General features: G+C 63.9%; 98 protein-coding genes, 1 tRNA gene and 2 pseudogenes (2 of these 101 cut by a window edge). 64 read left to right on the top strand and 37 right to left on the bottom strand.

What is annotated here, in order from left to right; all coding sequences use genetic code 11:
- The 3 genes in view from BLW08_RS15220 to BLW08_RS15230 are tightly spaced (at most 48 nt apart) and all read left to right on the top strand, a layout consistent with a single transcriptional unit that may run on beyond the window.
- Nucleotides 1–430: the 3' portion of a nucleoside deaminase gene (locus BLW08_RS15220; RefSeq protein WP_090825063.1), read on the top strand. Its footprint begins 104 nt before the window's first position; 430 of the gene's 534 nt are visible here — the last part of the coding sequence; its start codon lies beyond the left edge, outside the window; its stop codon occupies nt 428–430.
- A gap of 23 nt (nt 431–453) precedes the next feature.
- Nucleotides 454–834: a VOC family protein gene (locus BLW08_RS15225; RefSeq protein ID WP_091326134.1), complete on the top strand. Its 381-nt coding sequence runs from the start codon at nt 454–456 to the stop codon at nt 832–834.
- A gap of 48 nt (nt 835–882) precedes the next feature.
- Complete coding sequence (locus tag BLW08_RS15230) at nt 883–1,281, top strand: hypothetical protein (protein ID WP_091326136.1); 399 nt, start codon at nt 883–885, stop codon at nt 1,279–1,281.
- Here the strand turns inward: BLW08_RS15230 and BLW08_RS15235 are convergent.
- The 3 genes from BLW08_RS15235 to BLW08_RS15245 are packed head-to-tail and all read right to left on the bottom strand — an operon-like array spanning nt 1,278 to nt 3,711.
- On the bottom strand, nt 1,278–2,282 hold the full coding sequence (locus tag BLW08_RS15235; RefSeq protein ID WP_254779893.1) for a glycosyltransferase family 4 protein: 1,005 nt from the start codon (nt 2,280–2,282) through the stop codon (nt 1,278–1,280). The genes BLW08_RS15230 and BLW08_RS15235 overlap by 4 nt on opposite strands.
- A gap of 13 nt (nt 2,283–2,295) precedes the next feature.
- Nucleotides 2,296–2,694 carry a 6-pyruvoyl trahydropterin synthase family protein gene (locus tag BLW08_RS15240; RefSeq protein ID WP_091326138.1) on the bottom strand — a complete coding sequence of 133 codons (399 nt, stop codon included), beginning with the start codon at nt 2,692–2,694 and terminating at the stop codon, nt 2,296–2,298.
- A gap of 3 nt (nt 2,695–2,697) precedes the next feature.
- Entirely contained in the window at nt 2,698–3,711 is a 1,014-nt protein-coding gene (locus BLW08_RS15245) for a zinc-dependent alcohol dehydrogenase (protein WP_091326140.1), read from the bottom strand.
- Between the two features lie 127 nt (nt 3,712–3,838).
- Between BLW08_RS15245 and BLW08_RS15250 the strand changes: the two genes are divergently transcribed.
- Nucleotides 3,839–3,928: transfer RNA gene (locus BLW08_RS15250), tRNA-Ser, on the top strand.
- Between the two features lie 61 nt (nt 3,929–3,989).
- On the opposite strand, the gene BLW08_RS15255 is transcribed toward BLW08_RS15250, so the two are convergent.
- From BLW08_RS15255 to BLW08_RS15280, 6 genes are all read right to left on the bottom strand, one after another.
- On the bottom strand, nt 3,990–4,631 hold the full coding sequence (locus BLW08_RS15255) for a tyrosine-type recombinase/integrase (protein ID WP_368086888.1): 642 nt from the start codon (nt 4,629–4,631) through the stop codon (nt 3,990–3,992).
- Nucleotides 4,632–5,288: 657 nt separating this feature from the next.
- Nucleotides 5,289–5,522 (bottom strand): hypothetical protein, encoded by a 234-nt coding sequence (locus BLW08_RS15260; protein WP_254779894.1) that lies wholly within the window; start codon nt 5,520–5,522, stop codon nt 5,289–5,291.
- 39 nt (nt 5,523–5,561) lie between these two features.
- The gene (locus tag BLW08_RS15265; RefSeq protein ID WP_139244909.1) at nt 5,562–6,059 is read right to left on the bottom strand and encodes a hypothetical protein; all 498 of its coding nucleotides are present in this window, start codon (nt 6,057–6,059) and stop codon (nt 5,562–5,564) included.
- Nucleotides 6,060–6,370: 311 nt separating this feature from the next.
- Complete coding sequence (locus BLW08_RS15270; RefSeq protein WP_254779895.1) at nt 6,371–7,117, bottom strand: hypothetical protein; 747 nt, start codon at nt 7,115–7,117, stop codon at nt 6,371–6,373.
- A 28-nt stretch (nt 7,118–7,145) separates the two neighbouring features.
- Nucleotides 7,146–12,761 carry a DUF6531 domain-containing protein gene (locus BLW08_RS15275; RefSeq protein WP_139244910.1) on the bottom strand — a complete coding sequence of 1,872 codons (5,616 nt, stop codon included), beginning with the start codon at nt 12,759–12,761 and terminating at the stop codon, nt 7,146–7,148.
- Nucleotides 12,762–12,977: 216 nt separating this feature from the next.
- Nucleotides 12,978–13,259, bottom strand: a complete 282-nt coding sequence (locus BLW08_RS15280; RefSeq protein ID WP_026547649.1) for a hypothetical protein — start codon at nt 13,257–13,259, stop codon at nt 12,978–12,980.
- Nucleotides 13,260–13,492: 233 nt separating this feature from the next.
- On the opposite strand from BLW08_RS15280, the gene BLW08_RS15285 reads away from it, so the two are divergent.
- The 10 genes from BLW08_RS15285 (at nt 13,493) to BLW08_RS15330 (ending at nt 33,106) form a co-directional block, all read left to right on the top strand.
- Nucleotides 13,493–16,354 carry a hypothetical protein gene (locus BLW08_RS15285; RefSeq protein WP_091326146.1) on the top strand — a complete coding sequence of 954 codons (2,862 nt, stop codon included), beginning with the start codon at nt 13,493–13,495 and terminating at the stop codon, nt 16,352–16,354.
- Nucleotides 16,351–17,694 (top strand): type 1 periplasmic-binding domain-containing protein, encoded by a 1,344-nt coding sequence (locus tag BLW08_RS15290; protein ID WP_090824853.1) that lies wholly within the window; start codon nt 16,351–16,353, stop codon nt 17,692–17,694. The genes BLW08_RS15285 and BLW08_RS15290 overlap by 4 nt, the downstream gene beginning before the upstream one ends.
- A gap of 59 nt (nt 17,695–17,753) precedes the next feature.
- Nucleotides 17,754–22,043, top strand: a complete 4,290-nt coding sequence (locus tag BLW08_RS15295; RefSeq protein ID WP_091326148.1) for an FtsK/SpoIIIE domain-containing protein — start codon at nt 17,754–17,756, stop codon at nt 22,041–22,043.
- Between the two features lie 71 nt (nt 22,044–22,114).
- On the top strand, nt 22,115–24,097 hold the full coding sequence (locus BLW08_RS15300; RefSeq protein WP_091326150.1) for a serine/threonine-protein kinase: 1,983 nt from the start codon (nt 22,115–22,117) through the stop codon (nt 24,095–24,097).
- 148 nt (nt 24,098–24,245) lie between these two features.
- Nucleotides 24,246–24,827 carry an SRPBCC family protein gene (locus BLW08_RS15305; RefSeq protein WP_091326371.1) on the top strand — a complete coding sequence of 194 codons (582 nt, stop codon included), beginning with the start codon at nt 24,246–24,248 and terminating at the stop codon, nt 24,825–24,827.
- A 121-nt stretch (nt 24,828–24,948) separates the two neighbouring features.
- Nucleotides 24,949–25,569: a hypothetical protein gene (locus BLW08_RS15310; RefSeq protein WP_091326151.1), complete on the top strand. Its 621-nt coding sequence runs from the start codon at nt 24,949–24,951 to the stop codon at nt 25,567–25,569.
- Between the two features lie 117 nt (nt 25,570–25,686).
- Complete coding sequence (locus BLW08_RS15315) at nt 25,687–26,424, top strand: YcnI family copper-binding membrane protein (RefSeq protein WP_091326153.1); 738 nt, start codon at nt 25,687–25,689, stop codon at nt 26,422–26,424.
- Between the two features lie 104 nt (nt 26,425–26,528).
- A complete protein-coding gene (locus BLW08_RS23900) occupies nt 26,529–27,161 on the top strand; it encodes a DUF4232 domain-containing protein (protein ID WP_175538730.1) in 633 nt (210 codons plus the stop codon).
- A gap of 55 nt (nt 27,162–27,216) precedes the next feature.
- Complete coding sequence (locus BLW08_RS15325; protein WP_091326155.1) at nt 27,217–32,265, top strand: Lhr family helicase; 5,049 nt, start codon at nt 27,217–27,219, stop codon at nt 32,263–32,265.
- Complete coding sequence (locus BLW08_RS15330) at nt 32,258–33,106, top strand: DNA-formamidopyrimidine glycosylase family protein (protein WP_091326157.1); 849 nt, start codon at nt 32,258–32,260, stop codon at nt 33,104–33,106. The genes BLW08_RS15325 and BLW08_RS15330 overlap by 8 nt, the downstream gene beginning before the upstream one ends.
- Nucleotides 33,107–33,381: 275 nt before the next feature.
- Here BLW08_RS15330 and BLW08_RS15335 read toward each other — a convergent pair whose 3' ends face one another.
- Nucleotides 33,382–34,644, bottom strand: coding sequence for a ricin-type beta-trefoil lectin domain protein (locus BLW08_RS15335; RefSeq protein ID WP_091326373.1), 1,263 nt, complete (start codon nt 34,642–34,644; stop codon nt 33,382–33,384).
- 304 nt (nt 34,645–34,948) lie between these two features.
- On the opposite strand from BLW08_RS15335, the gene BLW08_RS15345 reads away from it, so the two are divergent.
- From BLW08_RS15345 to BLW08_RS15355, 3 genes are read left to right on the top strand one after another with little or no spacing between them, the layout of a single operon-like run.
- Complete coding sequence (locus BLW08_RS15345) at nt 34,949–36,844, top strand: glycosyltransferase family 2 protein (RefSeq protein ID WP_090824839.1); 1,896 nt, start codon at nt 34,949–34,951, stop codon at nt 36,842–36,844.
- Nucleotides 36,845–36,899: 55 nt separating this feature from the next.
- On the top strand, nt 36,900–37,337 hold the full coding sequence (locus BLW08_RS15350; RefSeq protein WP_091326162.1) for an STAS domain-containing protein: 438 nt from the start codon (nt 36,900–36,902) through the stop codon (nt 37,335–37,337).
- A 1-nt stretch (nt 37,338) separates the two neighbouring features.
- Nucleotides 37,339–38,619 (top strand): glycoside hydrolase family 26 protein, encoded by a 1,281-nt coding sequence (locus BLW08_RS15355; RefSeq protein WP_254779896.1) that lies wholly within the window; start codon nt 37,339–37,341, stop codon nt 38,617–38,619.
- An 18-nt stretch (nt 38,620–38,637) separates the two neighbouring features.
- Here the strand turns inward: BLW08_RS15355 and BLW08_RS15360 are convergent, their stop codons facing one another.
- Nucleotides 38,638–39,267 (bottom strand): membrane protein YczE, encoded by a 630-nt coding sequence (locus BLW08_RS15360; RefSeq protein WP_091326377.1) that lies wholly within the window; start codon nt 39,265–39,267, stop codon nt 38,638–38,640.
- Nucleotides 39,268–39,328: 61 nt separating this feature from the next.
- Here BLW08_RS15360 and BLW08_RS15365 point away from each other — a divergent pair, with 61 nt between their 5' ends.
- Nucleotides 39,329–40,783, top strand: a complete 1,455-nt coding sequence (locus BLW08_RS15365; RefSeq protein WP_091326163.1) for a MocR-like transcription factor YczR — start codon at nt 39,329–39,331, stop codon at nt 40,781–40,783.
- Here the strand turns inward: BLW08_RS15365 and BLW08_RS15370 are convergent.
- Entirely contained in the window at nt 40,780–41,289 is a 510-nt protein-coding gene (locus BLW08_RS15370) for a DUF4188 domain-containing protein (RefSeq protein ID WP_091326165.1), read from the bottom strand. The two genes, BLW08_RS15365 and BLW08_RS15370, sit on opposite strands and share 4 nt — an antisense overlap.
- 88 nt (nt 41,290–41,377) lie before the next feature.
- On the opposite strand from BLW08_RS15370, the gene BLW08_RS15375 reads away from it, so the two are divergent.
- Complete coding sequence (locus BLW08_RS15375) at nt 41,378–41,965, top strand: TetR-like C-terminal domain-containing protein (protein WP_254779897.1); 588 nt, start codon at nt 41,378–41,380, stop codon at nt 41,963–41,965.
- On the opposite strand, the gene BLW08_RS15380 is transcribed toward BLW08_RS15375, so the two are convergent.
- Nucleotides 41,962–42,654, bottom strand: a complete 693-nt coding sequence (locus BLW08_RS15380; protein WP_090824831.1) for an SRPBCC family protein — start codon at nt 42,652–42,654, stop codon at nt 41,962–41,964. The two genes, BLW08_RS15375 and BLW08_RS15380, sit on opposite strands and share 4 nt — an antisense overlap.
- On the bottom strand, nt 42,647–43,291 hold the full coding sequence (locus BLW08_RS15385; RefSeq protein ID WP_091326170.1) for an ArsR/SmtB family transcription factor: 645 nt from the start codon (nt 43,289–43,291) through the stop codon (nt 42,647–42,649). The genes BLW08_RS15380 and BLW08_RS15385 overlap by 8 nt, the downstream gene beginning before the upstream one ends.
- 151 nt (nt 43,292–43,442) lie before the next feature.
- On the opposite strand from BLW08_RS15385, the gene BLW08_RS15390 reads away from it, so the two are divergent.
- On the top strand, nt 43,443–44,372 hold the full coding sequence (locus tag BLW08_RS15390) for an RluA family pseudouridine synthase (protein WP_091326172.1): 930 nt from the start codon (nt 43,443–43,445) through the stop codon (nt 44,370–44,372).
- 78 nt (nt 44,373–44,450) lie between these two features.
- The gene (locus BLW08_RS15395) at nt 44,451–45,110 is read left to right on the top strand and encodes a hypothetical protein (protein ID WP_090824899.1); all 660 of its coding nucleotides are present in this window, start codon (nt 44,451–44,453) and stop codon (nt 45,108–45,110) included.
- A gap of 16 nt (nt 45,111–45,126) precedes the next feature.
- Here the strand turns inward: BLW08_RS15395 and BLW08_RS15400 are convergent, their stop codons facing one another.
- Nucleotides 45,127–45,621, bottom strand: a complete 495-nt coding sequence (locus BLW08_RS15400) for an Lrp/AsnC family transcriptional regulator (RefSeq protein ID WP_254779898.1) — start codon at nt 45,619–45,621, stop codon at nt 45,127–45,129.
- Between the two features lie 173 nt (nt 45,622–45,794).
- Here BLW08_RS15400 and BLW08_RS15405 point away from each other — a divergent pair.
- Nucleotides 45,795–46,982: pseudogene (locus BLW08_RS15405) on the top strand (amino acid permease); the annotation flags it as partial.
- 101 nt (nt 46,983–47,083) lie between these two features.
- Here the strand turns inward: BLW08_RS15405 and BLW08_RS15410 are convergent.
- Entirely contained in the window at nt 47,084–47,653 is a 570-nt protein-coding gene (locus BLW08_RS15410) for an O-acetyl-ADP-ribose deacetylase (RefSeq protein ID WP_175538723.1), read from the bottom strand.
- A gap of 54 nt (nt 47,654–47,707) precedes the next feature.
- On the opposite strand from BLW08_RS15410, the gene BLW08_RS15415 reads away from it, so the two are divergent.
- Nucleotides 47,708–48,340, top strand: coding sequence for a DedA family protein (locus BLW08_RS15415; RefSeq protein WP_091326381.1), 633 nt, complete (start codon nt 47,708–47,710; stop codon nt 48,338–48,340).
- A 26-nt stretch (nt 48,341–48,366) separates the two neighbouring features.
- Here the strand turns inward: BLW08_RS15415 and BLW08_RS15420 are convergent, their stop codons facing one another.
- From BLW08_RS15420 to BLW08_RS15435, 4 genes are all read right to left on the bottom strand, one after another.
- Nucleotides 48,367–48,672: a hypothetical protein gene (locus BLW08_RS15420; protein WP_090824824.1), complete on the bottom strand. Its 306-nt coding sequence runs from the start codon at nt 48,670–48,672 to the stop codon at nt 48,367–48,369.
- A 167-nt stretch (nt 48,673–48,839) separates the two neighbouring features.
- On the bottom strand, nt 48,840–51,638 hold the full coding sequence (gene ppc / locus BLW08_RS15425; protein WP_091326175.1) for a phosphoenolpyruvate carboxylase: 2,799 nt from the start codon (nt 51,636–51,638) through the stop codon (nt 48,840–48,842).
- 117 nt (nt 51,639–51,755) lie between these two features.
- Nucleotides 51,756–52,070, bottom strand: a complete 315-nt coding sequence (locus BLW08_RS15430) for a hypothetical protein (RefSeq protein ID WP_090824821.1) — start codon at nt 52,068–52,070, stop codon at nt 51,756–51,758.
- Between the two features lie 245 nt (nt 52,071–52,315).
- Nucleotides 52,316–53,965, bottom strand: a complete 1,650-nt coding sequence (locus BLW08_RS15435) for a sigma-70 family RNA polymerase sigma factor (protein ID WP_091326177.1) — start codon at nt 53,963–53,965, stop codon at nt 52,316–52,318.
- 158 nt (nt 53,966–54,123) lie between these two features.
- Between BLW08_RS15435 and BLW08_RS15440 the strand changes: the two genes are divergently transcribed.
- Together BLW08_RS15440 and BLW08_RS15445 are read left to right on the top strand one after the other, a co-directional pair.
- The gene (locus BLW08_RS15440; protein WP_090824817.1) at nt 54,124–54,897 is read left to right on the top strand and encodes a hypothetical protein; all 774 of its coding nucleotides are present in this window, start codon (nt 54,124–54,126) and stop codon (nt 54,895–54,897) included.
- 283 nt (nt 54,898–55,180) lie between these two features.
- Nucleotides 55,181–56,008, top strand: coding sequence for a DUF1684 domain-containing protein (locus tag BLW08_RS15445; RefSeq protein ID WP_090824815.1), 828 nt, complete (start codon nt 55,181–55,183; stop codon nt 56,006–56,008).
- An 18-nt stretch (nt 56,009–56,026) separates the two neighbouring features.
- Here the strand turns inward: BLW08_RS15445 and BLW08_RS15450 are convergent, their stop codons facing one another.
- Nucleotides 56,027–57,298: an acyl-CoA dehydrogenase family protein gene (locus tag BLW08_RS15450; protein WP_091326383.1), complete on the bottom strand. Its 1,272-nt coding sequence runs from the start codon at nt 57,296–57,298 to the stop codon at nt 56,027–56,029.
- Nucleotides 57,298–58,089: an SDR family NAD(P)-dependent oxidoreductase gene (locus tag BLW08_RS15455; RefSeq protein ID WP_091326179.1), complete on the bottom strand. Its 792-nt coding sequence runs from the start codon at nt 58,087–58,089 to the stop codon at nt 57,298–57,300. The genes BLW08_RS15450 and BLW08_RS15455 overlap by 1 nt, the downstream gene beginning before the upstream one ends.
- A gap of 94 nt (nt 58,090–58,183) precedes the next feature.
- On the opposite strand from BLW08_RS15455, the gene BLW08_RS15460 reads away from it, so the two are divergent.
- Nucleotides 58,184–59,347 (top strand): glycoside hydrolase family 76 protein, encoded by a 1,164-nt coding sequence (locus BLW08_RS15460; protein ID WP_091326181.1) that lies wholly within the window; start codon nt 58,184–58,186, stop codon nt 59,345–59,347.
- Nucleotides 59,348–59,371: 24 nt separating this feature from the next.
- Here BLW08_RS15460 and BLW08_RS15465 read toward each other — a convergent pair whose 3' ends face one another.
- Complete coding sequence (locus tag BLW08_RS15465; protein WP_090824809.1) at nt 59,372–59,974, bottom strand: YdeI/OmpD-associated family protein; 603 nt, start codon at nt 59,972–59,974, stop codon at nt 59,372–59,374.
- 74 nt (nt 59,975–60,048) lie between these two features.
- Here BLW08_RS15465 and BLW08_RS15470 point away from each other — a divergent pair, with 74 nt between their 5' ends.
- The gene (locus BLW08_RS15470) at nt 60,049–60,777 is read left to right on the top strand and encodes a hypothetical protein (protein ID WP_091326183.1); all 729 of its coding nucleotides are present in this window, start codon (nt 60,049–60,051) and stop codon (nt 60,775–60,777) included.
- Here the strand turns inward: BLW08_RS15470 and BLW08_RS15475 are convergent.
- Genes BLW08_RS15475 through BLW08_RS15495 form a run of 5 tightly spaced genes read right to left on the bottom strand, consistent with a single transcriptional unit; the run spans nt 60,774 to nt 68,177 of the window.
- Entirely contained in the window at nt 60,774–62,039 is a 1,266-nt protein-coding gene (locus BLW08_RS15475) for a M20 family metallo-hydrolase (protein WP_091326184.1), read from the bottom strand. The genes BLW08_RS15470 and BLW08_RS15475 overlap by 4 nt on opposite strands.
- Before the next feature lie 8 nt (nt 62,040–62,047).
- The gene (locus tag BLW08_RS15480) at nt 62,048–63,799 is read right to left on the bottom strand and encodes an amidohydrolase (RefSeq protein WP_091326186.1); all 1,752 of its coding nucleotides are present in this window, start codon (nt 63,797–63,799) and stop codon (nt 62,048–62,050) included.
- A gap of 8 nt (nt 63,800–63,807) precedes the next feature.
- Nucleotides 63,808–65,214 (bottom strand): gamma-aminobutyraldehyde dehydrogenase, encoded by a 1,407-nt coding sequence (locus BLW08_RS15485; protein WP_091326188.1) that lies wholly within the window; start codon nt 65,212–65,214, stop codon nt 63,808–63,810.
- Nucleotides 65,215–65,226: 12 nt separating this feature from the next.
- The gene (locus BLW08_RS15490; RefSeq protein ID WP_091326189.1) at nt 65,227–66,849 is read right to left on the bottom strand and encodes a thiamine pyrophosphate-dependent enzyme; all 1,623 of its coding nucleotides are present in this window, start codon (nt 66,847–66,849) and stop codon (nt 65,227–65,229) included.
- Entirely contained in the window at nt 66,846–68,177 is a 1,332-nt protein-coding gene (locus BLW08_RS15495) for an MFS transporter (protein ID WP_090824798.1), read from the bottom strand. Before BLW08_RS15495 ends, BLW08_RS15490 begins: the two co-directional genes overlap by 4 nt.
- Nucleotides 68,178–68,313: 136 nt before the next feature.
- On the opposite strand from BLW08_RS15495, the gene BLW08_RS15500 reads away from it, so the two are divergent.
- The 8 genes from BLW08_RS15500 to tgt all read left to right on the top strand — a co-directional run bounded on the left by BLW08_RS15500 (nt 68,314) and on the right by tgt (nt 75,920).
- Nucleotides 68,314–69,525 (top strand): PucR family transcriptional regulator, encoded by a 1,212-nt coding sequence (locus BLW08_RS15500; RefSeq protein WP_175538724.1) that lies wholly within the window; start codon nt 68,314–68,316, stop codon nt 69,523–69,525.
- Nucleotides 69,526–69,680: 155 nt separating this feature from the next.
- Nucleotides 69,681–71,063, top strand: a complete 1,383-nt coding sequence (locus BLW08_RS15505) for an MFS transporter (protein WP_091326193.1) — start codon at nt 69,681–69,683, stop codon at nt 71,061–71,063.
- A complete protein-coding gene (locus tag BLW08_RS15510) occupies nt 71,060–71,497 on the top strand; it encodes a RidA family protein (protein WP_091326194.1) in 438 nt (145 codons plus the stop codon). The genes BLW08_RS15505 and BLW08_RS15510 overlap by 4 nt, the downstream gene beginning before the upstream one ends.
- Nucleotides 71,494–72,102 carry an RraA family protein gene (locus tag BLW08_RS15515; RefSeq protein ID WP_091326196.1) on the top strand — a complete coding sequence of 203 codons (609 nt, stop codon included), beginning with the start codon at nt 71,494–71,496 and terminating at the stop codon, nt 72,100–72,102. Before BLW08_RS15510 ends, BLW08_RS15515 begins: the two co-directional genes overlap by 4 nt.
- Nucleotides 72,103–72,179: 77 nt before the next feature.
- Nucleotides 72,180–72,719 carry an NUDIX hydrolase family protein gene (locus tag BLW08_RS15520; protein ID WP_024819523.1) on the top strand — a complete coding sequence of 180 codons (540 nt, stop codon included), beginning with the start codon at nt 72,180–72,182 and terminating at the stop codon, nt 72,717–72,719.
- Nucleotides 72,720–72,793: 74 nt separating this feature from the next.
- Nucleotides 72,794–73,801 carry a DUF6707 family protein gene (locus BLW08_RS15525; RefSeq protein WP_091326197.1) on the top strand — a complete coding sequence of 336 codons (1,008 nt, stop codon included), beginning with the start codon at nt 72,794–72,796 and terminating at the stop codon, nt 73,799–73,801.
- 50 nt (nt 73,802–73,851) lie between these two features.
- Nucleotides 73,852–74,562 (top strand): SRPBCC family protein, encoded by a 711-nt coding sequence (locus tag BLW08_RS15530; protein WP_091326199.1) that lies wholly within the window; start codon nt 73,852–73,854, stop codon nt 74,560–74,562.
- Nucleotides 74,563–74,609: 47 nt separating this feature from the next.
- Entirely contained in the window at nt 74,610–75,920 is a 1,311-nt protein-coding gene (gene tgt / locus BLW08_RS15535) for a tRNA guanosine(34) transglycosylase Tgt (RefSeq protein ID WP_091326201.1), read from the top strand.
- A 97-nt stretch (nt 75,921–76,017) separates the two neighbouring features.
- Here tgt and BLW08_RS15540 read toward each other — a convergent pair whose 3' ends face one another.
- On the bottom strand, nt 76,018–76,728 hold the full coding sequence (locus BLW08_RS15540; RefSeq protein ID WP_090824784.1) for a queuosine precursor transporter: 711 nt from the start codon (nt 76,726–76,728) through the stop codon (nt 76,018–76,020).
- A gap of 255 nt (nt 76,729–76,983) precedes the next feature.
- On the opposite strand from BLW08_RS15540, the gene BLW08_RS15545 reads away from it, so the two are divergent.
- From BLW08_RS15545 to BLW08_RS24160, 3 genes are read left to right on the top strand one after another with little or no spacing between them, the layout of a single operon-like run.
- Nucleotides 76,984–77,646: a TetR/AcrR family transcriptional regulator gene (locus tag BLW08_RS15545; RefSeq protein WP_091326204.1), complete on the top strand. Its 663-nt coding sequence runs from the start codon at nt 76,984–76,986 to the stop codon at nt 77,644–77,646.
- On the top strand, nt 77,646–78,824 hold the full coding sequence (locus BLW08_RS15550) for a TIGR01777 family oxidoreductase (RefSeq protein ID WP_368086891.1): 1,179 nt from the start codon (nt 77,646–77,648) through the stop codon (nt 78,822–78,824). The genes BLW08_RS15545 and BLW08_RS15550 overlap by 1 nt, the downstream gene beginning before the upstream one ends.
- The gene (locus BLW08_RS24160) at nt 78,793–79,278 is read left to right on the top strand and encodes a hypothetical protein (RefSeq protein ID WP_254779913.1); all 486 of its coding nucleotides are present in this window, start codon (nt 78,793–78,795) and stop codon (nt 79,276–79,278) included. The genes BLW08_RS15550 and BLW08_RS24160 overlap by 32 nt, the downstream gene beginning before the upstream one ends.
- A gap of 44 nt (nt 79,279–79,322) precedes the next feature.
- Here the strand turns inward: BLW08_RS24160 and BLW08_RS24165 are convergent.
- A pseudogene (locus BLW08_RS24165) lies at nt 79,323–79,754 on the bottom strand (isoprenylcysteine carboxylmethyltransferase family protein); the annotation flags it as partial.
- 332 nt (nt 79,755–80,086) lie between these two features.
- On the opposite strand from BLW08_RS24165, the gene BLW08_RS15560 reads away from it, so the two are divergent.
- The 5 genes from BLW08_RS15560 (at nt 80,087) to BLW08_RS15580 (ending at nt 85,552) form a co-directional block, all read left to right on the top strand.
- Nucleotides 80,087–81,490 carry an MFS transporter gene (locus BLW08_RS15560; RefSeq protein ID WP_091326386.1) on the top strand — a complete coding sequence of 468 codons (1,404 nt, stop codon included), beginning with the start codon at nt 80,087–80,089 and terminating at the stop codon, nt 81,488–81,490.
- A 131-nt stretch (nt 81,491–81,621) separates the two neighbouring features.
- Nucleotides 81,622–82,284 (top strand): response regulator transcription factor, encoded by a 663-nt coding sequence (locus tag BLW08_RS15565; RefSeq protein WP_091326206.1) that lies wholly within the window; start codon nt 81,622–81,624, stop codon nt 82,282–82,284.
- A complete protein-coding gene (locus BLW08_RS15570) occupies nt 82,281–83,693 on the top strand; it encodes a sensor histidine kinase (RefSeq protein ID WP_091326208.1) in 1,413 nt (470 codons plus the stop codon). The genes BLW08_RS15565 and BLW08_RS15570 overlap by 4 nt, the downstream gene beginning before the upstream one ends.
- Nucleotides 83,686–84,672, top strand: coding sequence for a TAXI family TRAP transporter solute-binding subunit (locus tag BLW08_RS15575; RefSeq protein WP_091326210.1), 987 nt, complete (start codon nt 83,686–83,688; stop codon nt 84,670–84,672). Before BLW08_RS15570 ends, BLW08_RS15575 begins: the two co-directional genes overlap by 8 nt.
- Before the next feature lie 43 nt (nt 84,673–84,715).
- Nucleotides 84,716–85,552 carry a hydroxymethylpyrimidine/phosphomethylpyrimidine kinase gene (locus tag BLW08_RS15580; protein ID WP_091326213.1) on the top strand — a complete coding sequence of 279 codons (837 nt, stop codon included), beginning with the start codon at nt 84,716–84,718 and terminating at the stop codon, nt 85,550–85,552.
- 101 nt (nt 85,553–85,653) lie between these two features.
- Here BLW08_RS15580 and BLW08_RS15585 read toward each other — a convergent pair whose 3' ends face one another.
- Nucleotides 85,654–86,586 carry a cytochrome b/b6 domain-containing protein gene (locus tag BLW08_RS15585; protein WP_090824771.1) on the bottom strand — a complete coding sequence of 311 codons (933 nt, stop codon included), beginning with the start codon at nt 86,584–86,586 and terminating at the stop codon, nt 85,654–85,656.
- A 303-nt stretch (nt 86,587–86,889) separates the two neighbouring features.
- On the opposite strand from BLW08_RS15585, the gene BLW08_RS15590 reads away from it, so the two are divergent.
- Nucleotides 86,890–87,504, top strand: coding sequence for a TetR/AcrR family transcriptional regulator (locus BLW08_RS15590; protein ID WP_091326215.1), 615 nt, complete (start codon nt 86,890–86,892; stop codon nt 87,502–87,504).
- Nucleotides 87,505–87,559: 55 nt separating this feature from the next.
- On the opposite strand, the gene BLW08_RS15595 is transcribed toward BLW08_RS15590, so the two are convergent.
- Both BLW08_RS15595 and BLW08_RS15600 read right to left on the bottom strand, forming a co-directional pair.
- Nucleotides 87,560–88,864, bottom strand: a complete 1,305-nt coding sequence (locus tag BLW08_RS15595; RefSeq protein ID WP_091326217.1) for a serpin family protein — start codon at nt 88,862–88,864, stop codon at nt 87,560–87,562.
- A 173-nt stretch (nt 88,865–89,037) separates the two neighbouring features.
- Nucleotides 89,038–90,552: an XRE family transcriptional regulator gene (locus tag BLW08_RS15600; RefSeq protein ID WP_091326219.1), complete on the bottom strand. Its 1,515-nt coding sequence runs from the start codon at nt 90,550–90,552 to the stop codon at nt 89,038–89,040.
- A gap of 144 nt (nt 90,553–90,696) precedes the next feature.
- Between BLW08_RS15600 and aceA the strand changes: the two genes are divergently transcribed.
- Together aceA and aceB are read left to right on the top strand one after the other, a co-directional pair.
- Nucleotides 90,697–92,028 (top strand): isocitrate lyase, encoded by a 1,332-nt coding sequence (aceA, locus tag BLW08_RS15605; RefSeq protein WP_089593676.1) that lies wholly within the window; start codon nt 90,697–90,699, stop codon nt 92,026–92,028.
- 275 nt (nt 92,029–92,303) lie between these two features.
- Complete coding sequence (gene aceB / locus BLW08_RS15610; protein WP_091326221.1) at nt 92,304–93,956, top strand: malate synthase A; 1,653 nt, start codon at nt 92,304–92,306, stop codon at nt 93,954–93,956.
- Between the two features lie 205 nt (nt 93,957–94,161).
- On the opposite strand, the gene BLW08_RS15615 is transcribed toward aceB, so the two are convergent.
- A complete protein-coding gene (locus BLW08_RS15615; RefSeq protein ID WP_091326223.1) occupies nt 94,162–95,355 on the bottom strand; it encodes an MFS transporter in 1,194 nt (397 codons plus the stop codon).
- A 50-nt stretch (nt 95,356–95,405) separates the two neighbouring features.
- Complete coding sequence (locus tag BLW08_RS15620; RefSeq protein WP_091326224.1) at nt 95,406–96,623, bottom strand: ROK family transcriptional regulator; 1,218 nt, start codon at nt 96,621–96,623, stop codon at nt 95,406–95,408.
- Between the two features lie 144 nt (nt 96,624–96,767).
- Between BLW08_RS15620 and BLW08_RS15625 the strand changes: the two genes are divergently transcribed.
- The 15 genes from BLW08_RS15625 (at nt 96,768) to BLW08_RS23910 (ending at nt 110,151) form a co-directional block, all read left to right on the top strand.
- Nucleotides 96,768–97,862, top strand: a complete 1,095-nt coding sequence (locus BLW08_RS15625; protein ID WP_254779899.1) for a Gfo/Idh/MocA family protein — start codon at nt 96,768–96,770, stop codon at nt 97,860–97,862.
- On the top strand, nt 97,859–98,674 hold the full coding sequence (locus BLW08_RS15630) for a hypothetical protein (protein ID WP_091326226.1): 816 nt from the start codon (nt 97,859–97,861) through the stop codon (nt 98,672–98,674). Before BLW08_RS15625 ends, BLW08_RS15630 begins: the two co-directional genes overlap by 4 nt.
- A 118-nt stretch (nt 98,675–98,792) precedes the next feature.
- Entirely contained in the window at nt 98,793–100,121 is a 1,329-nt protein-coding gene (locus BLW08_RS15635; RefSeq protein WP_091326228.1) for an ABC transporter substrate-binding protein, read from the top strand.
- 13 nt (nt 100,122–100,134) lie between these two features.
- Nucleotides 100,135–101,094, top strand: a complete 960-nt coding sequence (locus BLW08_RS15640) for a carbohydrate ABC transporter permease (RefSeq protein WP_091326230.1) — start codon at nt 100,135–100,137, stop codon at nt 101,092–101,094.
- Entirely contained in the window at nt 101,094–101,987 is an 894-nt protein-coding gene (locus BLW08_RS15645) for a carbohydrate ABC transporter permease (protein ID WP_090824753.1), read from the top strand. The genes BLW08_RS15640 and BLW08_RS15645 overlap by 1 nt, the downstream gene beginning before the upstream one ends.
- Nucleotides 101,988–102,045: 58 nt before the next feature.
- Complete coding sequence (locus BLW08_RS15650) at nt 102,046–102,792, top strand: sugar phosphate isomerase/epimerase family protein (RefSeq protein WP_091326233.1); 747 nt, start codon at nt 102,046–102,048, stop codon at nt 102,790–102,792.
- Nucleotides 102,789–103,910: a Gfo/Idh/MocA family protein gene (locus BLW08_RS15655; protein ID WP_091326234.1), complete on the top strand. Its 1,122-nt coding sequence runs from the start codon at nt 102,789–102,791 to the stop codon at nt 103,908–103,910. Before BLW08_RS15650 ends, BLW08_RS15655 begins: the two co-directional genes overlap by 4 nt.
- Nucleotides 103,911–103,931: 21 nt before the next feature.
- On the top strand, nt 103,932–105,128 hold the full coding sequence (locus tag BLW08_RS15660) for a Gfo/Idh/MocA family protein (protein WP_091326236.1): 1,197 nt from the start codon (nt 103,932–103,934) through the stop codon (nt 105,126–105,128).
- A gap of 1 nt (nt 105,129) precedes the next feature.
- Nucleotides 105,130–106,131 (top strand): sugar phosphate isomerase/epimerase family protein, encoded by a 1,002-nt coding sequence (locus BLW08_RS15665; RefSeq protein WP_090824745.1) that lies wholly within the window; start codon nt 105,130–105,132, stop codon nt 106,129–106,131.
- Nucleotides 106,132–106,134: 3 nt separating this feature from the next.
- Nucleotides 106,135–107,028, top strand: a complete 894-nt coding sequence (locus BLW08_RS15670; protein ID WP_254779900.1) for a TolB family protein — start codon at nt 106,135–106,137, stop codon at nt 107,026–107,028.
- A 4-nt stretch (nt 107,029–107,032) separates the two neighbouring features.
- Nucleotides 107,033–108,055 carry a Gfo/Idh/MocA family protein gene (locus BLW08_RS15675; protein ID WP_091326238.1) on the top strand — a complete coding sequence of 341 codons (1,023 nt, stop codon included), beginning with the start codon at nt 107,033–107,035 and terminating at the stop codon, nt 108,053–108,055.
- A 3-nt stretch (nt 108,056–108,058) separates the two neighbouring features.
- Nucleotides 108,059–108,535, top strand: a complete 477-nt coding sequence (locus BLW08_RS15680; RefSeq protein ID WP_091326239.1) for a heme-degrading domain-containing protein — start codon at nt 108,059–108,061, stop codon at nt 108,533–108,535.
- Between the two features lie 85 nt (nt 108,536–108,620).
- The gene (locus BLW08_RS15685) at nt 108,621–109,652 is read left to right on the top strand and encodes an LLM class flavin-dependent oxidoreductase (RefSeq protein ID WP_091326241.1); all 1,032 of its coding nucleotides are present in this window, start codon (nt 108,621–108,623) and stop codon (nt 109,650–109,652) included.
- A gap of 51 nt (nt 109,653–109,703) precedes the next feature.
- On the top strand, nt 109,704–110,003 hold the full coding sequence (locus BLW08_RS24170) for a type II toxin-antitoxin system Phd/YefM family antitoxin (RefSeq protein WP_254779901.1): 300 nt from the start codon (nt 109,704–109,706) through the stop codon (nt 110,001–110,003).
- Nucleotides 109,906–110,151, top strand: a complete 246-nt coding sequence (locus tag BLW08_RS23910) for a type II toxin-antitoxin system RelE family toxin (RefSeq protein WP_302846909.1) — start codon at nt 109,906–109,908, stop codon at nt 110,149–110,151. Before BLW08_RS24170 ends, BLW08_RS23910 begins: the two co-directional genes overlap by 98 nt.
- Here the strand turns inward: BLW08_RS23910 and BLW08_RS15695 are convergent.
- Together BLW08_RS15695 and BLW08_RS15700 are read right to left on the bottom strand one after the other, a co-directional pair.
- Nucleotides 110,099–110,767, bottom strand: coding sequence for a response regulator (locus tag BLW08_RS15695; RefSeq protein WP_091326245.1), 669 nt, complete (start codon nt 110,765–110,767; stop codon nt 110,099–110,101). The genes BLW08_RS23910 and BLW08_RS15695 overlap by 53 nt on opposite strands.
- Nucleotides 110,764–112,362, bottom strand: coding sequence for a sensor histidine kinase (locus tag BLW08_RS15700; RefSeq protein WP_091326247.1), 1,599 nt, complete (start codon nt 112,360–112,362; stop codon nt 110,764–110,766). The genes BLW08_RS15695 and BLW08_RS15700 overlap by 4 nt, the downstream gene beginning before the upstream one ends.
- A 264-nt stretch (nt 112,363–112,626) precedes the next feature.
- Between BLW08_RS15700 and BLW08_RS15705 the strand changes: the two genes are divergently transcribed.
- The 3 genes in view from BLW08_RS15705 to BLW08_RS15715 are tightly spaced (each overlapping or abutting the next) and all read left to right on the top strand, a layout consistent with a single transcriptional unit that may run on beyond the window.
- On the top strand, nt 112,627–113,634 hold the full coding sequence (locus BLW08_RS15705) for a Bug family tripartite tricarboxylate transporter substrate binding protein (RefSeq protein WP_091326249.1): 1,008 nt from the start codon (nt 112,627–112,629) through the stop codon (nt 113,632–113,634).
- On the top strand, nt 113,631–114,134 hold the full coding sequence (locus BLW08_RS15710) for a tripartite tricarboxylate transporter TctB family protein (RefSeq protein WP_091326250.1): 504 nt from the start codon (nt 113,631–113,633) through the stop codon (nt 114,132–114,134). Before BLW08_RS15705 ends, BLW08_RS15710 begins: the two co-directional genes overlap by 4 nt.
- Nucleotides 114,134–115,343: the 5' portion of a tripartite tricarboxylate transporter permease gene (locus BLW08_RS15715; RefSeq protein ID WP_091326252.1), read on the top strand. It continues 329 nt past the right edge of the window; 1,210 of the gene's 1,539 nt are visible here — the first part of the coding sequence; the start codon lies at nt 114,134–114,136; its stop codon lies beyond the right edge, outside the window. The genes BLW08_RS15710 and BLW08_RS15715 overlap by 1 nt, the downstream gene beginning before the upstream one ends.

Consider the following 115,343-nt stretch of genomic DNA (forward strand, 5'->3'; position numbering starts at 1 on the left):
GGTCGTCTTGGGGCCCGACGGCGGCGTGCTGGGTTCCGGACGCAACGAACGCGAAGCGCACGGGGACCCGACGGCCCACGCTGAGGTAGTGGCCATTCGTCAAGCGGCTGCTTCGCTGCGCCAGCGCGCGGCGGAGGCGGGCTCGGACGGTGACGGTTGGCGGCTTGAGGACTGCACGCTGGTGGTCACTCTGGAGCCGTGTGCCATGTGTGCCGGGGCTATTGTCCTGGCCCGGATTCCGCGCGTCGTTTTTGGCGCGTGGGACGAGAAAGCGGGAGCGGTGGGTTCCGTGTTCGACATCCTCCGCGAGCGCCGCCTCAACCACTGGGTGGAGGTCTACGCGGGCGTGCGGGAGGAAGAATGCTCAGCCCTGCTCAAGGAGTTCTTCGCCTCACACCGGGTCCCCGGCGGGGGTAATCGCCCGGCCTGATCCTCTTCTTTGTGGGAGTAGCAATGCCAGTCTCTTTCAACCACACCATCGTTTACGCAACTGACAAGCACGCGTCTGCCGAGTTCCTGGCACGCATTCTGGGACTTCGAAAGCCGCAGCCCATGTGGTCCTTTGTCACTGTTTCCTTGGAGAACGGCGTCGCGTTGGACTTCCTTGAGGCGTCCGGGGAAATAGCGCCCCAGCACTACGCCTTCCTGGTCAGCGAAGAGGAGTTTGACCAAATCTTCCTCCGGATCACTGCCGAGCACCTTCCTTATTGGGCGGACCCTGCCCGGTCCCGCGCGCAACAGATCAACCACAACGACGGCGGCCGCGGAATGTACTTCTGTGATCCTGACGGGCATTTTCTCGAGGCCATCACGCGGCCGTACGGTTCTGGCTAGTTCCGACCGTTTTGCCCACGCGGCCGGCGGCTGAGCTTAGACTGGCCCATGCTCGAAAAATCGTGGGGAGCACTTTGTCTTGCTGGCGTGGTGGTCGCCGGCACGGTGACGGGATGCGGACAGCAAGCCTGTGACTCGATGCTTCGCCGCACTGACGTGAGTATCGATTTTTCCCGGCTCGGCACGTCGTGGGAAAACCTGGAGTACACCGTCAACTGTCCGGGTCAGGAATCGTGCGTGTACACCCCGGACACTGACACCAAGCGCCACGCAGCGGTGGCCGACAACCCCCTGTGGATTGCCCACGGCACAAAAACCATGGAAGTAACGGTCTACCTCACGGGCTCCTCCACGCCCCTGGCCAAGACAACGGCCGAGCTGGAGTGGGATCCTCCGTTCGATCCCTCTGCCTGCTCGACTACTGCTACAGCAAACTTTGTGGTTTAGCCTGCGTCCGGTGTGGCCAGGGCCTTCAGGACAGTGGCAGCAGTGGTGTCCCAGCCTTGGAGGTGTTCGCGGGCGCGGAGGGCGTTGCTGCGCCAGAGCTCTTGCAGGGTGGGGTCGGTGAGCCAACGCTTGAGTGAGTCGGTCAGGGCACCTTCCTGCGTCAGGTCCAGCGCGGCGCCGGCCTCTGTGTGGCCGAGGGCTTCCACGGCACCGGTCCCCTGCCGCACGAGCACCGGGACGCCATGAGCCAACGACTCCGTGACCACCATGCCGAAACTCTCGGAGCGCGAGAGAAGGACGCTGAGGTCCGCTTTGTGCCACTGCGCTTCGATGGTTGGGCCGGTTAGCTCACCTGTCACCTTGATGCGGTTCTCCAGCCCGTAATGCTCGACGGCGGCCCTCACCTCCGCTGCGTACCTCGCGTCAGCGTTTTCCGAGCCGATGAGGGCAGCGGACCATTCCACGTCCTGCAGGGTGGCCAGGCACTCCACGAGTTCGAGTTGGCTCTTGTTGGGAAGCAACGCCGCGACGGCGACTATATGCTGTGGTTGCGATCCCTCGGCGAGGTCTGCCTTGTCGGCCCCGGGCGCGGCGATGACCATCCTCTGCGTCCCATGCCTCGTCTCAAGCTCAGCCGCTGCATGGGCGCTTGGGCAGATGATTCCCGTGGCGGCAGCCAACGCCTTTGCCTCAAGATCGGGGTGGTCCGCCAACGCCATGTGCGAAAGGATCCACACCTGGGTACCGGCATTGATCGCGCCGGAGATCTCGTCCGGAGCCCCACTCGCTACCAGTCCGTCGGCAATCACTGTTGTGCCGCCGTCGAGCATGTCAGCGAAACGTTGCCGGTCCGCGAGGCTCCCAACCGGCCAGTCGCCGTCGACCGTTGCTGTCTCAACGGTGACGCCCAAGGCGGTCAGGTGCTCGGCGAGCTTGGCGTTGTACTTGTTACCGCCGGAGCCGTGCCGGACGTTCCCCGGGACCAGGAAGCGGATGCGCACTTACTTGACCGGGTTACTTGACCGGGAGATCCAGCGAGTAGCCCGCCCAAGCGTCAGGGTTTTCGCGGAGGACCACGTCAATGCCGGTGAGGGCCGGACCATCCGCGGTGTCCTGGATTTGGACCGCCATGGCGTCGGCAATGTGCTTCGCGAGCGCCTCCGTGGTGGAGAGTTTGCCCTTGAAGGCGGGGTGCTCGTCCAGGTTCTTGTAGTTCAGGTCAGCGAGTACCTCCTCGAGGATGCCGCCGGCGGCACCGATGTCCAGGACGATCGCGTCGTCGTTAACATTGGGGCGGCGGAAGGTGACCTCGGCTACGAACGTGGCGCCATGCAGGCCCTGGGCTGGGCCGAAGGCTTCGCGGGGAAGGCTGTGGGCGATCATGAAGTGGCGTCGGACGGTCAGGCTGAACATGTATTAATCCTCCGGCTGGGGGTAGGCGACCACGTGGCAAAAACCGCCGGGCCGCTCGAACAGTTTTGTCAGTGTGGTGGGCAGGTTCCGGAATAGGCACTCGCTGGTCAGGAAGGTGTCGAAGAGCGGATCCTTCAGCTCGACGGCCGCCTGCTCAAGGCGCTCGGCGTTGGTGCGCCGGTGCCTGCGTGGGAGGGCGACGGCGCCCACTTGGCTGGAGCGGATGTTGAGCCGTCGGGCGTGGAAATCCTCGCCGAGCGGCAGAGTGACTTCCTTATCGGCGAACCATGAAAGTTCGATCACATCCGAATCGTCACCGGCCAGTTGGAGGCTCAGCTTGAGGCCCTCATTGGAGGCGGAACAGTGGAAGACGATGTCGTTGTCGCTTTTTGCATTCTCTGGTTCGGCGAAGTCGACGTTGATGGTTGCTGCCAGCTTCCGCTTCTCCGGATCCGCATCCACCAACTGCAGGCGTCCCAACGGGTACTTCCGAAGCAGCGTCGCCAAGACCCCACCCACCAGGCCACCACCGACGACGGCCACCCGGTCTCCCAGCCTCGGCCCGGCTTCCCAGAGCGCGTTAATGGCCACCTCAACGATGCCCGTGAGCACGGCGCGTTTCGCAGGGACTTCCTCTGGGATTGCCGTGAGTTGGCTCGTGGGAATCACATAGAAATCTTGGTGTGGGTGCAGGGTGAAGACGGTTTTCCCCCGCCATTCCTCCGGTCCTTCCTCCACAATCCCGACGTTCAGGTAGCCGTACTTCACCGGGCCCGGGAAGTCGCCTTCCTGGTGCGGGGCCTGCATCAGGTCAGCCACCCGCTCCGGGACGCGGCCTTCGTGGACCACGCGCTCCGTGCCTCGGCTGACGCCTGAGTACAGGGTCCTGACGAGGGCTTCGCCTTCTTGGGGTTTGGCGATGGTCTCGGAGCGCAGCTCACCATCGCCCGTCTCGGTGACCCAGTAGGCGTGGGCTTCGTGTCCGTGTTCTAGTTCGTGTTCCCGCGAAATCGTCATGGTACTTACGAATCTATCGGTGGGGCGCTGCGGACGGAAGTTGGCTGTGCTTTGTCTTGTTCTTCCCGTTGGTCCGCGGGGCCTCGTTTTGGGGAACCGGGCTGAACTCCGGTACCCTATTTCAGTTGGTGACGTGTCCGAGCGGCCGAAGGTGCAACACTCGAAATGTTGTTTGGTGTAAAAGCCAACGTGGGTTCAAATCCCACCGTCACCGCCAATGAGAAAGGCCCTGCTTCCCTTTGTTTATGAGGGAAACAGGGCCTTTTGTTTTGCTCGGGTTAGGCGTCTGCCCACACTTTGCCCACACCCGATTGTGAAACGGCGTGATCTAAAGCGTCTGATACGGCGTCAAGATCGCCATCAAACAGGTCAGCGTTAACGTCCAGGGTCATCGCCGCGGAGCTGTGACCGAGCATCTTTTGAACCGCTTTGACGTTGGCGCCGGCAGACACGGCGAAGCTCGCGGCAGAGTGGCGGAGGTCGTGGGGCGTGATGCGCGGAATCCCGGAACGATTCACAGCACTCGCAAACCAACTCATGTTGTCTTCGTGGACACGCGCCAGCCGAAGATGATGCCCATTCTCGCCAGGGAACACCAGATCCTCGCGCCCCTTGCCCTCGCGCTGCATGGCTAGCTTCCCGGCAAGGAAGCGCGGGAATGGCACGGCGCGGCGCTTGTGATTCTTTGGCGCCCCACCTCTATTACCGAGCCCCACCTGCACCGCGTTTTCCTCGATCAAGAAACGCCTTCTAAGCATGTCCAGATGCTTGACCCTCAGCCCGATTGCTTCGCCCCACCTAAGCCCGCAGTAGGCCAATGTAAGGACCAATGCCGGGTATTTGCTGGCGTCCGCCAGCGCATGCACTTGCTCATGGGTCAGGTAGACATGAGCCTTCTTGACCTTCCGCGGCAACGTCACCCCCTGGCCGGGTTACTTAGAGCCCTACGATCCGCCACCGCGTCATCGAGTATCGCCGCCAAGACCCCATACGCTCGAATGACTAGGGTTGCTCCCTTACCTGCCCCGCTCAAGTCGGAAACCCATTGCTGCACAGCAGTTCGCCTCACATCAGCGATGGGGACATGACCCCAGACCGGCGGGACGTGGATTCTCCATGCAGATTCAACGGGCCTCATTAATGAGCCCAGCATGACCTCTCCCGCTACCGATCTTCATGATGCGGTAACCAAGTGGTATGCACGCAGGAACGCTACAGCCCACTAGGGGAAGTTCGTTATCGATGATGCAACCCAGCAAAGGCAGAGCTGGTATAACCGCGCCTTAGCAACAACCTCCTCCGATACGGGCATAGACCAATGGATGTGGACGTTCAAACGGACTGTCGAGCATGTACTCAATGCCGAAATGAACCGTGTGGGCCGAAGCCTCCTTTGACCAAGATGCTGACGAAACGCCAACGTCACCATCGCGGATGCATTGTCACATGCGCCCACGGCGTAGCCTTGGCGCAACTTCCATGTGGTGTATGCGCCGGGAGACAAAGATTGCGCTTTGTGTCGGTGGGCAGCATGGCCTACGTATTTTAGAGGTCAAGGATGCTGGTGATCCCAGTCTCTAGAGCGGCCTTCTAGCCCTCACCCATGTTGCCTGCAGCGTTTCGTTCACTGACTTGTCGGTAGGCGTCCAGGAAGAAGTCTTCAAGGTCTTGGCGACCAATCCGCCAGACGTTGCACCCACGATTTGTATGCCTTTGAGCTGGCCTGTCTTGAGCATGGCGCGGATCTGAACTTCACTGGCCGCCAGTTCCTCCGCTACCTGCTCAATCGTCAGGAAACGCGGACTCGGCATATCGTCTTCAGGCTTAAGGAGAACGCTACCAACAGGGAGTTATTGCGGCGGGTCTTTTCGAACGACAACGCCTTCGTCCCCGGGGAGTACTTTGCCGTGATCCCGCTCGGCTTGATCTTCAACGTTGAGCTCCCGAGCGTCTCCCGGCGAGCAGGGAGCAGTGGCACCAACGCTGTACGACTTGTCAGATGCATCAGTATCGAACTCAGCCCGAAGGACAGGACCACCCTCTGCGAAAACGGTCGGATGTGTTGTCGGGTTCACGGTGCGTACGGTCATCCCTAGGGATTTCCAATACTCGGCTACCCGTTTGGCGTCCTCTATATGGTCGATTCCTTGGGGTGCCCAGTGGTCGTAACCATAGCTGGCGCCCTTCTCGCCCTTTCCGAGGGAGCACTCCTGTGCTCCGGCGACGCCGTTGCGGGGCCACCAACCGGTGACGTCGAGCTGCTTGGTGGCGTTGATGACGAGTTCGACCACGCGATCCCGCCCTTCCCTGGCACTGATTGTCTTGTCAGGCGTCGCATCGTCAGACATTGTCGTGCTTGGCTCCTTCTCAGCGCATGCGGTTATTGTCATTCCCATCATGAGCACGGCCGTCGCGGCCGTGAGAATTCGTATATGCGTCTTAACCGCTGGCATTCGACGTTCCTTCCAATAGGGCCTCTTGCAGATCAGTCGGCCCTAACGGGACATACGGGGTGATCTTCTCGGTTTCTCCCCTGATTGCCCAGGCTACGTTTTTTAGAGACTCTGTTCGCTCGTCAAAATATCCCGCCTGCTCGCCACCATCAGACATGAGAGCTAAGTTTGTCGCTGAAAATGGCACTGATTGTCGTTCCTCGGATTTATCGCCCCGTCAGCCGGGTCGCCTCGGCCTCGTCACCAGTCCGCCATTCAGGGCCAAACGATGATGCTTTGGGGTTGCTGAAAAAATCAGCCAGGGCCCCTGCGACCGCGTCCAAGTCATGAACCAAATACGAAGGCATCAATCCCTTCATGCCACCCATGGGAACCTCCACGGACTGGTCCGTTCGCCCATCAGGATGGACCAACACCGCCCACGAACCTTCATCAGCAGCAACAGCATTCCGGTGACAGACCATTCCGGTGCCAACAGCGCCCGCCACTTCAAAACGCGCTGACCCGTGCTCGACCGTCAATCGCCCCTGTTTAGCCCCATCAAGGGACCGCAGGGCGGCATCCGCCACCCGTCGGGCCTCCGCTGGTGATCCAAATCCCCGCTTATCCACCGTCCAAGGAGCCGTAGGTGCCACTGTGCGGATCTTTGCAGCACGCCCCCAAGCCAGGCCTGCAATCGTTCCCGCAAGGAATCCGCCAAACCAGGCATACCCCGAGGCACCCAAAATGAACCACACAATAACGAACAAAACCAGGACAACAGAACCCATCCAGGGCCGGGGTACACCAAACCGAAGAAAGCAGGCACCCAAAGCCAGACCTGCAAGTAACGACCCGACCTCCACCAGAACCTTGTCGTTCGGCACAAAAACCATCACAGAGATCGTGGCCAACAACACCAGCCCGCTGATGATCAGCAGGCCCTTCCAGGGACTTCGCCGATTCTTTACCACAACTACCAACTTTCTTGAATCCGTTTTGTCACCAGCCAAGACGGCCTTGGAAGAGATCCCCACCGAATCCAACGGCTCCACCCGCAAGGCCACCGTTCCACAGCCCTACAGTATTCGTCTGATGGGGATTGATCATGCCGCTCCATGTTCGAGGCGCGAAGTAAGGCATCTGCCGCAGCGTGTCTACGCCATTCTGGGTAAGGTTCGGGAGCCGGCCCGGCATCGAGGCAGCACCTGCGCTTATTGTGCTTGACAGCCCTGAAGCACCAGCACCGAATAGTCCCGTTACGCCGGCCTTAGCCGGGTCAATCGGGTCTCCAGCAACAACGTTTTCCAGCATGGATCCCGCACCCGCACCGACGCCGCTTATGGCCGCTGTTCCAACCTTTGCACCAAAACCACTCGCCGAAAGTGTCATGTTCCTTGCAATCGTTCCGCCGGCGGGCCCGGCCAAGCCGCCGACGGCGCCGCCCAGGCCACCACCAGCGGTCTTGCCGGCGAAGTCCCACCCGTTCTTGATTTGCCAGCCATTCTGAACAAGATATGAAGCCCCGCTTGCGACCGCACCTATGGCACCATTGGCACCCGCACTGACTCCAAGCGCTGCGGCAGCTTGGCCAGCAGGTGCGGAAGCAAGGATGCTCTTGGTCCACATGGCGGCGCCACCGCCCGCAGCGCCAGTTACCGCGCCTACTGCGGTGTTGCCCAGGACGGACCACCAGTCCACAGCACCCGTCTGCGCCTTTTGCGAGAAAACGGATATCCCACCGGAAGTAAGTGCCCCGGCGATAGCTCCTGCAGCAATGATGTTGAGTCCCGGGACGAACATCGCAGCAATACCACCAGCTACGGCCAGCCCCGCTACGACGTATTCCCAATGGCTACCGGCCGACTGGTCGTAGGCTTTCAGGTCGGCGTCGGTGAGGGGTTGCAGTCCGGTGGGGTCGGTGGTGTTGAGGGGGTTGTTTCCGGCGTAGGAGTAGGGGTTACCGTCCCAGCCGGCTCCGAGGACGGGGGCGAGGGGGTCGGTGGAGAGGAATCCCCGGGTGGCCGGGTCGTAGGCGCGCTGGCCGAGCCATTCGAGTCCTGCGATGTCGATCCCGCCGCCGGCGGTCAGGGTAATACCGGACGGCAACACACTACTGAAGCCCGCATTAGCAACTCCAGGGCTGCCCGGGTTGGGGGTGGTGGGGTTTCCGAGGACGGCCCAGGGGTCGTGCTGGTCGGTGGGGCGGGCTGCACGCCAGCCCGGGGCGGTGAAGGCGTCGCCGATGCCGGTGACGCCGCCGGGCAGGGACAGGATTTGGGTGGTGTTGGCACCGGCGAGGGTCGGTACGGGTGCGGCGGTGTCCCACCACAACGGTGTCCCGTCCACGGTGGCAAGTTCACCGAGCGCGTCAACGTGGAGCCGGTGACGGGACACCTCGGCCCCGTCCCGGTCCCTCTCGACGGTCCCGGTGAGGTAGCCGGCGGGGCCCCACGCGTACTCGGTCCAGGACCCGTCCGCCCCGATCACCCTGACCCTGCGGCCCAGTCCGTCATACACAAACTCGGTCCGGGCACCGTCAGGTTCCGTAACAGTAAGGAGCTGGCCCGCGGCGTCGTAGCTGTAGGTGCGTGACCCGGTGGGGGTGGTTTCGCGCAGCAGCCGGCCACCGGCGTCGTACACCCATTCCAACACCGACGCAGCGGTGGTTCCTGTTTCTGTGGTGGCGCCGGTGGTTGCGGTGGTCAGTTGCCCGGCGGTGTCGTATCCGTACCGGGTAGTGACCCCGTTCCGGGCCAGGGTGGTGATCCGCCCGCCGTCTTCGCGGCCGATGAGTGTCACATCCGCTGTGCCCGGGTCATTGGTGGTGGTACGGGTGTGCTCTGCAAGGCTCCCGTCCCGGTATACCCATTCCTGCGTGTAGTTCCCGGCGGTCGCGGTGGTGATCCGCCCGGAGGGGTCGTGGGTGAAGGCGGCGTCCCCGAGCAACGGGTTGGAGACCTTCACGACCCTCCCTGCGGGGTCGCGGGTGTAGCGGGTGGTGGTCCCGGTGGGGTCGGTGAATCCGGTGCGGTTCCCGTCGCCGTCATACTCCCATGACAGCGTCCCGTTCCCGGTGCCGTTGGTGCGGCTGGTGAGGAGGCCGCGGCGGTCAAAGCACAGTTCGTGCTCCACCGCATACCCCGCCCCACCGGTGTGGTCCGTGATGACCACACGCCGGCCAGCCACGTCACGGCTGATGGCGGCGATCAGGGCACCGTCCACCGACGTGGACGCTTCCCGCCCCGCAGCGTCGTAGGTCCAGGTGGTCGTGTGACCGTCCGGGTCCGTTTGCGACAGCTGCCGGCCTGCCGGGTCATACGTCGCGGTCGTGACCCGGCCGAGCGGGTCCGTCACCGTGTCGACTTGGTCCGTGGCCGTATACGTCCGGGTGGTGACCCCACCGAGCGGGTCGGTGATGCGGGTGAGGCGGCCGCGGGTATCGTACTCGAACCTTGTCTCTCCGCCGACACCATTCGTCGTGGACACCAGCTCCCCGGCCACGTTGTAGCTGAAGCGGCGGGTCCCGTACCAGGAATCCTGGGAGAAGGTCAGCCGCCCGCACCGGTCATACCCGTACCGGGCCGTCCCCTCTCCCGGGGTGTGCTTCGCGGTCAACCGGCCACAGGCGTCGTAGGCGAAGGTTTCGACCTCCCCGGTGGGCAGTGTCCTCGCGGTGAGGCGCTGATCCGGGTCGTAGGACAGTTCCGTGACCGCCCCGACCGGATCAATACTGCGGAACGGCCGGCCGCAGGAGTCGTACTCGAACCGGGTCACCGCCCCCGTGGGTGAGGTGATCGAGGTGATCTTCCCCGCGGCGTCGCGGCCCAGGACCGTCAGCCCGCCCTCGCCATCGACCAACTCGACCGGGTTCCCCGCCGCGTCATAGGACACCAGCTCCGCGGACCCATCCGCGGCCTCGACTTTCGTGGGCCGACCGAATTCATCAAAACTGTACGTGTTCGTGGCGAACGCGTCGGTCAGGGTCGCGGTGCCGTTGGACCGGTCCGTGGCCGCTGCGGTCCGGACCCCGGTCGGATCCACGACGGCGGTCAGGGCACCGACCGTGTCGTACTCCCGCACCCAATCATGCCCGGCAGGATCCGTGATGCCGACCAGCCGGGAGAGGTTGTCGTGGGTGAACCCCCACTTCGCCCCGTCCGGCAACACCGCAGCAGTAATGTTCCCGAGCTCGTCAACAACCCGTTCGATACTGCGCCCGAGCGGGTCGGTGGTGCGGGCCAGTTCACCGTTGGGGGCGTACTCGAATTCGGTCCGGCCCCCATCCGGGGCAACCATTGCCGTGGTCCGGCCGGCGGTGTCGTGCTCAAAAGCCCACACCGCCCCGTCCGGATCCGCCCGGCGTACCAGCACACCGGCGTCGTCATAGGCGAACCGGGTCGCGGCCCCCGACGGGCTCAACGCCTCCACCGGACGGCCCGCCTGGTCCCGCATGATCCTCGCGGTGTCACCGGCCGCGTTCCGGGTTCCGATCAGGTCCCCGAACGTGTCGTACTCAAAACCGATCACCACGCCGCCCGGGTCCGTGACCTGGGTCAGGAGCCCGTCCCGCCATACCAGCACGGTCCGGCCACCCAACGGATCCACGATCACGGACGGGTCCCGGGAGAGGTCATCGGCGTACTCATAGGTCACGACGGCACCGGACGCGGTGACCAGGGTGGTGATCCGGTCCTGCCCGTCCCAGCCATAGGTCAGGTCCGCGCCCTCCGGGGTCACGGTGCGGATCTTCCGGCCCCGGGCGTCGTAACCATGGACCGTGACCGCGCCGTCACGCTCGGTCAACGACACCAGATTCGAATGCCCGTCATAGGACATGGACTGGCGCCGGTCCTCCGCGTCCAACACCCCCACCAGACGGCCCTTCGCATCGGCGACCCAGGAATTCGACCGGGACCCGTCCTCATCCGAAACCACCGTGACCCGGCCCGGCAGATACGCGAACCTCGTCCGCCGCCCATGCTGCGTGACCTGCAAAACCACCCGGCCGGCCTCGTCATAGCTGTTTTCGGCCTCGACCACCCCCGCGGCCGAGACCACCGAGTCGATCAGGCCGGCCTCGTTCCACCGATACGTACGGGTCCCGGTCTCCGAACCCACACTGACCAAACGGCCCTCGGCGTCGTACCCGTACTGGACCCGGCGCCCATCCGAACCCCGCACCACCGCGACCACACCGTCAACGTAGTCGATCTCCACAAACCGGCCCCGCGCATGCACCAACCGGTCAACCGCCCCCGGCCCACCACTATCGACCACGTCACTGCGGTGGGCGGAGATGGTCCGGCCGGGTCCTGCCCCAGTCCCGAGCCACACCCCGGCGGTGGTGTAAGCCCACCAGCCGCCCTGGTTATCCCGCACCACCAGCACCTCGGAAACACCCTCCGGGACGGAGGACAGCTCCGCCAACCACGGTGTCGTGACCGGCTCCTGGGTGAGCCAGTAATTCTCCCCGACGGCGCGGGCCCAGCCGGCCCCTTCGCGGGGGAAGTCCACCGCTCGGCCGTCAGCCAGCACCCACCGGCAACCCTCATCAGTGATCACCAGGTGCTGGTCCAGGACCGAGGCCCACCCCGGACCGAACACCCCGTCACCCGTAAGCCCGGAGCCGAGGGAGTTATACATCCTGGTGACCGCCAAATCCGAGGCGGCCCCGGCGAACCCGAGATCTGTTTCGGGTTCAATGAAGTTCCCCGTGGCAGTGTTCACCGGGTCATTGGCATACCCGGAAGTGGGCATCGCCCCGGCCGCGGTGGGCGGGTCAATGACCAGGCCCGTCCGGGTCCCCGAAACCCCCGCCGCTGCCAACGCCTCGTTCACCGCCGCGTCCGACAGGGTCGAAACCGCCCCCTCGCTGCCGGCGGCAGCAAACGCGTCCGCGACCACCACCGCCCACGCCGCATCAGCCTCGTTCAACCGCAAATACTCCCGGAACGCCCTCACCACACCAGCAGCGCTAATCCGGCCCCACCCACACCGGTCCGCGAACGAAGACAACTCCGACCCCAAGGACCCCGGCACCGACGCGATCCCGTCATCGAGGCCACGCGAACCCGCCGCGAAACTCCGCAACGACTCCGGGCGGGCCGAGGAGACCCCGCCCCCAAACCCGCCACCCGGGCCAGGGGTCTCCCGCGCTCCCGACACCGGGGACTCCGACGGGAACGACGGCGCACTGCCCGGCTCCATAGTCGGCCGCGGTTCCTCACCATTGAAAAAGTCATGAATGTGATCGCCGATGTTGCGGTTGTTATGCCGGCGCACCCACTCGTTGTTCCGCCGACGCCGGTCATCCTCGTCCCGCGCCTCGGAAATCATGGTCCCCACATACCCGGCCACCGTCCGCAGCGCCGAGGCCAGGGACTCCGCGTCCCGGGACGCCGTGGCCGCGTTCGCGGCAAACACCTCCGAAAAATGCCCCCGGAAATCCTCCCCCGCCCCCGTCACCAACGGGGCACGCGAGCCAGAATGCTCCACAACCCGCGACGCTGCAGACTCAAAAGCACCCTTCACCGCCTCGGCAACCCCATACACAAACCGGCCACCATGAGCAAAACCGGAATCCGGCAACAACGGCATCTCAACGAACTCGGTCACAACCACAGCCCCCCACTGAACAAGAACGCGAACAAAACCAACAACCCACACAAACCCGGCACCACAAGAACACCGGCATCACACAACCAGGCACGCGCTACACGAGCCGACACCAACAGACAGCGCAGCGGCCGGGCAACCACACCACGCATCAACGGCCCCAACGGCCCCAACGCGGCACGATCACCCGGCCCTAACACTCACAGCAAAAAGGAATCAGGCCCCGCCACCAGCAGAGAAAATATCCTGCGAGATCTTCTGCAACTGACCCCGCAACTGCTCCAGCTCCTCCTTGGCCTTATCCAACGCAGCCTTCGTCTCCGGCCACGTCGAACCCCGGAACTCAGCAGCCAACGGCCCATCCCACACATTCGGATCCGACAACACACGACCCTGCGCATCCAACGCAGAAATCTGATCTGTAAACCCACCAGTAATAATCGACTGCACCTGACCGATAGCAGCCTTGGCCTGCTCAGTAGACAACACACGCGACATAGAACTTTCCTCCCAATAAGAACAATCGCAACACCCAAGCCAAACAAACCCAGGCGACCAGACGATGCCTAAACTACCAACACCACCCAATAAATCCAACAAACAGAGAAATAACGTTTCCCCTGCGTGAAGGACTGTGACCTGCGGCGATATGCCCGCAGGTTGATTTATCCATTCGTGAGCGCAACCCCGTATGATACTCAAGGCGCCGTGAACGAATGAGGGGACGATCCATGCCCAGGCAGGCTAGTTTTAACCAGCACCACCCGGGGCGTCGCATCCCCCCGGGCCGCGCATTAGGCATCGCTTTGGTTGCCCTGGGATTGATCGCGACCACGTCGTGCACGCAGACTCCCGAGCCAGAGCCGGTGGCCAACCCCGTCAAACTCCTGCAGAGCGTCCGTGTGGGCTTGTCCCCAGCCGCCGGAGTGCAGAAGATTGAAGGCACCACCATCTCTGTGTCCGCTGCGGGTGACTCCTCGGCGGAAAACACCACATATGACACCGCCCAAGTAGTGGGCGAACTCCCGGTGCGCGTGAGCCTCCAGTACCGTGCCGGCGAGAAATCGGGTTCCGATCTCGCCGAACTGAAAGGCCACACGGGCCCGGTAGAGATCAACCTGACGCTTGAGAACCTCACCGTCAAACCACAGACCATTCAGTACGACGCCGCCGGCCAGGCCCGCTCTGACACCGCACTGGTAGGCGCCCCGCTGACCATCGCTGCGTCCACCAAGCTCCCGGGCATCCGGGCGGACGACGTAACACCCGGATCAGCCGACGGCACCACAGGTACCAACGGCGTCCTGAGCAGCACCGAAGACGGCGCCACAGTTGTCCAATGGGCCACAGTCCTGGCTCCACCACGTTCCGGGGCGAGCACGACGCTGCGTCTCGCCGCAGACGTTAAGGACTTCCAGGTTCCCGAATTCGACGTCGCTGTTCAGCCCGGCCTCAACACGGACCTCAGTGCCAACGGCGTGCTCTCCAGCGCCTTCTCCTCCGGGACAGGTTCGGAAATGGAGTTGCAGCGCCGGACGATCTCACTGGTATCAGACGTCAACACGGTCCTGGCCAAGGCCGGGTCAACCATCACCGAGGTTCGCCGGAACCTGCAGGCAACGTCACAGACCCTCGGCGCCAAGACAGCCGGTGAACTGCGCGATAACTCGCAGGCTCTGGCTGCAACGATGTCAGACCTGAAGCAGCAGCTGAAGGTTCTCGGCACTGACTTGGAGTCGTCAACCACCGCCACCCAATCCACCACCATGTCCCAGTTGAAGCTGACGGTCTCCGCCGTGGACGCGATGCTGGGTGACACGTCCGCCACGCCCCCGGTCTCTCCCATCACCGGTGACGGTTGCACCGCCGAGGTGGCCAAGGCAGCGCCTGCGGCCACCGTGTACTCCAGCGTTCTCACGATGTCCTCACAGCTGGATGCCTACGCGAAGGTCAGCGCGAGTTGCCGGGACACCGTCGCCGGTGCCCTTAGAGCAACCATGGGACCCGAGAACCCCACGCCTGCGGAGTGCGCTGAGCAGGGTTCCATGACCTGCTCTCTTTATGGTTCCGCTGTGACCGTGACCGGCGCGCTCCTGGGCCTGGTGCAAAAAGGCGACGAACTCGTCTCCGGTCTCCAGCCACAGGTCGTCGAAGGCGCGATCAAAGACCAGGCGACTTCCGCCGTCGCACTTGAAAAAGTGCGCACCGACCTCGGTGCGATGCTTGACGGCTCCGGGACCTCGGAGGATTACACCAAAGCCCTCGCGGTGTTGGATACAGCCATCAAGTCAGCCTCCGACACTGCAGCCGCGACCCGCAAAGCGGCTACCGCAGCGCAAAGCAGCATTGATACGCTCCGGCAGAAACTGCTCGCCATCGCCACCAATGCCAAGGCGGCCAAGGGCGAACTCGGTCAGGGAACCTGGCTGAACGGCTCCATGCTGCAGCAGAACCAGAAGGTGGCGGATGAGCTGTGCAAGCTCTCCGATGATGGCCTCCTCCCCGGCAAGGGCAAGCTGTCCGCGAAGGAGGTGGAGCGGCTGCGTTCCTATTTGACGTCAGTGCCGTGCGAACCGACTGATGAGGACGGAAATCCCTCACCTGCCCTGAATCCGCCGCCGGGGTTCAAGGAGCCTTTGGACGTGCGGCTTGAAGGCCAGTCAACTGCCTGGGACCAGGTCCTTGCAGCCACCGACACCGGCGCCGCCGACCAAGCGATCGGCCAGGCATTCTCGGCATTGGAGGCCACCTTCGACGACGCCGACACCAAACTGGAGGCCATCAAGTCAGCCGTCAAAACGCTCGACGGCGCCGCGACAGGAAACGTCAACGGCACCAAACGGGGACTTGAGGCGCTGGATGCTGCACTCGCTGACGCGATTGACTCCTCCGGAACAGTGACGACCGCACTCGCGAAGTTGAAAGAGCAGCAGGACGGCCTTGGCGAAAAGATCAAGGAATCCCTCCGCGACGTCTCTGCCGAAACTGCTGCCGAGGTCTACAAAACCGTGGGCGAACAGGTACGTCAGGTTGCCGACATCGGCGATGCCAGCTCTGAAGCCGTAACCACAGCCTTCAACCGGTCCATTTCCGGGCTGAAGTCCACCTCGGACGACGTTGTGAAGGATGCCGAGGGGACGGTCAACAAACAGCGGGACGAGCTGTTGGGGCAGAGCGGTGACTTGACAGCCGCCCTGTCCAAGAGCACGCAGTCCTCGTTGGACAACATCGCGTCCAGCACGTCCGGCTCCACCCGCGACGTCGAAGGTGCCAGCGCCCTTCTCGCCTCCAGCCTCAACAAAGTGATGCTGGACCTTGGCGACCGCGCGGTCAACGGCTCGGGCCTGCTCGGCTCCATGGCCACCAGCGCGGCCAAAGCGGACACCGCGGACTTCCAGTTGGCCCTGGCCTCCCAGAATGCTGAGGGCTACGCCAACATCCGCTCCCGCGACGTTGCAGGACTCCTGTTGCGCCAGGCCCAGTTCAAGGCCTCGCTCACTGCCGTGGATGAACTCCCGCCGTTCCAACTCGAAGTCCCGGCAGGTGCGACGTCACAGACGCTCTACACACTGAAGATCGGCGGCAACGCGTGAACCCCCGGAACCGTCTCTTCGCCCTGATCGCTGCGGGAGCCGCCGTCGTTATTGCTGCTGCCGTGGTCCTGACCATGACGCTGAACCGCCCCACGGAAGCACCCCGGCCCGATCCTGTGGCCGCAACAGTTCCGGTCGCCCTCAAGGCTGACGGCCTGCCGGCGGACTTCTCGATCGGCGTCGTCATGACGTTCGGCCAGTCCGGCGAACCTGGCTCCGAGTACAACCGCGCAGCTCAGGGTGCCATAGTTGCCGGACAGCGCTTCGCCCAAGGCGGGTCGACAGTCGCCCTCCCCACCCAAAACGACCAAGGTACCGAAGACGGGGCCCGTGCTGCCGTTGCAACCCTCGCCGAGCAGGGTGTGTCCGGCGTTCTCGTTGCCAGCACAGGGCCGCAAGCCCGTGCAGCAGCGAAGGCCGCTGAGGAGCGGGGCCTGCCCGTCATCCTGCCCTACTCGGAAGCTTCGGAGCCAGCTCAAACCACGTGGACCACCGGACCGACGGCGGCCTCTGTCCAGGCCGGCCTGGGCACCGCACTTGCCGGCAAGAGCCGGGTGCTGCTGGTCAGCGACGGCGGTCAGGTCCCGGCGTCCGTCACTCCCGCTGACACACTGGCACTGGATGGCTTCTCCGACGTGTCCGGTTTGGCCCAGGAAGCCGCCATCCGTACAGGCGACCAGCTTCGGCCGCCGTCCAAGGATGCGCCGGCAGACGCTGAAGGAACCCGGATTGCCAACCCCGCAGACGCTGTTGTGGTGTCTGCAGCCACCCCGCAACGCTTGGCCCGGCTTGTCCAAGCCCTCCAGTCACGCGACGTGTCAGTTCCGCTGATACTTCCCGACGGCGCCACTACCCCCGCGTTCGCGTCCTCGCTTTCGGAGTTGGACGGCACTGCTTCAGGACAGCTGGTCAGCATTGCGCCGGCAACCGGCGACGCTGTCGCGCTCCAGCAGGACGCCCAAGGGCGGGGAATGTCAGCATTCCTTGCCGGCATCAGACTGGCCACCGGGAATCCGGAAATCAAGAACCTGACGGACGATACTCCGTTCTCGGCGGACGCCTGGGCCGCGGATGCACGCAGCCACGATGCTGTGGTGGCCTTGGTCCGAGCAGGAGCCCTGGCCGGGAGCAACGATCCGTCGAAGGTGGCAGCGTCTCTTCGCACCATGTCCTTCGGTCCCGGAGAAGGCCTCGCCGGACCGACATTGGACTTCTCGCAATCCCAGGCGCTCACCGCTGAAGCAACCCCGGTTTACGCATCCCCTCAGGACCTCGGTCTCCGTCCGGCGGATGAGAACGCCCCGCGGCTCGTCTGGGTCCCGGCGCCAGCCAGCCCCTAACCCAATCTTTCTGTCCCCACGTCTGAAGGGAACAGATCCACTACAGGAGGAGCGCCCTGGTGCGTGTGCTTATCGACTTGGACGATCGTCGTTTTGAGTGCGAGGTTGCCCATGCTGCGCCCGCCATCACGCTGTCCGACTTAGTGGAAGCCGCCGGCGGGCCCAGGGTTTCGCCGGACGAGCCGGTGTTCGTCAATGAGACAGAGGTCCGGGGTGCCACGCCACTCTCCGAACTGATTCTGCTCGAAGGCAGCCGCATCTCGCGAGCGCCCTGGCCTGTTCCGGACCGCGTACGGGGGTGGAGCCTGACGCTGGCCGGTGGTCAGCGTACCGGTGGTGTGGTGGACGTTCCGCAGGGGCGCGACATGCTCGTTGGCAGGTCTCCCCAGGCCGATCTCAGCCTCCCCACCGAAAGTGCGTCGTGGGATCACTTCCGCCTTCGCCGCGAAGAGGACGGATTGCGGGTGGTGGATGGAGGTTCCACCAACGGCACCTTGGTCAATGGCGAACCCGTGGGCGAGGACGGTGTCCTGGTCACTCAGACAGCCACCATCACGGCAGGAGGCACGGTCCTTCTCCTCCGGCCAACCCTGGAGGAGACACCTGCTCCCGCTCCGGGGAGCCTGCACAACCTGACGCCGGCAGCGACCGCTCCCTTCAACAGACCTCCGCGACCCGGCCGCGCCCCGGCTGGCGACCCACTGGTCCCACCCAGCCGCAAAGACGTGCCGCCGGCCAACAAGTTCAGCTACATCACGGTGCTGGCGCCGCTGGTTATGGCTGTTGCGATGGTGATGATCCTGAGGGACATGCGCTTCGCCATGTTCGCCATGCTGAGTCCCGTGATGGCGGTGGGTATGTGGTTCGAGCAGAAGCGGCGCCACGCCCGCGGACTCAAGGAAGAGGCAGAGCGCTTTGACGGAGCCCTCCAGGAGTTCGAGCAGCAGATCCGTACGGCCGCTGAGGTGGAAACCGCCCGGAGGCACCGGATGGTCCCCGATCCCGCCACCGTTGTTCGTCGTCCTGCGCTTCCGGCCACCTCGCTGTGGCAGCGCCGTGCGGACTCGGACGACTTCCTGGCCCTGCATGCCGGCACCGGTGACGTGCCGTGGAAGCCTGAGGTGGACCGGGCTGCCGGCTCGCGTCCCGACGAAAAAGTCAGGGAATCCCTCACAGCAGCCCGTCTCTTGGCCGCTCCCGTCCTGGTGGACCTGACCGACGCCGGCGTGGTGGGCATCGTTGGCTCGCGGGACGGCGCTTTGGCCTTGGCCCGCTCCCTGGTAGCCCAGGCCGCGGTACACGTTGGTCCTGCGGATCTGACAATCGGTGTTTTCTGTGATGCCGGCCGGGCCGATGAGTGGGAATGGGCGTCCTGGCTTCCCCATACCCGCCAAACGGGCAGCAGCACCGGCGAGCGATGGATGTCCGCACACCGCGAGACGAGCCTGGCCATGCTGCGCACCCTCAAGGACTCTGTGGAAGAACTGCCCACGCCCGCTCTTATGGTGGTCCTCGATTCCGATGTCCTCACTGAAGGCAGGGACGCCCCGGCACGGGCACTGCTCGGCATGGGCCGTTCCGTCCCGGGCGGCCACATCAACCCGCAGCAGCGCCCGCCGCGAGTGGCGGGCATCGTCATCGCCACGTCCGAGGAGCAATTGCCGGCGTCTTGCACCACCATCATCAGGGTAGGGGCCGATGCTGCGGCCACCGTGGACCAACCGGAGGACCTGACCCGGGTGGAAGACGTCATCCTGGCGGGCCTCGACCAGGAAGAGGCCCTGCGCTGCGCCACACGGCTGGCACACTTCGATGATCCCGAACTCAGTGTCCCCGGGGCGTCCCTGCCCCCGCTGGTCCGACTGCCCGGCTTGCTGGGGTACGAGCGCCCCGACGCGGCGACAATCCGCCGGATGTGGCAGGCCTCCACTGGTGTCTCCACACCCATAGGCACCGGCGAAAACGGGACGCTGACACTGGACCTCGTCAAGGACGGTCCACACGGACTGGTGGGCGGCACCACCGGATCTGGAAAATCCGAGTTCCTGCGCTCGCTCGTTGCCGGCCTCGCTGCCCGCAACGATCCGACCCGTCTGAACTTCATCCTGGTTGACTTCAAGGGTGGCGCCGCCTTCAAGGCCTGCGAGCGCCTGCCGCACACCATCGGAACCATCTCCAATCTGGACGAACAACTGGCGGACCGCGCCCTGATCGCTTTGGAAGCGGAGATGGAGCGCCGCCAGCGGGTTTTCGCGGAGGCAGGCGAGGGCATCGACAACCTCAACGCCTACTTGGCCACGAACCCGGCCGAACCAATGCCACGACTGCTGCTGGTCGTGGATGAGTTCGCCATGCTGGCCAAGGATTTCCCGGATGTGCTGACCGCCCTCGTCAGCATCGGCGCTGTGGGCCGCACCTTGGGAGTCCACATGATCCTGGCTACGCAGCGTCCGGCTGGTGTGGTGAGCGACGACATCCTCGCCAACACCAACCTGCGGGTGGCGTTGCGTGTCCAAAGCCGTGATGATTCCAACAACGTCATCGGAGTACCCGCCGCTTCTGCCATCGGCAGGGCGCAGATGGGCCGCGCCTTTGTGAAACTTGGCCAGGACGACATCACGCCGGTTCAGACCGCGCTGGTCACCGGTCAGGCACAGTTCGACGGCGGTCCCGCCGTCGATGTTCGCGACATCCGTCAGTTCGGCGTCCCTGCTCCGGCACCGGCGGTTCCACGATCCGCAGCGGTTGACGAGAACGACCTTGATCTCCTCATCGACGCCGTTGTGGAGGCCAACAGCGAGGCCGGCTACGCCCCGCCGCGGCAGGTGTGGCCCGAGGCCCTCGGCGAACGGGTAGAGCTTGAGGGTTTCGCGGTGGAAGCCGCTGCTGTGGATGGGTCCCCCCGGGTCCTTCCGACCGTGGGCCGTATCAATGGGTCAACCGTCCAGGTGGCCCTGCTGGACGAGCCTGAACTGCAGCGTCAATCCGCCGCCGGATGGGACATGTCCGTGGGCAACCTGATGCTGATGGGTGTGGCAGGCTCCGGCACAAGCACAACCCTTGCTTCCATCGCGTTGGCGCTTGCACGGGAGACAGATCCAACCGATCTGGATCTGATGATTCTGGACATGGGCTCCGGGGATCTTGAGATGCTGAAACGCCTGCCGCACACCATGGCATACGTCGGAACGGGGGCCGGAGCCAAAGAGCAGCAAGCGCGTTTCCTGCGTCATCTGAGCACTGAACTGGAGAGCCGCCGCGCGGCGCCGGGAACGCATCGCCGCATGGTGGTGCTGCTTGACGGCCTGGCATCCCTCCGTGACGAATTCCAGGACTTTGAAGGGCAGCAACTTCTGGGCCTGCTGTACCGCGCCTACGCCGACGGCCCGGCTCTTGGCCTGTCCTTCGCCGTGACCACCACCCGCGCCAAAGCGGTCCCCTCGGTGATGAATGAAGTAACGCTCCAGAAGTGGCTTTTCCGGCTCGCCGATAATTACGACTACTCCTCGCTGGGCGTGCGGTCCAAGAATGTCCCCGCGGCACTCCCCGGGCGATGCGTGGACCCTCGCACCTCTCTGCAAATGCACGTTGCAACGCCTGGGATCGGGATCGAGTCCGCCGTGGATCGCGTGCGGCAAGGCTGGGCAGATGCCCCCGCGAAGACCACCGCGATCCGGAGCCTGCCTACTGACGTCACCATGGCGGATTTGGGCGTCAAGCCACAATTGGAAACCGAGCCGTGGCATATCCCTGTGGGAATCCGTGAAACAGACCTCGCGCCGGCCTTCCTGGAAATCTATGAAGGCGAGCACGCCCTGATCGCCGGGCCGGCCCGTTCGGGCAAGTCCACTTTGCTGCTGGCCTTGGCCGAGGCTGTTAGTGGCGTAGCCACCTCCAGGGGTCCGGCCCAGGTTTGGGGCATCTGCGACCGCCGCTCGCCGTTGGCCACCGCCAGCCTGGACAGGGTGGCCGTTGGCGCGGACGAGGTGCCGGCGCTGCTCGCCTCCCTGCGGATCGAGCGTGGTCCGGTGTTCCTGCTGATCGACGACGCCGAGCGTTTCGAGGACACGGACCAGTCCATTGCGGGGATCGTGGCCTCCGGGCCGCCGGGGCTGTGCATCATCGCGGCCGGGCGGGCGACTGACCTGCGTGGGCTATACAGCCATTGGACCAAGACCGTGCGTAAATCGCGCCTTGGCGTGCTGCTCCAGCCGGACGTAAATTACGACGGCGAGCTGCTGGGTACCAGCCTTCCACGGAAGGCACCCGTGGCGATGACAGCCGGACGCGGGTACGTAGGGGTGGGCGGGCAAATATCGCTCATCCAGTCGGTAAGCCCCGGGAGCTGAACGGACGGGCAGCAGGCGCCCTGCCCTGGATGGCCTTGGGAATCAGATCGATAGCTTTGGAGAGTACGGACATGCAATTGGCACAGACGGGGCAGGCGCTCGGGGCTTCTTACCGCTTCGGCGAACGGGTTGGTTCCGGAGCTGTTGGCGAGGTCTGGACTGTCACTTCGACGGACGGCCGGACGTTGGCGGCCAAAGTGCTGCGTCCGGAGCATGCCGATGATCCATCCCTGGTGGAGAGGTTTGTCCGCGAGCGATCCGTGCTGTTGGGACTGCAGGACTCCCACATCGTTACGGTGCGGGACATGGTGGTTGAGGGTGAACGGCTCGCCATCGTCATGGACTACGTTGCTGGCGGCTCGTTGCGTGACATGGTCCAGGAAGCCGGACCGCTGGCACCCGAAGATGCCGTGAACGTTGCCGCTGAAATCTTCGATGCCCTCGCCTTCGCCCATTCGCGCGGGGTAACCCACCGGGATATCAAGCCGGACAATGTGCTCCTCGCCCGTCCGTGGTCCGAGCGTGAAGTCGGGGACGTCAGGGTCTCCGACTTCGGAATTTCCGACGTCGTGGGCGAGAAAATCCGCCAGACCACCGGACTTATTGGCACTCCGCAATACATGCCTCCCGAGCTCATCAGCCAAGGCCGGTCCGGGCCTCCCGGCGACATTTACTCCACGGGCGTCCTGCTGTACGAGCTCCTTGCCGGACGGACTCCATTCGCGGGTCCCGGCACCGACTTCAGTGTTGCATACCGCCATGTTTCCGCACGTCCGCCGCGGATTCCCGTGGACGACGCACTCTGGGGCGTCCTCGATCAGTTGCTGTCCAAGGATCCTGCTTCCCGCCCCACTGCCCGTGAGGCTGCTTCGACGCTCCGGAGGCTGGCACCCGGTCTTGCGGGCAGCAGTCCCATCGCCCGGGGGGAAGCCCCCGAAGATTTCGACGACGTCGAACGTCCTGCCACGGTGGTGCGCGGCGCCTTTACCGATGACGAACTCGCGGCCTTTGCGGCGACCCCACCTGCCGACGTCGAGGCCGTGGTCCCGGACCTCGGGCAAGCCGGCAGCGCCACCATTGCCCGCCCCATGCCACGCCGCGAAATCCGGCCGATGGCGGAGGAGCGGCCAAGGGAGAAGGAGGCCACCCCGTTTTGGCGGACCCGCAAAGCGCTGCTCCTTGCCTGTGGCGCGGTCTTACTGATCGTGGCGATGGTAGTGGGCTTCGTTCTCCTGTCCCCCGCCACCCAGCAGGCCGCCCCCACGCCTCCCGGACAGCAGGTGTCGGCGCAGTTGCAAGACCCGGCCCTACCCACGGGGCTCACCATTTCCCGGAGTGCCACGTATGAGCCGTCATCCGGACAGGTCCGCTTGACGGTGTCCTACTCGGCGCAGAAGGCGCCCTTGTCTGGTGAGTTCCTCGAGGTCATTCCGGGGCTGGCTGATGGAGAATCATGCCCCGCTGTGACGTGGGATGGCGGCACCGTGAGCCGAAACCAGGCCTCCGTCACCGGCGTGGATGTGGCCTGCGGCTGGAAACTGTCCGGCGTGGAGCTCCCCGCCGGCGGGTCAGTGCAGCTGACCGCCAAGGTGCCGGTGGCACCCGCAGACCAGAAGGCATTGGACGGGTGGCTGCGCGCCGCGTCCCAGGCAACCACGGCAGCCACCCAGGATCCTGCCGTCAAAGGCACCGCTTACCCCGTCCAACGACTAAAGGGTGTGGAGGTGCGGACGCCTGCCCGGGTGGTAACGCCCAGCCCCTTGAAAATCACTCTGGTTCCCGTGTGGGCCGGCGGGGCCGATGAACTCAATCCGCTCTACGTCAGCCCCGCTTCAGGCAAACCTTCGCAAATGCTCTCCGCTGTCACCGGCGGTGAAAAGGGCGTGCGATTCTCCGACGGCTGCGGCGGTGCTTTGGCAGTGGACAGCTCAGGGCTCACAGTGACGGCCTTGCAGATCACGCCACAGTGCACGGTGCGGGCAAGCGTCGGAAACTTCACTGAGCTCCAGTCCACGCCTTTCGGCATTACATCGCGGGAGAACGCTGGCGAGTAACTGTCCCATCGCCTAACTGTCCCGTCGCCGCGGCGGGATCTCAGTACTCTCAAAGCCGTGAGACCTAACCCTTCGGCGCGTCCAGGAGTAGATTAAGCCCGGATGCCGGATGACACCCTCGGAACCGACGCGGACCGTGGAGGCAACAATGGCCAAGCGAACAGGCAAGAGCACCGACTACGAGTTCGTCACGGTGTGGCGCGTCGCCGGAACCCGCGAGGAAGTAGTGGACGTCTTGGGCAACGCCGGGACGCTCAAACAATGGTGGCCCGCCGTCTACCTCACAGTCACGCCCGTGGCCCACGGCGGCCCCGACGGCGTTGGCGCTTCTTTTGACCTCCATACCAAGGGGTGGCTCCCCTACACCCTGAAATGGCGCCTCACTGTTACCGAACCGGTCACCTTGGACGGCTTCGCGTTGACAGCCAAGGGCGATCTCAACGGCACAGGCCGCTGGACGTTCCAGACCGACGGCCCGGAAGTCGTCATCACCTACGACTGGCGGGTCAGCGCAGCCAAACCCCTCCTGCGCCGCCTGAGCTGGCTCCTCAAACCCGCCTTCTCCGCCAATCACCACTGGGCCATGGCGCGCGGTGAGGAGAGCCTGAAACTTGAGCTCCGCCGTCGACGTTCGCCTGCGGGCTCACCACGCGTTCCCGAACCGCCTGAAGCTACGTTCGTGCGGCGCGAGGGGTTAGATCCCACGACATTCACGCTGCCAAAGCCGTGAGAGCTACTCCTCGGCGTCACTATCCACATACGCACCCATCCGAGGCCAGACCGGCACCGAACTCCCGATAGAATCAAGACGCTGACAATCAGGCAGCGGCCGCAGAGAAGAGGGAGGACCCGTGCGTAGAACGCAGATTCGGGCACCTTTTCATGCTCTGCGATCAAGTGCGATCGCCCTGGTGATAGTGCTCCTCGCGGCCGGGGCACACGTGGTGGGTGGTGGAGCGCTTCCGACTACCCCAGTAATGCTGGCGCTCGTCGCATTGACGGCGTTGGCCACAACGCTGGCCACGCGTTTCAAGCTGAACGTCGTCACCATGACGACGCTTTTGGGCGCAGGACAGTTGGCGCTTCACGAGGCCTTCACTGCCCTGAGCCCCATCACGGCCATCGGTCCAGGAGGGAACCACCACCTCGGTGGCGAATCCCTGACCCCCGGGATGGATATCGCAGCGACCCACACCCATGAGCTCGGGACAGCCTTCGGCGCCTTGATGTTGCTGAGTCACATCCTGGCCACCCTTGCTTCCGCCGTCGTCCTGGCCAAGGGCGAGGACGCGCTGTGGCAGCTCGCCGCGTGGCTGCGTCCGCTGCTCTCCCTGCCCAGCTTGGTGTTCAGGCCCGACGCCGGTGCCTCGCCGCTGGCTGCAGGCGCACCTGACGTTTTCATCCCCCGCCCCTGGCGGAACCTAAGGCAAGACAGCCGACGAGGCCCGCCCGCCGTCGTCGTACTTCCTTAATTCCGCCCGGCACCAACGTGACGCCACTGCGCGCCGCAACCGCAAAGCCTTTGCATGGTGACGGGCCCACAACCCGTACCCCGCGCCCCTCAATGGGCGCCCCCGAAAGGCAATCCCATGAAGAAGTCCTCGCTCCGCCGTACCCTGTCCGCAACCGCCGTCGCTGGTGGCACAGCTGCCCTGATGATGGCGGGAATCGCAGGAGCATCCGCTCACGTTTCCGTGGATCCCAACAAGACTGCCGCCAATTCCTATGCGCTGCTCACGTTTGGTGTTCCCCACGGTTGCGGTACGTCCGGCACCACCAAGATTGCCATCAGCCTGCCTGAGGAACTGACCGACGCAACACCCACCGTGAACGCCAACTGGACGGTGGAGAAGGTCACAGAGAACCTGACTGAGCCCAGGAAACTGGAGGATGGCACGTCCATCACCAAGCGGACCAGCCAGATCGTCTACACGGCCAAGGCACCGCTTGATCCGCACATGCGTGATGCACTGGTGCTCTCGGTCAAGCTGCCGGATGCCGCCGGCAAGACTATCTACTTCCCCACGTACCAGACCTGCGAGACGGGTAAGACGGACTGGATCGAGATCCCCAAAGACGGCCAGAGCGAGGATGACCTGAAGTCGCCCGCACCGGCCATCGCGATCACCCCGGCCGATGCCGCGGGTGACCACCACGCCGCATCCACCGAGTCCACGGAACAAGCTGCAGCCGTGACCGACGACGGTTCGCAGGCACGTAGCTGGGCGGGCTTGATCGCAGGCATCGCCGGACTCGGCCTGGGCGGCGCGGCGTTCTTCCGCAGCCGTTCCGCCAAGCCGGCAGTCGCCAAGGTCGACTCCAAGTAACTGACGCTGGATTGGCGCCCGGAAGATCACAATCCGGGCGCCAATCCGCACCCTTGCCCGTGGCTGAATTGACTCCCGTCACACCCGCAGCAAGGCTGGTGCCCATGTGGACTCAGCGCATCAAAACCGGACTTGTCACGACGACGGCAGCCGCTTCACTGCTGCTTCTTGCGGCCTGTGGGCCCAGCCCCAGCCCGGCGGGAACAAGCAGTGCCCCGCCCACTTCATCAACCCCGTCTGCGTCGGCCTCGTCTTCAGCGACGGCAACCACCACTCCGTCTCCCTCGCCAACAGCGACGTCCGCCGCCCCTGCCGCCCCCGGTCTCTGCAAAGCTGACTCGCTGACCGCGGCCACGGATTCCACCGGCGGCGGCGCGGCCGGCAGCATCTACGAAAAGCTGATCCTCACCAACTCCGGCACGGCCCCCTGCATCCTGGAAGGATTCGCCGGGGTCTCCTTGACTGCCGACGCCGCTGGTGAACCGATCGGCGAACCGGCCACCCGCGAAACCACAACGCCGGTCACAAAAATCGAGCTTGCTCCTGGCAAGTCTGCCTGGGCTGAAATCCGGTACACGCAGGCCGGCAACTACGGCGATTGCACCAAGGTGGCTGCGGCCGGGTTCCGGATCTACCCGCCGAATGACACTGCGTCACTGTTCATCGCGGAACCCCACGATGCTTGCAGCAACGCAGGTATCAAGCTCCTGACCATCACCGCGTTCCAAGCAGTCTGAGCATCTCCCCACGGCTCCGGCTTATTCTGTCGGAGCCGTGGGGCATGATGGAGGAATGCAGGAGCCGAAAGCGTCGGATGGCGCTATCAGCCGTTTTAGCCAAGCAACCAGGGAATGGTTCCTCGGCGCTTTTTCCGAGCCCACTCCGGCGCAGGATGGGGCGTGGAACGCGATCTCCTCGGGATCGCACGCCCTTGTTGTGGCTCCTACCGGTTCCGGCAAGACCCTCGCAGCCTTTCTCTGGGCCCTGGATCGCCTGCATTCCACTCCCACAGACACCCTGCCTGGACTTGAGGGCGTCCCCGCCAACGGCAAGGGCCGCGCCAAACGCCCCAAGACCAAAACACGCGTCCTCTACATCTCGCCGCTCAAGGCGCTGGGCGTGGACGTGGAGCGGAATCTCCGCGCACCCCTCATCGGCATCACCCAAACCGCCAAGAGATTGGGGCTGCCGGCACCACTGGTGACGGTCGGCGTCCGCTCCGGAGATACGACGGCGGCAGATCGCCGAACGCTGTTGACCAACCCGCCGGACATCCTCATCACTACGCCGGAATCCTTATTCCTGATGCTGACGTCCCGTGCCCGCGAAACGCTCAGCGAAGTGGACACCATCATCATCGATGAAGTGCACGCTGTCGCAGGAACCAAACGGGGTGCGCATCTGGCTGTCTCCCTTGAGCGGCTTGATGCCCTCCTGCCCAAGCCTGCCCAGCGCATCGGCCTCTCGGCAACAGTCCAGCCCCGTGAGTTGGTGGCACAGTTCCTGGCAGGCCAGGCACCCGTGGAGATCGTGGCACCGCCGTCCAAGAAGAACTGGAACCTCACAGTCACTGTGCCTGTGGAGGACATGTCGGATCTCCAAGGTGCTGCCGGGGCCTTCGATTCCGGGCCCGCCTCCGGGCTGCAGCCCCAGGCTTCCATCTGGCCGCACGTGGAGGAACAGATTGTCGATCTGGTCCTGTCCAAGCAGTCCACCATCGTCTTTGCCAACTCCCGCCGGCTCTCGGAACGGCTGACGGCCCGGCTCAACGAAATTTACGCGGAACGGCAGTTGATGGCTGTGGGCGGCGGTGAATGGGCGGCTTCTGAAGAGAACTCCGGGGTTCCGGCACCAAACGTCCCAGCATCCACGGCAACGCCGGCACACATGATGGCGCAGGCCGGCAGCACCACGGGCGCGGATCCGGTGCTGGCCCGCGCGCACCACGGTTCAGTGTCCAAAGACCAGCGGGCCATGATCGAGGACGACCTCAAATCCGGCCGGCTGCGCTGTGTTGTCGCCACATCATCGCTGGAGCTTGGAATCGATATGGGTGCCGTGGACTTGGTGATCCAGGTGGAGTCGCCGCCATCTGTTGCCAGTGGCCTCCAACGTGTGGGCCGTGCAGGGCACCAGGTGGGCGAAATCTCCGAAGGCGTGCTCTTCCCCAAGCACCGCGCCGACCTCCTCCATACCAGCGTCACCGTGGAACGCATGCTGAGTGGGCAAATCGAACGATTGAGCATCCCCACCAATCCACTGGACATCCTGGCGCAGCAAACCGTCGCGGCCACGGCCCTGGGCAGCATCGATGTGGAGGACTGGTTCAGCACCGTACGGCGGTCTGCACCATTTGCCAGTCTGCCCCGCTCAGCTTTCGAGGCCACCCTGGACCTGCTGGCGGGCCGGTACCCATCCGACGAGTTCGCCGAGCTCAGGCCGCGCATCATCTGGGACCGGCACGCGGGAACCATCGAAGGCCGGCCCGGCGCCCAACGTCTGGCCGTTACTTCCGGTGGCACTATCCCGGACCGTGGACTCTTCGGCGTGTACATCATCGGCACCGAGGTTGAGGGCTCGTCCTCCCCCGCAAGCGCGGATGGGAGTGAACCCACGGCGTCGGCGCGTGCAGCCAAGGGCGGACGCCGGGTTGGTGAGCTCGATGAAGAAATGGTGTATGAATCCCGGGTAGGTGATGTCTTCGCGCTCGGCGCTACCAGCTGGAAAATTGAGGACATCACCCACGATCGCGTGCTGGTGTCCCCCGCGTTTGGCCAACCCGGCAAGCTTCCGTTCTGGAAAGGCGACTCCCTGGGCCGTCCTGTGGATCTTGGCCGCGCACTGGGTGCCTTCATCCGGGAACTCTCGGCCGCGGACGAAGCCCCTGCCATGGAACGCTGCCAAGCAAGCGGTCTGGATGCCTTTGCTGCCAGTAATCTGCTCCAGTACCTCAGGGAGCAAAAGGAAGCCACGGAGATCGTTCCGAGCGACCGGACCCTGGTGGTGGAACGCTTCCACGACGAACTGGGCGACTGGCGTGTGGTCCTCCACAGCCCCTTCGGCATGCCCGTTCACGCGCCCTGGGCCCTGGCCGTGGGCCAACGCCTCCAACAGCGCCACGGCCTGGACGGTTCGGCCATGGCGGCAGATGACGGCATCGTGCTGCGCGTGCCCATGATGGAGGACGAGCCGCCCGGGGCCGATCTGTTCCTCTTTGACCCCGAGGAACTCGAGCACATCGTCACGGCAGAAGTTGGCGGCAGCGCACTGTTTGCCTCGAGGTTCCGTGAATGCGCCGCACGTGCGCTTCTCCTGCCCCGCCAAAACCCGGCCAAACGGCAGCCTCTCTGGCAGCAACGCCAGCGCTCTGCCCAATTGCTGGATGTCGCCCGTAAGTACCCGTCGTTCCCCATCGTGCTGGAAACGGTGCGCGAATGTCTCCAGGATGTTTACGATCTTCCCGCACTCATAGACATTGCGGCATCGGTAGAGCGGCGTGAGCTCAGGATTGTGGAGACCACCACTCAACAGCCCTCCCCCTTCGCCAAGTCGTTGCTGTTCGGCTACGTAGCCCAGTTCCTCTACGAGGGCGATTCCCCCTTGGCCGAACGCCGGGCAGCTGCACTCGCATTGGACTCCACGCTCCTCAATGAACTCCTGGGCCGCGTGGAACTGCGGGAGCTGCTGGACGCGGCCGTCATCGATTCCACCGAAAGGGAATTGCAGCGCCTTGCGCCGGACCGGCGGGTCCGCGGGATGGAAGGCGTCGCGGATCTCCTGCGGCTGCTCGGCCCACTCAGTGTTGAGGAAGTGTCTCAACGGCTCGAAGGTGCCCAGCAGCCCGAAGTAGCTCAGCCTGAAGCGGCTCAACACCCCGAAGTGGCGCAATCTGAAACCGCCCAGCCGTCCGAAACCAGCCTCCGTCACGAAGTCCAGGAACAGCTCGACGGCACCGAGCACCTCGAGGAAGCCCTTCCGGTGACACCCCATGGGAGTGTTCTCGACGCCGGCGCCCACCTCGCCGCCCTGCAGAAGGCCAACCGCGCACTCAAGGTCACCATCGGCGGCGTCGAGCGCTTTGCGGCAGTTGAGGACGCGGCACGGCTGCGCGACGCGATCGGTGTCCCGCTGCCCATGGGTGTGCCGCTCGCCTTCATAGAACCAGTCAGCGATCCCCTGGGTGACCTCGTTTCCCGGTATGCCCGCACGCACGGACCTTTCACTGCATCTGAGGCTGCCACCAGGCTGGGCCTTGGCGTGGCGGTGGTCACCACGGCCCTCAAGCGGCTGGCCGGGGAAGGACGGGTGGTGGAGGGCGAGTTCCGTCCGCACGCCGTCGCCGAACCCCAGGCCGTTGATCCCGCCGACTCAGAACTCATGACCCTTGACGCACCGCCCTCCAGCGAGTGGTGTGATGCTGAGGTCCTCCGGAAACTCCGGCGCCGCTCGCTCGCTGCGCTGCGGGCAGAAGTGGAGCCTGTGGACACGGCCGCTTACGGGCGGTTCCTTCCCGCATGGCAGAACGTGACCTCACCCGGCAAGTCCAGGAGTCAGGCCTTGCGAGGGCTGGATGGCATCATCACGGCCGTGGACCAACTCTCCGGGGTGCCCATTCCAGCGTCCGCCTGGGAGCCCTTGGTCCTGGCCAGCCGCGTGGCGGACTACAAACCCGCCATGCTCGACGAACTGATGGCAGCCGGCGAGCTCCTCTGGTCCGGTGCCGGGTCCCTGCCCGGCAACGACGGCTGGATCAGCCTCCATGTTGCCGACTCCGCGGAATTGACCCTCAATCCCGCCCCCGACTTTGAGCCTGGCGACGCCCAACAACGGCTTCTGGAACACTTCAGCGCGGGCGGCGGGTACTTCTTCCGGCAACTCACGGACGTGGCTGGCGGCATGGACGCGGTGCTCAGCGACGACGCCGTAGTCACTGCCTTGTGGGATCTGGTCTGGGCCGGGCGCGTCACCGGAGATACCTTCGCCCCGGTGCGTGCCATGATCGCGGGCGGAAAAACAGCGCACCGGCAGGTAGCCAAAGCGCCCAGGGCACGGGCTCCGCGCATGAGCAGGCTGGGCCGTTCCCATGGGACCGGCCTCCTGGGGTCACCCGGACTGACGGGTGGCCGCTACGGCTCGGTGTCAGGCGGCATTGCACCAGCACCGCCCTCTGCCGTGGGCAGATGGTCTGCATTGCCGGCGCCGGAGTTGGACCCCACCATCCACGCCCGTGGCACCGCCGAGTTGTTGCTGGACAGGTATGGAGTGGTGACCCGTGGTTCCGTCATGGCAGAGAACATCATTGGCGGCTTCGGCCTCATGTATAAAGTGCTGGCCCGGCTGGAGGAAGCCGGACGATGCCGCCGTGGCTACTTCATAGAACACTTGGGGGCTGCCCAGTTCGCCGTCCCAGCGACCGTGGACCGGCTGAGGTCCTTCACGGAGGATGCCCGCATTTCCAAGGCGGAGCCGTCCGCGCTGGCCCTGGCTGCAACAGACCCCGCCAATCCTTATGGCGCCGCACTTCCCTGGCCGGCACTATCCGTCGACGCCGGATCGGGGCACCGCCCGGGACGGAAAGCCGGTGCGCTGGTGGTGATGGTCGACGGCGCGTTGATCCTTTATGTGGAACGTGGCGGCAAGACACTCCTCACCTTCAGCACGGACGAGGCAGTGCTGACAGTCGCTGCCCAGGCATTGGTGGACGTGGTCCGGCGGGGAGCAGTGGACAAGCTCTTCATGGAAAAGGTCAACGGACACGACCTCCTGGAGACACCCATTGCGGTGGCCTTGGCGGCCGCGGGCGCCTACTCCACTCCGAAGGGACTGCGGATCCGTGCCTGAAGGTGATTCCATTTGGCGCGCTGCGTCGCGGCTGAACGAGGCTCTGGCCGGGCAAACCATCACGGCCTCTGACTTCCGTGTACCGCGCTTCGCCACCCTCAATTTGGCGGGCTGGACCATGACGGAAGTGGTCCCGCAAGGCAAGCACCTTCTCATGCGGCTGGCCGGGCCCGTTGATGAGGAACCCGGGGCCAGCAGGAAACCCCGGGAACTGACCATCCACTCCCACCTCAAGATGGAAGGCAACTGGATGATCTATCCGCCAGGTGGCCGTTGGACCAAACCCGGCCATACGGCACGATGCGTTCTGCGCACGGCCTCGGCGGACGCGGTGGGGTTCTCCCTGGGCATTCTGGAAGTGGTGCCGACTGCGGAAGAAAGCAAGATCGTGGGACACCTCGGCCCGGACCTCCTGGGTCCTGACTGGGACGAGGCAGAAGCGCTGCGCAGGCTACGGGCTGAACCGGATGTCACAGTCGGCTTCGCCCTGTTGGATCAGCGGAAGCTTGCGGGAATCGGCAACATTTACCGCTGCGAATCCTGCTATCTCTCGGGTATCCACCCAGCCCTGCCGGTGGGGGAAGTTCCGGACCTGGCCAAAACGGTCAACGATGCCAAGCGTCTGCTGGGAGAAAACCTTGGTCCCGGACGCCGAAGCACGTTGGGTCCACGCGCCATGAGGCCCGGCTATTGGGTCTACGGCCGGGAACGCCAACCGTGCAGGCGTTGCGGCACCACCATACGGCGTGGTCTCCTGGCCGGCCCGGACGGAACAGAAGAGCGCGACATCTACTTCTGCCCGCGCTGCCAGCCGGCACCGCAAGCCCACCCAGCGCCGTAGCCACACGAACAGCCGCAAGCCCACCCAGCGCCGTAGCCACACAAACAGCCGCAAGCCAGCCCAGCGCCGTAGCCACACGAACAGCCGCAAGCCAGCCCATACCTGAAACCGCGGCCCGGCCGGGCACCTCAAACATGCCCGGCCGGGCACAACGGTCACCGCCGCGACGGCGGCGCGGCCCCAAGCCCGGCCTGCCGACTACTCCAGGAAGCTCCCCAGCCGCCCCAGCAATAGTCGGCGGTCCCGCAAAGGTGCGCACCGCCGTCGGACGCTTTTTACGCCATCCGCCACCACTTCTGGTTGGCGGACCCGGCGCAATCCCAAAGCTGCAAGCGGGAACCTGCGGACGCAGACCAATCCGCCACGTCCACACATTTGTTCGCTTGCGGGTTCACCAAATCGCCGGCGGAGTTCAGCACGAACTGTTGCGCGGCATTTCCACTGCACGTGGCGAGTTGAATGCGTGCGCCGTTGGTGGTGGAGCCCCAGGCGACGTCCATGCATTTCCCCAAGGATCGAACAGTTCCGTTGGCGGCAAATGTCCATTGCTCGGAAGCAGCAGCGTCGCAGTCCCACAGCTGAAGTTGGGCACCCTCTGTGGCCTGGCGTCCCGCGATGTCGATGCACTTGCCCGCATAACCCTGGATCCGGGTGCTGGCGGGAGCTGCGGGTTGCGACGGCGGGGCGGCGAGCTGGTACACGCGGACGTAGTCAACCAGCAGGGCTTGCGGGAAAGCTGTTCCCGAGTCCGGCGTTCCTGGCCAGTAGCCGCCCACAGCGAGGTTCAACAGCAGGAAGAAGTTGTGGTCAAAAACCCAGGGCCCGGGAGTGTTGGCCTTGGTTTTCCGCGAGTAGGCGATGCCGTCGATGTACCACGTGACGGACTCCGGTCCCCAGTCCACGGTGAACGTGTGAAAAGTCTCGGCCAACGCCTTTCCCTGCGGCAGCGTGTAGCTGGCGTTCGCCGCGTTGGCACCGGAATACCCCGGGCCGTGAATGCTTCCCCACACGGTTCCGGATTCCTTGCCAATGTTTTCCATGACGTCCAGTTCGCCGCTGTTGGGCCAGCCGTCGGTGAAGACGTTGTCGCCCAGCATCCAGAAGGCGGGCCACATTCCTTGTCCTTTGGGCAGCTTGATTCGGGCTTCGAACCGGCCTTGCGTGCGGCTGAACTTTCCCGCCGTCAAGAGGCGCGCGGATGTGTACTGGCACGTTCCGTAGTGGCACTGATAACCAGCAGGATTTTCACGGCGGGCGGTGATGGCCATGTTTCCGTGCCCATCCGCGGCGGCGTTGTGCGTGCTGTTGGTGTAGTACTGCAGTTCGCCGTTTCCCCACCCTGACCCGCCCGTGTCGTGAACCCATTTGCTGTTGTCCGGGGCGGTTCCGGCGGGTCCGTTGAACTCATCGCTCCACAGCAGCGCACCGGGGGCCGGCATGCTGGCGGCTGCCAGCGCCGGAGGTTCAGGAGCGATGAGCGTCGCCGTTATGGTCAGGCCAACGATGACCATCGCCAGAGGCATGAGTCTTCGCTTCATGGTTGCCACTCTGACGGCCTTTCCGCCGGGTCCGCAAGGCTTTTTGCAGCGACATCCAAAATGTCACTGGGAGGAAATAATCAACGCGAAAGCACTTATCACGTCCGTAACGCCGACGAAATGCAGGCGGGAGAAAGTGGGATCAGGAAGCCGTAAATTCCGTTCGCAACTGAATTCCTTCCTCTGAGCATCGACGATGCATGCTCCAGGCGCGTCAGCCGTGTCCTCCCAACTTTCGCCCCCAAGGCGTTGGACCGGCTGCCGTGCCTTTGCCTTTTCCCCAGCAGTTACCCGGAGGCTAAACATGGGCATTCATAGGCAGATATTGGTAAGGATCCTTGCGGTCCTGGTGGTTTCTTTTGGCCTGATCTATATCAGTTGGCGCTGGTCAGGCACCGTTGCATGGGATGCCTGGTGGATTTCCCTGCCGTTGGTGGCCGCGGAGACGTACAGCCTGGGCGAGTCAGCACTGTACGCGATCACCATGTGGAACGCACGACGACGTCCACCTCCCCCACCCGCCCTGCCGGGCAGGACCGTGGACGTGTTCATCGCCACCTACAACGAGCCACTGGAGCTCGTCCTCAAGACGGCCCTCGCTGCCCGGGACCTGGAATATCCGCACGAAACCTGGATCCTGGACGACGGCGACCGCAAGGAGTTCGCTGGCGCAGCCCGGCGGATCGGCGTTGGCTACATCACGCGTGGTCCCGAGTGGGACGGCCGGCAGCGGTTCGCCAAGGCAGGCAACGTCAATAACGCCCTGTCCATGACCACCGGTGAGTTCGTGGCCATCCTGGACGCGGACCAAGTCCCGGAGCCCCGCTTCCTGGACCGCGTCCTTGGCTACTTTGATGCAGAGGAAGTGGCCTTCGTCCAGACACCCCAGCACTTCTGGAATGTTCCGGACCGCGATCCCCTGGGCAGCCAGGCCGAATTGTTCTACGGCCCCATCCAGCAGGGCAAGGACGGGTGGGACGCGGCGTTCTTCTGCGGTTCCAATGCCGTCCTGCGCAGGGAGGCCCTCATGGCCTTGGGCCTCACCCGCTACACCCGGACCGCCACCGAGCACACCTGGAGCGCCCTGCGCCGGGGCCGCTCCAGGTTGCAGGACCTGCTTGGCGAACTGGGCCGTCGCCACCCGGCGGCCATGCCGGTAGTGGAACAGGCGCTGGAAGCGATCGCCCGCGCCGAACAACAGCTCCGCCGGGGGGACGTGCTCGCGGAGATCACCTTCGAGCTCCGGGTGTCCTTCCATGCGGCGGCATTGGCAGTGCCCGATGCCATGGATGACGTAGTGCCGGAACTCGATGCCGTGCTGGAATCGGTGGACGTGGCGCATACTGACCAAGCACTGGCCATCCATCCGATGGACACCACCACCATCACCGAGGACATGGCAACGGCCATGCACCTTCATGCCATGGGATGGGGAAGCGTCTACCACCACGAGGTGCTGGTCCACGGACTTGCCCCGGAGGATGTGTCCACCATGTTGTCGCAGCGTCATCGCTGGGCAGCGGGCACCATGCAGGTGTTTTTCAACGACAATCCGTTGTTTCTGCGCGGGCTGACTCTGGCACAGCGCCTGATGTATTTGGGCACCATGACCAGCTATCTGAACGGTTTCGCCGCCCTGAGTTACATTGCGGCGCCGGTGGTGTTCCTGGTAGCCGGGACCTACCCCCTCACTGCCAGCCCTGTGGTGTTCTTCTGCTTGTTCCTGCCGTTCTTCATTTCCTGCCAACTGCTGTTCCAGGTTGCGGGCAACGGGGCCAGGGGTTTGTGGCGCGGCCAGCAATGGTCCTTCGCGCTCTTTCCCACGTGGATCGCCGCAACCTGTTCGGGTGCGGCGGCGGTTTTCCTGGGCAAACACCTGACGTTCTCCGTCACGGCCAAGAGCAAACAGGCAACAGGGCGGGGCTTCCACCACGTCCGGCTGCAAATGGTGGCGATAGCCGTGCTGCTGGCCTCATCGGGAATCGGCATAGCCCGCGCAGCCACTGGCGAAGCTCCCCTCTACCCCACGCTCATCACCCTCGCCTGGGTGGCACTGGACCTTGCCTTGCTGGGCGTGGTCATCGGTGCAGCCCGGTATCAGGGTCCAGGCGAAGAGCAGCTGGATCCCATGCCCACACCCGGGCAACTGGCCAGTGTCCTTGGCCTACCGTCGCGGACAGCACCTCCACTGAGGGACTGACCCGCCACTAATCACCCAAAACGCCGTTCCAACCCCCAGCCAGGAGCGACCCATCATGTCCACACTTTCCCGTGTTTCACACGCCACTCCCACATCACTGACAGCCTGCGATCTGAGGATCCAGGGCGCCATGGACGCAGCCACCGTTTTAGCCATCCGGCAGGACTCGGCCAAGGCCGCAACTGACGGGCCCATCCTGATCCTCCTGGATATCACTGAGGTGACCTCAGTAGGCGCTTCCGGCGTCGTCGGCCTTCTTGAAGTGCTGCATCTGCTGCGCGCACGCGGAGGAGATTTGCGGCTTTTCGGCAGTTCAGCGGCTTTGGACGATACCCGGCTTCAAGCCCATCTGGGACAAGTGGCCCGCATTTACGGCACCCGCGAGGAAGCCGTCGACGGCGGCGCATCACCCGTGCGGGCCCGTCACGCTGCACGCCGGCCCGGCTGGCTCACGATGTTCGCGCGACGGCATCGCACGTTCGGTTGGGGCTGACATGGCCCGGTCAACACTGACGCCGCCGGACCCACCCAAGCTGTGGCCAACACCACCCAGGCCGAACCCAACACCACCCACGTTCACCGGACACCCTGACCGCAAACGAAGGCGCGCCAGCCTGCTGGTTCCGCTGCTGGTCACAGCACTGGTGGCCACGGGCCTGGGCTTCGCGTCCAAGGAAGTGGTCCCCGTTGTGCAGGCATTGTCCCTGTGCAGGGCGGACGATGCCTCGTCGATCATCCCCAAGGACGGCGTGCTCCTGGGCGTCAACCTGGACTGGGACTCGGAGACTTTGGCCCAACACCGCACCAACCTCGGCCATGATCCCGCCGTGGTGGTGCAGTTCTCGGATATTCCTTATGACCAGGAAACGTGGTCCCACACCACCAATGCCGTCACCCAGGTCCGCGCTACGGGTGGAGCGCTGCTCCTGACGCTTGAGCCGCACGGCGGACTGGCCACCATGAGCGATGAAGTCATCGCAAAGTTGGCCACCGACTTACGTGCCATCAACGATCAGGGGACGCCCGTCGTCGTGCGTTTTGCGCATGAGATGAATGGCTCCTGGTACTCGTGGGGCCAGCAACCGATCCGCTACGTGGAGGTTTTCCGCAAAGTGGCGGCGGCTGTGCACAGCCAAGCGCCCGGCACGTCCATGATGTGGGCGCCCAACTACGGCGGCGGTTATCCGTTCACTGGCGGCCAGTACGCGGCCCGTCCGGGCACTCCGGACTTTGCCGCTCTGGACACCGACCACGATGGCGCCCTCACCATGTACGACGACACCTACTCGCCCTACTATCCCGGGGATGACGCTGTGGACTGGGTGGGAGTTTCCTTGTATCACTGGGGCAACCAGCGCCCTTGGGGTAACAACGACGTTGCCGAGCCAGGCAAGTTCCTGGCCATGCTCACCGGAACGTACAGCGGCACCGCCGGCAACGACAGTTCAGTCCCGGATTTCTACCAGGTGTACGGGGTGGATCACAACAAGCCGGTGGCCATCCCAGAGACCGCGGCCATCTTCACGCCGGCACGCGGCGGAGCCTCCGAGCTGGACGTGAAGAGGACTTGGTGGCGCCAGGTATTCTCCGCCGAAACCCACCAAAAATACCCACAGTTGAAGATGATCAACTGGTTCGAGTGGAAGAAGTACGAGATTGAGATCAACGACGACGTCGACTGGCGGAGCGCTGGATCACCCGCCATCCGCGACGCCCTGACCCAGGACCTGCCGGACTGGTTGCGGTACGGCGAGGATCTGGGGGCGTGCCGCTAGTGCCCCGGGCGCTAAGCCCTACGCGGCGGGCGCGGCCTCCACGGTTTCCGTGGGGGCCGTTGCCTTTGCCCGCTCCGGGACCATGAACTTCGGCAGCAGGACCTGCACGATCGGCCCGATGGCCAGGGCGTACACCACGGTGCCCACGCCCACGGAGCCACCCAGGAGGAAGCCCACAGCCAGGACAACTACTTCGATGCCGGTGCGCACCAGCCGAACGGACCAGCCTGTACGTCGGACCAGGCCGGTCATCAGGCCATCGCGCGCGCCGGGGCCAAGGCGTGCACCGATGTAGCAGGCGGAGGCGATGCCGTTCAGGATCACGGCTCCTGCGAGCATGGCGATCTGTCCGCCGAGGTGGGAGAGCTCCGGGATAAGCCAGAGGCCCAGATCGGCGAACAGGCCCACCAGGACGGCGTTGGCGATGGTGCCGATTCCCGGCATTTGCCGCAGCGGGATCCACAGAAGAAGAACCAGGAAGCTGACCGCGATGACCACAACACCAATGCTGAATCCAGTCTTTTGGGACACGCCTTGGTGGAAAACATCCCACGGGTCCAAACCAAGGCCGGCTCGGATGAACATGGCCAAGGAGATGCCATACATCGCGAGGCCGATCAAGAGTTGTGTGATTCTTCGGGTCATCATGAAATACATCATCCAAGGAAACTGGCCTTGTATTCCATAGCCAGTTTGGAATACTGGTCTTATGTCCGGCTCACTGAACCCCACCGCCCTCGTCCGCCTTCTGGGCTCGTGGAACTCCGGCGCCCTGCCCGCCTACCGTGAGCTGGCCGACGTCGTGCGTTTACTGGTGATGGACGGGCGCATCCCCTTGGACGTCGCACTGCCCAGCGAGCGGGCCCTGGCCCAGACGCTGGGACTCAGCCGGACCACAGTCACCGCTGCATACGCCAGCCTGCGCGAGCAAGGTTTCCTCACGGCAGGGCAAGGCAGCCGCGGGAGGACGTGCATCCCGCACCGCAGCGTGCCGGTGAGCGCACCGGGACTGGCCGTGCCGGACGGACTCCTGGACCTGGCGTACGCGTCGCTGTCAGCCGCCGGCGAGGTGGTGCATCGAGCATTCGCGGACGCTCTGACTGAGCTCCCTGCCCTCCTGCCCGGGTTTGGATACGACGCCGTCGGCGTCCCCGCCCTCCGCGAAGCGATCGCGGACAAGTACACGGCTGAGGGCGTTCCCACGACGCCCGGCCAGATCCTGGTCACCTCAGGTGCTCAGCACGCGCTCAACATCGTGCTGCGAACGCTCGCCGGGAAGCAGGACCGGGTGCTGGTGGAACACCCCACCTACCCCAACGCCCTGGACGCGATCAGGGCGTCAGGCTGCAAGCCCTTGCCGGTCGCGTTGCCGCCCGGCACGTCGCCGGCCTGGGACATCGACGCCATGGTGTCCACCATGAACCAGCAACGCCCGGCCATGGCGTACCTTGTTCCCGATTTCCACAACCCAACAGGGCGCATCATGTCGGATCTGCAGCGGCGCCGCTTGGTGCGCGCGGCTGCAGCGTCCGGGACCGTGCTGGTGGTGGACGAGACACTGCGCGGGTTGAACCTCGACGCCGTCCGAACCGCGCCGATGTCCTCCTTCGGTCCTGCTGTGGTGTCCATTGGGTCGCTGAGCAAGTCCCACTGGGCGGGCCTCAGGACCGGGTGGATCCGCGCTGACGAGACCCTGATTGCCCGCTGCGTGGCAACGCGGACCGTCATGGACCTGGGCGGTCCCGTGGTAGAGCAATTGGCTGCGGCGCGCCTGGTACGTTCCTTCGCCGAGCCCCTGGACGCCCGGCTGGAGGAGCTGCGCCACAACAGGGAGGCCCTGCTGGCATTGCTGGCTGAGCACCTGCCGGAGTGGGAGGTGGAGCGCCCGCGGGGTGGGCTGACGGTGTGGTGCCGCCTCCCTTCGCCGTGCAGCACTGCGCTGACTGTTCTGGCACCGGACTTCGGGCTTCGATTGGCCGCGGGTCCGCGATTCGGGGTGGGCGGCGCCTTTGAACACTACATGCGCGTGCCGTACACCTTGCCGCCGGAGCAGTTGGAGTTCGCGGTCCGTGCGCTGCGCGCCGCTCAGGACACGCTGGACGCCTCACCCCAGCTGCGCCGAACCCTCAAGGCCGGGAGGCCAACTGCTGCTGCAGTCGCCTAGCGGTCCGCCGCCTGGTGTGCGGCCCGTGCAGCTGAGCCCATGCGCTGCTTCGCCGTGTTGCTGCCGGGTCCGACGGGTACGTGCGAGGTTGCTTTGGCGAGCCCGAAGAGCGGCATCCCGTTGTACACCACTTCAATACCCGACGCCGGCACCTGGTACGTCTCGTGCCACACCCCCACATCGCCACTGCCCGCGATCTCCTTCATGAACTTCCGCCATGGACCCAGGTGCGGGGACTCCTTGTCCGCGGCGAAGCGCCTCAGGTGCTCCGGGCTTTCCCAATAGCTGAGCAGCATGGTGGTCCGCCCGAACCATTGCTCGCTGCCGAGCAGGCCTGCCTCGGGGTTTGTGGCGAGGTGCTTCATCATGGTGGGCATCGCCGACGCCACCTTGGCAACGCGGCCCATCTTCCACCATCGGTTTGCGCGCATTCCGATGAGGAAAACGGTGACCGTTTCGCGCCCGACATCCGCAGTGAAGCGGCCGGGGAAGATCTCCTGTGCCATGTGAATCCTTCGGTTGGGAAAACGTCGAGTTCCCGGATCCGGGTTTCGTAACGTTGTTATGAAACAATGTTATGAAACACTTGAGGGTATGGCAAGACCCGTAATTCATGATCAACACGTTCAGGATCGGCTTCTCGCGGTCACCGCTGAGCTGGTGGACCGCGAAGGTCCGGCGCGCGTCACCCTCCGCGACGTGGCCGCTGCCGCAGAGACGTCCACCAGCGCGATCTACTCGCTCTTTGGCGGGAAAGCGCAACTGCTGAGGGCCGCCGTCGACGACGGTTTTCGCTCCTTTGGGGAGTCCCAACGCGAGGCCGCCAAGGACGGACTGTTGGGATTGGGCCAGGCCTACCGCGTCTGGGCGCTGGACCACCCGGCCCTTTACCGCCTGATGTTCGGCGGCGCACTGGCCGCCTACGTTGATTGCAGCCCGACGCCGGAAGTCGCCTCCGAGTCGATGCTCCCCTTGGTGGAGGCGGTGGTAGCCGCACAGTCGGCGGGCTCGCTGCGCAAGGACGAGCCCACACTCGTGGCCATGGCCATCTGGGGGCAGGTCCATGGACTCGTCAGCTTGGAGCTGGCGCAGATGAACGATCCCGCCACCGACTGGAACTCCATTTATGAGGCCGCCCTGGATTCCGTGGCTCGGGCCTGGGCGGCCTCACCAGACCCTTAGGCGTATACCTTCTCCAGGAATGCGCCCCAAGCCTTGGCCGTGAGTTCCGAATCGCCGGAGCCGCTGAACTCGTGCACCGTCATGCCCACCGGAGCGCCGAAAGCGTTCCTGCCGAAGAAGCGGTACAAGGTGTCAGCAGTCCTGAGCCCCAGGAAGTTCTCGTTGGAAAAGTCCACTTCCCCACTCAGCCGGCCTACGCCGTCGACGTCCACTTCGAACGGTGAACCGGCGGCGGCACCTTCCACGCTCAGGGCCTTTTTCAACTGCAGGAAACCGTCCGGCGTCTGCGATGACGCTGGTGCCTGGACATCGGTGAACACCACCGGCTTGCCGTCGAAGTACTGAAGGTACTGGCCAAGGGTGTGCAGGTAGAACTCGGTGTGCTTGCTGGCGCCGTCGTACTGTTCGTCCCAGTTGTCGGCAAAGATGCCACTGTGCACGTAGTGCAGCTTGGCGCGGCCACCCTCAAGCGGCTCAAGGATGTGCTCCAGCTGGTTGAACCATCCGTCGGGACCGTCCATCCGGGACACCAGGTGACTGGGGTATTCCTCGGTGGTCTTGACGTCGGGCCACTGATCCGTGGGGAACATCCACGCCGGGGTGTCCTTGGTGACCGCCTGCCACACCCGCTCGGGAGTGCCGGGGAGTTCAGTGTCCGCTACGATTTCGAATTTCCGGTTGTCAGTCATTGCTGTGATCCTTTTCTGCTGATTGCTCCGGGGAGGCTTGGGTTGTCTTAAGTGCAGGGTGAAGTACGACGACGAGCCGGTGCTTACGTGCACCGCCCGCCGCGGCGGCGGCAGCACCGCCGTCGTGGTACTTATCCACAAGTTGGGTCACCGCTACGCCGAGCTCTTCCGCGAACGCCGCCCGTTCGGCAGCAGAGCGGAAAGTGATCTCGCCATCGATCGCGAAGCTGGCCAGCTTCTTCTTGGCCACCGCAGCACCGGCGATGAGTTTGCCCATCTCCTGCACAGTCCGGGAGGCCAGGGACAGCAGCCAGAAGGCCGAGAAGCGGTCTGCGAAGCGCCGGGGGTCAGGCGCCACGGACGCCAGTGCGACGGGCGAGATCAGGTAGGAGGCCGCCGTGGCACGCAGCACCCTCTCGGTGACGTTGCCCTTGCGTCGCTCTTCCACCAGCTCCACCAGCCCGTGGCGTTCCAGGGCTTTGAGGTGGTAATTCACCTTCTGCCGGGGCAGCCCCACCTTCGCGGCCAGTTGCGTGGCGGAGGCAGGTTCCACGAGCTCCCGCAGGATACGGGTGCGGATCGGGTCCAGCGAGGCTTCCGCTGCGGCCGGGTCCTCGATCACTTCGATGTCCAACATGCTTCAAGTATGCTTACCGACAACTTTTATTGTCAAGAACTTTTTTATGTTCGGTTAGCTCTTCCGTTGTGAGGCCCGCTATGCGCGATTCGGGCGCGTTTAAGGGCGCAGAGCGGGCCCCACAACGCCTGGCCGGTAGAATTGTCCGGTGATGCAATCCCCCCTCCCCGTGCGCGACGGCGTGAACGCCACCCGCCTCCGTCTGCCGGACGAGGGACCATGGACCACCGCAATGGACTACATGATGCACCGTTGGGGACACATAGACCCCCAAGGCATCGAGGACCGGTTCGACGCCGGCGAAATCGTGGGCGAGGGCGGCGTACCCCTGGACCGCAGCACCAAACTGGAGGACCACACCTTCATTTGGTACTACCGCACGCTCCCGCCGGAAACACGGCTGCCCGTGGAAATCACCATCCTGCATCAGGACGAACACATCCTGGTGGTGGACAAGCCGCACTTCCTCCCCACCACGCCCGGCGGCACGTACATCCAGGAATCCGCGCTGGTCCGGCTCCGGAACCTGCTGGACCTCCCGGACCTCATCCCCATGCACCGCCTGGACCGCATGACCGCCGGCCTGCTGCTGCTCTCCACCAACCCCGAGACCCGCGGTAAGTACCAGGTGCTCTTCGAGAAGCGCCAGGTCCAGAAGGAATACGAGTGTGTTTCCGCCGCCACGCCCGCCGCAGGCTTTCCCGCCGTCGAGTTCCCTGTAGTTGTCCGCAACCGCATGACCAAGTCCCGCAGCTACCTGCTCGCCGAAGTCATTCCCGGTGAACCGAACGCTGAAACGCGCATTGAACAGACAAGAACGTTCGACGCCGGAACTCACCAGCGCGCGCTGTACCGGCTGGAGCCGCACACCGGAAAGACGCACCAACTCCGCGTGCACATGGCCTCGCTCGGGCTGGGAATCGTCAACGACGCCTTCTATCCGGATCTGTTGGACAAGGCCCCGGATGACTACAGCAGGCCCCTCCAACTCCTGGCCCGCGGCATCACTTTCATAGATCCCATCAGCAAGCATCCCGTGGAGTACCGGAGCCGGTTGGAGCTCAGCGAAGCCCACGCCTGACACGTTGTGCGGAGACCGTTTCTTCCGCAACAAAGCAGGGCTACCATGGGTTTGCTGGGGCAGAACCGGGGAGTTGCGATGAAGCACATCACTGAAATTCCGGGCGATAAGACTGCGTCGGCTTTCGCCTACTCTGCCGCAGCGGTTGGCGTTGCCGGTGTGCTGACCCTCGGAGCCATGTATGCCGTGGAGGTGCCCCGGGGCGGCCCCTTCGTGTTCGGCGCCATCAACGATGCCACGGGTGCGGTGTTCAACGTGCTCGTCATCCCGGTGATACTGCAAGTCCACAAGCGCCTTCCGGAAACACAGTGGACCGGGCCGCTGAAATGGGTGACCGTGGCGGCCTGCGCAGCGGGTGCCACGAGCTCTGCTCTGCTGGTACTCAAGGTGCTGGACTTCGGGCCATCCACGGCAGTTTCCGTGTCCGCCATTGTCATCCAAGGGATTTGGTTCCTCGTGGCGAACAACAAGCTGCTTCACGCTGGGGACTATCCGAGCGGACTCGCGAAGCTTGGCCGGTTCATCGGCGGAGCGCTGCTGATCGGGCTTCCCATTGCCGGCCTTGGATTCCTTATCCCCGGGCCGGAGTGGCTCCGTTACGCAGTAATGGGAGTGGGCTTCCTTGCCGGTGCGTCATCGTGGGCAGCATGGCCGTACTGGTATTTCAGGGCGGGAAAGTTCCTCGGGCACAAGCGGCCGGCTGAGGCGCCAAGCGGCGCTGCACCGGAACCAGCCTGACCTTCCGCGGAGAGACTCAGTCCCCCGGCGTCAGATGGTCGAACACCAGGTTCGTCTGGGTGTTGGCGATTGCAGGATCCGATGCGAGATGGATGGCAATGAAGTCACGCAGTTCCTTCGGCGTCCCGCAGGCCACATGTACCAGAAAGTCCTGGTCACCAGCCAGCAGGAAGACGCTTTGGACGTTTGGCAGCGCCCTCAACCTCTGACCGATCGCCAACATCTTGTTCCTTGCCTGCGAGTTCACCCGGACTGAGATCAGCGCGTAGACCAGCAATCCCAACGCTTCAAGATCCACTGATGCGTGGAAGCCCCAGATGATCCCGGCATCCCGAAGGGCCCGGACCCGTCCCAGACAGGTGGAAGGTGCAATCCCGGCCTTCGAGGCCAGCACATTGTTGGGGATCCGAGCATCGGCCATCAGCTCCTGGAGGATCAGCCGGTCCGTATCGTCCAGCCGAACGCGATTCACGAGGGCACTCTGATTTCGGGCGATTGTTGAATCAGACACGAATCAATCCCTTTTCATTTTGTGATTCTTCAAAATCCTTGGTGCGAGCTTGAGTTGGATTCTATCTTGAAGCGATTTGCAGAATCGACGAGGAGGTCGTGATGAGCAGTTTCGACAAGATCCAGGAACGTGAAGGCGGGCTGAAAAAGCAGCTCACTTCACGCCAAATGACCATGATCGCGCTGGGCGGTGCAATCGGCACGGGCCTGTTCCTGGGGAGCAAATTTGCCATCGGCCTGGCCGGTCCCAGCGTGATCATCAGTTATGCGATTGGCGGGCTGATCGCCCTGCTCTTGATGGGTAGCCTTTCGGAGATGACAGTGGCCCACCCTACCTCGGGCTCGTTCGGCGCTTTCGCCGAGCACTATGTCAGCCCGCTGGCCGGATTCCTGGTCAAGTACATGTATTGGTCCTGCATTGTGCTGGCCGTGGGCACCGAGGTCACCGCGGTGGGCGAATACATGAAACTGTGGTTCCCTGACGTGCCCTCGCTGCTGTGGGTCATCTTCTTCTCGGCAGTGCTCATCGGCGTGAACACCTTGAACGTGAAGGTGTTCGGAACCCTGGAGTACTGGTTCTCCAGCATCAAGGTCTTCGCGATCATTGCCTTCATTGTGCTGGGCGCATACATCGTCGTCGGCGACCGTACGGAAGGTACAGGCTTCCAGAACTACACGTCCGACGGCGGATTCTTCCCGCACGGGCTGTCCGGCACCTGGTTCGCGGTAATTGTGTCCATCTTCAGCTACCTCAGCATCGAGATGATCGCCATCGCAGCCGGCGAAGCCAAAGATCCTGCGACGGCAGTGAAGAAGGCCTTCCGCACCACCATTGTCCGGCTCCTCCTCTTCTACATCGTCACACTGGCGCTGATACTGGCCATCGCCCCCGTCAGCCAGATCCTGGCAGGCGGCAGCCCTTTCGTCACCGTGATGCAGAACCTGGGCATCCCCTTCGCTGACAGCCTGCTGACCTTCGTGGTGATTATCGCCGCACTGTCCGCCATGAACAGCCAGCTCTACATCTCCACCCGCATGATCTTCAGCCTCTCCCGCAGCGGAGACGCACCGTCCATCTTTGGAAAACTCCGGCCCAACGGCGCACCCGTGAATGCCCTCATTCTGTCCACGGCCGGAATTGCGATCGCCACCGTGGTGTACGCCATGTTCCCCCAGACTGCTTTCACCTTCATGATGGCCATTTCCATGTTCGGCGCCATGTTCACCTGGTTCATGATCTTTGTGACCCACTGGTTCTTCCGCCGGAGCCTCAAGCGCAGCGGAACTGAGCTCTCCTACAAAACCCGTTTCTACCCCGTGGGCACCATCCTGGGCGCCGTCCTCATGCTTGCGATTGCCGTGAGCACGCTCGGCACCGAGGCGTTCAGCATGACACTGATCTTTGGCCTTCCGTCCCTTGCACTCGTCACGGTCCTGTTCTTCGTGGTGCAACGGCGCAAGAGTCAGGCACCCTCTGAAGAATCAAACCCCGGGGAGGACCCAAACACCGTCCGGAAGACCGCCGTCGTATCCTCGGAGAACAGCACGAACTCCACTACCTCCAGAGGGCTGCCTGCAGAGGCACCCGCTGACGATGACGACCAGAACGATCTCACGGCGTCGAACGCTACCTCGGCGACCTGACGCGCATCCCAACCATAGATTCCGGCGCTGATCGCGGGGAAAGCCACGGACCGGGCACCCAGTCCCGCTGCCACCGTCAGACTTTCGCGGAAGCACGAAGCCAGCAGCGCCGGATCCGTCTGCCCTGCGTGCCTGTTGGGTCCCACAGTGTGGACCACCCAGCGGGCAGGAAGCCGGAAGCCGGGCGTCGCGACGGCGCCACCCACCGGCAGCCCACCCGGCAACTCCGTCCGCCGCAGCTCACGGCACGCCTCAAGGAGTTCAGGTCCAGCGGCCCTGTGAATTGCGCCGTCCACTCCCCCTCCACCGAGCAGGGATGAGTTTGCGGCGTTGATGATCGCGTCAACGCCGCGCGTGGTGATATCTCCGTGCAGGATGTCGATTCGCATGCCGCCAGTCTCGCGCCGGAGCAGCGGCAGAGGCAAGTGCGGTACCTTGTGGCCATGGACATCACCGCCCCCGAGACCTGGGGATCCGCAATATATCTGTGGATCGTCCCCATCGTGCTGGGTGATGCCATCTTCCCGCCCATCCCGTCCGAGATGGTGGTGATTACCGGAGGCGCTCTCGCTGCCGACGGCCACGCCAACTTCTGGCTGATCCTGTTCCTCGCCGCTTTCGCCTCCTGGCTCGGAGACATGGCGGTTTTCGTGTTGTTCAGGCGGCGCATCAGCCATGTCCTGGACCGATGGTCATGGGGCCGCCGGGTTCACCGCGGAATCCACGAGGCAATCGCCGAGGCGGGCCGCTCCTCAACGTACGGGGCCATCATTGGCGCGCGTTTCATCCCGGGAGGAAGACTCGCTACCTCGTCCGCAGCCGGCATTGCCAATGTTTCCGTGCGTGGATTCAGCCTCTGCGCCGGCTTGGGCGCTGTGTTGTGGGCCGTGTGGCAAGTGGGCCTGGGCTACTTCACCGGCTCCACCACCAAGCTTCCCTTCTGGGCGAGCTCGCTGATAGGCGTGGGAGTCGGCCTGGTAATTGGTGTGGTGGTGGGCCTGATTGTCACCAGGCGCCGTGGCAGCCGCTCACCCGTGGACGAACCGTACGACGGCGATGTCCCCCAGCCCGAGTAGCGTCCCGGCGTTGGATTCCTGCGGTCCTAGATGGGCGACCAACGGCCGCGGCTGCGACGCAGCACATACAAGCTGCCGGTAAGGGCAACGCGCTCGACGGCGTCACGCATCATGGCAGCCGACGTGCGGGCTTCGTCGTTCTCGCCCCTGTAATCGCGGTCGCCTACCGTGAAGCGGAGGCTGATCTGTGGCACTCCGCCCACAATGTCCAGCTGGTTCGATTCCACGTGATGGCGGGTTTCCAAGGCCTCTACGGCGGCGGCCATGACGGACTCGGGGGCATTGCCCGGTTTGAGGCCAGTGATCTTCAACTTGGTCTGGAACGACGGCATCCCACCACCCTAACGCCCGATTGCCGTGCCTCAGCCCGCCATCCCTCTCTCACCTACCGCACCAACAGAAGGATCCCTCTCTCACCTACCGCACCAACGAAAGGATCCCTCTCTCACCGGGTGAGAGAGGGATCCTTGAAAACGCGCGTTAGGTGAGAGAGCGTCTGCTAGCCGGTGTTGCGCAGGCCGGCGGCTACGCCGTTGACGGTGATGAGCATGGCCCGCTGGAGCCGCTCGTCGATCTCAGCCCCGGATACTGACTCCTCACGGACGCGGCGAAGCAACTCCACCTGCAGGTAGCTGATGGGGTCGAGGTACTGGTCCCGGATTTCCAGGGAACGCTTCAAGGTTGGCTGGGCATCCAGCAGCTCGATCTCGCCCGTGAGCCGCTCGATTTCGGCCACCGTGAGCTCGTATTCGTCGCGGATCATGTGGAACAGACGGTGCAGTTCTTTCGGAACCAAGGAAGAAACGTAGTGGCCCGCGATTTCCATGTCCGTCTTGGCCAGTGTCATTTCCACGTTGGAAATGACAGAGCGGAAGAAGTGCCAGCGGTCCATCATCTCCAGGAGCTGGTCCGTGTTGCCTGCCTCGCGGGCTGCCTTCAAACCTGAACCAACGCCGAACCACCCGGGCACAATTTGGCGGGACTGGGTCCAGCCAAACACCCACGGGATGGCCCGGAGTCCGCCCAGTCCCGCGCCGGAATCCGGTCGCTTGGACGGACGGGATCCAATGTTCAACGAGCCCAGCTGCTCCACCGGCGTTGAGGCCAGGAAATAGGCCGGCAGCTCAGGATCATCGATCAACGTGCGGTAGCGGGCGAATGCTGCGTCCGAGATGGTTTCCATGACGTTCGCGTAGCGCTCACGCTCGTCTTCCGAGGTGCGCGGCGTGCGGTGCAGCGCCGAGCCCTGCATCACTGCGGCCAAGGAAAGCTCAAGGTTTTCGCGGGCGAGTTCCGGCAGGGAGTACTTGTCCGAGATGACTTCGCCCTGCTCGGTGAACTTGATTTCGCCTTCCAGCACACCATTCGGCTGGGCCATGATGGCATCGTACGTCGGTCCGCCACCGCGGCCCACGGAACCACCGCGGCCGTGGAAGAGACGGACGCGGACCCCGTGCTTGGCGGCCACATCGCGCAGCTTTCGCTGGGTCTTGTGGATTTCCCACTGGCTGGTCATCACGCCGGATTCCTTGTTGGAATCGGAGTAACCCAGCATGACTTCCTGGACATCGCCGCGGAGGCGGACCAGCTCCCGGTAGGACGGATCGGACAGCAGCTGATCTACGATCTCAGCTGATGCGCGGAGTTCCTCCACGGTCTCCAGCAGTGGAGCGAAGCCGATTTTGGCGCGCGGCTTCCCTCCGAAGAGGTCAATCAACCCGGCCTCACGGGCCAGGACGGCGGCAGCGAGAACATCGTCGGCACCGCGGGTCATGGAGATGATGTAAGTCTCCACGACGTCCGGACCGTAGGTGTGCAGGGCCTGGCGGATGCTCCGGAAGACGTCGTAGGTACCGTCGGCCGTGCCCTCGAGCTTGATCGGGTGTCCGGAAAGAGGACGGCGGGAAGCCAACTCCGCACCCAGGAACTCGAAGCGCTCTTCACGGGTCAGTTCGCCATAGGGCTTCCCGGCACCAAGCCTGTCAACGAGCTGGCCCACAGCATCGTGGTGGTAGTCGGCATGCTCACGGATGTCCAAGGTTGCCAGGTGCAGGCCAAACGCTGCGATGGCACGGCGAACCCGGGCCAGGGCACCGTCTGCCACCAATCCGGCCGCGTGGTTTCGCAGCGACTCTTCCAGGAGCCCGAATTCAGCCAGCAGCTCCGATGTGGTGGCGTAGTCACGGCCTGGCTCGTGATGGCTCGACGCCGCAACCCGACGACCGGTGTTGATCAGCTTGGCTTTGATGCAGGTCAGTTTCAGCCTGTAGGGCTCCTGCGCATTCAGTTCAAGAATGCGTTTGTCCAACCCCGGCAGGTTCTTGAGGTCCACAGTGATGGAGTCCAGCAACTCCTGGTCGGCCCCAAACAGTGCCGTGGAGTTGGAGAGGACCGAGATGAGTTCGTCGATCAAGGCAATGCTGATGCGCACGGCGTTCTGGTTCTGGAGCTGCAGGATTTCACGCGTGACTGCCGCGGTGACGTTCGGGTTGCCGTCACGGTCGCCACCGATCCACGAACCAAAACGAAGCGGCGCGGCAGCGGCCGGCAGCGTGACACCGTGCTCGGCAAGAAGTTCCGAGAGGTCCGTCAACATTTCCGGCATGGCGTCGGTGAGGATGCTGTTCAGGTAATAGATGGCGTTGCGCGCTTCATCGACAGGGGTGGGGCGGACCTGGCGAAGCTCATCCGTCTGCCACATCTGGTCGATGATTTCAGCAAGCTGGCGGTCTTGGCGCCGGCGGGCGGACGTGCCCTCGGTGGTGGGCTCGGCTAGGACATCGGACAGTTTGCGCACCTTGTCCAGGACCGAACGGCGTGATGCCTCGGTGGGGTGTGCCGTGAAGATGGGACGGACATCGAGTTCGTTGATCACATCCTGCAGGACCTGCGGACCCGCCTGGCCTGCAATCTCAGAGACGGCCTTGGCCAGCCAGCCGTCCTTTTCCTGCCGGGTGCGAAGTCCACGGACACGGTGAACCTGCTCTGCCGCGTTGCTGAGGTGGAAGTAGAACGCAAAGGCGCGGACCAAATCGGTGGCCTGCTCCAGTGGCAGCGAGGCGAGCAACTCACGGACCTGGGCAACGACGTCGTGCGCGCTCCAAGGGCCGGTAGCGTCCGCGCCGCCCCTGGCGGCTTCCTTGGACTCCTTGGTCAGCAGGCGCACCTGTTCCACGAGCTGAAGGAGGTCCGGACCGTGCTGTCGGACCAGTGACTCGCCAAGGAGGGTGGAAACGCGGCGCACATCGGCGCGCAGTTCGGCAGCGAGATCGGTGTCTTGATGGGCAGTGTGAACCATAGATACATACCTTCGGGATCTGGTGTGGCTCGTACACTGCGCTGGATACTGTGAGCCGGATTACTTATGTTTCCTACGGGATCTTACCCGCACCAAACTCAACGCAAGGAATGCGTCTCAGATTTTGGCATCACCATGCGGGCCGGCAGGATTCGGAAGGACCACCTTGCCGCCCAACAGCTCTTGGCCTGCGGGGCCGGGGCCTGCGGACAGGTTCTGGTGCCTGCGCTGCCGCATTTCTTCAAGGGCAGCCGCCGCCTCCACCCTGGTGGGCGCACCCGTTGCAGGTTCCACCATGGACAGCACACTCCCGAGCGTGCCGGTAGCACCTTTGGCCGGCACGCCGCGCTGGACCAGCCGTGTTCCCGCCCAAATGGAACCAAGAACGAGGGCGACACAGACCACCACTGCAACCACGGCATCGATCCCCATGCGGCCAGCGTACGCCCACCCAAAGCCCGCGCCTACCCCTGCATTACCCGGCCCATGCCTTTTTGAGGACGTCCCAATGCTGGTCTTCCATGAGACTCGCGGGTTAAGCCCCACGTACTCCCAAACGTGGAGCCGATGCACGTGGTGGAGCAGGAGCTCACCCCCGACTTTCCGGACATGCCGTTGACATAATCGCCGTTGACATAGTGGTGAGGGCCGCGGGATCGTGACGCGGACCTTTCCTCCTACTGGGCTTGGTACTGGTATTCGAACTGGCCCGGGACAAGCCCTGTGCCGCTCAAGGAATAATTGAGGACGCCGCCATCTTTGGAGCGTCCGGAGTCCGCGGTCACATGAAAGTGAAGGCTGCCCCGCTGCACCGAGTCCGTGACACACATGACAACGGACTGCCCTTCCATGGAACATGCCCAACCATCGGGCACACGCAGTGAACTCTCCAGAATGCGTGCATGCCCTTCAACCGAAAACACGGCCTTGCCACTGCCCAAAGGCCCAGTGCCGGAGGCAGCGAAGTCGATTTCCATAGCGGTACCGCTGGAATCTCCTCTGCCACGGTTCTCCCTTACGAACCCGGAGATTGTTGCCGCGGTGGCCGCTGATGGAACGGCAGAAGGCACCGGTGCAGGCGTCTTGGCCGGTGGAGAAACGGGGGCAGGCGTTGTCATCGTCGGCTCAGGCAGCACTCCGGGCGGTGGCAAGGACTCTTCCGGTGCCGGGACAAGGGTCTCAGACTGCTCCTCAAGCGCTGGCAAGGGCTCGGTTGGTGGCGGCACGGACGTCGATGAAGCTGACTCAGCGGGCATCGGGGCCACCGGAGCCGGGGCCGGGGCACCCGTCTGAGCTGGTGCCGGCGTGGCCAGCTCCAAGCCATTTTCCCCTTGCGCCGCGGCTGTCTCCACTGCCCGCTGCTCCGTGGAGAGTTCCGGAACCTGCACCTCTCCAGCTCCCCCCGCTCCCAGCATCAGCCCAACCCCTGCGGCTGCGAAGAGCGCCATGACGGCCGGCTGAGCCAAGGCATGGACTGCCAGCGCCACTTTGGCCGGGGCCATCCCACCCAGGAGGCCCACCGCAGCACCTTTACCAGCCCACATCGCCAGGGGGATTCCTGTCACCAGCGGCAGGAGTACTGCCCGCATGCTTCCCTGGACATCGTTGAGCTCGGCAAGTGCGGCTGTGCACATGGAACAGCCGTGCAGATGATTGCGGACCTTGCGCTCAGCGGCGCTGGACAACCCACCCCTGAGGAAGCTGCCAAGCTTGGAAGCGAACTCGGCGCATTTGCCGTCCGCCTGATCCGCGACGTGGCTCTGCAGGTATTGGCGTCGCAGGCCCTCGCGAGCACGGACAGCGAGCGCAGAAACCGCATTGGGGGTCAGACCAAGAATTGGCGCCACGGCCGCCGGCTTCATCCGCTCAACGTCCATGTACCAGAGCACGGCCTGCCAGCGTTCCGGCAAAGCGTGGAATGCCTTGGCCACTGTGCGTGACTCGAAGGCGCTGATGACGGCGTCCGACTCGACCACTGTTTGATCCAGAACAGAATCGTCACCGCTGGCCAGTACCTTGCCTGCTTTTCGATTCCGTTGATGGGACAGCCGGGTGACGGTGGACAATAGGTACGCCCTGAAGAACGCGCCCGGCCCTTTCCCTGCAACAATGCTATGCAACACGGATTGGAAAGCCTCAGCCACAACATCCTCGGCGTCGCTCAGGTTGTCGACGTTCCGCCTTGCCACGGTGTATGCAATGGACAAATGGCGCCCATACAGTCCGTCGAAGGCGGACATGTCCCCGCCCCTGACCAGCTCGATGAGGTGACGATCGCTGCCGGTGTCACCTTCTGCATCGCGGCTCGCATGTGATCCGTGTGCCATCTATGGCATCCCGAAACCGTAAGTAATCCTGCCCATGTTTATGGAGTGAGTGCAGGCAGCGAGTCGTGACGCGATTTGTACAATGTCTTGAACAAAGACGCTGGAAGTCTTCTTTTACAGCCAATCCCGGGGCAGCGTCGTCACGAAACAGTGCTGGTATGCACTTTTCGGATATGACATCGTTCCGGAGAAAATCACTCGCAGAATGCACGTTCTCGCGGCACCTTTTGCTGCGTCGATGGCAAACCACCAGCTATCAGACAGGTTGGCGGTTCCATGCGGATTGGTTCCTGCCGGAAGTCCGGACCGTGGTGGCATCCCTGGAAACGAGCGCCACGGTTCCAGCACCCACCGCCAAGTCGCTGGGCGCTGCCCGCGCAAGAAATGGCGTCAGCATCACCGAGACCATGACTGACTTCCGCGCGCTCTTCACGGCCGCGGGAGAGACCGTGGACGTCGAAGCTCTGCAGTCCCTTGCCGAAGGTTGGGCGGAAGCAATGGAAACTGCACCACCACTATCGTGCACGGATGTCTACACGGGCCTGGCTACCCAGGCCCACTTTCGGCGGCGTATCCACGAGATTTCCACGTCAGGGTCCGAGCGGCCCGGAACGCTGGTTCTGGCCATCATCTCGATAGCAAGCCCCCATAACAGCCAGAACCATTGCTGGACGCTGCTGGCCCGGATCGGGGAGGCCGTCAATGGTCAGCTGGACGGAACCGGCGCGATGGCCATGTACCAAAACTCGGCTATCCACGTTCTTTTTCCCCTCAGCCAAAGCAACATCTCCCGGGTCATAGGATGCAAGATCGCCGTGGAAGCCCTGGGTGACGGCGCACTGAGCCCCGCACGCACCAAGTTCTATCCTCTTCCGTCGGCCGCCGCTGCCACGGCATCCGCGCCTCATGATTCTTCCTCCGCAACAAATTAGGAAAGCTGCGCCGACTGCGTCACGAACCGCATGGTGATGACACTCACTAGCTGACCGGCAATGGCGGGGGCGGCATCAAGTGCCTGCCCCGTTGGTGCCGTTGATCAAATCACGGCTCGCGCTGGCATGTTTTGAGGGCCGGCGCGAGCCGTTCCACCGACTCCTCCATGAGGAACCACGGATTGCCATGACGAACCGCGGATTCGGGGAATGCCCACGTACGGCGCATAGTTGAGGCAAGTGCAACTATCGAGAACTGACGTGCCCACAGCCGAGGAGACCCATGAGCTCGCCCACCACCGCAACCGACGCCCAGCTGGCCCGTTGGGAACGGTTCCGTACCGGTCGGAATGCTGCCCTCTCCACCGGACACGGCTGGTTGACGCTGACGTCCTTCCAATGGCTTGAGGCGGACCCCACGGAGCTGGAACTCGTTCCCGGGCTATGGTCTACCGATGGCACCACCGCATCTCTCACGGCGAGCGCTGCCGACGGTCTCACTTTCGTTGAGACCGGCGCGAAGGTGGAAGGAACAGTCACCGCCGTCCTGGAAGACGAAGAGTCCCTGATGTGGGTCCAATACGGTGGTTCGGACGGTAAACAAGTGGTGGTGGAACTCGCCATGCGTGCGGATAAGTACGCTGTCCGCACCCGGGACGACAGTTCTCCCGTGCTGACGGAGTTCAACGGCGTACCGACGTACGACTTCAACCCTGACTGGATTATCGGAGGCAGGTTCGAGGCCTACGCAGAGCCCCAGGAGGTACCCATCGGAACGGCCAACCCCTTGGTGGACGGGGTCCATCGCTCCGTTGGCGAGGTAGTTTTCCAGGTACCGGGCATCCCGCACGACATCCGGCTCCACGCCGAGGAGGAGAAACTGGGTGCCCTCAATGTGACCTTCCACGATGAAACCAACGGGGACACCACGGATGAGTGGCGCAAGGTGTTCATCCCCCGCCCACGCCCCGATGGTTCCGTGGTGATCGACTTCAACCGCAGCATCAACTACCCCAGCGCGTTCACTCCTTACGGAACGTGCCCCATGCCGGTCCGGGGCAATTCGATCGACGTTCGGGTGGAGGCCGGCGAAAAACTCCCCCAGGAGTAGGCTGGAGACTCCCGCGGCCTAGGTGATCGCTGAAACCCCGGTCACCGCGCGGCCAACAATGAGCGAGTTGATTTCGTACGAGCCCTCGTAGGTGTAGATGGCCTCGGCGTCAGCAAAGATTTTGGCAATCCCGTAGTCGGTGACGATTCCGTTCCCGCCCAGGATGGACCGTCCCAAAGCCACTGTCTCCCGCATCCGGGCGCTGCAGTAAGCCTTGGCCAGCGCCACTTGTGCCATGTCCGCGCCCCCGTGCCGTACGCCCTGGGCATCGGTATGGATTCCTTCCTGCAGTTGCGCTATCCGGACCATCATCCCCATGCTGGCAACGGCGTTTCCGAGCATGTCCACCAAGTGCTGCTGGATGAGTTGGAACCTGGCGAGTGGTTTGCCGAACTGCATCCGTTCCACGGCGTACTGCCGGGCGACATCGAACGCCGCCAGTTGCTGGCCTACAGCTTGCCAAGCCACCATGATCCGGGAACCCCGCAGCAGGTGGTTGGTATCCGCAAAGCTGCTGATTCCGGCAAATCGATCTGCCTCGGCTACCTCGACGTCCACGAACAGAATGTCGGCGTTCTGCACCGTTCGCAGGGCAATCTTGTTCTCGATGCGGCTCCGGCTGACGCCCGGCAAGGATGCGTCAACGATGAACGCCCGCACGGCCCCGTCGGCTTCGTCTTTGGCCCATACCAGCATGAAATCGCAGAACGTCCCGTTGCCAATCCAGCGCTTGGCGCCGTTGATCACCCAGTAGTCACCGCCGTCGTGCTCTGCCCGCACGACCCGACGCGCGGTGGTTTCCATGCCGCCTGCAACATCGGATCCGTGGTTCGGTTCGGTGAGTGCGAAAGCTCCGGTGGTGCGGAGGTTGGACGCGTCGTCAAGGTAGCGGTCCTGTTGCGAGTCGCTGCCGAAGTCGTACAGCGACTCCACGAAGAGATCGTGGTGGACCATGAAGAACGTAGCAATGGAGGTGTCTACGCGGGTCATCTCGGCGATGACCAGGCCGGCGAACAGGTGGGTGTAGCCTCGCTGGGCCGGCGCACTCAGCCTGAGCGCCGCGAGCTTGGGCAGGATGTGTTCCGGGAATTCGGCTTTCTCCCACCATTGCCCCGCGTAGGGAGCGATCTCCGTTGCCAGGAAGGCCCGGAGTTCATTGAGTTTGCGCTGCTCCTGAACGCTCAGCAGGGACTCGAAATCAAAAAAGTCGGCGGTTGGCAGGCCTTCGACTGATGCCGGCGCGGCCGCCGCCGAACTGGAGGGCAGCGAACCGCCACTGTAGTCGCCCATCATTTGAGTCCCATGCGGATGGCGCCATCAAGCCGGATGGTCTCACCGTTGAGCATGGCGTTCTCCACGATGTGGGCCGCCAGGTTTGCATACTCGGCTGCACGGCCCAGGCGGGCTGGATGCGGTACTTGCTGGCCCAGGGAATCTTGGGCGGACTGGGGAAGTCCCGCCATCATGGGTGTTTCAAAGATGCCCGGCGCAATGGTGGCCACCCGGATCAGCGAACGCGCGAACTCGCGTGCCAGCGGAAGGGTCATCGCGGCAACGGCACCTTTCGACGCCGCGTAGGCAGGTTGCCCGATCTGGCCCTCGAACGCGGCAACGGAGGCGGTGTTGATGATGACCCCACGCTCGGGCCCTCCCAGTTCAGTGGACACGGGCTCGGTTTCCACCATGGCCGCTGCGGCAAGCCGGAGCACGTTGAAAGTGCCCACCAGATTGATCCGGATGACTTTGTTGAACGTCTCCAGCGGCAGTACGCCGTCACGGCCGAGGACCTTCCCTGGGGTTGCAATACCGGCGCAATTCACCACAATCCGCAACGGCCCCAGGGAGGTTGCGGCGTGAACAGCGGCCTGGACCTGGGCTTCGTTGGTCACGTCAGCGGGCGCGAAGACCGCCCGGGAACCGTGACCACCGGCGTTCAGTTCTGCCGCGTACGCCTCGCCCGCCGATTGCGGCAGATCCACCAACACCACCGAGGCTCCGGCGTCGAACAGACGCTTGGCAGTGGCAGCCCCCAAACCCGACGCTCCACCGGTGACCAGCGCGACCGTACCCTTGATGTCCATCCATCCTCCTTGATGCAGAACTCAAATCCGTTAATGCATGTTAACTGGAATTGTGAGCCAGCGCACGCCGCACCTGCCCGGATAGGCTGGCTGCATGTCCGTTCATCAAGCCGCCAGCCCGCAACCAGCCGCCGCCGATGCCGCGGAATGGGCGGCCCGCGCCAATCAGGCGGCCCGCTCGGTGACCCGTACTTTCGGCCGTCGGCTGCTCTTCCTGCCCGGCACGCACCTCGGCGCGGTCTCAGTACCCAGCAACACCGTCAAGGGCCTCTTCGGCCCCTGGCACTACTGGTGGCAGGCCCACTACGTCGACTGCCTGGTGGACGCCGGACGCCGCGAACTGGCTGCCACAACAAAGTTCGACGGCGGCTCCCGTCCCAGTGCGGGCCGGCTCGCTTCCCGCCTGGTCACCACCATCCGGCTGCGGAACCTGTTCCGGTTTGAGAACCACTTCTACGACGACATGGCCTGGCTCGCCTTATCTACCCTTAGGCTCGAAAAGCTGGCGGAAGAGACCAGACATCCGGGCCGTCGGCGCAACGCCTACGTCCGCAAGAAGCTGACCCTGCAATTCGATTCAGCTTCCACGGACGATCTGGGCGGAGGGACGTTCTGGAGCACCCAGCGCGACTTCAAGAACACCCCCGCCACAGCCCCGGTTGCCCTGTACTTCGCGCGGACGGATCACCGGGAACGGGCCCAGTCACTGGTGACCTGGCTCAATGCCAAGCTTCTCCACCCCCAACGCGGCGTGTACCAGGACGGGCTCAGGATCAGGAATGGCGGGACCATCCTGGAGGAGGCAATCTACACCTACAACCAGGGGCCGGTCCTGGGGGCATTGCTGGAACTGGGCGGCCCGGAAAACCTGGAACGGGCCGCACACCTGGTCAAGTCCGTTGCCCGCGAACTAACGGTTCCGGGCACCCGTGTCATCCACGGCGACGGCACAGGCGACGGCGGGCTCTTCACCGGAATCCTGGTCCGGTACCTGGCATTGGCTGCACGGGACCCGCGACTTCCCACGGACGCACGGGAGACGGCCCGGGAGTTGGTGCGCACTACGGCTGCGGCTTTCTGGACGAGCCGCCGCGAAGCACCGGAACTGCAGCGCAGCAAAGCCCCGGCTGAAGCCCCCTTTGTCTTCTCCCCCAACCCACTGCGGCCGGCGGGCGAAACGTATCCGCCAGGTGCCGCCGTCGAACTTTCCACCCAACTGCAGGCGTGGATGACGTTCGAGGCAGCCGCAACACTGTAGGTGTCCCCGAGCGCGAGGTGGCCCCTAATGGGAGGACGCGGGGCGCTTCTTCTGTGGGTACGGGGCTTCGTGGCGGGCTAGCATTTCCACGAATCCGGCGATCTTGCGGGCGCGCGTCTCGGCGCGCTTGACTCCGTTGGTGCGGTGGATCAGCGCAAACCGGTTCTGGGAAGTCAGGACGTCGAACATGGCTTGGGCCTCAGGAACGGCTGCGATGGCTGCCGCGAGGTCATCCGGGACGACGGAATCTGCGGGGCCTGCATAGGCAGCCTCCCAGCGGCCGTCCGCTTTGGCGGCCGCGACGGCGGCACGGCCTGCGTCGGTCATCTTGCCTTCGGACTCCAGCCGGGCGATGTGCCCCACATTCCGCACGGACCAGATGCTCTTGCGGCCTCGCGGCGTCATGCGCTGGAAATAGCTGCCGGCGTCACGGCTCCTCGCCTGACCGTCGATCCAGCCGAAGCACAGGGCCTCGTCCAAGGCCGCGTCATAGTCCAGCCCTGTAACATCCCCGCCCTTTTTGTGCAGGATCAGCCACACTCCGGGGCATGTTGCTGCGTTCGCCGACAACCAGGAACGCCATTCGGCACCGTCACGGACAAGAAGTTCTTCAAGCTCAATGGGCATGGATTCATTCTGCTGTGAAGGGCAGATACGGCATAGGCTGAAACGCAGAAGCCCTGACAAACCCAGGAGGACCAATGCTGCGATCCCGCCCCATCCACTACACGTCCCGTCCCGAAGAGTGGTCCGCGGTCCTGCACGCGTTGGGGCTGGTCACCACCGTGAATGAGGGCAGCTGGCGCGAGTTCGACGCCGGTTCCGGTCGCCTCGCGTTGGGCGCCGTGGATCACGGCCACCCGCTGGACGGCTCCACGGTCTTTGCTGTTGAAGCGGGGAATCTGGAGGAGTTTGCCCGTCGTACCGAGGAAGCCGGCACCCAGGCAGAACTCCACGAAGGCCCGGACGGAACCACCGTGCAAATTTCTGCGGACGACGGTTTTGAGTTTTTCGCTTTCCCCGCCGAACGAGCCACTGATGGCACCTGGGCTACATCAGGCGACGCCCACCCCGCCGTGACTGTGATGGCCACCTGGATCAGCCCACTAGTGGGCCTGGCAGCCAACGCACTCAGTAACATCGGCGCCCGGCCACGGGCCTCGGACGACGAATCGGCCACATTTACCACCAAGAACGGCGGAATCCTGCGCGTCATCCACGGCGCGGATGCCATCAACGGCGATCTCGCCTTTGAGTACGACGGCGGGCTGGAGCCACTGCTGGACCGCCTGAGGTCAGCGAAAATTGAGTCCCGGATCAGCGAGGACGTCCTGTATTTCGCCAATCCTGATGCCGCGGGCGGTGCGGCACCGGCGTCGATCGTGGTGGAAAGTTCACCCCGATCGACGCCAGCACCCCAGCCGAGCTAGTTCGGCTGGTTCTCCAGCGCCCCGTCACACAGGCGGGCAACAACCTCGGTGAGCATGGTGAGTCCGGCCACGATGTCCTGGTCGGTGGTGTATTCGTGCTCGTTGTGGGATATGCCATCAACGCTGGGAACAAAGAGCATCACGGTGGGAACGATGTCCTTCATGTTGGTGGAATCGTGCCCGGCCAGGGTCATCACTTCCTTGTTGGACAGCCCCAGATCCGCGGCAACCTTGGCCGCGAGTTCCACGCCTTCGGGCTGGTACGGGGTGACGGCCCAGGAGTGTGAGTGGTTTTTCTCCACGGTGATGTTGGCCAGCTGTTCGATCTCCGTGATGCGGGCGTGCAGCAGGGCGTCGGCTTCGGCCAGGACGGCTTCGTCGGCGCTGCGCAGGTCCAGCAGGAGGTTCACGCGGGAGGGGACCACTACGGGCGAGTTGGGGTACACGTTGAGCTGACCCACCGAGGTGTGCAGTACACCGGGGAAGCGGTCTGCGAGTTCGCGGGCCGCCACCACCAGCATCGAGGCGCCCAGGAGGGCATCTTTGCGGTCCGCGATCACCGTGGAACCGGTGTGTGCCTGCTCGCCGTGAACCACGAACTCGTACTTGTTGGCGGCCCAGTTGGAGCTGACAAGGCCGATGGTGACGCCGTCGCGCTCCATGCTGCGGCCCTGTTCGATGTGGATCTCGGCGCAATATGCGGCCTCCGGCCCCTCATACGTTCCGCGGCAGCCGATCGCGTCCAGCGCGTCACGCACGGTGACACCGGCGGCGTCCTTGGTGTTGAGGGCGTCCTGGAGTTCCAGCTTGCCGGTGTAGACGGACGAGCCCATCATGGACGGCTTGAAGCGGCTGCCTTCCTCGTTGAACCAGTTGACGACGGCGAGGTTGAACGTGGGTGCCGTGGCGCCGGCTTCCCAGCGGGCGGCCAAGCGGAACGCGGCGTGGGCAGCAGCGAGGACACCATACGCGCCGTCGTAACGTCCCGCCGTCGGCTGTGAATCCATGTGCGAGCCGACCACCACGTAGGGCGCACCGGGCACGGCTTCGTAGAGGCCCCACTGGTTGCCGGCGTGGTCGAACTTCACCGTGAAGCCGTGCTCCTCAAGCAGGCCTGCGAGCCAGCGGCGCTGCTCGCCGTCGGGAATGGTTGCGGCTTGGCGGTCCACGCCGCCGTTCTCCGTGGCACCGAAGGCGCTCATGGTGCGGAAGTCCTGCACGAAGGCGGTGTCCTGGGCGGTGAAACTGGTGGTGATGGTCATGGTCTCCCCTATGAGCTTTGGGTTGCTGATACACGGCCCGCTGAAACACGGGAAGCGTACGGACTTTCCGAGGAAGGTTCCGCGTGGAAGTGGGTTGATTGGTAGGTAAAACGGCCTCCGACGGCGGTGGCCAGGACGTGGAGTTCGCTGATGGCAGGTGCCGTCAGCGGTGAGGCGGACAGGACGGTGAAGTCGGCAAGCTTGCCCGGCGTCAGGGTGCCTTTCTCGCTGAGGGACCCCGTTGCTGCGGCGGCTCCGGACGTGTACGCGGCGAGTGCCTGGTGTGGGGTGAGGCGCTCGGCCGGGTTCCCGAAGACAGCCCCGGACCCGGTCCTGCGGTCCACGAACGCCTGCATGCCGCGGAGCACGTTCCCATCGGCAACCGGACGGTCCGAGCTTCCCGCGAGCATCACTCCTGCGCCCAGGAAACTGGCTGCCCGGTAGGCCCACGGCAAACGGTCCGGCCCGAGGGACGCGGTCATCCCGTCCCCACCCTCACGGAAGAAACTTGCCTGGGGTGTCACGGCGATTCCCGCGTCCGCGAGCCTCGCCAGCTGCTCGGGGCGGGTCATGGAGGCATGCTCGATCCTGTTCGGCAAACGGCGCTGCCCATACACGGCCTGGCAGTCGGTGATGATATCCACGGCCAGGTCAACGGCCCGGTCCCCGATGGCGTGCGCCGCGATGGACCACCCGGCGGCGTAGGCGGCCTCGATGCGCTCCCGCAACTGGGCCGGATCCGCTTGGAAGTAGCCAACGTTGCCCCGGTTGTCCTTATGCCCGTGGCTGCAGAACTCGTGGCTCACCGCTGCGGTTTCGCCCAGGAGCGAGCCATCCAGGAACACTTTCGCAGGGCCCAAGGACAGGTACTCATTCCCGAAGCCGCTGGTGATGCCAAGGTCCAGCCCGGCCGGTGCGGCACCAGCACTGTCAGAAGCATGACCGCCCAGGCCATGCAGCACATCGAGCACGGGCATGACCTGTGCCCGGGCATGCAAGCGGCCGTTGGCCGAAGTGCTCTGGTAGGCAGCGAGCTCGGCCGGGCTGTGCCCGATCCACCCGCCGCCCACCCCGGCCTCGGTGAAACTCGTGATGCCCTCGGAGGCGTAATACAACGTGGCCCTCTCAAGGGCGGCCTCGATGTCCTCCAGCGAATACGGCAGGATCAGCTGCTGGATCAGTTCCTGGGCCGTCTCCTGGACCAGTCCCGTGGGACGTCCCGCTGCGTCGCGGACGATCGCTCCGCCGTCGGGATCCGGGAACGACGCCGACTCCGCACCTGCCAGGCGCAACGCGGCTGTGTTGACCACGGCCATGTGCCCGGAGTTGTGCCGCATGAACAGCGGCCGCTCCCCCGTGATGCGGTCCAGCTCGGCGATGTCCGGAAAGGACCCGCCGTGCTGGGTCTGGCTGAAACCAGTAGCGAAAAGCCAGCCCTCGGCGTCGTCGGCGTTGGTACCAGCCCCGGCGCTGCTAACAGCACCCCGAAGCAGCCCATAAAGCTCCTCCAAGCCGCGGGCACCGGACACGTCCAGCTCCGCCAGGCCAAGCCCGAACCACGTGGTGTGGCAGTGGGCATCGATGAAGCCGGGAGTGACGGTGGCACCGCCAAGATCGAGCACCTGAAGAGCATCCAAGCCATCCAGGTCCTCGTCCAAGCCCACGATGCGGCCTTGCCAGATGCCCAGCGAGCCGGCCACCGGGCGGGCCGGATCCATGGTGATGATCTCTGCGTTCCGCAGGAGGAGGTCGAGTTTCATATCAGGTTCTAGCGGTGGGACGTGGTGACGGACTTGATGCGGGTGTAGTCCTCAAGTCCATAGACGGAGAGGTCCTTGCCCGTGCCTGAATGCTTGAACCCGCCGTGCGGGGCTTCGGCCGGGATCACCTGGTGGCAGTTGATCCAGACGGCCCCGAAGTCGAGCTCGTTGGATACGCGGGTCACCACGCCATGGTTCTCGGACCACACGCTGGAGGCCAGCGCGTACTTGGTGCCGTTGGCGAGTTCGATCGCTTCTTCCTCGGTGGCGAACGCCTGGACGGTCAGCACTGGGCCGAAGATCTCGTCGCACACCACCTCGTCTGTTTGGAACACGCCGTCGATCACGGTGGGTTCAAAGTGGAAGCCCGTTCCGGTGCGCTTGCCGCCGGACAGGACGCGGGCGTTGGCGGGCAGGCGGGACATGAAGCCCTCTACCCGCTCCAACTGCGCGGCACTGTTGAGCGGGCCAAGATCCGCATCGGATCCTCCAACCTTCAACGCGGAAGCAGCGTCAGCCAGGGCTGCTGCGAACTCCGTATGAATGTCCTGGTGCACCAGTACGCGGGTCACCGCTGTGCAGTCCTGCCCGGCGTTGAAGAAGGCGGCCAGGGCGATTTCGCTGGCAGTCCGCTGGATATCGACGTCGGCAAACACCACAGCGGGCGCCTTGCCGCCAAGCTCCAAGTGCACGTCCTTCAGGGTCTTGGCCGCCGCAGACATGACCTGCGCACCGGCCCGGGTGGAGCCCGTAATGGACACCATCTCCGGGATGTCGTGGTCCACCATCGCAGCGCCGGCTTCGCGGCCGCCGCACACGATGTTCACTACGCCGGCCGGGTAGACCTGCTGTGCGAGTTCGCCCAGGACCACAGTGGACCAGGGGGTGGTGTCGGCAGGTTTGAGGACCAGGGTGTTGCCAGCAGCGAGGGCCGGACCGATCTTCCAGATGGCCATCATGAACGGGTAGTTCCACGGCGTAATCTGGGCCACCACGCCAATGGGCTCCCGCCGGATGGTGGACGAGAAACCCTCCACATACTCGGTCTGCGCCGTACCGGAAACCACCCGGCACGCCCCGGCGAAGAAGCGCAGTTGGTCCGCGCCGCGCAGGATTTCCAGCTCCTTGGTGAGGGCGGAAGGCTTGCCCGTGCAGGCAACCTCGGCCTCGAGCAAACGGTCAACGTTCGCCTCAATGAGGTCCGCCAGCTGCAACAGCAGCGACTGACGCGTTCCCGGCGTCGTGCGCTTGAAACTCTTGAAAGCTGCGGCAGCGGCCTGGAAGGCGGAGTCGACGGCGGCCGCGTCGCTGTCCGGTGCGGTGCCGATCTGCTGGCCCGTGGCGGGGTCGAAGAACGGCAGGCTGGCCGTGGCGTCCACGGACTGGCCGTTGATGATGTTCTGAAGCTGAATCACAGGAGGCTCCGGTCAGTTTGTTGAAGTCTTGGGGGAACGCGTGGTGGGGTCCTGCGGCAGGTGCAGCAGGGCCGGGAGGCCGGAGTCCACTGCGCGGCGGAACGCGGCTGCGAAGTCTTCCGTGCGGTCCACCCGCTCGCCGTAGCCACCGTAGGAGCGGGCGAGGGCAGCGAAGTCCGGGTTGGTCATGTGCGTGCCGGACGGGCGGTCCGGGTAGTGCGCTTCCTGGTGCTCGCGGATGGTGGCAAAGATGCCGTTGTCCACCACCAGGATGATGAACGCAGCGCCGTAGCCCATGGCCGTGGCGATCTCCTGTCCGTTCATCATGAAGCAACCGTCGCCGGCCACGGAGATGACCTGACGGCCCGGGTAAGCGAGCGAGGCTGCCACGGCTGCCGGGATACCCATGCCCATGGCGCCGTTGCGCGGAGCGGCCAGGGAGTTGGCCGAGTTGTGGTCCAAGTACCGGGCGGGCCACAGGGCGTGGTTTCCGGCACCGAACGTGAGGACGGCGTCGTCGGCCATCTCCTTCTTGAGGACCTCCATGGCGACGCCCAAGTCGACGCCGATGCCGCCGTCGGGCTGGGGCGTGGAGAACGCGAGCTGATCGGCGCGGGCGCTGGCGAACCAGCCCTCCTGGCGGTTGACCGCCACGGAGGTGGCGGGGAGCGACACCGCGAAGGCCGTGACATCCGCGATGATGTGCTGGTCCACCCGGCCGAAGTGGCCCAGGAGATTGGCGTCCGCGTTGACCACTACGGTTTTTGCGTCGAGTCCGCGCTTGTAGCCGTCGGAGAGGACGTCGCCGCGGACGCAGCCAACAAAGACGATCAGATCGGCGTCGTCCAGGCGCTGGGCGTTCGCGTCGCTGCGGCCGTAGCCCAGGAAGCCGGCGTAGGCGTCGCTGCGGTGCGGGACGGCGTCGTAGGCGCGGAAGTCGGCAACCACCGGGATGCTGTTACGGCTGGCCCAGGCGGCCAGCTGCTCGCCGGACTCCTGCGTCCAGCCTTCACCGCCGACGACGATGAGCGGCTTGCGTGCCTTCTCCAGTTTTTGGGTGAGGTCTGACAGGTCCGCGGGGGCTGGCTCAGGCCGGGCAACCTTGCGGGGTTCCACCGTGGCGTTCTCCACGACGTGCACCAACACGTCTTCCGGGAGGCCGATCACCACGGGGCCGGGGCGTCCGCTGAGGGCTGTGAAGATGGCGTCGTCCACCACGCGGGCGGCGGAAGCGGCGTCGTCGAGGGTCACTACCTTCTTGGCGGTGCTGCCGAACCAGGCGGTGATATCAAATTCCTGGAAGGACTCGCGGCCCCGGTCGGCCACCGGAATCAGACCCACAAACAGGATGAGCGGAGTAGCGTCCTGGTAAGCGGTGTGGATGGCGATGAAGGCGTTGGCAGCGCCCGGGCCACGAGTCACCATGGCGATACCGGGGAGCTCGGTCAGGCGACCTTCGGCGAGTGCCATGAACCCGGCACCGCCTTCCTGGCGGGCCACCACATTCTGGATGGGCGAGCCGTGCAGCCCGTCAAGGACGTCGAGGAAGCTCTCGCCGGGAACGGTGTACACACGCTTGATGCCTGCCCGTTCGAGTTGGCCAACAATCAAGTGACCTGCGGTAGTGGTGCTCAATGCTTCATTCCTTCTTCTTTGATGGAAAGGGCGGGGAGGAACAGACCGGACAGTGCGGTCAGTACGGACACAACCAGCAGGATGATGGCGCCCGGCCAGAAGGAGTTGTTGGCGGCCACCAGCGCGGTGGCGATCAGCGGCACGAAGCCGGAGATGACTCCTGCGGTGTTGGAGGTGATGGCGACGCCGGTGTACCGGACTTTCGTAGCGAACAGGGCAGTCAGCGCGGTGCCGGAAACGGCGTACGGGATGGAGAGAACGGCGACGCCGATCATCATGCCCAGGACAACCAGCACGGGGTTGCGGCTGTCGATGGCCAGGAAGACGGGGACCGCGATGATGGCCGAGGCTACGCCGCCCCACAGGATGACCTTGCTGGCGCCGAATTTCTCGCCCAGGCGTCCGGCCCAGATGAGGGCGCCGATCTCCAGCGCTGCAGCAAGCAGGGTGCCCAGGAGCAAGAGTTCAGAGGGCAGCTTGAGAACCTTGGTGCCGTAGAAGACCACAAAGCTGGTGATGAGGTAGAAGCCACCGATGCCGAGCAACGCCGAGCACATGCCCACCAGGATCTGGCGCCAGCTGTTCTTCAGGACGCCACGAATGGGAGCGTGTTCGGTCTCGCCGGACTCCATGAGGGCTTCAAATTCGGGTGATTCGCTGAGCCGGCTGCGGATCCACAATGAGATGGCAAGCAGCGGGATGGCGGCAATGAACGGGATACGCCAGCCCCAGGCGTCAAAGTTGCTCTGGCCCACCAGGAACAGCATGCCGAAGAAGCCACCGGAGGACAGGATGGTGCCGATGGGGGAACCGATCTGCGGCAGGGCAGCGTAGCGTGCGCGCTTTTCCACGGGAGCATTCTCGACGGCGATAATCACCGCGCCGCTCCATTCACCGCCCACGGCCAGGCCCTGAACAATGCGAAGGGCCACCAGCAGGATGGGGGCTGCCAAGCCGATGGTCATGTAGTTCGGCAGAAGACCGATGAGGCCGGTGACAATGCCGATGCCCACGATGGTGACCATGAGGATCTTCTTGCGGCCAACCTTGTCTCCAAGGGCACCGAAGATGAAGCCACCGATCGGGCGGGCGACGAAGCCCACCGCCAGAGTGGCGAAGGATCCCATGGCAGCCACGAACGGGTCCTGGGAAACGAAGAACTGTGCGTTGAACACCAGCGCAGCGGCTGTGGTGAAAAGGAAGAAGTCGTACCATTCCAGCGCAGTGCCCACGAGGGCAGCCAGGGCCACCTTCTTGGTAACGCTTTCATCGACGACGCGTGCTGCCGTGGGACTGGCGTCCGTGGCTCCGCTGACGGTGCTTGCCATAGTTGCTCCATGAGTGCGAACGGGACCGGACGTTGGGAGTGCCCGGGCAAATTTGTGTGACTCAATCCATAGTGCCAGTAGTTTTTCCCAAAAAAACTAGCAATCCGTCACGGAATCATGGCGCTAGAATGTGTGGATGCACAATTCCGAGACATCCGGGCATTCTGTTCGTTGGGCCGAGTTGGTGGACGAGCTTGAGGGCAGGCTGGACACCCTGGCGCAGGCGTTCACCACCAGGGTCCGCGAAATCCCCGAATACGGCGAAAGCCAAGTGACGGTCCTGGAAATTCAGGAGACCGCACGGGAGACTTTCCGGCGGCTGATCAGCGGCCTCAGGAACGGCAAGACGGACAGCCGTGATGGCCTGCTGGACTTCGCTTCCGACCTCGGATCCAAGCGCGCCCGGGCCGGCATTCCACCAGAGTCCCTCACCTCTGCCGTGCGCCTGGACTTCAGCATCCTCTGGGCCGAATTGCTGGAGATCGCCCACACGGAGGATGCCGCGCTGCTGGCCACCCGGGTGGACCAGGTGTGGAGCGTGGTGGACGAGTTCGCCACCCGGACGCACACCAGCTACCTGACAGAGCGCGTCAGGATGGCGCAGGAAGAATCCAGCATCCAACGGGAGTTCATCGCCCGCCTGTTCAACCAGAGCACCCCTTCGCAGGAAACCTCCGCCCAAGTGGCCTCGGCCTTGGGCATCAATCCGGAATCCCGCTTCGCCTTGGTAGCGGCCAGCGGCGAACCGGGCGCCCGACTTCGCGCCGCAACATCCCAGTTCGGATCGGGTCAGCACACCAGGCAACGCCTGTTCCTCCACGAGTCCGGCGGCAACACCTATGTCTTCTGGGCCCTGCCGACTGTTCGGACGCGAGGTCCTGAGCCCCTTGGCGAGACACGCGGCCCTGAAGGCGACAGCCAGCAGCTGCCTCCCGGCGTCGTCGATGTCCCGTGCGGCTACGTGCCCGAGGTCTTTGGACTGCGGGCCCTCCCGGGGGCCGCCCGCACAGCCGAGAGCCTGGCCGCTCTGCTGCGGCCACGGGATTCCGGTCCACTGTCAGCTGATTCCGCGTGGGCGCGGCTGGCCCAGCAAAACCTGCAGGACGCCGGCCTGGACCTCGCCGCGGAGCTCGAAGAAGCCCTGGCCGAGTGCCGCGGCGGCGAGCGCGAACGCCTGCTGGAAACCGTTCGGAACTACCTGAACACCGGCAACGTCACTGTCACCTCCGAGCAACTCTTCTGTCACCGCAATACCATCCTCAACAGGCTCAACCGCTTCCAGGAGCTGACAGGAATCGACCTTGCAGTTCCCGCTAAGACGGCCCGCCTGGTGGTGGCATGGGCGTAGCACTTTCGCGGCCACGGCGGCGCCCGGTGTGAGTTTCCACATTCCTGGCCGCCTTTTGCTGGAATTAATGCCATTGATGGTGTGATCGGGCACACACCATAGTTGTAGCTACCTTGCACCGGACATTCGTCCCCGCACCCCATCCGGAGAATCAGATGGCCCACACGGTAGATACTTCCTCCGCATCACCATCCAGGCTGGACCTGGCAAAGATGCGCAAGATTGCCCTCGCCAGCGTTATTGGCACCACCGTCGAGTGGTACGACCTTTTCGTGTTCGGAACAGCGTCGGCCCTCGTCTTCAACAAGATCTTCTTCCCCAGCTTTGACCCGATCGTCGGAACCATGCTGGCCTTCGGCACGTTCGCTTCCGCCTACATTGCCCGCATGGTGGGCGCCATCATCTTCGGCCACTTCGGTGACAGGCTGGGGCGCAAGTCCATGCTCCTGGTCTCCCTCCTGACCATGGGAGCGGCAACGTTCGCCATCGGTTTGCTTCCGGACTACAACAGCATCGGCATCATGGCGCCGCTCCTGCTGCTCTTCCTCCGCGTTATCCAGGGCCTGGCCCTCGGCGGCGAATGGGGTGGTGCCGTACTGATGACTGTTGAGCACGCCCCTCCGGCGCGTCGCGGTTTCTACGGTTCACTGGTGCAGGTTGGTGTTCCGGCCGGCACCCTGATCGCCAACGTCGCCTTCCTGATTGTGGCCTCCACCGTCAGCACTGAAGCCCTGTACTCCTGGGGCTGGCGCATCCCGTTCCTGGCATCGGTCCTCCTGGTCACTGTGGGCATCTACATCCGCCTGCACATCGAGGAAACCCCGTCCTTCCAGGCAGTGAAGAACGCCGGCGCCAAGGCCAAAATGCCTTTCGCCGCCTTGATGGCCAAGTACTGGAAGCAGGTTGTGCTGGGCGGCGTCGCCACCCTGTCCACGGGCAGCACGTTCACCCTGCTGGTGGCCTCCGGTGTCTCCTACGGCAAGAAGGAACTGGGCCACTCCGAGAGCCTGATGCTCTGGGTGGTCCTGGCCTCCTGCATCCTGGGGCTGTTCCTCATCCCGTTCTTCGGGAAGCTCTCCGATAAGTTCGGCCGCAAACCCATCATCTTCGCCGGCGTGGCAGCCGAGGCCGCCCTCGCGTTCCCCATGTTCTGGCTCATGGACACCAAATCGGTGGCACTGCTGTTCGTCGCCTACCTGGCCATGATGACCGCGTTCTGCGCCAACTACGGCCCCATCGCAACCTTCCTGGCCGAGCTCTTCGGATCCAAGGTCCGCTACTCCGGCCTGTCCGTGGCTTACATGCTGTCCGGCCTCCTGGGCAGCGCCGCCACCCCGTTCGTCACCACGTGGCTCCTGGGCATGACGGGCCAGAGCTCCTCGATTGCCTGGTACATCATGGCCGCAGCAGGACTGTCCCTGGTTGCACTCTTCCTGCTGACCGAAACCCGGTACGGCAACATCGACGCCGTGGATGAGGCACCCGCAGAAGCGGCCACCGGCGGTTCCGCCTCAACAGAAACCGCGGCAGCCAAGTGAGCCCAAGCACCATCGAGCGCCTGGCCGGCATCCCCGGCCAGGCGCCCGCCGTCGGGCCCTTTTCCCCGGCGGTCATTGCCAACGGTTTTGTGTTTACCTCCGGCCAGATCCCTGCAATCACGGGCCTGGATGACCAGCCGGACACCTTTGAAGGACAAGTCCGGCAAACCATCCAGAACCTCGCGGGCGTGTTGGAAGCCGCAGGGTCCAGCCTTGAACACGTGGTCAAGGTCAACACCTACCTGACCAGCCCAGACCAGCTGGAGGAGTACAACCGCGTGTATGTGGAGTACTTCGGCACCGCCAAACCGGCCCGGACCACCGTATGCGTGAGCCTGTGGGGCGTGTCCCTGGAAATTGAATGCGTGGCTGTCGTTGCACAGAATGTCCCTGCACAGAAGGTCCCCGCACAGAAGCCGGAGGTAACCCCGTGAGCCCAACACTCGTGCAGGACCTCACCGATGTCAGCTACCCCACCATCGGGCACTTCCTTGAGGACGGCTTCGTCTCCCCCGCCATCCAGTCGTTGCTGGACAACGTGAAGATCGCGGGACCCGCCGTGACCGTCCGGATCGCTGACCACGACGCCATTGCCATGAACCACGCGCTCCTGGCACTCCGTCCCGGCGATGTGCTGGTGGTGGACATGGGCGGCGACCACCGGCATGCGCCCGTGGGGGCCGTCACGGCAGCCGCGGCGCTCGCCCAAGGTGCTGCCGGCGTCGTGGTTGATGGCGTGGCTACGGACGTTCTGGAACTACGGCAGACCGGCTTGCCGGTGTTCGCCCGCGGAACATCGTGCCTCACCACCAAACGGCTGTACGGGAGCGGCTCCGCCGTCAATGTCCCCGTGCATTGCGGGGGCGTCGAGGTCAACCCCGGAGACTTGGTCCTGGGCGACGACAACGGGCTGATCATCCTCTCCCCGGAAGCTGCGCGCGAGGTGCTGGGGAAAGCGCTCGCATCCGACGCGGCGGAGCCGGCAATCCTTGCCCGCATAGCATCCGGGGAGCCGCTCGAGTCCATTCTGGCCGTCTAATACCGCCGAGAGCGTAACCACCCAGCCACCGGGACGCCTCCAAGGAAGTTCGGCTGGGGATGGGGTAGAACTTAACCATGAGCGTACGTACACCCGACCCGTATCCAGGCTGGCTTTCAGATGAGGACCTCTTCGAAGCCCGCGGCCGACTCCCCATGGTCTACGTGGAGGCTGTCCCGGTCAGGCTGGATCCACTCGGGTACGTGAATGAAGTTGGCACGCTCCTTCAGGGTGACGCCGACGGCAACATGGTGCGCTACCTCGTCTCCGGCCGTGTTCTCTACCGCGAGACCATCCGCGCAGCGCTCCTGCGGCACATGGAAAAGGACCTCGGTCCCCTGGCTTTCCCGCAGCTGCCCATCAGCCCCGTGCCCTTCACGGTGGCCGAATACTTCCCTGCCCCGTCACAGACCGGCTTCACCGACGACCGGCAGCACGCTGTGTCTCTGGCCTACGTCATCCCCGTGACCGGCGAATGCGAACCGCGCCAGGATGCTCTGGAACTCACGTGGATGACTCCTCAAGAGGTGCTGAGCGAGAACGTCCAGCAGGAATTCGACGGCGGCCGGGGGAACCTCGTGCGGCAGGCACTGGCTTTCTCGGGCATCGTTCTCTAGCGGGTCTCCCGCCCCCGCGCCAGCCGGTCTTTGTAGACTGGACGGCGGACCCCAAGAGAACCAAAGGACTTCCGATGACTCACAGCCCAGCCACACAGCAGTACAAAGAAAAGCAGGCTGGGGACCTGCAGCCCGGAGATTTTGTCTTCCCGCCCGGTGACGGCCCGGCCGAGGAAATCCGCACCATCGAGGTGCTCAACGACGACTACGGCGTGGCAGCGCTGCTGCTGGTGACCATGGTCGACGGCGGCACGGTGCGGATCGCCGTCGGGTCCAGTGTTCCTGTGGGCGACGGCGTTGCGAGCCACGAGACGCCTGAACCCACTTCTCCTGAATCCGCAGCCTCCGAACCCGACACCGGCGCCAGCACCGCAGCCGATGGCGACGCCGACGCGCAAGCCGGGCCCGCCGTCGTCGTTCCTCCCCGTCCGCAAACGCCGCCCGCGTACACCGGACCGAGCGCTGAAGAGCTGGCCCTCATCCCCGAGCCGGACGGCACCCCCGAAGCCGTGGTGCGCGCTGCCGCGGCCAACCACAAGGGCCAGAGCGGCGTCCACGTGCTGTCGGAGCGGCTGGCAAAGGGCATCAACACCAAATCCGGAAGCTGCCTCCGGGACCTCAGCGACCTCGCCTTCGACCTCTGCATTGTGCTGCGCGATCCCGACCACGCGCTGGCTGTTGCGGACCTCTTGAACGTGCTGCCGTTCGACGGCAACCTGGACCGCTGGGCCTCGATCGAACGGGGGCTGGCCCTGTCCAGTTTCATCTGCCGCGAAGCCGGCCAAGCGGAGCGCGCTGCCGTCTACGAGAAATTGCTGCGCGCACCCGAGTCCCAGGAAGAAGACCCCTTCAAGGCCCGGATCAATGCAAGGGTCCGTCAACGCTCGCTCAACGAACCCAATCTGTATGACAAGGAAATCTTCCGCGCAATCGATAACGGCAACCACGAAGCCGAGCGCGAATGGCGGTTCCTGCGCCTGGAAGCGCTGATGTTCCTGCGCGCCCACGGCGGCTCAAAGACCATCGGCGAGGAAGAGCTGGCCCGGAGGATCGGCAATGAGCTCGAAGCGGTGCGCGCCTAACGCTGCTTGAAGACTGTTATGAGGGAGCGAACGGCGGTAGATTCGGGGCCATGACGAACAATCTGAGCGTTGTGGTTAATGCCGATGCACAGCAGGTTTGGACCATGCTGCGTGAACCGTCGTTGGTGGCCCAATGGCACGGCTGGGAGGCCGACGATCTCACTGCCGAAATCAAACAGATCTACTTCAACACCGATGTTGTGGAAGGGCCCGATCACACGAGCCTGACCGTCAACGGGGGCGACGTCTTTGAGCTCCACCCAGTATCCGGAGGCACGGAAGTCAGGGTCACCAGGGTGGCCCTGGACCATAATTCGGAGTGGGCCGACTGGGACGAGGACATCACCCAAGGATGGCTCACGTTCCTTCACCAGCTGCGTTTCGCCCTGGAACGGCACCCGCATGGGCACCGCCGGACCCACTTCATCTCCCTCCCCGGCAAGGGCGGCCCGGCCATTGAGAAGCTGGGGCTCGGGGATCTGCCGCCCGTTGGGGAGGAGTACTCGCTCATGCTTGCCACGGGCGAGAAAATCTCCGGCAAAGTCTGGTTCAAGAGCCGACACCAAGTTGGCCTCACCGTCCACAGTTACGCCGAGCATGGGGAGGGACTGCTGATTGTGGCTGAGCAGCTGCCCATTCCGGAGAAAAGGCCCGACGGCGGCTCCATGGTGATTGCTTCCACCTACGATTTGGGGGCGCACACCTTGGCGGACATCCGTTCCTCGTGGGACAACTGGAAAGCCGAGAAATACGGGGCCTAGGGTTTTCTCGGCAGGTCACCTTCGGTAAAGCTGGCACACTAGGTAGCGTGCCAGCTTCCTCATCTGCTCCTGCATCCTCCCCTGCCCTGCCCGGGTTGTCCCAGCGGCAATCCGAATTCTCCTTCGCAGTGGGCACTCGCCTGACTGAAACGTGCTCGCCGTCGGACGCCCAGGTAGACGCCAACGGCGGGACTTTCCTGGGCCGCACCGGAACCATCACCACACCGCACGGAACCATCCAGACGCCCGCGTTCATCGCCGTCGGGACCAAGGCCACTGTAAAAGCAGTGCTTCCCGAGTCCATCGCTGACCTCGGCGCCCAAGCTGTGCTGGCCAACGCGTACCACCTCTACCTGCAGCCGGGGCCTGAGATCCTCGATGCCGCGGGTGGGCTGGGCGCGTTCATGAACTGGTCCGGGCCGACCTTCACCGATTCCGGCGGATTCCAGGTGATGAGCCTGGGCTCGGGGTTCAAGAAGGTCATCGACATGAAGAACGTGGACAGCTCCGGGCCTGATGACGCTGTGGCTCCGGGCAAGGAACGCCTGGCACACATTGACGACGACGGCGTCTGGTTCAAATCCCACCTCAACGGGGACAGGCACCGCTTCTCCCCCGAGATCTCCATGCAGGTCCAGCACCAGATCGGCGCGGACATCATGTTCGCCTTCGACGAGCTCACCACGCTGCAAAACTCCCGCGCGTACCAGGAGGAGTCGCTGGAGCGGACGCGTTTGTGGGCCCTGCGTTGCTTGGAAGAGCACGCTTCCCTGACTTCCTCGCGTGTTGGCAAGCCGTACCAGGCATTGTTCGGGGTCATTCAGGGCGCCCAGTATGAGGACCTGCGCCGCAAGGCCTGCCAGGACCTCGGCGCCATGCCATTTGATGGTTATGGGATCGGCGGGGCGCTGGAGAAGGAAAACCTGGGCACGATTGTGCGCTGGTGCAACGAGGAACTGCCCGAGGACAAGCCGCGACACCTGCTGGGCATCTCCGAGCCGGACGATATCTTCACAGCGATCGAGAACGGCGCCGACACGTTCGACTGCGTCTCCCCCACCCGCGTGGCCCGAAATTCGGCGTTCTACACGCCGTTCGGCCGGTTCAACTTGTCCGGTGCTAAGTACAAGACTGACTTCGGGCCATTGCAGGATGGCTGTGACTGCTACACCTGCGTGAACTACTCCCGGGCCTACATCCATCACCTGTTCAAAGCCAAGGAAATGATCTCGGCAACGCTCATCTCCATCCACAACGAACGCTTTGTGGTGAAGATGGTGGACGATGCCCGCCTGGCCATCGAGTCCGGGGACTTCTTCGAGTTCAAGGCGGAGACCTTGGGCCGGTATTACTCCTGACCCTCCGCGTCGAGTTCGCCGGAAGCGTGCGTGTTCGTGCGGAAACTTCCGGCGAACTCACACGTTTCCGGCGAACTCGGCCAGTGGGCCCCAGGGCCTAGGCCGCGTCTACCCCGTAGCTTGGCTCGCGCTTCTTGATCCAGCCCACCACCAGCACGGTAACCGGCACGAACAGGAACTCCACGGCGGTCTTGTAGACGAAGCCCACCAGGACGTAGTTGACGAACGATCCCGCGTCCGTGATCCCAATGACGGATGCCGCAATGCTGCAGAAGATCAGGGTGTCCACGAATTCGCCCACCACCGACGAGCCCATCAGGCGTGCCCACAGGGACTTCTCGCCGGTGCGGGCCTTCATCTTCACCAGGATCCAGGAGTTGATGGTCTGCCCGGCAAGGAAGGCCAGCAGCGAGGCCAGGACAATCTGCGGGACGGGTCCCAGTGCACCTTCGATGGCTGCCTGCTTGGCGGTTCCGTACTCATCGCTGAAGCCGGGAAGCACGATGATGATCCAGTAACAGAGCGAGGCGAACACCGAGAGCGCGAACGAGGTGATGATGGCCTTGCGCGCCACCTTGAAGCCGTACACCTCACTCATCACGTCGCCCAGGATGTAGGCGAGCGGGAAGAGGAAGAACCCGCCGTCGGTGATGATCGGTCCGAGCACCACGCCCTTGGAAGCGCCGATATTGGACAGAATCAGCACCACCGCCATGACGGCCAGCATGATGCCGAAATACGGGGAGCCGATCGAAGCGAAACGCGGAGCGGGCTTGCTCAAGGTACTGGAGCCTGAGGGCGAGGGCATGGGTCATCCATTTCTTAGTGGTTTGCGCAGGCGTCCTGGGTGAGGCTGCCCCGCTGTATTAGCACTGTGGTTGGTGGGGCATCCGGCCCGGCACCGGTTCCATTGTCCCACCCCCTTCCCACCAACGCTCTCTCACCTCCCGCCCCCTTCCCACCAACGCTCCCTCACCTCCCCTTCACTCACATTTTGAACACGTTCAGAAATGAGGCATACTCATTCTTGAACACGTTCAAAAAATTTCGGGAGGAACACGACATGGCCGCAAAGAGCGAACAGACCCGCCAACTGGTGGCCGACGTCGCACTGAAGATGTTCCGTGAAATCGGCTTCGAAAAAACCACCATGCGCGCCATTGCACAGGAGGCGGGAGTCTCAGTGGGCAACGCCTACTACTACTTCGCGTCCAAGGATGAGCTGGTTCAGGAACTGTATATCCAGGTGCAGGACGAGCACGCAGTGGTCGCAGCGCAGGCGCTCGAAGGGGTTCAGGATCTCGCGGGCCGCCTGAAAGCAGTGCTGCATACCGGCGTCGACGTCATGGCGCCGTACCACCAGTTCGGTTCCGATTTCATTGCGACGGCGATCCGGCCGTCGTCGCCCGTCAACCCGTTTGGCGCGGCGTCCACCGCCGCCCGCGAGGCTTCGCTCGCGATCTTCCGGTCCGCCGTCGAAGGTTCCCCCCCCGCCGTAGCGAAGAAGCTGCGCGGCGACCTGCCGGAGTTGCTGTGGCTGGCGTACATGGGCGTCGCACTGTTCTGGGTTTACGACCAATCCGAGGGCCAACGCCGCACGCGCAAGCTGATCGACGGCGCGGCTCCGTTGGTGGCGCGCGGCTTGTCGCTGGCGAAGATCCCCGGCGTGAGCAAGGTATTCGACGACGTCTTGGGCCTCGTCCGCAACGTCAAGGAGGACTCGTGATGCACCGGACCGTGGTTCTCGCAGGTGCCAGCGGCTTCATTGGCAGCTACTTCAAGCAGCGGTTTCTTGCCGACGGATGGCAGGTCCGGACAGTTGGGCGTGATGCTTCGGCTGACGCGCAATGGAACGACGACGGCGCCATCACCAAAGTGCTGGACGGTGCCGAACTGCTGGTGAACCTCGCGGGACGGTCCGTAAATTGCCGCTATGACGACCGGCATCGGCGGGAAATTCTGGACTCCCGGGTTCTGACCACGCGGACGTTGGGCCGGGCTGTTGCTGCGTGCGCCGAACCTCCCATGACGTGGATCAACTCAAGTACCGGCACCATCTATCGGCACGCGGAAGATCGCCCGCAGTCGGAGGACTCTGGTGATCTGGGCAGCGGCTTTTCCGTTGACGTTGCCCGTGCTTGGGAAGAGGAACTGGCTGCGGCTGATGTCCCTGCCACCCGCAAGGTGCCGCTCCGCATCGCCATTGTGCTGGGGCCTGGCGGTGGCGTGATGGGTCCATTCCGGAACCTGGCCCGGCTTGGCTTGGGCGGGCATATGGGACCCGGGACGCAAAAGTTCAGCTGGATTCATGTGGAGGACTTGTTCCGGACGGTGGCGTTTATCCACCGCCACGGTGAGCTGGCCGGTCCGGTGAACGCAGCATCGCCCTACCCCGTAGACAACCGTGAGTTGATGTCGCTGGTCCGGCAAAGCATGGGTGTCCCGTTTGGTATTCCTACGCCGGCTTGGCTCCTGGAAGCCGGCGCCGTCCTCATCCGGACGCAGACTGAGCTGGTCCTCAAGAGCCGATGGGTAGAGCCCCGGAAGCTGCTCGACGCCGGGTTCGTGTTTGATTACCCCTGCCTTACCGGCGCCCTCAACCAGATCGCGAAACCCCACACGCTCTCTCACCTAAAAGGCCCTTCACCCAAACGCTCTCTCACCAAACCACCCCTTCACCCACACGCTCTCTCACCAAACCACCCCTTCACCCACACGCTCTCTCACCAAACCACCCCTTCACCCACACGCTCTCTCACCAAACCACCCCTTCACCCACACGCTCTCTCACCAAACCACCCCTTCACCCACACGCTCTCTCACCAAACCACCCCTTCACCCAAACGCTCTCTCACATCCCTTGGAGGTAATCGTGAGCCAGGAACCTTGGACCGACGAAGATGAGTACGCGCTGGCAACAAAACGCCCAACCGGAGCCTGGCCCTACGGGTCGAAGGACAGGGTGGTGCTGGGTTGGAAAGGCTTAGTTGTAGGAATCGTCGTGGCTGACGCGGTGTTCTTCCTCTCCTGGGCCATTCCGACCTGGAACCTCAACCCAAGCCAAGCCAGCTACACCATGACGATGACGGCGACGGCGATGGTCATAGGGATCATCCCGATCGGCGTCGTGGGGACAGCTGTCGGATGGCCTTTGGGGGTGGCGTTGCGCAGCATCCGCAACCAGTGGGTTCATGTAGCCGCATTCTTCGCGGCCGGGGCGATCATCTGCGTCCCCTTCGGAGGATTTTGGAGCTCCTCCGCATGGGCATTCCCTTTATCCATCGCCTTCGCAGCCGGCGTTGGCCGCCTCGCTGTCTGGAAGCTGGTGCGAATCAACCACGCTGGCGATCCGACGTAGCGGGGAACATCCCTCTCATAGTCGGCGTAGGACTGGCCAAACCGCTCCCTGAGCGCAGCCTCTTCCCATAGCGCGCCCAAGTGTTCCACCAGCATTCCAGCAGGCAAAGTCACCACAGCCCAAGCAGAACCTCGGTTGACTGCAACTCCCGCATGGATGAGCCACCACCCCAAGTACATTGGGTGGCGACTCAGGGCATAGGGTCCGCTGGTGACCAGGCCCTCGGGGTGGCCCAGCGAAAAGCTTCCGGTCGTTTTACGCCGGCGCTCCGCGACTGCCCACCCGGTGATTCCCGCGCCTACCAATGCCAAGCCAACACCGGCTGCTTTGAGTCGGGCACTGGGCTCGGCACCGCGAATGGGGCGCAGGCGATCGAGAACTACATCAAGTACCAGGCCAACAACCTGTCCTGGAGGCAGCGGGATCCTCGCTGCTTCCTGCAGCACTATGTGAACTGTTCGATGAACTGCGCCCATGCCACGAAGATAACTCCGGCCGTTCCCGAAAGCCACAGCAAAAACTTCAGCCAAAACGGTGCTGAGCCGCCGCCGTCGAGCCCTGGCGTTCACTGGTTCGGGTCCGCGCCAGGCTCAAGCCGAAACCTAAGGAAGTGTTAGGAAATCCCCCGCGAGCTAGGGCTGTGCCGTGCATCACCCATAGTTTGGAACATGTCCTCTTCACCTTGGAGGACCTTTCTTAGTCGACGAAGAGCCATGCGCAAGGACGCCATGAGCACGAGCTTCATGGACAGAACGAACTCATGCAAGACACGGCAGCCATATCAGGCGCCGTCCAGGAAGGTTCATTGATGAGCACCCAACAAGCTGCACCTCTGAGCGAAGCCGCCCAGACACGCAAGGCCGTGAGCAACATCCTCAAGGGCTCCGCGGGCAACCTCGTGGAGTGGTTCGACCTCTACGTCTATACGGTTTTCGCGGCGTATTTCCAGTCGCACTTCTTCAACTCCTCGGACGATCTGCAGGCAGGCCTTGAAGCGATGGCCGTCTTCTCGACGTCGTTCCTTATGCGTCCTATCGGCAGCTGGTTCTTCGGCCGCTACGCCGACCGGAAGGGTCGCAAGGCGGCGCTGACGCTCAGCGTGACGCTGATGTCGGCCGGTTCGTTCGCCATCGCGATCCTGCCGACGCAAGACGTGATCGGCCTCTGGGCCCTGATCCTGCTGGTGTTCATCCGCGTTGTGCAGGGCTTCTCCGTCGGTGGCGAGTACGGCACCAGTGCCACCTACATGTCCGAAGCAGCGACGGCCAAGCGCCGCGGCTTCTTCTCCAGCTTCCAGTACGTGACGCTCGTGGGCGGCCAGATGCTTGCACTTCTGGTCCTGGTGATCCTGCAGAACACCATGAGCAAGGAAGACCTGACCGCGTGGGGCTGGCGCATTCCGTTCGCTATTGGTGGCGTTGCCGCGCTGGTTGTGCTCTGGCTCCGCCGCTCCATGGAAGAAACGTTGTCCTCCGATCAGCTCCGCGCAGCCCACGTCAAGGTTGAGGGCGAGGCACAGCCTGGCACTATGAAGCTCCTGCTCACCAAGCACTGGAAGCCCCTGCTGATCTGCATCGGCATCACCCTTGGCGGCACCGTGGCGTTCTACACGTACACCAACTTCATCCTGAAGTTCATGAACGATACGTCCGGCATCGCCAAGACAGACACCTCCGTGATCAACTTCTGGGCGCTCTTCATCTTCATGCTGCTGCAGCCTGTTTACGGGCTGATCTCAGACAAGGTAGGCCGCAAGCCGCTGCTGATTTGGTTCGGCGTGACCGGCGTACTCTTCACGTGGCCGCTACTCTCCACCCTGTCCGGCACCAAGGACCCGTTCGTCGCGTTCCTGCTGATGCTCGGCGGACTGCTCATGGTGGGTGGTTACACATCGATCAACGCTCTGGTGAAGGCTGAACTGTTCCCGGCCTCCATTCGCGCTTTGGGTGTTGGGCTCGGCTACGCGATTGCCAACTCACTCTTCGGCGGCACCGTCCCGCTGATCGGCGCTGCGCTGCAGAAGTCGGACCAGGTGGACCTGTTCTTCACCTACGTCACGGCAGCCATTTTCATCTCGCTGCTGGTGTACATCTTCGCGTTGAAGAACAAGAAGTCGACCCACTTGGATGCGGAGCAGGGCCACGCCTTCGTGGCCAAGGGCGCTGTGAAGGAAACCGACGACGACGGCACGAAGGATCGCGTCAACGCCTGACCTGCCTGCCTTGTGAGGCCCGTTCTGCGCACTTTGGATACTCCGAAGGGCGCAGAGCGGGCCTCACAACGTTAAGCTCTAGTAGCAAGCCAGCCCAGCGAACCAGCCCAGCGAACCGAAGGACCCAGCCCGTGCACGTGCTCATCGTCGAGGATGACGACGCCATGGCGTCGGCCTTGAGCGCAGCCGTCGCCTCCGCCGGGCACAAACACACCAGGGTGGCCCGCGGCGAGGACGCACTCCTGGCCCACCGGCAACACGAGGTGATCCTGCTGGACCTTGGCCTTCCGGACATGGACGGTTTGGAGGTTCTGCGGAAGCTGCGCCAAGTCACAACAGTTCCCATCCTGATCCTGACGGCCCGCGACGACGAGAGAAGCGTTGTCCTGGGCCTTCGTTCGGGGGCAGATGACTATCTGGTGAAGCCCGTGAAGCTCGTGGAATTGCTCGCCAGGATCGAAGCCGTGACCCGGCGAACCAGCCGTTCCGGCCATCAAGCCCCGCACAACATCGTCCTCGGAGAACTGGAAGTAGATCTCGATCGGCGCGTGGCCGCCGTCGGGGAACGGCAGCTCGCCCTGACCGCCACGGAGTTCGACCTCCTCAGCCTTCTTGTCAGGAACGCCGGCTCGGTGGTCACCCGGGAACAAATTCTGGACGCACTCTGGGGCGACGCGTTCGTGGCTCATTCCCGGTCCTTGGATGTGCACCTGACGGGGCTCAGATCCAAGCTCCAACTTCCTGGCTTCATCATCAACGTCCGCGGCGTGGGCTATCGCGTCGAGCAACCGTGAAAGTCCGCGTCCTCGGCATCCTGAGCCTGCTGGTGGTGGTCATCGTGGTGACGGTGTCCAGCGTGATCCTGACGTCGGCCAGCCGGGAACTCACCCAGGAACTGCAAATCAACCGCGTCGCAGCCCTGAACCGCTTTGCCCAACTGGCCAGCGATGCCGCGGAGGATAACGACACCACCCAACTTCAGCGGGAAATGGACCGCTATTCCGAGCTGTACGGGGAGGGGATCCTGATCCGACTCCAGGAAAAGACACTGGGCTCCGGCGGCCTCACTGCAGACCGGCCCGAGGCACGCGACGCGCTGAACCGGGCAAGCCTCAACCTCAGCGACACCACCCTCAACCCCATCCGCGCTTTCGGATCTGGCACGGACATCATCTCCCGGTCCTTCGGCACCGCCAGCCAGGTACTTGGCGAGGTGGTCCTTGAAGTGGACCTCGACGCTGCCCGGCAGAAGCTACGGGAGCGGTGGTTCGTCGTCGTGCTTGCCGCTTTGGCGCTGGGTGCACTGCTCCTGCTGGCGGCATCCCGCATCACGGGATGGGTCCTGCGCCCGGTCCACAGACTGAGCAAAGCTGTCCACGAGTTGGAAACCACGGGCAAAACCACCCAGCTCCCGGAAGCGGGCCCGCCGGAACTGCGCGAACTCAGCCGCTCCTTCACGGCCATGGCCGGCACTGTGACGGAGAGCATGGAGTCCCAGCGCCGGCTCATCGCCGACACCTCACACCAGCTCCGAAACCCTGTTGGCGCGCTGCGCTTGCGCATCGATTTGCTCCAGCTGGCGTTGCGCTCAGACCCGGAGAAGGAGGCGGCGGCGGGCGTCGTTGCTGAACTGGAACGGGTGGAGGAAATGCTCGACGGCGTGCTGAAGCTGGCTGCGGCGGAACACCGCGCCTTCGAAGGGTCATCCCGTGTGGAGCACACCGAGCACAAGCGTCTGGCCGTCATCGATCCCTACCCAGTCCTGCAGGGCGAAGTGGAAAGGGCGACGCCGGCCGCTCACCGTGCCGGATCAGAGCTGACGTTGAAGGGCCCTGCATCCGAACTCCACATCGTGTGCGACCCCGACGAACTCGCGCACATGGTGGGCGAACTCCTCACCAACGCCATCAAGTACGCACCCGGCTCCCGCATCACCGTGGCGACCCAACAGACGAGTGGAGGCACCGCCGTCGTAATTTCCGACGACGGTCCAGGCCTCCCAGCCGAACAGCTCGCTGAGTCCACCACCAGGTTCTGGCGGGCGCCGCAGCACAACAAGATCCCCGGGAACGGCTTGGGCATGACAATCGTGGAGCGGCTGGCACAGGCGAACGGTGGGCGACTGATCCTACAAACGAGTGAGCCACACGGGTTGGTAGCGCGCCTCGAGTTTGCCGGGCCTGGGGATGGTTCTCATGTCTAAGGCACCCACGATCTCCCGGCGAAACGCCATCAGGACAGGCTTCGCACTGGGCATCGGCGGCGCCCTGCTCGCGTCGACCACAGCCTGCACGCCGGAAGATCAGCCAAAAGAACTCACTGTTGCCGGTGGCGAATCCGGTGGCTTTTACCTGGAGTTCGCCACGCTTCTCGCGGACTTGCTGCAGCGGGAAGGTGTGGCCGCAAAGGCCGCCGCGCTGACCACTGGCGGGAGCCTTGAGAACATCCAGCGGGTTGTGTCCGGCGAGGCGACCTTCGCCGTCGCGCTGGCCGATGCAGCAGCGAAGGCCGCAGCGCCCGCCGGGAAGCCAGCGGAGCCCGGAGACCTTGTGGCGATCGGCAAGGTGTACCAGAACTATGTCCACTGCATCGTGCGGGAGGACAGCGGGATACGGACCCTCGCAGACCTCGCCGGGAAGACCGCGGGAGTGGGTGAGGTGGGCTCGGGGACCACTCTGACCGCTGGACGGATCATCGCAGCTGCGGGACTTTCTGAACCGCCCCGCACTGTGAAGCAAGTGAACCTCGGCTTGAACCAGGCGCTGGCCTCACTGCAGGACGGTTCGATTGACGTGATGATCCAATCGGGAGGGGTGCCCACCGCTCCCATCGCGGCCGCAGCCAAGGACATTGGCCTTCGGCTCCTGGATATTTCCGAGCTCATCCCGGCAACGCGTGAGCAGTCGGGATTCTTCTACGACCGCGTGCTGATCCCCGCCAACAGCTACGGTAACGCTCCCGCCGTGTGGACAGTGGGCGTCGCCAACCTGCTCCTGTGCCGCAGGGACCTGGCCGATCATGTTGTTCGGCGGACAGTGGAGTTGTTGGTGGAGCAGGCTCAGGATCTGGTTCCATCGTCGAGCACCGGCGTCCAGTTCCTGAGTCCGGAAACCCTCATCAACACCGCGGGTATCCCGCTGCATCCGGCCGCCGAGGCCGCCTACCGGACGTTGCACGGCTAGCCTCGTTTAGGAGTCGAACCGGAGCAACTGCCAAAATGGTGTCATGACTTCTGCCGTTGCCCCTGCCATTGCCCTGACCATCGCCGGCTCCGAAGCGACCGGTGGCGCCGGCGCGCAGGCCGACCTCAAAACCTTCCAGGAACTCGGCGTGTTCGGCATCGCGAACCTCACGTGCATTGTTTCCTTCAACCCGAAGGACAACTGGAACCACCGTTTTGTGCCGGTAGACCAGCAGGTCATCGCGGACCAATTGGAAGCGACGACGGCGGCATACGGTGCCGCTTCCGGCGCACCGTCGGTGTTGGACACGGTGAAGATCGGCATGCTCGGAAGCCCGGCAACCATCAGCACCGTGGAGAAAGCGCTGACTGATGCTTCGTTCGCCAATGTGGTGCTGGACCCTGTCCTGATCTGCAAGGGCCAGGAGCCGGGCCACGCCCTGGACACCGACCAGGCTTTGAAGGCGCAGATCCTGCCGCTGGCCACCTTCGTCACTCCGAACCATTTCGAAGCCGAATCGCTGTCCGGACTCACCATTGCCGACGAAGAGTCGCTCAAGGCTGCCGCCATCCGCATCCACGAGATCAGCGGCGCAGCAGTCCTCGCCAAAGGCGGAGTAAGGCTGGAAGGCCCGGACGCCGTCGACGTTTACTACGACGGCGAAACGCTGGAAGTCCTGCGCGCGCCGAAGGTCGGCGAAGTCGCTGTGTCCGGCGCTGGCTGCTCGCTTGCTGCAGCTGTGACTGCTGAGCTGGCCAAGGGTGCCACTCCGCTGGAAGCCGCGCGCACCGCGAAGGCTTTCGTCACGGCCGGGATCAAGAACCGGGTGTCCTCCGGCGCTCCCTTTGACGCCCTGTGGCAAGGCGGGGCTCTGTCCTAGCCTCTCTCGTTACAGACACAAGCAGCCGCCCCGGAACACTTCCGAGGCGGCTGCTTGTGTCTGGGTGAAGGTTTCTTTGCGTGAGGTTCTTTGCGTGAAGGCTAGCGCGAGACCTTGCCCATCAACGAGGCGATGGGTCGCAGGAACAGCGGCCGGGCCAGGAACCAAGCTGCCGCCGTGAAGACGATGGATGCCGCGAAGATCCCGAAGCCCCACCAGCTGGTGTTGTCGTCATTGGAGGCGTACATGTGATTGAGGTTTCTCAGCGCACCAGTCGCCAACACCAGGGTCACGTGGACGATCACGAAGGCGACGAAGTAGATCATTACCGGGAAGTGGATCTTGCGGGCCAGCTCGATGGGGTAGAACTTGTTGATCGCGGCCTTCTTGGGCCACGCCCCGGACATCCGGATGCCCGTGATAATGGCCAGCGGGGCTGCGATGAAGACCGTGATGAAGTACGTCAGAAGCTGAAGGCTGTTGTAGTTGTTCCAGCCGTTTTCAACGGGCCAGTTCAGCGAGGCGTATTGCAGTCCTGCCGAGATGGCGTTGGGGAAAACGTCCCAGTTGGTGGGGACGATACGCAGCCATTGGCCGGTGGCGAAGAGGAGCACAATGAAGATGATGCCGTTGAGGACCCAGAGCGCATCCAGCGTCAGGTGGAACCAGAGATCCAGGCTGATCTTGGTGGGCGGGTTCTTGGTCTTGATGAGGCCCTTATTGTTCCGGGTCCAGTTGGCGGCGGGGCGTGTAGTTGTCCGCACCTGCCAGCCTGACCGGATGATCAGGACTATGAAGAACATGTTGAGGAAGTGCTGCCAGCCCAGCCAGGCGGGGAAGCCGGTGGGCGAGCCTTCAGGAATTGCGGAGTGCCCTGGGTAGTCGGTGAGGAACTGCTGCACGGGCTGAAGGGTCCGGAGCCATTGCGCAACGAGCACCAGGATCAGTGCCACCACCAAAGCTCCTGCGGTGACGACGACGGGTTTGAACCACCTGTTCGACGTGATCCCGGACGACTTGCTTGAAACGGACATCAGGCCGCGTTCCTCTCTGGCTTGTTTGGCTGCGACCAGTTGGCGCTATATAGCGATTCAACCAGTTGCAGCCCGACGGTGAAAACGGCACCCGGGTTTCGGGGCGTCCTGCGTCAAAAATCGCAGCATTCGGATACATGCCGCAATATGTATTTCTAGAACAGACTTCCAGAATTATTTCCTTTGGTTCATGGGGCAGTCAAGGCTTCATGCTGGCTATGTGGATTATTTGGAGGGTAGGATTCCAAAAAATGGCTATTCGACACTCCGGTCTACGCCCTGCCTTCGAGAGGAGCCCACAGCATGGTCCGTAAGACATCCGAAGTAGCCATCAACGCGGGCTCCTGGCAGTGGACCCGCACCGCCGCCACCCAACGCAATCTGCTGGATGCGGCCACCGAAGTGTTCGTGGATCATGGATTCACCGATGCAAGCATCTCCGACATCGTGGCCCGCTCCGGGTCCAGCGTGGGCAGTCTCTACCACCACTTCGGGGGCAAGACCGAGCTCTTCCTCGCCCTGTGGAACGACTACCAAAATGAGCACGAGCGCCTTGTGGCAGCCGCTGTGGCCAAAGCGAGGAAAGCCGGCGAGGACGATCCCCTCGCCCTGTTCAACATAGGCAGCCGCAGCTACTTCGACTACACCTGGAAACACCGGGGCCTGGAGCGCGTGTTCATTGAGGGCGACACTCCCCCGGGCTTCGAAGTTCTGCGGCGCGAACGCGGACGCGAGTGGGTCCGGCAGAACTCCGTGCTCCTCGGCGCCAGTGACGACACCCTGGGCCGGCTCACCGTAGCCGTGATCACGGACATCATCACGGTGGCCGGACAGGAAGTGGCCCTCAGCGCCTCCAAGCACGAGGCCGACGAGGTTGTTGATGCTGCGGCCGTGCTGGTGGGCCGCCTGGTCCGCTAGCGCGGGTCCAAACCCTCTCTCACCTACCGCACGCTCCCGCCAAACCCTCTCTCACCTACCGCGGGTCTGCTACCCAACCCGTGAACAAGGGCATTCCCGTCTCCACGTGCACGATCTCGTACTGGAACGGGTGGTCGAGGATCAGCTCACGTTGGGGTTCAGGCCCTGCCGCTGAGCCCACGGCGTTGAGTTGGGTGACGGCCGACGCGATGGTGCCCTTCTCCGCCACCGTAATGTTGGCGGCCTGCGCAGCCTGTGTCAGTTTCATGTCCGGCTGGATGGCGTTGAAGTCCTTATCCGTGGACAGCATCTGGTTGAGTCCGAGTGTCTCGAAGACCGCCCTCAGCTCGAAGCTTGTCTTATGGTCCCACTTGGGTAACTGAAGGTGGACCATGTCCAGAGGGGCGCTGCTCAACTTGGCCGCCACCTCACCAAGCACCTCCGCCGAAACCGGAGCCGAACCTGACGAACCCGACGCACCGCCGTCGGGCAGTACCAATCGCATCACGAAACCCTCGGCGTACGGCAGGTCCACAGCCTTCCATCCGGGGGCCTCCGCGTAGGCCAAGGCGAGCGAAGAGTGCATGGTTGGCACGGAGATCACCTCGTCGCTGGCCTTGGTGAAGGGGCGGTCGGCCGTGTCGCTGGCGTCGAACGGGGTCTCCCAGGCGGCGGCGAAGTAGAGGGCGTTGAGCAGGCTGAAGGTGTTGTCGGGATCGTAGTGTGCGGGCGCTTTCTTGATCCGCCCACCGGTGTTCTTGCTCACCCATTGGTCGATGGCCGGTTTGGTGGCAGCCTCGTCAGCGAAGTTCACTGGGTACACCCCCGTGCCGAAATGCTTGGCGAGCGTGGCCAGGTACTCCTCGCCCGTGGGCACGCCTTCATCCACGAACAGCCCGTTGGCAGCATGCATCACCGGTTTGCGCGGCGGATTGTCCTCGTCCACTGAACCGGGGTCGCCGTCGAATTTTTCCAGGGAGGCGAGCAGAGCGTTCATCGCTTCCTCGCGCCCCTCGCCGGGCAACCCCAACACGGAATCCATCTCCGCAGCAGTGGCCCCCGAAGCGCCGGACCGAAGCATGCTCAACGCAATCAATAAGCTGGCGGGCGACGACACCACGTTGCCGTTGCCTGAATCGCCGCTATCAACAAGAAGCGCGGAGCCTAGCTTTCGCGCCGAAGCGTTGAACGCCTCAAGCTGCGCGGTGTAATCCACCGTTTCGACGGAAAGCCGCGTTACGCCGTCGGCCGTTTGGAGTACGACGGCGGACGGCTGGCCGGAGCAGGCACTGACCGTTGCCGAGCCACTCACCATGGCGGCTGCCGCGATGGCCACGGCAGCTTTCCGGATTGGATTCATGACGGGTCCCCTCGCGTTTGTGTGCTCCTCACATGGTGCCCCTTTCGGGGGCAGAACTCACGCGGGGTGAGCGAGGGATCGCCAATTGTTGCCCAAAGGTGAGAGAGCGTCCCTGCCAAACACCCCAAAGGTGAGAGAGCGTCCCGCCCAAACACGCGAAAGGTGAGAGAGGGTCAGCGCTCGGAGTGGGCCGCCAGGAAGCTGTAAACCTCGGTCTCGTCCACGCCCGGGAAGGCCCCTGGAGGCATGGCGGCCAGCAGGTGCGAGTGCGCGCGGGCGGAGGGCCAGGCGTTACCGGCCCACTCGTTCGCCAGCGAGGCCGGGGGCCGCTTGCAGCAGTTGGGGTCCGGGCAGTTGGACGTGGCACGGGCCGTGGTCTCCCGGCCACGGAACCACTTCACATGCTGGTACGGCACGCCGATGCTCAGCGAGAACTCGCCGTTTGCCGATCGCTCAGTACGGGCCGTGCACCAGTACGTGCCCGACGGCGTATCCGTGTACTGGCTGTAGGCGCTGAACTTGTCCGGCACATCCAATACGGCGCGCGAGGTCCACGCCTTGCACGACGGCTGCCCCTCAATAGCCCCGGTGTGATCCTGCGGGAAGGTGACGCCATCGTTCTCGTAGGCCTTGTAGATGATGCCGGACTGGTGGGTCTTCTGGAAGTGGGTGGTGATGCCGAGGTGCTTGGTGGCCAGGTTGGTGAAACGGTGCGCAGCGGTTTCGTAAGACACAGCGAAGGCATCGCGGATGTCCTCCACTGCGATCTCCTTGGCGGCCTTGGCCTTCTGCAGGAACTCCACCGTGGCCTGCTCCGGCAGCAACAGCGCCGCGGCAAAGTAGTTGGTGGCAACGCGCTGCGCCAGGAAATCTCCGTAGTTCCGCGGAGTTTCGTGGCCCAGGACGTAATGTCCCAGCGCCTGGAGCAAAACAGACCGGGGATCGTGATCTTGCCGCTGGTTCTGCGTCAGATAAATTCTGCGGTTCTTCAAGTCCGTCACGGAGCGCGTCGAGTGCGGTAAATCCCCCACGTGATGCAGCGAGAAGCCGAGGTTCTCGGCGATGTCCGCAATGACGTGCTGACTGAGCGGACCGGCGGTGTAGCCAACCCCCTTGAGGACCTTCTGCGCCTCCGCCTCATACTCAGGGAAGTAGTTACCGCGCTCGCGCATCATGGCACGCAACTCACCGTTCGCGCGGCGGGCTTCTTCCGGCGTCGCCACTTGCTCGTTAAGTTTGCGTTCGAGCTCCTGAAGCAGCCCCACCTGCGACTCCAGCACATCCAGCGGAAGCCGCGAGCTGATGCGGATTTTCGGCAGGTTCAACGACTCATACAGCAGCCCGCGCTGGTACCGTTCCAACTCGATTTCCAAGGCCGCGCGACGACTCGGCGGCTCCGCGCCCAGGAGCTGATCGATGCTCACGTTGAGGGATGCGGCGAGCTGCTGCAGCAGCCCCAGCTTGGGTTCGCGCTTGCCGTTTTCGATCAGGCTCAGCTGGCTTGGAGCGGTCCCGACGGCGGCACTCAAGTCGTCCAGTGTCAGCCCCGCCTGCTTGCGCAGGTGCCGCACACGGCGTCCGAGGCTGATGACATCCAGTTCAGGGGACGCAGGGGTCAACGACGGCGATGCTACTTCGCGATTCCAGCTCACAGGAGACATTTCTTGAGAATACGCGAAGAAGTGCATTTCTTTCCATACTTTTCCTCTAGTAACCCTCTTGGAAGTGCAGAAAAGTAGGTCTTACGAAAAAGAAATAAAGATCCCGGACAAGCCGGCCGATGCAGCAAAGGCGCAGCGGAGGCCGGCCCGGGCACCACATAGGAGATCAAGATGACCGCTTCATTTGAACCAGCAGAGCAGAGTGCAGAGCAGCAGGCCGCAGCGCTGGAACTTGAATGGTCCGCCAACCCGCGCTGGGAAGGCGTCACCCGTGATTACTCGGCCACCGACGTCGTCCGCCTCCGCGGTCGCGTCTCCGAAGAGCACACCCTGGCCCGCCGCGGTTCGGAGAAGCTCTGGAAGCAACTCACCGAGGAAGCTCCCACCGGTGGCTACACCAACGCGCTCGGTGCCCTGACCGGTAATCAGGCTGTGCAGCAGGTCAAGGCCGGGCTCCGCGCCATCTACCTTTCCGGCTGGCAGGTGGCAGCTGATGCCAACCTTTCGGGCCAGACCTACCCGGACCAGTCCCTGTACCCGGCCAACTCGGTACCCCAGGTTGTCCGCCGCATCAACAACGCCCTGCTCCGTGCAGACCAGATCGAATATGCCGAGGGCGTCAAGACCGTTGAAGACTGGCTGGTCCCGATCGTGGCCGACGCCGAAGCCGGTTTCGGTGGCCCGTTGAACGCTTACGAGCTCATGAAATCCATGATCACCGCAGGTGCCTCGGGCGTTCACTGGGAAGACCAGCTCGCTTCCGAAAAGAAATGTGGCCACTTGGGCGGCAAGGTCCTCATCCCCACCCAGCAGCACATCCGGACCCTGAACGCAGCCCGCTTGGCAGCCGACGTCGCCGACACCCCGACGGTGGTCATCGCCCGTACCGACGCCGAAGCAGCAACCCTGATTACCTCCGACGTTGACGAGCGCGACCAGGAATTCATCCTCCGTGAAGGCGGACAGCCGGTCCGTACCGCCGAGGGCTTCTACAAGGTCCGCAACGGAATCGAGCCCTGCATCGCCCGCGCCAAGGCCTACGCACCATACTCCGACCTCATCTGGATGGAGACCGGCACCCCGGACCTGGAGTTGGCCCGCAAGTTCGCCGAGTCGGTCAAAGCCGAGTTCCCGGACCAGATGCTCTCCTACAACTGCTCCCCGTCCTTCAACTGGCGCAAGCACTTGGACGACACCACCATCGCGAAGTTCCAGCGCGAACTCGGTGCCATGGGCTTCACGTTCCAGTTCATCACCCTGGCCGGCTTCCACGCCCTGAACTACTCCATGTTCGACCTCGCCCACGGTTACGCCCGTGAAGGCATGAGCGCGTACGTCGAGCTCCAGGAAAAGGAATTCGCCTCCGAGTCCCGCGGCTACACCGCCACCAAGCACCAGCGCGAAGTCGGCACCGGCTACTTCGACGACATCGCAACCGCGCTCAACCCGAACGCATCCACTTTGGCCCTGGTGGGATCCACCGAAGAAGGCCAATTCCACTAACCAACACGCCCACGGTGAGCTGTTCGCTTCGCTCACCGGAAAGCACGACGGCGGCACTCGCCCCAGCGGCCGAGCGTCCGTAACCGTCTGGTCGGGTGATCCGGAAGCGTGCGTAAAAGGGGCCCTGTCCCGGCCGCCGGCCGAGCCCCGCGAGGCCATGCGGCCGGGATGGGGAATAGCACGCGGAGGATTGCCCGACCCGGCACCTCAAGGCGACCCAACCGCCCCAAGTGGCGAACGCCGTCGAACATTTGCTTCTCATAGGAGAGATTGAAATGAACAGCTTCACTGACAACTTCACTATCAATGGCATCACTATCACCGCGCAGCCCATTTGCCGGCAGAACGAGGTCCTCACGCCGGACGCCCTGGAGTTTGTTGGCAAGTTGCACAGGGCCACTGCTGAGCGTCGTCAGGAGCTGATGCAGGCACGGCACGCGCGCCGCAACCAGATTTCCGCCGGTCAGGATCCGCGGTTCCTGCCGCAGACCGAGGCGATCCGGAATGATCCGTCCTGGCGCGTCGCTCCCCCGGCACCGGGCTTGGAGGACCGCCGTGTGGAGATCACGGGTCCGGTGGACAAGAAAATGACCATCAACGCCCTGAATTCGGGTGCCAAGGTGTGGCTGGCTGACATGGAGGACTCGTCCACGCCGACGTGGCGCAACGTCATCCAGGGGCAGTTGAACCTGACGGATGCCTTGGAACGTCGGATCGATTTCACCACCCCCGAGGGCAAGGAATACAAGCTCAAGTTCGCCGAGAACCTGCCCACCATTGTGGTCCGTCCCCGTGGCTGGCACCTGCCGGAGAAGCACATGCTCATTGACGGCAAGCCGATCGCCGGCGGCATTGTGGACTTCGGCCTGTTCTTCTTCCACAACGCCCGCCGCCTGCTGGCCCAGGGCAAGGGGCCGTACTTCTACCTGCCGAAGATCGAGAACCACCTCGAAGCACGTCTGTGGAACGACATCTTCGTCCTGGCCCAGGACCTGCTGGGCATCCCGCAGGGCACCATCCGCGCCACGGTACTGATCGAAACCATCACTGCCGCGTTTGAGATGGAAGAGATCCTGTACGAACTCCGCGACCATGCGAGCGGTTTGAACGCCGGCCGCTGGGATTACATCTTCTCCCTGATCAAGAACTTCCGCACCCGTGGTCCGCGTTTCGTGCTCCCGGACCGCGGCCAGGTGACCATGACCCAGCCGTTCATGCGCGCCTACACCGAGCAACTGGTCCGGGCCTGCCACCGCCGCGGTGCCATGGCAATTGGGGGCATGGCTGCCGCTGTTCCCAACCGCAAGGACGAGGCCGCCAACCAGGCGTCGTTTGAGAAGGTCCGGGCGGACAAGACCCGCGAAGCCAACGACGGCTTTGACGGCTCGTGGGTGGCCCACCCGGACCTGGTGCCGGTATGCCGGGAAGTTTTTGACTCAGTTCTCGGAGACCGGCCCAATCAGCTGGACCGCTCCCGTGAGGACGTCACTCCCGACGACCGCGCCTTGATCGACATTGCCAGCACGGAGGGCACCATCACAGAGGGTGGCGTTCGCCTGAACATCGAGGTAGGCATCCGCTACATCGAGTCCTGGCTGCGGGGCAACGGTGCGGTAGCAATCCACAACCTCATGGAAGACGCCGCCACAGCCGAGATCTCCCGCTCCCAGCTGTGGCAGTGGATCCACTCCCACGCCATCATCGAGAACGGCGACATCATCACCCGTGAATGGGTGGAGGACCTGCTGGACGAGGAATTCGCCCGCCTGGAACGCTTCGACGGAGACCGGTTCGCTGACGCCCGCGCCATCTTCGAGGAAGTGACCCTGGCCGAGGAATTCCCCACCTTCCTGACCATTCCGGCGTACGCCCGATTCCTCACCGAGGCCCGTGAAGAGGCCACGGAAGAGGAGCTCGTCGCCGCCTAGGTCCAGGACCTGGGTAAGCGACACATCAAGCCCCGACGCTGGGCTGCCTGCACTCTTCGCAACAAGTGACCCCGACCGTCGGGGAGGCAGCCCAGCAACGGGGCTTCTCCATGTCCGGAGCACACCCCACTTCGACGACTCGCTGCACACAAGACGCTTCCTACCGTCGAATGCGCAGGGAACCATCGAATCGGGCACGCCCGAGCTAGCGCTGCCGAGCCACCCAACGCACGGACAAGGTGGTGCACACGCAGAACGCGAGCACCGAGCCGAGGATCACGAACAACGGCACCGTCCACCCATTGGAAACACTGTGCACGTAGCCAATAATCGTGGGCGCCAAGGCAGCAAAGCAGTAACCCACGCCCTGAACCACAGCTGACATCTTGCCGGCGGCGGCCTGTGAATGAGCGAACTTGATGATGGCAATGAAGATCACGGTGATGCCACCGCCCTGGGCAACGCCGCCCAGCGAGGACCACATCCACCACCACGAAGGCGCCAGCAACAAGCCCACGGGAACCGTCAGCCACAGCGCGCTCAAGGTGACCGCCACCGTCGTCGTACTGGCGAAGCGGGCCAGGAGCGGGACACCCAAGCCGCCCACAATCGCGAAAATCTGGAACAGCGATGAACCTGCGCCGGCTTGGGCGGTGCCCATGGCGAGTTCGTCCGACAGGAAGCTGGGCAGCCACGCCGTGACGCCGTAGTAGGAGAAGGCCTGTCCCGCAAAGCCGAGTGTCAGGCCCACCGTCAACCAGCCCACACCCGCAACGGGGCCGGACGAGGATGCCGGAGGAATAGGAACAGCTGTCGGAACAAAAGCCCGGCGCGCCCCCACGGTGGGCACCCAGAACAGGATGGCCGCCAACGACAACAGGGCGCTCGCGGCCAGGGCCAGCCTCCACCCCACCAGCTCAGCCAGGGGTGCAGTTGCCACCGAAGTGAGGAACGAGCCGATGTTGAGGGCAGCCGTGTACACACCCATGGCCGTTGCCTGACGCCTGGGCGCAAAGTCGCGCCGGATGATGAGCGGCACCGCGATGTTGCCAATGGTGATGGCCACACCAATAATCACCGTGCCGGCCATCACCAAGGCACTGCCGCCACTGGAGCGGATCACCACGCCGGCCAGCACACCGATCAGCGTGAGCATCACGGCGAATTCAGCTCCGAGGCGTCGTCCGGCCAGCGAAGCCAAGGGGGACGCGAGGGAGAAGCAGAGTACGGGAATGCCGGTCAGCAGCCCGAGTTCCACCGGCGAGAACCCCAGATCCTGCCGCAGGGAATCCACCACGGGGGCCACGGCCACAAAGGGTCCGCGCATGTTGAGGGCGATGAGGCCGATGCATGCGAGGATCAGCCAGCCGCGGGGAATTTTGGCAAGGAAAGTAGACATCACTTTCATTGCTATCACGCCGCTGCCCGTGATCCGGCACCAAACAAGGCTTAGCCCGTTGCTTGGAGCGTGGCCTCAATCACTGCCGGAGACAGGACATGCTGGGTGACCATCTGGCTGGCACCGAGGATGGCGGCGCGGTCGCCGGCCATGGAAATGCCGATGCGAAGGTGCGTAGTGGCCAGCGGCAGGGAGCGCCGGTACACCACTTCGCGAATGCCGGCCACCAGGTGCTCGCCGGCTTCTCCCACGCTGCCGCCGATGATGATCATGGACGGATTGAGCAGGTTGACCACGGTTGCCAGCACATCGCCAACATCACGCCCGGCCTGCCGCAGCGCCTGAATGGCCTGCAGATTGCCCTCGCCCACCAGCCGCAGGACGTCAGCGCCGGTGGAAGCGTCCAGTCCTTGGGATTGCAGTTGACGCGCGACGGCGGGACCTGAGGCCAGCGCTTCGAGGCAGCCATGGTTGCCACAACGGCAAAGGACGTCGTCGCCGCGGGGAACCCGGACGTGGCCGAGGTCGCCGGCGGTGCCGTTGGCGCCCCGCTGCAGTTCACCGCTGCTGATGATGCCCGCGCCGATGCCGGTGGCCACCTTGATGAACAGGAAGTTGTCATGGTCCGGCCAGTACGCGGTTCGTTCGCCGAGGGCCATGATGTTGACGTCGTTGTCCACCAAAACAGGAACGGGCAGCGAGCGCTGGACGTACGTGACGACGTCGAATCCGTCCCAGCCGGGCATGATGGGCGGCTTCACCGGCCGCCCGGTGTCGTGCTCAACGGGCCCGGGCAGTCCGATGCCCATGCCGGCGAGGTCGCCAAGTTCGCGGCCCGCTTCGGCGAGAAGTTCACGGCCGGCGGCGACCACGCGGCCCAGGACAACCTCAGGTCCGTCGGCGACTTCTTGCGCGAGTCGGCGTTCGGCGAGGATGCTGCCGCCGAGGTCGGTGACGGCAACAATCACGTGGGTGGCGCCGACGTCGACGGCCAGGACGACGCGCGCGGCGGGGTTGAAGGCGAAGCGCGACGGCGGCCTGCCGCCGCTGGAGCTCGCCTCGCCGGCGGGTCCCACCAGTCCGGAACTGATCAACGCGTCAATGCGGGAGGCGACTGTGGACCGGGCCAGCCCCGTGGTGACTGCAAGTTCTGCGCGGGTACGTGCTTGGCCGTCGCGGAGGAGTTGGAAGAGATCGCCAGCGCGCGAGAGATTGCCGGCCTCCAGGACGGAGGCATTTCCGGCGTCGTTGGCGGTGGCTGTTGTCATGCCTTTAGTGAAGCACGATTGCTTATGCGTGTCATGCAACAGAAGTTTGTCGGCAATATTTCAACTTTTGCTTGACGCTCGTCAAAAGTCCCCCTAGGTTGTGATGAGCAGCACATCAGTCCGCTTACGAAGAGGTAACTGAACTTGTCCAGCCAGCCAAAGGCACCGCAACAGGCACTTCCCACACCCATTGGTGTTGGCATCCTCGGCGCCGGCCCGGTCACCCAGGCCATCCACTTGCCATCCCTCGCCCGACTCGGCGAGATCCTCACAGTCCGCCACATCATGGACGTGGACCCGGCCGTCGCTGAATCGGTGGCAGCCCGCGTGGGCGCAGCACACAGCACCAGCATCGACGCACTCCTTGGCGACCCCGCTGTGGAAATCGTTGCCATCTGCAGCCCGCACCAGTTCCACGCCGAACAGGTCATCGCCGCCTGCCGCGCCGGAAAGAAAGCGGTCCTCTGCGAGAAGCCCTTCGCCATGAACGCGGAAGAGGCCGCACAGATCTCTGCGGTCAGCCAGGAAACGGGTGTCCCGATCATCGTGGGCGCCATGCACACCTTTGATCCGGGCTGGCTTGCCGCCCAAGAGAACTGGGATGACCTTCCTGAGACAGCCCACACCATTCGCTCCTCGATTGTCCTGCCGCCCAACGCACGTTTTGAAGACTTCGCCACAGAGGTCATCACCCGTCCGGCCAGCGGCACGCCTGACTACACGGACCCGGAGGTCATCAAGGGCGCACTCCGCGGCGGCGTCATGGGCTTGGCCATCCACGACCTCCCTTTGATCCGCAGATTCACTCCTGACTTCAAGGACATCGAAGTGCTCGAGGCACGCCATGTCCGCCCCTTCGGCTATGTCATCTCCCTCCGCACCCCCACGCGGACCATCGAACTCCGCGCCGCCATGAACAACACCTGGAAGCCGGAATGGAGCTTTGAGGCTTTCTCCGACGACGCTGCCCTCCGTATCGACTTCACCCCGTCCTACGTCCAGGCGGGCTCCGCCGTGGCAGCCTTCACCCGTGGGTCGCAGACAACAGTGCACGGGCCCTTCGATCACAACGGCTACGAGGGTGAATGGCGTGAACTCGCTGCCCTGGCCGCCGGCACCAAGCAGCCACCGTCCGCGCAAACCCTGATTGATGATCTGACCTTTGCGCTGGACATCGCCGACGCAACGGTGGCCAACGTCGAGAGCCGGCACGCAGTTGCCGAAGGAGCCCACGCATGAACGCCGGCGCGGAATTCACGCAGTACACAGTCCGGGCAACGCCCGAGGCTCAGGAAGCCGGCGCCGTGGCACTGGCAGTGGCATCACTTCCCGAGTCCTTCGGCCCGGCCGCCGACGGAAACCACGCCGATGTCCAGGTCATCGCCGGTCGGCCCGGGTGGACCGCGCAGGCTGTGGAAGCCATCGCCGCGGGAGCCCGCGGCCTGGTGGTGGTGAACCCTTCGCCTGAAAACGTTGACTCTCTGGCTGAAGCCGCCGCACGACACAACACTGTGGTGGTCCTGGACCAGCGCTGGGCCTCCAACCCGGCCATCAATGGGGCCGAGGACGCAGTCCGTTCCCAGGCGGGCCGCGCCGCGGTCCTCGACACCGTGGCCACCGCTCCGGTGGGAACCGACTCCGGTGGGCTGCTCGCGGACCATCTTGCCGCCGTCGTACGCATTGCGGGACCGCTGGCGAACCTCCGCCTGCTGAACCGCGGTCTGCACGGGTACATCACGACGGCGGTACTCGCCAACGGCGCCCCGGTCGCCTTGCAGGGCGTGGTGTCGAACGCACGCCCTGCTGCGTTGGACTTCCGCCTGTTGACCGACGACGGCGGCGTCAGCGTCACACTGCCGGAACCAGTGGCTGCCTGGCCGGCAACGGTCACGGTCACCGGTCCACAAGGCGAACTGCTTCTTCCCACGATCTACGAATCTGCACACCGCGCCACGTGGCGCCGGCTCAAGGAACACCTCGACGCCGGCACCATTCCCTCCGATCTGCACCGCTTCGCGGCGCTCACGGAATCCATCACCGCCCTTACCTGACCCGAGCTTTACAACAAACAGCACTACCAGTCATTCAGTACGCATTGCCCTCCTCAAAGTTGAGCTGGACCGGCAAACATACGCACATCCTGCGTTGCCTGTCCCGAAAGGAATCACTATGAATGTTCAATCCGCAGCCTCCCGTTCCTTCTCCCGCCGCGGCTTCCTCGGCTTGACCGCGGCAGCAGCTTCAGTGCCGCTGCTGGCCGCCTGCGGTGGCGGCTCAGCCACACAGGGCGGAGGAGGTGGCGCTGGTGGAACGGTCAAGTTCTGGGATATGCCGTGGGCCACTCCCGCGTACAACGATGCCGCGAAGAAGATCGCTGAAGGCTTCTCCGGAGCGAACAACGCCAAGGCCAATTACCAGATCATCCAGTGGAACAACTTCTACCAGACGTTCTCCTCGGCCATCGCGTCCAAGACCGGCCCAGCAGTATCCACCGGTGGCGGCTTCCAGGCATTCCAGTTCGAGCAGCAGGGCCAGATCGCCTACGCGGACAAGGTCATTGAGAAGATGAAGTCCAACGGCCAGTTCGACGACTTCCTGCCCGGCGTGCTGGACCCGTTCAAGTCTGACAAGGGTTACGTAGCTGTTCCCTGGCAGCTGGATATGCGCGTCTTCTGGTACCGCAAGTCCCTGTTCGAGAAGGCAAACGTGGCACTGCCCACCGACTGGCCTTCCCTGTTGGAGGCCGGTAAGGCCCTGAAGAAGCTCGGCGCGTTCGGCTTCGCCACCGGCGCAGGCTCGGGAAACAACTACGGCAACCACTCGATGATCATGATGATGGTCAACAACGGCGGCGGTGTCTGGAACAAGAACGGCGAGCTGGACCTCCTCAATGACCGCAACGTCGAAGCCATGGAATTCGTCCTGGAACTCGTTTCCAACGGCATCGTGGATCCCGCCGCGGTCAGCTACACCACAGACAACATGTCAGCACAGTGGAAGGACGGCAAGGCAGGGTTTGGCCTGTTCCAGGTCAACGTTCCGCAGCGCGTGGGTGACACCTCCGGCGACCTGCTGGTGGCAGACCCCATCACCGGCCCGCACGGCGACAAAGCCACCATCGTGTTCCCGAACAACATCATGATGTACAAGAACACACCCTCCCAGGAAGCTTCCGAAGAGTTCCTGGTGTACTACCTGGGCCAGCTCAAGGAACTGTGGAAGCAGAAGCTTATGTCCGCGCTCCCGGTCTTCAAGTCCATCACTGAAATCCCCGAATTCGCAGATGACCCGAACAACGTCAAGATCGTCAAGGACTGGCAGCCCATCGCCAAGACGTTCGCTGCCCAGGGCTCCACGCTCAACGCCAACCTCGCAGCCCTGGACGGCGGCCAGGCACTGAACCAGTTCAGCCAGTCGATCCTGACCGGCCAGGCAACCGATGCCAAGACCGCCCTGCAGACCTTCCAGTCCGGCCTCGAGTCGGTCCTGAAGAAGTAGAACGGTACCTGCCATGTCATCAACCACCGCACCATCAGGCCTGTCCCGGGCCCGCCGGGGGCTTGCCCCCGGCGGCTCGGGGGCCTCCCCCGGGCGCAAGAGCAAGCTCAGCGCCCAGACCACCAGAACGTTCTTCTGGCTCCTCATACCTTCAGTGGTCCTGCTGGTCCTGATCCACGGCTACCCGCTGATCCACGCCGCAGTCCAGGCGACCCACGACGGCGACCTGCTCCAGACCGGCAACTTCGTGGGCGGCGAAAACTTCGCCAATGTCCTGTCCTTCCCGGCGTTCTGGAAGGCAGCACAGTTCACGCTCTGGTTCACCATTGTTGGCGTGTTTGGGTCCTGGCTTGTGGGCCTGGGGCTGGCGCTCCTGCTGCGCACCAAGATCCCCGCGGGCAACACCTTCAAGGTCCTGCTGCTCCTGCCGTGGGTTGTGCCGATCGTGGTCTCCTCGACGGCGTGGAACTGGTTGGTTGCCACTCCTGACAGCCTCATTCCCTCGATCTTCCGGGGCTTGGGCCTGGGCACTCCGCTGTTCCTGGCGGACCCCACGCTCGCCTCCATCACCGTGATGGTGTTCAAGGTGTGGGTCAGCTTCCCCTTCATGATGATGATGATCTCCGCGGCCCTGGCCTCGGTGGACACCACGGTCTACGAGGCTGCCAGCATGGACGGCGCCTCCAAGTGGCAACAGTTCACCCAGATCACCCTGCCGCTGATTGCCCGCTCCACGTACATCTCGTGGATCCTCATGACGATCTTCTGCGTCAATGACTTCCCCACCATCTACCTGCTCACTGGTGGCGGCCCCGTCAGCGCCACCACCTCCCTGGTTGTCCTGGCCTACCGCACGGTCTTCCAGGACTTCGCTACCGGCCCCGGTGTGGCCATCGCCTTCCTCATGACCATGACCCTGGTGGTCATCTCCGTCATCCTGTACCGCCAGATCCGAAAGTCGAGCGTCGAATAATGAGCGCTGTACTCCACGCCCACCCCGAATCCGGCCCGGCCCTCGGCATCACCGACACCGGCAAGACCCGCCGGGTCCTTTCCGAAGCCGGCATGCGCGGACGCTGGTGGCGCTTTGTCCTGATCCTGGCCATCACGGTGATCGTCCTGGTCCCCATCATGGTCACCGTCGTCCTGGCCTTCACCCCCGGACCCACCAGCACGGCCACCGGCTTCACGTTCGAGAATCTCGCCAACGTCTTCAACGGCACGCTGGCCGCAACGTGGCTGCAGAACAGCCTGGTCACCACGCTGTCCACAGTGGTGGTCTCCGTGGCCGTGGCCGCACCCGCCGGCTACGTCCTCTCCCGCGGACGGTCCAAGGCAGTCTCCGGATACTCGCTGCTGCTGTTCGTCATGCAGTCACTGCCGATCATCACCTCGGTGGTCCCGCTGTTCATCCTCTTCGCAGGCATGGGCTTGGTGGACAACCTGCTGGGCATCACCATCATCTACGTCGGCTCCACCATGACCGTGGCCACCTGGATGATGGCCGCCTACTTCGACTCCATCCCCATCAGCCTCGAAGAAGCATCCTGGATTGATGGCTGCTCGGTGTTCGGGTCCTTCACCAAGGTTGTGCTGCGCAACTCTCTGCCCGGCATCCTCTCCACCGCCATCTTCGCCTTCCTGCTGGCCTGGAACGACTACCTCGTGGCGATCGTGTTCCTCCGCTCCAACGAGATCTTCACGCTGCCCATGGGCGTCCAATCCTTCTTCCAACAGAACGCCACCGACTGGACATCCGTGATGGCCCTGGCCGTCGTGATGATGCTCCCGCCGATCATCGTCTTCGCCACGCTGAACAAATACTTCAGCGTCGGCGGCATCGGCGGATCCCTCGCCGGGCGCTAACTAGACTGGCGCCAAGTCCCTGAATTCCCGGAAACACCCACTCCCGAAAAGGAACCCAATGTCGTATTCACTCCAGCTGTACACCCTCCGCAATGCCATCCAGGAGGACCTGCCTGGAACCATCAAGAAGGTGGCCGAGATCGGATTTACCCAGGTTGAGCCGTACAACTTCGTGGCCACAGCCAAGGAGCTCGGTGCAGCGCTGAAGGAGAACGGACTGACCGCTCCGTCCGGGCACGCACCCCTGCTGACCCAGGATCAGGATGAGATCTTCGCCGCCGCCAAGGAACTGGGCATCACCACGGTGATTGACCCGTTCTTCCCGGCTGAGCACTGGCAGGATGCTGAAACCATCCAGGGCACGGCGGCAAAGCTCAATGCCGCTGCCAAGAAGGGCGCCGAATACGGTATCCGCGTGGGTTACCACAACCACGCCTGGGAACTGGAGTCCACCATCGAGGGCAAGACCGCCCTGGAGTACTTCGAGGCTCTGCTGGATCCGGAACTCGTCCTTGAGGTAGACACCTACTGGGCAGCTGTTGGCGGCCAGGATCCCGTGGAACTCCTGGCCCGGCTCGGCGACCGCGTGAAGCTCATCCACATCAAGGACGGCCCGGGGAACACCGATACCAAGGCACAGCAGCCCGCCGGCCAAGGCACCATTCCGGTGCTGGATGTCATCGCCGCCGCCAAGTCCTTGGAAGTTGGCGTGGTGGAATTCGACGACTACTCCGGCGACATCTTCCAGGGCATCACGGAGAGCTTGAACTACCTCAACGCCGCAGCAGAAGGAGCCAAGGCATGAGCTTCGCTCCCTCCACCCGTAAAGGCCCCGTAGGCGTTGCCGTCATCGGCGCGGGCAACATCAGCAAGCAGTACCTGGAAAACCTCACGGTCTTCCCTGACCTGAAGGTACTGGTGATCGCAGACCTCTTCGTCGAGGCCGCCGAAGCACGCGCCAAGGAATACGGAATCCCCGAATTCGGTGCGCCCGAGCTGGCACTGAACCATCCCGACGTCGAAATCATCGTGAACCTGACCATCCCGGCAGCGCACGTCGAAGTAGCCACCGCTGCGGTGAACGCCGGCAAGCATGTGTGGACCGAGAAACCCTTCTCGCTGGACCGCGAGTCCGGTCTTGGCCTGCTCAAGGCTGCAGACGCGGCCGGCATCCGCCTTGGCACCGCCCCGGACACGTTCCTGGGCGCCGGACTTCAGACGGCCCGCCGCATCATCGAGCGCGGCGACATCGGCACCCCGCTGACCGGCATGACCACGTTCCAGACCCCCGGCCCGGAGTCCTGGCACCCGAACCCGGCGTTCTTGTTCCAGCACGGCGCCGGTCCCCTGTTCGACATGGGCCCGTACTACCTCACGGCCCTGATCCAGACCTTCGGCTCCATCCGCAAGGTGGCCGCCGTCGGCTCCTCCGCCAAGGCGACCCGTGTGATCGGTTCCGGTCCCAAGGCCGGCGAGGAATTCGCCGTCGAGGTCCCGACGCACGTGTCCGCGATGGCGCAGTTCGAGGGCGGCCAGTCCTCGCACAGCGTGTTCAGCTTCGAGTCGCCGCGCCTGCGGATGGGCTTCGTAGAGATCACGGGCTCGGAGGCTACGCTGTCATTGCCGGACCCGAACTACTTCGACGGCGAGCTGAAGTTGTGGCGTCCAGGCGCGGAAGAACCGGAGATCATCCCTGCCACCGGGCCGGCCAACGGCCGCGGCCTGGGCGTGCTGGACATGGCCCGCGCCCTGCGTGCCGGCACCCCGCACCGCGCCACGGGCGACCTCGCGTACCACGTGCTGGACAGCATGGTCTCGATCGCAGAATCCGTGGAATCGGGCTCGTTCGTGGATGTCATCAGCAACGCACCTGCTTCGGCTGCCGTCCCTGAGGACTGGGCACCGGAAACAGCCACTCTCTAAGAATCAGCGAGGAACTAGAACATGACCACCCCCGCCCACCCATCCGACCACACGCCTCCCCAGACGCGTCAACCACTGGGCGTGGCCGCCATCGGCTACGCCTTCATGGGTAAGGCCCACTCGAATGCGTGGCGGAACGTGGCCAGTTTCTTCGACGTCCCGGCCTTCGAACAGAAAGTGCTCGTCGGCCGGGACGCCACCCAGGTGGCAGAGGCCGCCGCCAAGTACGGTTGGGCCGAGTCCGCCACTGACTGGCGTTCGGTAATTGAACGGGACGACATCCACATCATCGATATCTGCGCCCCCGGGTGGATGCACGCCGAAATCGCCATTGCCGCCTTGGCCGCGGGCAAGCACGTACTCGTGGAGAAGCCGTTGGCCAACACCTTGGGCGAGGCCGAATTGATGGTGGCCGCGGCCGCCTCCGCCCGAGCCAACGGCGTGCAGTCCATGATCGGCTTCAACTATCGCCGCGTCCCCGCCCTGGCATTGGCCCGGGAACTCATCGCCGAAGGACGCCTCGGCACCATCCGGCACGTCCGCGCCGCCTACCTCCAGGACTGGCTCTCCGACGCCGAGGCACCCATGACGTGGCGCCTCCGCAAGGAAACCGCCGGCTCCGGCGCCCTGGGCGACATCGCCTCCCACGCCATTGACCAGGTCCTTTTCCTCCTGGGCGATGCCGTCACGGAGGTCTCCGGCCGCCTGCACACCTTCGTGGACCGCCGCCCCGGCCCTGACGGCGGGCTGGAAGATGTCACCGTCGACGACGCCGCTTGGGCCACGCTGACTCTCGCCTCCGGAGCAATCGCCTCAGTAGAGGTCTCCCGTGTGGCGACGGGCCAGAAGAACTCCCTCAAGCTTGAAATCTACGGCGACAAGGGCACCATCCTTTTCGACCTTGAAGCCCTGAACGAACTTGGCTTCCTGGACGCCACGGTGCCCGTCCGCGAACAGGGCTTCCGGCGGATCCTGGTCAACGAGCCTGAACACCCCTACCTCGAGGCGTGGTGGCCGCAGGGTCACATCATCGGCTGGGAACACACGTTCACGCACCAGATCCGGGACTTCCTGTTGGCAGTTCGGGACGGGAGCCAGCCGTCGCCGTCGTTCGAGGAAGGCCTGAACGTCCAGCACATCCTCGCAGCGATTGAAGAGTCCGCCGCCGCCAAAAGCTCACTGATCCAGCTCAACGCAACCACTACTGAAGGAGCCTGACATGCCCCGCCCGTACACCCTTTTCACCGGCCAGTGGGCCGACCTCCCGTTCGAGGAAGTCGCGCGCCTTGCCTCGGGCTGGGGCTACGACGGCCTGGAAATCGCCGTCTCCGGAGACCACCTGGACGCCTGGCGCTGGGACGAGCCTGGCTACGTCGAGTCCAAACTCGCCATCCTGGAAAAGTACAACCTCAAGGTCTGGGCCATCTCCAACCACCTCAAAGGCCAGGCCGTCTGCGATGACCCCATCGACTTCCGCCATGAAGCAATCGTCGGCTCCCGCGTCTGGGGCGACGGCGAACCCGAAGGCGTCCGCCAACGCGCCGCCGAAGAAATGAAACACACCGCCCGCCTCGCCAAAGCGCTCGGCGTGGACACCGTGGTCGGCTTCACCGGATCCTCCATCTGGCAATACGTCGCCATGTTCCCGCCCGTCCCGGAGAAGGTCATCGACGCCGGCTACCAGGACTTCGCCGACCGCTGGAACCCCATCCTGGATGTCTTCGACGAATGCGGGGTCCGCTTCGCCCACGAAGTCCACCCCTCGGAGATCGCCTACGACTACTGGACCACCGTCCGCACCCTCGAAGCGATCGGACACCGCGAAGCGTTCGGCCTGAACTGGGACCCCTCCCACTTCATGTGGCAAGGCATCGATCCCGTGTCCTTCATCTGGGACTTCAAAGACCGGATCTACCACGTGGACTGCAAGGACACCAAGCTCCGCCCCACCGGCCGGAACACCGTGATGGGCTCCCACCTGCCCTGGGGCGATCCCCGCCGAGGCTGGGACTTCGTCTCCGCCGGACGCGGCGATGTGCCTTGGGAATCGTCCTTCCGGGCCCTCACCGCCATCGGCTACAACGGACCTATCTCTGTTGAGTGGGAAGACGCCGGCATGGACCGCCTCCACGGCGCCCCCGAAGCCCTCGCGGCGCTGAAGAAGTTCGACTTCCCCGCCTCCCAGACCTCCTTCGACGCCGCCTTCAGCAGCAAGGACTAGCCTGTGGCCGACGCGATCCGAACCCTTCAACCGAGCCAGTTCTGCGAGGTGTGGATCGCGTCGGTAACTGGCCAGGCCGAGCTGCTCTACAGCACTGATGGCGTCCTCTTCGAAGCACCCAACTGGAGCCTCGACGGCAGCTCACTGATCCTCAACGGGGACGGAAAGCTGTGGACGCTCGATGTGACTGGTGGTCATCCAGTGGAAGTTCCGCTCACCGGTATCCCTGAGCTCAATAACGATCACGTCCTGGCACCTGATGGAAAGAGCCTCTTCCTCTCCGCGAACGACGGCCACATCTACCGCGCCGCGCTGTCCGGTGGCCCCGCCACCAGGATCACGGACGACGACGGCTCCTTCCATTTCCTTCACGGCGTCAGCCCGGACGGCAAGGAACTCGCCTACGTGGGCATCGAGGCGGGCGACTTTACGCAGCCGGGCGGCCTGATGACCATTGCGTCCGACGGCGGCGCTACCGCCCGCGTTGATGTCGGGTCCGGTCACTGCGACGGCCCGGAGTACTCCCCGGACGGGAAGTGGCTCTACCTGAACACTGAGTCCTTCACCTCGGCACCCGGCCACGCCCAACTTGCCCGAATTCAGACCGACGGCAGCGGCTTCGAGCAACTGCTCGAGTCCGATACCGTCGACTGGTTCCCGCATCTCTCCCCCGATGGCCGCTTTGCCAGCTACATCCGGTTCCCCAGCGGAACGGAAGGCCACCCCGCGGACTTGCCTGTCGACGTCGTACTCGTTTCGACCGAGGACTGGACCACTCCCCTCCATACATGGCCACTTTTCGGCGGCCAAGGTACCCTCAACGTCAACAGCTGGTCGCCGGATTCCGTGCGCTTTGCGTTTGTGGCGTACCCAATTTCTGACTCAACAAAGGACTAAGCACGTGACGCTCAGTAATGGCACCTCCGACGGAACAATCCGCTGGGGAATCCTCGGCACCGGCTTCATTGCCGGGCTCCAAACGAAGGACCTGACGGAGAACGGCTTTACGGTGCAGGCCGTGGGGTCCCGTTCACTGGACTCCAGCAAGGGGTTCGCCGAGCAGTACGGCATTGCCACCGCGCACGGCAGTTATGAGGAACTGGTGGCAGACCCGCTGGTGGACGTGGTCTACATCGCCACGCCGCACCCCTTCCATCACGCCAACGCGCTGCTGGCGTTGAACGCGGGCAAGCACGTGCTGGTGGAGAAGTCGTTCACCATGAACGCCCGCGAAGCTCAGGACATCGTGGATCTGGCCGAGTCCAAGGGCCTGGTCGCGCTGGAAGCCATGTGGACCCGGTTCCTCCCGCACATGATCCGGATCCGCGACATCATCGCTGCCGGCACCATCGGCGAAGTCCGCAAAGTGGTGGCCAGCCACAACCAGAGCCTCCCCCAGGACCCTGCACACCGGCTCAACGATCCCGCGCTCGGCGGCGGAGCCCTGCTGGACCTGGGCATCTACCCGATCTCCTTCGCGTTCGACATCCTGGGCACCCCGGCCGCAATCCGGGCCAGCGCCTCCATGTCCGGCACCGGAGTGGACCGGCAGACCGCTGCGATCTTTGAGTATGCGGACGGTGCCCAGGCGTTGGTGGACTGTGAGCTCGACGCCGCCAGCGCCAACCGGGCCATGGTGATCGGCACTGATGGCTGGATCGACATTGAACACACGTGGTACAACCCTGTGCCGTTCACGGTTCATGCCGTTGATGGCAGTGTTGTTGAACGGTATGACCAGCCCGTCGGCAGCCGTGGAATGCAATTCCAAGCTGCTGAGCTGGAACGCCTGATCCGCGCAGGAGAGACCGCCGGAACCATCTTGCCGCCTAGTGAGACCGTTGCCATCATGGCCGCAATGGATGAGATCCACCGCCAGATCGGGCTGAGCTACGAGGCTGACGCTGCAGTGGAAGGGAAATGAACAATGACTGAGTCTCCGCGGCACGCTGAACTCCGCCAGCAGGAAGAAGAGTTGGTCTTCGCATCGTTCGACAACCACGACGCCTGGCGGCTTGGTTCGCTGATCGCCAACCACGCCATCGCTTCGGAGTTCGGCGTTGCAATCGACATCCGCCGCCACAACATCGTGCTCTTCCGCTGCGTCCTGCCGGGGGCCACCTCAGACCAGGAAGAGTGGATCCGCCGCAAGTCGGCATCCGTGCTGAGGTTTGAGCACAGCACAGCGTTGCTCTCCGAAGATTTCGCCGCCCGCGGGCACAGCCCTGTGGGTGGTGGCTGGCTTGCGCATGAGGACTACACCTTGGCCGGAGGATCGTTCCCCATCCGCGTCCGCGGAGCAGGCGTCATCGGTGCGATCACCGTATCCGGGCTGACGTCCGATGAAGACCACCAGATGGTGGTGGACGGGATCCGGAACTACCTGAAGACGGTAGGGGTTTAGGGAGAGCTCGGTAACCTCCCGCCGTCATCTCCGGTATGGGCACCTATTCTGGGCACTAACTGCCGACCCAACCCGAAGGACGTCCATGCCACGCCCCGAACAGCCCCTCCGCAAGCTTGGCTTTCTCACCATCGGCCTGTTCGACGCTGCTGATCCGGCTGCCGGCCACCGGTCCACGCTGGAGATCATCGAGCTAGGTGAGCAGCTGGGGTTCGACAGTGCCTGGCTCCGGCACCGTCATTTGCAGTTCGGAATCTCCTCCCCGGTAGCCGTCATGGCCGCCGCCAGCCAGCGCACGTCAAGGATTGAGCTCGGAACCGCGGTAACCCCGCTGGGTTGGGAAAACCCATTGCGGCTGGCAGAAGACCTGGCCACCGTGGACCTGCTCGCAGGCGGACGGATCAACCCGGGGCTGAGCGTGGGCGAACCGATGCACTACGACACTGTGAAGCATGAGCTGTACCCGGATTCCCTGGCAACCGAGGACTTCTCATACGCCCGCGTGGAACGCTTCGCCCGCCTGGTGGCTGGCGACAAGGTTCGGGACTTCTCCGGCAAACAGGGTGTGGTGGAGGAATTCTCCAACCGGGTGGAGCCGCACTCCCCCGGACTGCGCAGCCGCCTCTGGTACGGGGCAGGCAGCATGAAATCGGCCGTCTGGGCCGGAGAAAACGGCTTCAACCTGCTCTCCAGCAGCGTGATCTTCCCGGACAAGGACCAGGAGCCGGACTTCGCCAAGGTCCAGCAATCGCAGATCCGCGCGTACCGCGACGCAGCCGCCGCAGCCGGCAACACCGCCCGGGCATCGCAAGGCTTGGTAGTCATCCCCACAGATTCTGCTTCCAGCGGCCAGCGTGCGAAGTACCAGCGCTACGTCGATGAACGCACCCCCCGCACACAGTCCCCGCAGGGGCCGAAGGGCATGATGTTTGCCCGGGATCTCATAGGCACCAGCGACGAAATCGCCGAGCAACTATATTCACACGCAGGATTCCAGGAAGTGGACGAGGTGGCGTTCGCGCTGCCCTTCAGCTTTGACCACGAGGACTACGTGCAGATCCTCACTGACATCGCAGGAAAATTGGGGCCAGCCTTGGGGTGGAAAGCGAGCATTTGAGCCAAAAGCGCCTTTATGTACATTTCAGCGCTCGACGCTAAAAATCGCACTATGACCGAGATGACAGTCACCGTGGCCCGGAGCCGACTTTCCGAAGCGGTTGACACGGCACGAGTAAGCCATGAACCGGTGTATTTGTTGCGCCGTGGCCGCCGAGTGGCAGCACTAATCGACGCGGAAGATCTCGCCAAGCTGATTGAGGCAGCTGAGGAGGTCAACGACCTCCGCGCAGCCACCGGAAGCACGCCGGCGCATTCAGGCCGCCATCGAAATCCTCGCCGAATCACCTCATCCTCCCGGGGCAAAGAAGCTCTCCGGAAGCAGCGGAGACTGGCGCGTCCGGACTGGTGACTATCGGATCATCTATGAGATCCGCGACGCACAGCTCATTGTTTTGCTGGTAGCCATGGGCCACAGGCAGGACATTTACCAGCAGAGCGTCCGGCTCACCGACCCTTCAGCACATATCGCCTTTCAGGACGCCCGACGCCGTACTTGAGTCTGACCTCCAGCGCCCCCTCGTCGTGGAGGTACTCAAGGTAACGACGGGCACTCACGCGGGAGGTCCCCAGCTGCTCAGCCACCTCGGCGGCGGAAAGGTCACCGGGCGCTGATTTCAGCGCCGACTCCACCAACTCAAGAGTCTCCACACTGCAGCCCTTTGGCAGGGTCCGCTCGGAAGCAGACAACCCAAAGACCCTGTTCACATCGGACTGCTCGGCCTCCACCTTGGACGCATCCAGCCCGTGGTACGCGCTGAGGTAGTGCTCCAATCTCTCCTGCAGATCTGCTTGGGAGAACGGCTTGATCAGGTAGTGCACGATACCCCCGCGCAACGCTTTTCGGACTGTCTCCACTTCCCGGGCAGCGCTGATCACCAGTACGTCCAGGTCAGGGGCCACATCCCGGAGTTGGTGCATGAGATCCAAGCCGTTGGCGTCCGGAAGGTGGATGTCCAACAGCACCAGGTCAGGCTGTAGCCTCTCGGTTTCCATCAGGGCCTGAGCCCCTGAGTGTGCCGCGCCCACCACCTCAAAGCCGGGCGTCCTTTGGATGAATCCGGCGTGGACCTTGGCCACCATGAAGTCGTCGTCGACGATCAGTACCTTGATCACGGCTGCGCAGCCCCTTCGCTGGAATGTGAGACGTGTTTGCTGAACCGTGCGGTGAACACAGCCCCCTTGTCATTGGACACCACCAGGTCACCTCCGGACCGGCGGCAGATCACCCGCGACAACGCCAACCCAAATCCCCGGGCATCGCCCGGTCCCGGGTCTTTGGTGGAGAAGCCTTGACGGAAGATGTCTTCCGCGGAGCCGGAAGGCACGCCTGGACCATTGTCCTGGACGGTGACAGTGACGCCGTCCGTCGAATCAACCACCAGCACTCGGACCGAGGCCCCGGCGAGTCCAGTGACGGCGTCGAACGCGTTGTCCACCAGGTTGCCCACCACCGTGGTGATGTCCCGCGAGAGTTCGTCCCTGACGCGCGGAAGCGCGGACTGCGGGTCAAGTTTCAGCTCTACGCCCCGCTCGGCGGCAAGGCTGGCTTTGGCGATGAGAAGGGCTGCGAGCGCCGGGTCTTCGATGCGGCTGGTCACGTCATCGTTGAGCCTGGTCCGGTCCACCGTGGCGCCGTTAACGAACTGCACCACGGAGTCGTATTCGCCGATTTGGATGAGGCCGGAGATGACGTGGAGCTGGTTGGCGAACTCGTGGGCCTGGGCCCGCAGGGTGTCTGTGACGGTCCGGGTGGCGCCGAGTTCGCTCTCCAAGGACGACAACTCGGTCCGGTCCCTCAAAGTGGTCACTGAACCGATGTCGCGGCCGTTCGAGCGGAGGGCCACCCGGTTCATGACCACCAACCGCTCCCCCACCAGGACCAGCTGGTCGGCGTCGGACTGTTCACGGGTCAGCACCACTTTCAAAGCGGGATCCACGGACAAAGACCGCAGCTTCTTTCCCACACAGTCCACGGGCAAACCGAGTAGTTGCCGGGCACTCTGGTTGGCAACGGTGATCCGTTCGTGGGGGTCCAACGCCACGACGCCTTCCTTCAAGCCCTGCAGCATGGCTTCCCGGTTTTCCACCAGGCCGGTGATTTCCCGGGGTTCCATGCCCAGGGTCTGCCTTTTGACGCGGCGGGACAGCAGCAGGGAACCGGCCACTCCAAGGATGCTGGCTACACCGAGGTAGGTGAGGAGGTTGGGGACGGCGTCGCCCAGCCGTTCCAGGGTTGAGGGATAGTTGCGGCTGATGGCGGCAATGCCGATCATTTTTCCGGCGTCGTTAATCACGGGGACGTGCGCGGAGAGCACGGCACCGTTGTTTCCCTTCAGGACTCCGGTCCACGCCCGCCCCTCCATGACCCTGCTCTCGCCCAACGGCAGGGGCCGGCCCACCAGGCCGGGGTCGGAGGCGGTCACTACGGTGCCGTCCAGCTTGGCAAGGGCCACCTGTGACGAACCCGAGACGGTCCGCACGGATTCAGCCACGGCAGGAAGGGAAGAACCAGCGCGAGGTTCAGCGGTGGGCAACAGGGCACGGACTGTGGGGTTGTTGCCCAAGGCTTCGGCGGCAGATAACGCGCGGCGTCCCTCGGTCCGTTCAAATGCGTCCGCCGACTGGGCCAGTGAAATGGCCACCACAGCCACCAGGACTGCCAGGACAATGAGCAACTGCAGCACGAGGTATTGTCCGGCGAGGGACATGCCTCTTCTTTGAGACAGCCGAGTCAGTCGAGTCACAGCGTGGGTTCCTTTGGGTGGTGCCGGAAACAATCGGGCAACAGGGGCCCGCTGCGTGGCGTATCGGAACTATACCCCAGACGTGCGAAGGACCTTTTGGGACCGTGAACGCAATGAACTTAAAGATCACTGCGAACACAAGAGTGATCGCCGTCACGTACGCACCTAGCATCACATCAACGGGCAAAGCCCTGCACCCGAATTTTCAATGATGAGAAGAGGAACACCATGCGCCAGTTCCGCGCATTGCGAGTCGCCGCCGTCGCAGCCGGCATCGCCCTGATGGCCACCGGCTGCGGTGCCACAGGAAAGTCCACCGGTTCTGAAAGCTCCGGCGCAGCCGCAGGGCCCATCACCGGTCTCCAGATCATGGTTCCCAACACCCCCGGCGGCGGCTACGACACCACCGCCCGGGCAGCCGCCAAGGTTCTGGACGACGAGAAGATTTCCACCAACACCGAGGTGTTCAACCTTGCCGGCGCCGGAGGCACCGTGGGCCTGGCCCGCATCGTCAACGAAAAGGGCAATGGTGACCTCACAATGCTCATGGGCCTGGGCGTTGTTGGGGCAAGCTACACCAACAAGTCCGAGTCGAAGCTGACGGAGACCACTCCGCTGGCGAAGCTGATCGAGGAACCGGGCGCCATCATGGTCAGCAAGGATTCCCCATACAAAACCATTGATGATCTGGTGAAGGCATGGAAAGCCAACCCTGGCTCCATTGCAGTAGGCGGCGGTTCTTCGCCCGGCGGCCCGGACCACCTCCTGCCGATGCAGTTGGCTGGCGCTGTTGGCATCGACGCCACCAAGGTCAACTTTGTTTCTTACGACGGCGGCGGTGACCTTCTCCCTGCCATCCTCGGTAACAAGCTGGGCTTCGCCGCTTCCGGCGCCGGCGAGTACCTGCAGCAGATCAAGTCCGGTGAGATCAGGGTCCTGGCCACCAGTGGCGAGAACCGCTTGGACGGCGTGGATGCTCCCACGCTGAAGGAATCCAACATTGACCTGGTCTTCACTAACTGGCGCGGCGTGGTGGCCCCTCCGGGCATCAGCGAGGACGACAAGAAATCCCTGATCGCCGCGCTTGAGAAGATGCACGCCTCGGCCGGTTGGAAGGAAGCACTCAAGACCCACAGCTGGTCCGATGCTTTTGTTACCGGTGACGAGTTCCAGACCTTCCTGACGGACCAGGACAAGCGCGTGGCGGATGTCCTCACCAAGCTCGGGTTGGCGTGAGCTCCATAGCCACAGGCCTCAAAGGCCGCGCCGAGCTGGGGGTAGCCCTCCTGCTCGGCGCGGTGGGCGTCCTGGTCTTCCTGGATGCGAACGGCCTGGTGACCCCGTACTCCCAGTCGGATCCGGTGGGTCCGAAGACTGTTCCGTTCATTGTTTCCGGGCTGCTGATCATTTGCGCCATCCTCCTTGCCATCAACGTCCTGCGCGGAGGCAAAGGCGAAGCTGAGGGCGGAGAAGACGTTGACCTGGCACACCCCGCCGATTGGAAGACCGTCCTCCCGTTGGCCGGTGCCTTCATCCTGAACATCCTGCTCATTGACTGGGCCGGCTGGGTGATCTCCGGGACCCTCCTGTTCTGGGGCAGCGTCCTGGCACTCGGCAGCCGCCGCTACATCCGGGACGGCCTCATTTCAGTGGCTCTGGCCCTGCTGACCTTCTACGGCTTCTACCTCGGTTTGGGCATCGCTTTGCCAGCCGGGCTCCTGGAAGGAATCCTCTAATGGACGTCTGGTCCTCCCTCATGGACGGTTTCGCCACCGCCCTGACCCCCATGAACCTCCTGTTCGCCGTGATCGGCGTACTCCTGGGTACCGCCGTCGGCGTCCTTCCGGGCCTGGGCCCGGCCATGACCGTAGCGCTGCTGCTTCCGGTGACCGCCGCTTTGGAGCCCACCAGCGCGTTCATCATGTTCGCCGGTATCTACTACGGCGGCATGTTCGGCGGTTCCACCACGTCCATCCTGCTAAATACTCCGGGTGAATCGTCGTCGGTGGTGACGGCGATCGAAGGCAACAAGATGGCCAAGGCGGGCAGGGCCGCGCAGGCACTTGCCACCGCGGCCATCGGCTCCTTCATCGCCGGCACCATCGGCACCGCGCTTCTGGCTGTGTTCGCACCCATCGTGGTCCAGTTTGCCGTGAGTCTTGGTGCTCCCAGCTACTTCGCCATCATGGTCCTTGCCCTGCTGGCCGTCACTGCGGTCCTCGGCTCGTCCAGGCTCCGCGGCTTCGCTTCACTCGCGCTTGGTTTGGCTATCGGATTGGTGGGCATCGACTCGGTGACCGGCCAACGCCGCCTGACCTTCGGCCAACCGCTGCTGGTGGACGGCCTGGACATCGTGGTGGTGGCGGTGGCGATCTTCGCCGTGGGTGAAGCCCTCTGGGTTGCCGCCCACCTGCGCCGCACACCGCTGCACGTCATTCCCGTTGGCCGTCCGTGGATGGGCAAGAAGGACTGGCAGCGTTCCTGGAAGCCGTGGCTTCGCGGCACTGCCTTCGGCTTCCCTTTTGGCGCACTTCCAGCTGGTGGCGCGGAGATTCCGACGTTCCTCTCTTACGTCACCGAGAAGCGGCTCAGCAAACACCCGGAGGAATTCGGCAAGGGCGCTATTGAAGGTGTCGCCGGACCGGAAGCGGCCAACAACGCCGCCGCTGCCGGAACACTGACCCCCATGCTTGCCCTGGGCCTGCCCACCAACGCAACGGCCGCCGTGATGCTCGCTGCCTTTACGTCCTACGGCATCCAGCCGGGTCCGCAGCTGTTTTCCAGCCAAGGGCCGTTGGTCTGGGCACTCATCGCGAGCCTGTTCATCGGGAACTTCCTGCTCCTGCTCATCAACCTGCCCCTGGCGCCTGTCTGGGCCAAACTGTTGCAGCTCCCCCGCCCTTACCTCTACGCAGGCATCCTGTTCTTCGCCACTTTGGGTGCCT

The organism is Arthrobacter sp. cf158, from assembly GCF_900106835.1.
GTDB lineage: Bacteria > Actinomycetota > Actinomycetes > Actinomycetales > Micrococcaceae > Arthrobacter.

Bases quoted from the DNA above. Each gene is read 5' to 3' on its own strand.
- BLW08_RS15225 (WP_091326134.1), top strand. From the start codon at position 454: ATGCCAGTCTCTTTCAACCACACCATCGTTTACGCAACTGACAAGCAC.
- BLW08_RS15230 (WP_091326136.1), top strand. From the start codon at position 883: ATGCTCGAAAAATCGTGGGGAGCACTTTGTCTTGCTGGCGTGGTGGTC.
- BLW08_RS15240 (WP_091326138.1), bottom strand. From the start codon at position 2,694: ATGTTCAGCCTGACCGTCCGACGCCACTTCATGATCGCCCACAGCCTT.
- BLW08_RS15245 (WP_091326140.1), bottom strand. From the start codon at position 3,711: ATGACGATTTCGCGGGAACACGAACTAGAACACGGACACGAAGCCCAC.
- BLW08_RS15260 (WP_254779894.1), bottom strand. From the start codon at position 5,522: ATGCCGAGTCCGCGTTTCCTGACGATTGAGCAGGTAGCGGAGGAACTG.
- BLW08_RS15265 (WP_139244909.1), bottom strand. From the start codon at position 6,059: ATGTCTGACGATGCGACGCCTGACAAGACAATCAGTGCCAGGGAAGGG.
- BLW08_RS15280 (WP_026547649.1), bottom strand. From the start codon at position 13,259: ATGTCGCGTGTGTTGTCTACTGAGCAGGCCAAGGCTGCTATCGGTCAG.
- BLW08_RS15285 (WP_091326146.1), top strand. From the start codon at position 13,493: ATGCCCAGGCAGGCTAGTTTTAACCAGCACCACCCGGGGCGTCGCATC.
- BLW08_RS15300 (WP_091326150.1), top strand. From the start codon at position 22,115: ATGCAATTGGCACAGACGGGGCAGGCGCTCGGGGCTTCTTACCGCTTC.
- BLW08_RS15305 (WP_091326371.1), top strand. From the start codon at position 24,246: ATGGCCAAGCGAACAGGCAAGAGCACCGACTACGAGTTCGTCACGGTG.
- BLW08_RS15315 (WP_091326153.1), top strand. From the start codon at position 25,687: ATGAAGAAGTCCTCGCTCCGCCGTACCCTGTCCGCAACCGCCGTCGCT.
- BLW08_RS23900 (WP_175538730.1), top strand. From the start codon at position 26,529: ATGTGGACTCAGCGCATCAAAACCGGACTTGTCACGACGACGGCAGCC.
- BLW08_RS15325 (WP_091326155.1), top strand. From the start codon at position 27,217: ATGCAGGAGCCGAAAGCGTCGGATGGCGCTATCAGCCGTTTTAGCCAA.
- BLW08_RS15335 (WP_091326373.1), bottom strand. From the start codon at position 34,644: ATGAAGCGAAGACTCATGCCTCTGGCGATGGTCATCGTTGGCCTGACC.
- BLW08_RS15345 (WP_090824839.1), top strand. From the start codon at position 34,949: ATGGGCATTCATAGGCAGATATTGGTAAGGATCCTTGCGGTCCTGGTG.
- BLW08_RS15350 (WP_091326162.1), top strand. From the start codon at position 36,900: ATGTCCACACTTTCCCGTGTTTCACACGCCACTCCCACATCACTGACA.
- BLW08_RS15355 (WP_254779896.1), top strand. From the start codon at position 37,339: ATGGCCCGGTCAACACTGACGCCGCCGGACCCACCCAAGCTGTGGCCA.
- BLW08_RS15360 (WP_091326377.1), bottom strand. From the start codon at position 39,267: ATGATGACCCGAAGAATCACACAACTCTTGATCGGCCTCGCGATGTAT.
- BLW08_RS15365 (WP_091326163.1), top strand. From the start codon at position 39,329: ATGTCCGGCTCACTGAACCCCACCGCCCTCGTCCGCCTTCTGGGCTCG.
- BLW08_RS15370 (WP_091326165.1), bottom strand. From the start codon at position 41,289: ATGGCACAGGAGATCTTCCCCGGCCGCTTCACTGCGGATGTCGGGCGC.
- BLW08_RS15375 (WP_254779897.1), top strand. From the start codon at position 41,378: ATGGCAAGACCCGTAATTCATGATCAACACGTTCAGGATCGGCTTCTC.
- BLW08_RS15380 (WP_090824831.1), bottom strand. From the start codon at position 42,654: ATGACTGACAACCGGAAATTCGAAATCGTAGCGGACACTGAACTCCCC.
- BLW08_RS15385 (WP_091326170.1), bottom strand. From the start codon at position 43,291: ATGTTGGACATCGAAGTGATCGAGGACCCGGCCGCAGCGGAAGCCTCG.
- BLW08_RS15390 (WP_091326172.1), top strand. From the start codon at position 43,443: ATGCAATCCCCCCTCCCCGTGCGCGACGGCGTGAACGCCACCCGCCTC.
- BLW08_RS15395 (WP_090824899.1), top strand. From the start codon at position 44,451: ATGAAGCACATCACTGAAATTCCGGGCGATAAGACTGCGTCGGCTTTC.
- BLW08_RS15410 (WP_175538723.1), bottom strand. From the start codon at position 47,653: ATGCGAATCGACATCCTGCACGGAGATATCACCACGCGCGGCGTTGAC.
- BLW08_RS15415 (WP_091326381.1), top strand. From the start codon at position 47,708: ATGGACATCACCGCCCCCGAGACCTGGGGATCCGCAATATATCTGTGG.
- BLW08_RS15420 (WP_090824824.1), bottom strand. From the start codon at position 48,672: ATGCCGTCGTTCCAGACCAAGTTGAAGATCACTGGCCTCAAACCGGGC.
- ppc (WP_091326175.1), bottom strand. From the start codon at position 51,638: ATGGTTCACACTGCCCATCAAGACACCGATCTCGCTGCCGAACTGCGC.
- BLW08_RS15430 (WP_090824821.1), bottom strand. From the start codon at position 52,070: ATGGGGATCGATGCCGTGGTTGCAGTGGTGGTCTGTGTCGCCCTCGTT.
- BLW08_RS15435 (WP_091326177.1), bottom strand. From the start codon at position 53,965: ATGGCACACGGATCACATGCGAGCCGCGATGCAGAAGGTGACACCGGC.
- BLW08_RS15440 (WP_090824817.1), top strand. From the start codon at position 54,124: ATGCACTTTTCGGATATGACATCGTTCCGGAGAAAATCACTCGCAGAA.
- BLW08_RS15445 (WP_090824815.1), top strand. From the start codon at position 55,181: ATGAGCTCGCCCACCACCGCAACCGACGCCCAGCTGGCCCGTTGGGAA.
- BLW08_RS15450 (WP_091326383.1), bottom strand. From the start codon at position 57,298: ATGGGCGACTACAGTGGCGGTTCGCTGCCCTCCAGTTCGGCGGCGGCC.
- BLW08_RS15455 (WP_091326179.1), bottom strand. From the start codon at position 58,089: ATGGACATCAAGGGTACGGTCGCGCTGGTCACCGGTGGAGCGTCGGGT.
- BLW08_RS15460 (WP_091326181.1), top strand. From the start codon at position 58,184: ATGTCCGTTCATCAAGCCGCCAGCCCGCAACCAGCCGCCGCCGATGCC.
- BLW08_RS15465 (WP_090824809.1), bottom strand. From the start codon at position 59,974: ATGCCCATTGAGCTTGAAGAACTTCTTGTCCGTGACGGTGCCGAATGG.
- BLW08_RS15470 (WP_091326183.1), top strand. From the start codon at position 60,049: ATGCTGCGATCCCGCCCCATCCACTACACGTCCCGTCCCGAAGAGTGG.
- BLW08_RS15475 (WP_091326184.1), bottom strand. From the start codon at position 62,039: ATGACCATCACCACCAGTTTCACCGCCCAGGACACCGCCTTCGTGCAG.
- BLW08_RS15480 (WP_091326186.1), bottom strand. From the start codon at position 63,799: ATGAAACTCGACCTCCTCCTGCGGAACGCAGAGATCATCACCATGGAT.
- BLW08_RS15495 (WP_090824798.1), bottom strand. From the start codon at position 68,177: ATGGCAAGCACCGTCAGCGGAGCCACGGACGCCAGTCCCACGGCAGCA.
- BLW08_RS15500 (WP_175538724.1), top strand. From the start codon at position 68,314: ATGCACAATTCCGAGACATCCGGGCATTCTGTTCGTTGGGCCGAGTTG.
- BLW08_RS15505 (WP_091326193.1), top strand. From the start codon at position 69,681: ATGGCCCACACGGTAGATACTTCCTCCGCATCACCATCCAGGCTGGAC.
- BLW08_RS15520 (WP_024819523.1), top strand. From the start codon at position 72,180: ATGAGCGTACGTACACCCGACCCGTATCCAGGCTGGCTTTCAGATGAG.
- BLW08_RS15525 (WP_091326197.1), top strand. From the start codon at position 72,794: ATGACTCACAGCCCAGCCACACAGCAGTACAAAGAAAAGCAGGCTGGG.
- BLW08_RS15530 (WP_091326199.1), top strand. From the start codon at position 73,852: ATGACGAACAATCTGAGCGTTGTGGTTAATGCCGATGCACAGCAGGTT.
- BLW08_RS15540 (WP_090824784.1), bottom strand. From the start codon at position 76,728: ATGCCCTCGCCCTCAGGCTCCAGTACCTTGAGCAAGCCCGCTCCGCGT.
- BLW08_RS15545 (WP_091326204.1), top strand. From the start codon at position 76,984: ATGGCCGCAAAGAGCGAACAGACCCGCCAACTGGTGGCCGACGTCGCA.
- BLW08_RS15550 (WP_368086891.1), top strand. From the start codon at position 77,646: ATGCACCGGACCGTGGTTCTCGCAGGTGCCAGCGGCTTCATTGGCAGC.
- BLW08_RS15560 (WP_091326386.1), top strand. From the start codon at position 80,087: ATGAGCACCCAACAAGCTGCACCTCTGAGCGAAGCCGCCCAGACACGC.
- BLW08_RS15575 (WP_091326210.1), top strand. From the start codon at position 83,686: ATGTCTAAGGCACCCACGATCTCCCGGCGAAACGCCATCAGGACAGGC.
- BLW08_RS15580 (WP_091326213.1), top strand. From the start codon at position 84,716: ATGACTTCTGCCGTTGCCCCTGCCATTGCCCTGACCATCGCCGGCTCC.
- BLW08_RS15585 (WP_090824771.1), bottom strand. From the start codon at position 86,586: ATGTCCGTTTCAAGCAAGTCGTCCGGGATCACGTCGAACAGGTGGTTC.
- BLW08_RS15590 (WP_091326215.1), top strand. From the start codon at position 86,890: ATGGTCCGTAAGACATCCGAAGTAGCCATCAACGCGGGCTCCTGGCAG.
- BLW08_RS15595 (WP_091326217.1), bottom strand. From the start codon at position 88,864: ATGAATCCAATCCGGAAAGCTGCCGTGGCCATCGCGGCAGCCGCCATG.
- BLW08_RS15600 (WP_091326219.1), bottom strand. From the start codon at position 90,552: ATGCACTTCTTCGCGTATTCTCAAGAAATGTCTCCTGTGAGCTGGAAT.
- aceA (WP_089593676.1), top strand. From the start codon at position 90,697: ATGACCGCTTCATTTGAACCAGCAGAGCAGAGTGCAGAGCAGCAGGCC.
- aceB (WP_091326221.1), top strand. From the start codon at position 92,304: ATGAACAGCTTCACTGACAACTTCACTATCAATGGCATCACTATCACC.
- BLW08_RS15615 (WP_091326223.1), bottom strand. From the start codon at position 95,355: ATGTCTACTTTCCTTGCCAAAATTCCCCGCGGCTGGCTGATCCTCGCA.
- BLW08_RS15620 (WP_091326224.1), bottom strand. From the start codon at position 96,623: ATGACAACAGCCACCGCCAACGACGCCGGAAATGCCTCCGTCCTGGAG.
- BLW08_RS15630 (WP_091326226.1), top strand. From the start codon at position 97,859: ATGAACGCCGGCGCGGAATTCACGCAGTACACAGTCCGGGCAACGCCC.
- BLW08_RS15635 (WP_091326228.1), top strand. From the start codon at position 98,793: ATGAATGTTCAATCCGCAGCCTCCCGTTCCTTCTCCCGCCGCGGCTTC.
- BLW08_RS15640 (WP_091326230.1), top strand. From the start codon at position 100,135: ATGTCATCAACCACCGCACCATCAGGCCTGTCCCGGGCCCGCCGGGGG.
- BLW08_RS15645 (WP_090824753.1), top strand. From the start codon at position 101,094: ATGAGCGCTGTACTCCACGCCCACCCCGAATCCGGCCCGGCCCTCGGC.
- BLW08_RS15650 (WP_091326233.1), top strand. From the start codon at position 102,046: ATGTCGTATTCACTCCAGCTGTACACCCTCCGCAATGCCATCCAGGAG.
- BLW08_RS15655 (WP_091326234.1), top strand. From the start codon at position 102,789: ATGAGCTTCGCTCCCTCCACCCGTAAAGGCCCCGTAGGCGTTGCCGTC.
- BLW08_RS15660 (WP_091326236.1), top strand. From the start codon at position 103,932: ATGACCACCCCCGCCCACCCATCCGACCACACGCCTCCCCAGACGCGT.
- BLW08_RS15665 (WP_090824745.1), top strand. From the start codon at position 105,130: ATGCCCCGCCCGTACACCCTTTTCACCGGCCAGTGGGCCGACCTCCCG.
- BLW08_RS15680 (WP_091326239.1), top strand. From the start codon at position 108,059: ATGACTGAGTCTCCGCGGCACGCTGAACTCCGCCAGCAGGAAGAAGAG.
- BLW08_RS15685 (WP_091326241.1), top strand. From the start codon at position 108,621: ATGCCACGCCCCGAACAGCCCCTCCGCAAGCTTGGCTTTCTCACCATC.
- BLW08_RS24170 (WP_254779901.1), top strand. From the start codon at position 109,704: ATGACCGAGATGACAGTCACCGTGGCCCGGAGCCGACTTTCCGAAGCG.
- BLW08_RS15700 (WP_091326247.1), bottom strand. From the start codon at position 112,362: ATGTCCCTCGCCGGACAATACCTCGTGCTGCAGTTGCTCATTGTCCTG.
- BLW08_RS15705 (WP_091326249.1), top strand. From the start codon at position 112,627: ATGCGCCAGTTCCGCGCATTGCGAGTCGCCGCCGTCGCAGCCGGCATC.